Origin of the sequence: Manganibacter manganicus (assembly GCF_002075885.1) — a bacterium.
Lineage (GTDB): Bacteria > Pseudomonadota > Alphaproteobacteria > Rhizobiales > Rhizobiaceae > Mesorhizobium > Mesorhizobium manganicum.
Genome location: NZ_MDET01000011.1, coordinates 1 through 102,260 on the forward strand (window position 1 = coordinate 1; position 102,260 = coordinate 102,260).

The window sequence follows — 102,260 nt, forward strand, 5'->3', positions numbered from 1 at the left end:
GGGGACCATGAGGATTTGTGTGGCGGTGCCGTCCCTGGGGTAAAATCGGTATAGGGTGGGCGGTGATTTTCACCGAGGCCAGCCATCTTGAAACCACCGCGTCGGTCGAGCCGGCGTTCCGAGGGTGCCCAGACGCCGGACACGACGCCGACGGTCCTGCAATTCCGCATCTGGCTGAAGGGACTGAGCCCGATGGTTTGGCGGCGGGTGCAGGTGCCGGCGACCATGACCTTGCGCGAGTTTCACGGCGTTCTTCAGGTCGCGATGGGCTGGGAAGGCATCCATCTCTACCAGTTTGTCGTGCACACGGTCCGCTATGGCTCATGGGAATTGACTGCGGAACCGCCGGACATCGGACTTGACGCATTGAAGCTGCGCACCGGAAGCCGGTTCCTGTACGAATACGATCTCAATGTTCCGTGGGAGCATGAGGTGCGGCTGGAACATCAGTGCGCCGCCAAGCCGCAAATCCATTATCCCTGCTGCATCGGCGGTGCCGGAACTTGCCCGCCGGAGGATAGCGACGGGCCTGAGGCCTGGATCCTGCAGGAAGATGAAGCGCTCGGACTTGGACTGGATGAGGACCTCGCCAGTGCGCTGGAGTTCTTCGCGGACATCAGCGAGACCAGATCCTTCGCGATCCTCGATGATCCCGACCGGGCTGAGGAATTCCGGGAACTGCTTCTCCGCATCGACAGGCGCAACGCTCTTTTGGGCAGGACGTTCGAGCGGCAGACGGTGAACAAGCGCCTGCGGCAGGAGGAGCATCTCACCCTCATGCATCAGCAGATATGACTTCACCGTTTGAACCGCGATTGTTCGCCAGCAGATTGGCGGCGAGAAGGGCAACGTCGTCACCACGCTCATGCCGGATGCCGGAGAGCAACGACCGTGCCGCTGGCGCGGTGACCTGATCGAACTTTCGGCGCAGGGTCGCGGCGGTCGTTTCCGCATAGTGCCGTGTCGTGGTGATGTTTTCGTGGCCGAGGAAGCGCTGGACGTCGGTGATGTCCATGCCGAGCGCCAACAGCTTTGTCGCCATCGTGTGCCGCAAAAGATGCGGATAGACCCGCTTTGTGATCCCGGCCTTGCGAGCGACTTGCCGGACGATCTGACCGATGCGCTGGCGGCTGTAGGTATAGGGCAGCGATCCTTTGCCCCGTTCCCGGCTCTGGAACAGGGGGCCGGCACGCCTTGTGCCGATATGAAGCCGCAGCATCTGTGTCAGTTCCCGCCGGATGGGGACTTCCCGGTGCTTCGATCCCTTTCCGCGCACGACGACGATCACGCGCTCTGCCAGGCTGACATCCTCGATGCGCAGGCGGGTGAATTCGGAAACGCGCAAGCCGGTTTCCAAAAGGGTCTGAAGCAGCAGGCCCGTCGCGCCGCTCGCCTCGTAGGCCTGGTCAATGAAAGCCAGTTCTTCCTCGATCGTGAGCCGGTTGATTGACGTTCTCTTTTCCGGCGGCGCGGAAAGACCGGCCTGCGCGCGGGCCCGTTTGATCACCGCTTTGCTCTGCAGGTAGTCGATCCCTTCCCGGATCAGGATTGTGGCGACGGCGTTGGCGGCACGCTCGATCGAGGTCATGATGGTTTACCAGATGATTTTCGGATTGCTAACTGGTGAGAGATATCACCGTTGCCGGCGAAAGCGGAGGGCAGAAATACGCGGATCGGACGCGATGAGCTTTCCACTTCGCCCGTTCTGGAAAACCCGGCAAGGAGATGCAGCATGCAGGTTCGGATCGTCATGGAACTCATCGGTGACGACGGCGAGGAGATCGGTCGGGAGATCATCGCCGACATGACAAAGATCACAACGGGTGCGGAGGATCTCGGCCTATCGCTCGCCGAGGGCAAAGCCCTGCTTGCCGGGCTTCAGCAGAAGATGGTGGAGACGCAGGTGAACCTATGGCTAGCGGAAAACCGTGAGACGGACGGCCGCCGGTTGCGGCACAAGGGATACTATCCCGTCACCTTCCACACTCTGTTCGGCGATGTCCGGCTCAGGAGTCCGCGATACGCGCTGCCGGAAAGTGAAGGACGCAATGGGCCGGGCACGGTGTCGCCGTTGCGGCAACTGATCCCCGATCACATTGCACCCGAGCGGCTGTATCTCGAGACGCGCTGGGCTTCGCTCGTGCCATATGCCGCTGCAGCCGAGTTGTTGGCCGATGTGTTGCCGATCGACTGCGGGATCAACGCCACGACGGTGCGGCAGCATGCGCTGAAAACGGCTGCCCGAATTGAGCGGGAGCTGACGGAAGAGCGCGTCTCTTTCATGCAGGATTCGTGTCCGCAAGACTGGACGAACCTGCCCATTCCCGACGGCCGCATTGTCATTGGCCTTGATGGTGGCTACATCCGGGATCGTGACGACCGGAAGAAGAATTTCGAGCTGATCGTCGGCCGCTCCCTGCCCGAGGACGGTGAGCCGCGCTATATCGGCTTCGTTCATGGTTACGACCGCAAGCCGCAGCGCCGAATCCTCGACCATCTTAAAAAGCAGGGCGTGCAGGCCAATCAGGATATTACCTTCATCACCGACGGCGGCGAGGAAGTTCGCTCGCTCGCCGAAATGATCGCCCCGGCCAGCGAGCATGTCCTGGATTGGTTCCACATCACCATGCGCATCACTGTGCTTCGCCAGTTCGCCCAAGGCCTTCGCCATCATGACAAGGAAGCCGGCAACGGCCTGCTGGACATGCTGACCCGGATCAAATGGTATCTGTGGCATGGCAACACCTACCGGGCGCGTGAGGAGATCGATTGGCTGCTCGACGATGCCGAAGCCACGGAAACCGACTACCCGAACATGAAAAAGTTTCTGACAGTGATTGGCGAATTCCGATTCTATATCGGATCAAACCACGCCAGCCTGATCAACTATGGCGAACGCTACCGGTCCGGAGAGCGGATATCATCCGCTTTCGTCGAGGCGACCGTCAACGCCGTTGTCAGCAAGCGTTTCGCCAAGAAGCAGCAGATGCAATGGAGCCGGACAGGCGCGCATCTTCTGCTGCAAACGCGAACGCAGACCCTCGACGGCTCGCTACGGTCGACCTTCGAGAAGTGGTATCCTGGCATGGCAAACGATAATCACCGAAATTCCGACAACCAGTCCGCAGCGTAGCTGCCACACAAATCCTCATGGTCCCCGAGAAGCGGACTATGCGCTGTGGCTGCTTTTGTCTTCGATGACATTTTCTATGTCGCAAACCGGGAGCGGCGTGGTTATAGATTTGGACGGCTTTTACTCTGGTGCTGCGGGCGGATCGCCCGTCGATGTCATAGATCGAACGACTGAAGGAGGCGAAAACTTCGTTATTTCGCCTCAAGCACTCTATCGAAGCTGGGGAGCTCGCGAGAGTGAAATTGAGCGTGTGAGGCCGTTCTTTGCAGAGAAGTCGATTTCGGATCGCATCAAACCTTTGGAAGTTGAGGTCTTGCGAAAACGCCACGTCCGACCGCCAGCTGTTAGTGAACCCTTGCGGCTGCGCAGACCAGTGCTGACGATGCCCGGAAAGAAATTGCCATAGGGCGCAGCGGCACTGGTGTGCGCCCCAAGCGCCTGCGTCCGCTGTCCCAGGACTGAGGACAAAACTGAACGCGGTTGCGCTACTTGCGCCGCTCGGACCAACCCGTTTTGCAGTCGTGATCGTTGACAGGAAGGGCTGCCCAGTGCTTAGTGTCCTCTGTCCGAGGACAGAGGACACTGCTCATGATGAAGGGCCAGGATGTTGTCGTCCTGCTCAAGCTGGCGAGCTTGGAGGACGACGCAAAGGATAGGGGTCATGACTCTCCACCGGCTGGGTTGGCCGCGGGCGAGGATCCCTATTCCGTGCGCGCTCTCGAGGCAGCACTCGGAATCAGCAAGACGGAAATCAGCGCTTCGCTCAAGCGCAGCATCGCGTCGGGCCTCGCGATCAAGGACAGGAAGACGGGTCGGCCCAAACCGAGCCGGCGCCATCTGCGTGAGTTCATCATCCACGGTCTGAAATTCGTCTTTCCGGCGAAACCTGGCGCCATGCAGCGCGGGCTGCCGACGGCGTTCGCCGCCCCCGTGCTGCGTGAATCCCTGCACAGCGCCGGCAGTCTCATCTACGTTTGGCCCTACGCGCCCGCAAAAGAAATGGGTCAATCGGTCGAACCGCTGTTCAAAAGCGTGCCGGAGGCCTGCAAGACAGATAGCCGGCTCTATGCCTTTCTCGCCCTCGTCGACGCAATTCGCATCGGCAATCAGCGCGAAAGCATGCACGCCGCTGACCTGCTCGCACAGAGGCTGGAATGACAGTCCAGGGTCAGTTGAAGGCAATGTTGAAAACCGTCGCCGAGGCGCTCGGCGACGAGCTACGCGCCCGCCTGGTCTTCGTCGGCGGCTGCACCACGGCACTCTACATCACCGATCCCATTGTTCTCGAAGGGGTGAGGGCGACCGACGATGTCGACCTGATCGTCGATCTCGCTGGTTTCGCTGAATGGGCCGAGTTGCTGGAACGCTTGCGTGCACGCGGCTTTTCCGAGGCGGCTGACGATTCCGTCATCTGCCGCATGAAGCTCGGCGAGCTGAAGGTCGACTTCATGCCGGACGACGAGGCGATCCTGGGCTTCAGCAATCGCTGGTATGCAAAGGGAATCGCGACGGCCGTACCAGAACAGCTGGAGGAGGGGCTTGAGATCCGACGTCTCACGCCGCAGCTGTTTGTTGCCACTAAGTTGGAGGCATACCGCGGACGCGGCGAAGGTGATCTGATCGGTAGCCGCGATGCCGAGGACATTCTCCTTCTCGTCGATGGCCGGGAAGAGATCGTCGAGGAGATCGCGGACGGCGAGCCGGAGATCCGGGACTACATCGCCGAACAGATTGCGGCGCTGCTGGACGATCCGAACTTCGACCATTTCCTGGAGGGAAACATCCGCGGACCGGCAGGCCGTGCCAACATCGTCTACGACCGGCTGGTCGCGATCAGCACCCTGGATACACGCTGACGTGACCTTGCAAATCCAATGGCACTACCGGCAAGGAACGCGGACGGCCGACAACCGAGACCATGCAGGCATTGGCATCCGCGGCGACGCCGTCCTAGCCATCGTCCTTGATGGGTCGACATCTGGTTCGGCCAGCGGCGATTTTGCGCGCGAGATTGCGCGCCGCATGGTCGATTGGTTCGTAGCCGGTGCTGAAGCGGTAACTGCCGACACCCTGATCGCACAGCTTCGCGTGACCCACGCGGCGCTCACGATGGTCTTTCGCACGGATTCAGCCAGTTACGTCCTTGTGTATCTTGAAGCGACGCGCCCGGCACTGGTGCTGCATTCTGGCGATTGCCTGGTAGGCCGATGCGAGGAGAATGGACGGATTGCATGGCTGACGCAGCCCCATACGCTCGCAAATCCGCTGCTGCCGATGGCGATCGAGAGTCTCGCGAAGGATCCCACGCGGCATCTGCTCACGCGTAGCTTCCGTTCAAAGCGCTTCATCACTCCCGACCTGAACTCGTTCGAACTCGACAATCGGCCATTGCTGGTTGCGACGGATGGTTTCTGGGCGGAACTTAAAGAGAACCAGCAGGTCGCCTTCATCGAAGGGCTTGTTGGGACAGTCGACCAGGAGCGTGACGATTGCGGCGTTCTCTCGATTTTGCGCGGCGGGTCTGGATCTGAGATCGAGCTCATTGATACCGAGGCGGCGCCCAACCTCTATGTGGCGCACGGGCCAAATTTCCGTCGATAGCTCACACGTGTTGCGTCCAACCACCGAAAGGTCTGGCGCTGCAGCCGGGCTCAGTCAAGTTTCTGGAGGATGTAGCCTGGAAAAATCACTTCCTCGCAGTCAATGGAGGCGGTTATCGCCTTGAGGGTTTCAAGATCCTCACTCGTCGAAAATATCACCTGCTGGTCCCGCCCCTTGGCGCCGGCAGCACGGCTCAGCAAGTTCTGGAAACTTGGGCGCGATGACGATTGTTGACGCGGCTCATCGAAGACCAACATTCCAGGGTGGTTTGTCGGCTCGTCGCGGGCAAGCTCGAGCAGGCTCATTTGGTAGGCCCACTTCAGACGGATGGCATCGCTTGCGGATGTTTCGAAGCCGATTTCGAACCCTTCTTTCTCTGGCCTGTAGCTGTCCTCAGAAATAGACAGTTCCGATGGCGAGAATGTGCTGAAGCCGAAATCCTTCGCCTGACTCTGAACCAACCTGGTGAGACGATTAAGTTTGTCCCGATCACTGGGAGAGAGCTTTTCCGTCGGAATCTGAGCCCGTTCCTGTAGCAGTTCAGCATACGCGTCCTGCAAAGTGCGAAGTCGATCAATGGCATCGTCGAAGATAGCCTGAAGGGCTTCCAGGTCGCGCATCCTCGCTTCAGCTCGGATACGTTCCTCGATAATGGCAGCGGACGGATTCGTCCCAGGCGCAACAAGTTCTGACCGAAGAAGTCGAATTTGAGAATAACAGTCAATCAGCTTGCGGCTGATGGCGGAAAGTTGGTCGCGCCGCTCGCTCTCCGCTGACTGCTCCCTGACGAGGATATCCTCAAACATCTTCTTTTGCGATCGAATATACTCGATGTTGTCCGAGACCGGCATAACGGCCGAGAGCGCTTCCTGCGACAAGAGAGTGTCCACGAGCGCCTGTTCGCAGGTCGGGCATCTATCAGGCGTCAGCGCGGCAGCGACTCCCGAGTATCGCTGCAGTCGCTGCACGTCGAGATTCTTCACCAAATCGTCGTCAAGGGCAGCGATACGTCTCTGGAGCGACCGCATGTCCGCCAGCTTTAGTTGCTGAATTCCGTGAAGCCTAATGCGTTCGGCGTTCAGTTGGTCGACGTCCTGCGTGAGCTGCTGCAGCTTTTGCGTGACCTCTTCCGACTGCTCTTCGACGACCGGTACAGCCTTAGCAGCCAAGTCGGCGATGTTCGCACGGAGTTGCATAACGACCGTCGCCAGCGGAATCCACTCCGTCCCTTCTGCCAATTGCACATGCGCATTTGACAAAGCGGCCGGATCGGCCAAGGGGTTTTCGCTCAAACTGGCAACCCGGCCGCCTCCACGCGCAATGAAGCGATCCAACTCCTGCCTGACGACAGACCATTCTTTCGAATTGGCTGCGATACGTTCAGCCAGACGCTCGCGCTGAACTTCAAGCTTGTATACGTCCAAATCCATGATGAACTCGACTGCTCGCTTATGGACTTCGCGAATTCTCATGTACGTGGGAATTGCAGCCGGGATCGCTGTCCATCCGAATTTCTGCTCAACCCAAAATAACGGGAAGACGGTTTCAAGATACAACTTTGTCTCTGGCGCGTCATACCTCCGGACTTGGGGCAAGCGCCAACCTAGAAAACCCTCCAAGAAGTGGTGAAAGCCATCCTCTCGCTGAGCCGCACCCGGATCGAGGACAAAGAAGTTTTGTCGTTTGAGGTCAGTTGCCCCTCCGGACAGTGCAGGGCCGAAATCAACCGAGACAAGTCGAGTGTCAGTACTTGCCTTTACGGCACGGTTGACGGTGATGACCTGACTTTCTCCATTTGCAATTTCCAGCGACACGCTCGATTCAAGCACCTCAATGCGTTTCTCGTCATCAGTGTTCAAATAGGTCGTCATCGCATGCGGCAGGGGTATCTCGCGCCGGGGGCTCAGCATTCGCTCCAGACCCAACGCGTAGAGCATGCCTTGCATGCAGGTTGACTTGCCCTTGGTGTTATCCGCCCAGAGCACGGTCAGTCCGGATGCGAAAGGTATATCGGTGCCATAGACGCCGTCGGCGGTCACTGCACGAAGCCTCAAACGCCGAAAGCGTAGTGTCATAGCAAATCCTCCAAGCGCCATACGCGCTTCATCAGCGTATCCGTCATTCGCGGAGCCACGTCGGCCAGGAACCTCGCCTCCTCCCTTAGCGACTCACCCTCCTCCAGGATTGCCGTGGCCATCTTAATCCCTGCATCGGTGAGGGAGACTGACGTTCCCTTGTCAATCTTCACCAGTTTCAAAGCGTGCGCGAAGGCAACAGCGCGATTGAGAGATGGCTCGACACGGACGGAAACCTCCGTCGGCCGGTACTCTCCCGACAAAAGGCCGCGAACTTCCTCTCGTCCCTCCGGCAAACGAACCGAGTGCGCCAGAAACTGCAGCTTCTGAAAGTTGGATTTCTTTCCCCGGCTGTAGAACAGGGCCAAAACAAGAACCGCCAGGCCCCAAGACATGCGGAGGTCACCGGGAACTGGATCGGGACGGGCCGTGAACGTGAACGATCCACCCAAGATGAGATCGCGAAGTGCCGATTCACTAGACATTGGGAAAATCCAACGGACAGCGCATGATCCACTCGCAGATCGAGCCATATGCGATCTGCTCGGCATTCTCAGTGGAAAGGCTCGGTGCCGCCGCAGACATTGCGGCGATAAGCGCCTCGAGCTCCGCGCGAAGAATCTCTCCAGCGGATCCCCCCGCTGTTGGACCGGCAAACTCGAGCCGCCGAGCACGACTCTTGATCGCGGATACAACTTTTTCGTGAAGGTCCGGCGCCCCGGACCGCAGCGCATCGAGTACAGCGTTACCTTGAAGAAAAGAACGCACCGCTCCGGCCACAGCCTCATCGAGTTGATCTGCCGTGGCCCGCTTCTTCAATTTTTGGGTGGCGTTAGCCAGAAGGTCAGACGACCCTGCAGCCCAGGTTTCGAGTTCTCCTTGCGAGGGGGTGGGGATTGACAACGACACCTTCGACAAGGCGGACATGCCCATCGCTACCGCGTCATTCGGAAATGCACTCGCATCCTGAATCAGAACCTCAATCACAGGGTCTAGTGTGGCGCACCCGGCCGCACGGAGGTCCTTGGTCTTCTTTGCACAGTGGAGGTTGACTTCCTTGCTGTCGTGAAGCGGCGCGATCAGAACCCAATGCTTGATGGGTTGCCCGTGGAACATCTTGCCAACTTCAGCGTGGTTGGCGAGGAGCTTTCGAAGGTCGGTGGTAATTTTTTTCTTCTGACGCTCGGCGCGCGTCGCAATATCTACCGGCTCTTCCACCGCATAACATTGATACGCCACAGAATCCCTCGTGCAATAGTAATCGACCCCGTAATCTCCTTTATGTGCCGCAGGAATTTTTTGGACGTTCAAGGGGCCATGACGCCCTTGAAGCAAACAGAGAGCGAAAAGCTCCCACTCATCTGGGTTCCAGACCTGTACCGCGCTCAACATCGCGAATGATATCCCCCGAAGCCGAAGCCAGCTTAACGTTGATCTGTCATAATTCAACGATTGAAGGGACTCGGGGCGTCTTGGCACCTCTTTGCGTGATCGACGACTGGAGCCCACAGTTCTCGGCCCATCGCCTTCCCCGCAAGCCATCGTCATTCTTCGCATGCATTTCGCTGCGGATGGAGACCTTCGCTAGAACGCGAGTCGGTTCAATTTGCGATTCTAGATGATCCCCCACGCCCGGAAACTTCCTCTGCCCGTCATCTCGCGCAGGCCGAGCGCGCCGATCAGATCGAGCGCACCCTGCCGCGATACCTTCAGCGCCTTCTGGATCGTACCAGTCGACACCAGCGGCCGCGACAGCACGAGATCGACGAGCGCCGGCAGCTTCGAGTTGGCGCGACGGCCGCGCAGCACGCGCCCCATGCGCTCTCTCGCGAGCAGCAGGCGATCGTGTTCCTTCAGGCCGAAGCTGGCTGTCTCGAACAGGACGTCAATCCAGGCCAGTAGACGCTCGGTCCGGTCGCGCGCACGCCGCCGCTCGCGCGGGACCTTTTGCGCGCCGAGATGCAGGCAGGCGAGATGGTGGGCACAAAGACCGCCCTGGCGCAGAAGTGCGCCGACCAGCAGCGGCCCGATCCAGTCTCCGCGCTGCAGCACCTCGATATCGGTCCAGGCATCGAGCAGGACCGCCCCGCGCAAGACCAACGGCAGTTCCCGGGTCCGTTCCATTAGCTCGCGCCATTCAGCCAGGCGCGCGCCCTCGTCCCAATCCTCGTCATAGAGCACGGCCAGACGCGTATCGTCCTGCCGCGGCCGCGCCGGCGCAACGTGGGCGGCGCCGCTCAGCAGCCTCGACGATCGCGTCAGCACCGCGTCGATCTCGGCGAATTCTTGAGCGAGTACATCGTCCTCCGGCTCATCGGCCCCACCGGCTTCCGTTTCCGGAAAAGGCATCCCCTCCCCTTCCCGGTCGCTTTCGGATAGCGTCCTGCCGGTGCCGATGCCGGCGCGTCCGGCCAGTTCGCGCAGACCTTCGCGGGAAAAGGGCCAGTCCCGTCCCTGCGACAGGATCCTGCGGCGCTTGCGCAGCACGGCATGGGCGCGCGTGAGTTCGTGGGTCGGCGTGCGCTGATCCATCTCGGCGTCGTGGAAGACGAGGTCCTCGAGGTGGACGAGTTCGCCCTCGACCCAGAGCGCGGCAACCGCGTCATGGAAGTGCGAGCGTTCGATCCAGCCGTCGCGCACCGGGGAATGCGCCAGACGCTCGTCGAGACGGGCGAAAAGCTCGGTGGCCCGGGTGGCGGGTCCCACAAGACGCTCCAAGGGCAGTGTGCCGATTTCGTAAGCCATTGTTTTTTCTGTAGATGATTTGCGGATATCAAGCTAGATGGCTTTTTACTTGACTGGTCGGGGACTTTTCCTACGTTGCTTCTCACTATCGATAATGACCTCTTATCGATAGTGATTGATTTCGCCGCCCGGAATCGCTAGAATCGCCGTAGTTCACGGCCGCATCGGCCAGGGAATCCGTTCAAAATGGCCGAACCACAAGCAAACCCGCCCCCTGCCCTGATTTCCTGCGATGAAGCCGGCTTCACCGGCCCAACACTGCTCGACGACGACCAGCCGATCTTCGCCTATGCCGCGATCGATCTCTCGGCGGCCGAAGGCGACGCGCTGGTCACCGGGTTCCGGGCAAAATACCGGATCCAGGCGCCGGAGTTGAAATCGAAACTGCTGCGCAAGCGCGCCAACTGGCCGGCGATCGCGCTCGACCTCGCCGAGCAGGTCAGCAGCCGGGCTCTCGTCATCGCCGCCGACAAGCATCTCAACCTTGGCGGCAAGGCGTTCGAATATCTGGTCGAACCGGTCCTGCAGGCGAAAAGCGGCCTGTTCTACCACTATGACCTGCATCGCTTCGTGATGAATGCGCTCTATCGTGCTTTCTTCATCGCGGACAAGCCTGTTCCCCAGCTCGCGCACGAGCTGCAGGCTTTCATGAAATCCTTCGATCCGGCCGATGCCCGTCCCTGTTCGCCGCGGCGGCCGGCGAAAAGGAGACGAACGAGGTCCTCGACTGCGTGCTGCGCTTTGCACGCGGCTACGTCGCCAGGATCGCCGCCAAAAGCGAGGATCTGCGCGCCGACGACAATCAGACCGCCAAATGGACGCTCGATCTCACCACATCATGCCTGTTCAGCCTGATCCTGCACGGCTGGGGGCACCGGCACGGTCGCCTCGACATATTGTGCGACGATTCCAAGCCGCTGAAGGCTATGGCACACGTCTTCGACGGAATGGTGGATAAGACGATCGAGGCCGATCTCCCCAATGGCCGCGAGAACGCGCGGATCCGGGCTCATCTGGTCAATCCGCTGCGGTTCGGCTCGTCGGCCGACAATCCGACACTGCAGATCGCGGACGTGCTTGCCGGCGCAACGGCGGACGTCCTGCAGCATGTGGGTGAGGAGCCGTATCGCGATCTGCTTCTCTGGGTCGGCCAGCACATGCATGATCACACCACACTGCCGATCGACGAACTTGCCGACATCCGCTTAGCTGGCCCTCGCGTCAACTTGGCCGTCCTGAAGGAGTTCGCTCGACGGGCGGACAGAGGCAAGGATCCACTCGAGCGCATGGAAGAATTTTACGCCCAGGAAGTCCGTGAGGTCATGTCACAGTCCCGCGGCATGCGCGCGCCTGTTAAGCGGCTTGCAAGGAGCGCACGATGACGGACTCTGCCATCGCCCGCGCCGAGGCGCTCGACGCGCTGGATTCGGTACTGCCCTATCACCGACGGGATTTCCTCGCCGGCATTTTGAGCGACGACGATGTCGAGACGTTGCGCCATCTTGCCAATGAGGGTATCGGCGAGAATTCACTACGGGCCCTATCGTCCGACCTCAGCTATCTTGAGGCCTGGTGCCAGGCGGCGACCGGAGTCCCCTTGCCCTGGCCTGCGCCGGAGGCGCTGCTCCTAAAATTCGTCGCCCATCATCTGTGGGATCCCGCCAGACGCGAGACTGATCCAGCCCACGGCATGCCCGAGGATGTCGCGGCGGCGCTGAAGGACGCTGGTCTGCTGCGCGCCAACGGTCCGCACGCGCCGAGTACCGTGCGCCGGCGCCTGTCGAGCTGGGCGACGTTGACGGGCTGGCGCGGACTGAAGGGAAAATTCAACGCGCCGGGGCTCCGCAGCGCGCTGAAGCTGGCCGTGCGGGCCAGTCCACGCCCAAGAAAGCGCAAGAGCGCGAAGGCCGTGACTGCTGATGTTCTTGCCGCCCTGCTGCAGGCCTGCGCTGGCGAACGGTTGGTCGATGTGCGCGACCGCGCATTGTTGCTCGTTGCCTTCGCCTCCGGCGGCCGCCGCCGCAGCGAGGTCGCGGCTCTGCGTATCGAGCAGCTGGTCGAACAGGATCCGGTCCCCGCCGATCCGAAAGACGCACAAACGCCGCGACTGCCCTGTCTCAGCATCAATCTCAGCCGCACCAAGACGACCGACAGCGACGACGACGCAAGCGTGCTGCTGATCGGTCGTCCGGTGACGGCGCTGAAGGAATGGCTAGAACGGGCGCTGATCGTCGAAGGCTCGGTATTCCGCGCTATCGACCGCTGGGGACACCTCGAGCGCAGGGCGCTGACACCCCAGGCCGTAAACCTGATCCTGAAACGCCGCGTCGCGGTGGCGGGGCTTGATCCGATGCTGTTTTCTGCGCACGGCCTGCGCTCGGGCTACCTCACCGAGACGGCGCGCCGCGGCATTCCTCTTTCGGAGGCCATGCAGCAATCGCAGCACAAATCGATCGCCCAGGCTTCGCGCTACTACAACGATGCCGAGCGGCAACTGGGACGAGCAGCTCGGCTGATCGTGTGAAGGCCGGTCCCTCTCCGCAACAGGTTTATCGATCCTCCGCATCTACCCTGCCCTTCGGTCTGGAGACGGGCCGTTTGCCTTCAGCGCGGCCATGAGCATGGGGCCGACTGTAAACTGCCCTGCCCTCGCCTTTTCGGTCAGCGCGCGCAAATAGCCGCCGGCCGAGTTGATGTGGCTGGCGCGCTGAAGGATGCAGGCCACGACGATCGCCGCGCATTCCTGCCCCATCACATGGCATGCGTCCTCGTAGGCGGAGGGCGAGATGCCCAGATATCCCCTCACCTGGGCCGCGACCATCATCAAATCGCGCCAGCTTCCGATCCCGTCAAGCGCATAGTCGATGATGTCTGGGCAGGCTTTCAGGACAAGTCCGAGTGGATAGGCTTTCAGCGGCTCCTGTGGTCCCGGTTTTGGCTCGGCCGTTGCTCTGCTTTGTTCTAAAGCTGGTTCAAATTCAGTAAGAGTGTTGGTGTTTGAATCAGATTGCTGCCGCTCATCGCGATCGGCATTGCCGTTTGAATCTTCGACATTCATATGAGAATTCAACAGGATATCGATCTCTTCCCGAATGGCCGCCAGATCGGCCACAATCGGCTCCAGATCAGCGATGGCCGCCCGGCGGGGGATTGCGTCCACGACAGCTCTGAATCGTCTCCAGATAGCTCCCCAATCACCCGGAACATCTTCCTCGACGGCTGCCTCGATCAGCTTGGATATATCGCGCCTGTGCAGCGTAATGCGTTCCCGCATGAGCTTCAGGGCGCGATTGTCCATGCGAACCCGTTCCGCGGCCTCTGAGAACTCGTCCGCGCGCGCCAGCATGGGGGCGAGGGAGAAGCCAAAGGCTTCCTCGAAGCCCCCTCCCCTGCCCTTCCGGGCATACCGTTTGCCGTTTGGGCTATCGCGACGGATGATCAGTCCGCAATCGACCAGCGCTGCCAGATGGCGCCGTAGAGTCGGTTCCGACATACCGTGGGCTCGTAGGATCAATTGCCTATTGGATGGAAAGACGACCAGGCCGTTTTCCTCCGACAGTTCGCTGTCTGGGTAGAACGACAACAAAGCCGCCAGAACCGCCAGGGATCGGTCCGTGACGCCGATAACGGACTTTCCTTCACAGAGATCCCTGTAGGTCTGCCATTTGTCTGTGGCTTTCCCTTCTGGGATTTCGTGAGATTCGTTTTGCACTGCCAATAAGGCAAGCGACATCGGCCGCCGCCCAAAGGGCGTCGTTGCGATACCCGTCTCCATTTTCTTTCACCCTCTCAATCAGGCAAAAGAAACCTGCTCGCCGAATCGACGCCTAAGACTCTTGACAGTGATTCGCGGAAATGTGATTCTCAACTTGCTTAGGATTGAGAAGGGCTTCCGCGAGAGATCGTTCGGGGGCCTTTTTCTTTTGCGGTTTCAGTTCTCCTGTTTCGACGTCCTGAACGCCTCATAGAGGCTGTCCAGATTGCTCGTTACCCATGCCCCGAACGCTTTACCGTCCGGATTCGAAAACTCGACTGTGAGCGTCTTGAAGCGCGTTTTAGTGATGACGCTAATTGATTTGTCTGCTGGAGCCCAGGATCGGGCCTCAGCTACCGTACGCTCAGCTTTGGTTGACGCCTTTTTCAGCAGATCGTAGAGGGCCTGAAAGCGGGCATCGCTCTTCTGGTCAAGGAACCCCTGCTCCTGAACGAATTTCAGGGCTTTCGCCCGATTCCCCCTTTCGTCGAGCATGTCGGCCAATTCTGCCCACCGCAGGCGCCCGAAAGAGGAAGCCGGACCCACTGCCTCGATCAGTTCAGGCGGCAACCGCTTGATCAGCGCTATCATGCGCGACAGGGCGGCCTTGTCGACACCAAGGGATGCCATGATGATTTCGCGAGGAAAGCCACGATCCTCAAGGCGAGCACCGAAGAACGACCGCTCGATGAACGAAAGATCCGTGCGGGAATTGTTTTCCTGCCCTTGTGAGACGACGAGCTGCTCGTCGGTGAGATCGCGTACAACCGCCCTCACCCGCAGCCCGAGCTCTTTGGCGGCGGCCAGACGACGGTGGCCATAGGCAACTTGATAGCGGCCTTCGGTCTCTGGATGCGGACGCACCAGGATCGGCACTTGCTGGCCGTGTTCCTTGATCTGGGCAACCAAGGAGGTTGTGTCTTCTGCGTCCACACCAAGGCGATCGACGACAAAGGAGCCGTCTACAAGGGCTGGATCGAGTTCGATGATGGTTTGCCCGGCCGCGAGCTGTCTCTCGATCTCCTCGGCCCTGCTGGCACGTGAATTGATGTTTTCCAGCGACTGCGAGATCGATCCCAGAGGGCTGGCAGGACGGATCGGACGCTCTAGGCCAAGCAAAGGACGCCCCAGTTTCGGCTGCGCGGGCTGAGGAGCCGCTTCGGCGGCCTCTGGGGCCAAATCGAAAACGTTCTTTCGGGCCATGGCTTACTTCCTCCCCCACACGGAGCGGATCAGGCCCTCGATTTCGCCATTCACTTGCGTAAGGGATTCCAACGCACGGTCGTAGGTGCCGCGCGTGAAGGCCGATTTCTCGACTTCGTAGAGCGTTTGTTTGGTCAATCCGGCGTCGGAGACTGCTGTTGACTTGAGCATTGGATGCTCGAGAACCCGCTGTCCGAAGATCGAGCGCATGAAACCAGCCATCTGGCTCTGCGGGCCATCGTTCGGCTCGTAGCGGGTCACCAGATAGCGCATCCAGTCGTATTCCGTGCTGCCACCAGCGTTTTCGACCACGGCCAGCAGATCGCCTGTCATGGTCAAGAACTGGGACATGCTCATGACGTCGAGCATCTGCGGGTGAACGGTGATCAGCACCGCGGTTGCCGCACACAACGCCGACAACGTCAGGAATCCGAGCTGGGGCGGGCAGTCGATAATGACGATGTCGTAAGCGCTCTCGATATCAGCCAGGCTTTCGCCGATCCGGGAGAAGAACATCGAGGTTCCGTCCGGACGGTCCACTAACGCCTTGGGCGTCGTGTGCTCGAATTCCATGAGCTCAAGGTTGCCTGGTACGCAATGCAGGCCAGGCGTATATGTCTCGCGGACGATCTCAGAGATGTGGCGACGGCTCTCGTCGTAGCGGATCGCCCCGTAGATCGTTTCCCCGTCACCAACATCCAGTTCCGGCTGGTGGCCGAACAAGGCCGACAACGAAGCCTGAGGATCGAGATCGATCGCCAACACGCGATATCCTCGCAGCGCGAGATATTGTGCAAGGTGAGCGGAGGTTGTCGTCTTCCCGCTGCCGCCTTTGAAATTCATCACGCTGACAATCTGAAGTTTTTCGCCGGGACGGCGATGTCGGACATATTTAGGTGTCCCTTTCCCTCCCTCGTCGAGAACCCGTCGCAGGTTTTCGAGATCGGCGACGGAGTACAGCCGCCGGCCATTCGGCATGGGTTCCGGACCGTGGCCATCGGCAACGATCTGACGAAGATAGCCCTCGTGAATGCCGATGAAGTCTGCGGCTTCGGCCGGGGTGAACAGGCGAATTGTTTTCTGAGAAGTGGGGGGGAATGTTCGCTGCTGATGCGCCTGTAATTGACGCGACAGCTCATTGGCGTCAGCGATGATCTGACTGCGAAGAGTTGGAACAACGGCGATAGGTTCGTTAGGGTTCGCGTTAGCCAAGAATCTTGTCCCCAGATCTGCGCGTTTTTCGGCAACAGCAGCAAAAATGCGCAGATCAAATTAGCCAGATTCGGAACTCGATGGCAAATCTTTTAAAGCTAACAGAAAGTTAATGCCATCTTGTCCCATCGGATGTTCTGAGTTGTACACGTGCAACTGAATTCGAAGAGGGTCTGGAGAGAGGTCCAAATTTCCTCCCCTGCCCTCAACGAGAATCACATGAAACAGTTGGGCCTTGTGGATGCTCTCCGCGGAGTCCGAGCGATGAGTTGTACACGTGCAACTCGACTTCGGCCTACTGTTCGCGCGCCCCGCAGAAGCTTGACCCCGTTAACGCGGCAGGTTGCCGGTCAAAAAGGAGGCTGCAACTTGTCTCGCGAGCCTGAAACGACTATCTTGCGTGCATCATGAGCAAGCAGTTGGCTTCAGTCCTGACGACGGTGAACGCGCCTTATAGCGAAAAGCTGGATGGCGCGATGCTGGCTTGTTGCCTGTCGGATATCGATGTGGCGAAGCAGCATCCTGGCCAAGTCAGTTCCTTTCTCGGTGAAGTTGCTCCCACGCAGCAAGTCGAGTTCGCCGCCGCGTACCACCTTCCGGTTGACGATCTGAAGGCTTTCGCCGGCGATTTCGCAGCTTGGTCCGGCGAAAGCTATCCGCTCGCTGTATAATGGCTGAACTTCATGGCCGACGTCCTTCCGAATGGCGGCGGCTTTTTCTCATCGCCGCCGACCTGATCGACCAGCTCCGGAAGAATGCCGGAGGTCACAACTTTGAATGATCGTTTGGCGGCGGCACGGCCATGATGATCCAGATCGGTCATCGCGAAAGCCATGACATCGATATTATCCTCGATGACCCTCAACTGCTCGGCTTTATGGATCCATCCAAGAGCGAGCTGCGTCTTGAAATGATGCCATCGGCGTATCAGAAGGACGGCAGTAAGTTTCAGAATTCGCTTTCGAGCATGTGGGTGAGACCGACTTCATCGTTGCCGGAGCACTGACACGGACGCCCTTTGAGTTACGAGAAGTCGAGGGCAGGGCGGTCCGGCTTGAGACCATTCCTGAGATCATTACCAAGAAGGTCTACTACCGGGGATCAGAAGCAAGGCCGCGCGACGTCTTCGATATCGCCGCCGCTGCCCGTTCGCAATTGGGGGCCGTCGTGAAGGCTCCGGGTGATTTTCCAGAACAGGTTGCACTGAGCAAGGCGCGGCTGGAAAAGCTGCATCCGGAATTTGTCAGGCGCACGATCGCGCAGTTGATGATCATGCCTGACTACGAAGCGTCGGCCGCCGACAGTCTGGACACAGCCCTCGCTGTGCTCGATGAGGCGTTGTCGTCGCCTAAGACCTGACCGCCGTACCCCGACGATGGAGCGGGGGAGGAGGGGAGGGGGTTTCAGAGCCCCGAGGCCTTGGTGAGGTTGACGCGGAAACGATCGCGCCGCCGCTGATACTTGCGGGTCATTTCCGCAGAAGCGTGGCCAAGCTGTTTCTGTACATAGCGCTCATCAACCTCGGCCGATGATGCCAAGCCGGAACGCAACGAGTGTCCGGCAAAAAGCTTTCCACGCTGGCCCTCGGGTAAATCGCCGCGCACGCCGGCGGCGAGTGCGGTCCGCTTGACGAGGCGGGCGGCGCCGACCGCCTTGCCTTGCCCCGTCACGCGGCGGAAGAGCGGCCCATGGGCGATGCGGGCAAGTTTCAGCCAGGTCTCGAGCGCCACGATCGGGCAGGTCGTGTCGGACGAGCCGCGGCCGATCTCGACCTCGCGCCAGCCGGTCTTGCCGCGCAGGGTCACCAGCATCCCTTTTTCCAAAACTTCGATCCAGCCGGAAGAATCCTCGGTCTGGTCGCGGCCGACATCGAGGCCGACGATCTCGGAACGGCGTAGACCACCGGCAAAGCCGAGCAACAGCATGGCGCGATCGCGCAGGCCGCGCAGGGTGCCGCGGTCGAGCGTCTCCAGCATGGCGATCAGATCCTCGGGCAGAATGGCTTCCTTCTGGCGCGGTGGGGCGGCGTGGGTGTTGCGGATGCCGGCCATGACGGTGGCGATATGGCGGTCCCTGCGATCGAGTTTCTGGCCGCGCTGGGCAAAATTCCAGGTAAGCGCGGACAGCCGGCGTTCGATGGTCGAGACCGATTTTTTGGCCCCTGGGGCAGTGCCCGCGGCACTGCCGGAGGCCAGCGCGGTGATGTAGAGCCCGACCGTCTGCGGATCGGGCGGCATGGGCGCAAAACCCTGGCGGCGGCACCAGGAGGCAAAATGGCGCCAGTCGGCAGCGTAGGCGCGCCGCGTATTGGCGGAGCTCGCCGCCTCGACGTAATCGCGGGCACGGCCGGCGAGTTTTTCCAGATGCGCCGGCAGTCGTGGGGCAGCGACGGCCGGGGGAGGGGAGGGGGCGTGTTCCCGATCGTTTCCTTCGCTGTCTGGCGCCTCGCCCATTTCCATGACGACATCAATGATGTCGGGCAGTTTGTCACCATTGTTCGTATCGGCCGGCTTCATCGTTTGACCGATCCTATCTCTCAAAACCTTCACCCCGAGGTCGCTGCACGGCGATTCTTCGAGAGGTAACGTGCAGCCCAAGGACAAGATTGTCCACCGCGGAGCGACCGGACGCTCCAGCGCCGAAACGTTGCACCTCGTGAGCGAAGCGGGAGCGGGGGCAGTTCATCGGGGGCCAACGGCGGTGCCGGTCCGAAGCCGGGCGGCAAGCGCATTGTTCTTGCCTACTCGTTCAACATTTCTTATATTCCGTTCAACGCATGGAGACTACGATGCCAGCCCACACCGCATCAGCAACCGAAACCGACGAACGGGTCGCCCGCACCCGCAACCGCCTGGTGCTTGAACAGGCAAGAGCGGTCGGCCTTCTCGGCGCGGCCAAGAACACACGTCTTTCCGGCCGCGTACCCTCCGAGCTCATCGAAGCAGCCAAAAGGCGCGCACACGTCACCTCCGATACAGAACTCCTGGAGCTGGCCTTGTCGCGGCTGGCCCTGGAAGACGATTTCGGGGCGAGGCTCGTCGCCCGCAAGGGCAGCATTCCGGCAGATATCGACCTTGGCGTTTGATCTGCGGAGCGCGTTACGCTCGCTCAAGCCGCAAAAGCACGTTGCGAGCCTCGAACGACGGCCCGATGCCGAACTCGCGTGGGCCGCAGACGAGGCGGCGATCGGCGGCGCACTGCTCCTCGACACCAGCGTCTATCTCGATGTGCTGCAGGGCCGTACGCCGCAAGCGGTCGACGATCTCCTCACCTATCGCCTCTGCCACCATTCGGCCGTTTGCCTCGCCGAACTGACCCATGTGTTCGGTCGCCTGGACCCGGCCCACCCGACGACGAAATCGGTGCTGAAAGCGGTCGGGGAGACGATCGAGGACATTCCCGCCCATCGCCTCCATAGTCCCGACGCGAGCGTTTGGGGTCAGGCCGGAATCGTGGCCGGGCTGTTGTTTCGCCTGAGCGGCCTGCCGAAAGGGGAGGGGCATGAGCGCCGGTTCCTGAATGACACACTGATCTTCCACCAGGCCGGTGTTCTCGGCGCCGCCGTGCTGACGGGAAACATCCGGGATTTCGATATTCTCGGCCAGCTTGTTCCGGCGGGCCGCGTGATCTTCTACCGGGCAGCGACGCGCTGAAGCTCCGGTGACCGATGGGGGCGAAACCCACGCAATGGGCGCGGGCTCGAACGCGAAGTGGCCGACCGAATGTCCAGGCTCGGATCCGGACGTTGCGGAAGCGCCGAAAACAGGCTACGATCCCAGCAGTCGATCGGAATGCAGGCGTGATCTGCGCCACAAGAGCCGCGCCACGATGCACAAGCGGTGCAATGCACCGGTCGACGACAAGAATCTCAAAAATCCGCTCGAAAACCGCTCCAGGGGACGGGTTTCCGTGCCTTTTCAAAAACGACCGATAAGCCAACATTATCGGTCTTTTATTCCGCACGACAGGCGGTGCGGTTTATATCGAATATTGTTGTATAAAGCGCCGTTGCGATTCATGCTGCGAATGATGATTCTGCGCCCCGTTCCCTCTTCCCGTCACGACTTCACTCCCGCCGATGCGGCTTCGGCCGGGCCGATACCGGCGGTGCCGGCCTGGCTGCGCCGGGCGGTGCCCGACGCGCAAGGCCTTGCCGGGTACAGCGTCGAAGACGTGGCCATCACGGCCGGCGCGGCCCTCGGCGCCCTTGATGCAGTGGTGCGCCGCGCCGAAAAATGGGCCGGCGCCTGGCGGCAGCGGCTGGCGCTCTCCGCCGCCGCCGTCACGGCGAGGCAGGCGGGCCGGGTCGAGGACGAGGCGGCGCTGCGCGATACTTTTGCCTTCAGCGGCACTCAAGATGGATTATCCGGGTCTACGACCCTCGGACCGGCCGGCCTTTTTCTGCTGGTCTGGCGCCGGCTGGCCGCGCGGCCGGTCGAGGACCTGCTGACGGCGAAAAACCTCGGCGCAGTGGCGGAAGCGTTCGGCTACGCCCGCGACGCCGAAGCGCTCGGCGAACTGGCGGATGAATTGCGCCGTCTCGCCGCCGGGGGAGCGGTCGGGCAACTGACCGGCGCGTTCCTGGCCGCCGAACGCTACGGCTTCGGGCGCTTCGTCGGGGCGTGGCTTGCCGACGCGCTGCTGGCCCGACGCTTGGGTTGGGCCCATGCGGTTCCGCTGCTCGGCACTGAGGTAACTTTGGGCGGGGGGCCCGCTCGCATACGGCGATCGGCAATCGTTTCTCCGGCGGTGGGCATCGAAACCGAATCCGACGGTGCAAAAAGTCTGCTCGCCGCACAGGCGCGCGCGGCGCTGCGCGCCATCGATCTGTCGGCCGAACTCGGGCGCCGCGCCGAAAAGCTGCTCGCCGTCGCGCCAAAACTCAGGGCCAAGGGCGCAGACACGGTCGTGCAAAAGCTGTTGTCTTGCGACGCAATGGTCGCGTCCGACCCCGTCGCCGGCATCAGCGACCGCGGCCTGCGCCGGCTGTTCGACCGGCTGGTCGAACTCGACGCCGTGCGCGAACTGTCCGGCCGGCCCGCCTTCCGCATTTATGGGTTGTGATGATGGCGCCGCGTTCGCCGGAGGCTCGCCGAGAAAATGAGGATGGGCAAAGACCGTTGCTTGATCGGGAACTGAATCACCTGCCGCCGGAGGCGCGCTGGCGCGAGTGGATGAGCCGTGTCGAGGCGACCATCTTTGCCGCCAGCGAGCCGGTGACACGCGGGGTGCTGGCCCGCATTGTCGGCAAGAACTGCAGCATCGACCTGCTGATCGACGACATCCGCGAGGAGCTGCGCGGCCGGCCCTATGATCTGATTTCGGTGGCCGGCGGCTGGAAACACCTGACCCGGCCCGCCTATGCCGACGCCATCCGCGGTGCATTTGGCACCACCGTCGGCGGCGACGAGAAGGCGGGGGATCTCAGTCAGTCCGAGGTGCTGGTGCTGACGGCAATCGCCTATTTCCAGCCGATCACCCGCGCCGAACTGTCGAGCTTTTTTGGGAAAGAAATCTCCCGCGACTTGATCGGCGTTCTGCGCGGCGCCGGCATGATCGCCTCGGGTCCGCGCGCACCGCAGCCCGGTGCGCCCTATACCTACGTCACGACAAAAGACTTCCTGCTCGCGTTCGGCCTCGACACGCTGCGCGATCTGCCCGACTTCGAGGCGCTCGAAGACGCCGGGCTGCTGTCCAAGGAAAAGCTGCTGGCAGGGGATATTCCAGCCGGACTGACGGGCGGGGAGGGCGACGGCGACGGCGAAGAGGAAGCAGAGGACGGTATCGTTGAGGACCAATTGTCTTGAGCGGGTCGGTTCGATTTCGCGCCTCTTCCGTCGGAACCTTACGACCAAGACGACTGATCATGCGGCAGCCGATGATCGGGATCGTGAATGGCAATATGATCGCCGTCGACGAGATTGGCTGGAAAGATCACCAGATTGGTGCCGCCGGCATGACGTAGCGATGGGAACAGAATACCGCGCAGCCCTGCCGTGATGACCAGGTCTGCAAGCTTCCACGACGGCGGGATTTTCTTGTCGATGCGAGCGATCTGGCGCCAGGCACAATCCCACTCTTGCCAGGCGTCATCCCAGACGTCTGGATCATATCCCTGCGACAGGTCGGCGACTTCGGCGAGTGTGATCTTGTAGGCGGCAAGGGTGGCCGGCGGTGTGATGCTGGTGCCCTGCTTGTATTCTTCGAGCGCTGTCTGGGCCGAGCGGGACAAATAGAGCGCTTCGATGCCTGGCCGATTGAAACGTCCACCGTCGATCGCCGCTCCCGCGCCGCTGATGGGCAGGAAAGCCCATTTGGGTGTCAGATAGCGGTGATAAATCTCGTCCGGGCCGACGCGGGCGAACTTCACCCGCGCGCGCCGTTTTCGAGATCCCGGATGAAGGCCAGGACTGGTTCGACCTGGCCGTCGGCGATGAGCTCGGCCGCCGTGCGATGGCCATAGTCGGCGATCGGTTCGTTGCGATACCAGTAGATCGCCTTGTCGACATCACCGGTGAGTTCTGTCGCGGCCGAAATCACTTTCACCATCTCGCGCATCCGCCCCTGCAGACGCTCCGATGACGGGTTACGAAGCGTGTTTCTGTGAACACCCGTCAATTGCGCCAGGTTGGCCACCTTCACCCCAAGCGCCTGCGAAAGGCGCTTCGGCGAGATATAAGGTGTGCGTGGTTCCTGCAGGCTATCGACAAAACCTGAAATCGCCGTGGAATGTGCGAGCTGTGCTTGGGTCATGCTAAAACTCCAACCTGTCTCATATGCACAATATATGCACATTTCAGCGCATAGCAAGTGAACTGAAAATTGGCAGTTTCACCGCAAGCTCGTCTAGTACTCGGGGCTGTTGTCGCGGCGGCTTTGCGCCGCCATGCACGAACCCGCTTCGCGGGAGGGGCGCCTTGCGCTGAGATGGCGTAGTCTTCATAGCCTTTGAGCAGGTTGCGGCGAGCGAGCCGACCATGGAGTTCCCTTCAACGAGAGGAACTCGCCATGGATACCAGTCACAGTTCAGCCCGGTCCTTGAGGCGCAGGTGAAGGGCAACAGCCCGTTCGCCGATCTGATCGGCTGGATGCAGTCGAACCTCGACGCGCCGCTGGACGTACCGTCGTTGGCTGCCCGCGCGGGCCTGACCGGGCGCACGTTCCATCGCAAGTTCGTAACGGCGACCGGCGTAACGCCGGCCCGCTTCGTCGAGGCGGCGAGGCTCGATGCCGCGCGCATGTTGCTCTCCCCTGGGCTGTCGCTGAAGTTGGTCGCGGCGCAAGTGGGATTGTTCCCGCACGCCCGCCTCGTCGAAGCCTTCGAGCGCCGCTTCGGCGTCGCGCCGAGGCTGTTCCGCGACATGCACGCCGAACTGTGAGCACCGAAAGGCGGCTTGGGAGACGCGTTGTTGACTGGCAACTAAGAGCCGACGGCGGACCGCCCGGATTTGGATTGACGGCGCAGGACGCCGCCCTTCCGCTCCCGACCCCTTTGCCGCCATTCTGACCATTGCCGTCGTAGCCCGAAAGCTGTCTTTCGTTCCGCACCTGCCAGATGGCCGAGATCGGGCCGAAGAAGTAAGTCAGGGTGAAGGTGTTCCAACACTATGGACTTGAGTTGAGCAAAACGGTCTAAGTCAATACAATATTCGCAGTTTGTGGTTCGCATGGCACCGCTGCGAACAACAATGCCGGTCGCAACTTGGCTGGCAAAAGGGGGGTATGTGGTAGCCAAGGCACCGAAGATAACTTTAACGAGCCCATTGATCGAGGCTGTGAAGGCACAGAGATGTGTGCTTTTTCTAGGGGCCGGAGCGTCAAAGGAGGCTCGAAACGCCGAGGGTCACAAACCCCCTGATGCCGACCAGCTGCGTGATATCCTGGCGGACCGCTTTTTCAAGAAGGCCATGCCTAATCGCGACGTGATGGCCGTCGCCGAAATGGCGATTGCCAACAGCGGGTCGGCTCCTCAGGTATACGAAGAAGTGCGCAAGGCCTTCACCGGCTTCGCCCCGCAAGCGACCCATCGCCTTATTCCAAGCTTCAGTTGGAGGGCTATCGCGACCACAAACTACGACACGATCGTTGAGGAGACGTACAAAGAGGTCACGACAAGGATTCAGCAGATCGTTCCGCTCGTTAAGGATGATGAGCCCATCGATGAAAGGCTTCGGGAATTCCCAAATCCGGTGCCCTATCTCAAACTTCATGGCTGTCTGAACCATATCCATGACGCTGATATTCCGCCCGTGCTCTCGCGGGAGGTTTACTCGACCTACTCGAAAAACCGCTCACGGTTGTTTCTGCGCCTTCAGGACATGGCTTTCGAACACACCTTCATCTTCGTCGGCTATCGCCTGGACGACTCCCATATCCGGGACCTCATCTACAATCTGGGTCCAGGTCGACGGCCGCGCTGGTACATGGTGACCCCGAACGCGGAGCCCGAGGATGTCGCGTTCTGGGCAACGAAAAACGTCGAGCTGATCAAAGCCTATTTCGGAGACTTCATGGCTGCTCTCGACGAGGCCATACCTCCACTTTTCCGTCGCATATCGCACTCGGCGGATGTCGCGGATTTCCCGATCCGGCGACTGTTCAAGACGCACAGCCTCGAATCCGACGCCACGAACAAATCGCTCCGCGACGATCTGACGTTCATCCATGCCGAGATGCCTTTCGAACCTCAAACGGCGGAGCAGTTTTATTCAGGCTACGACACCGGTTGGGGCGCTATCGCCAACCGGTTGGACGTCCGCCGGCAGGTCGAAGACGATATCCTTTTCAAAACCGTGCTTGAAAACGATGCTCCTGACGGCCCTGTGTTGATTATGGTCAAGGGTCCTGCCGGCGCCGGCAAGACCATTGCCCTGAAACGATCCGCCTGGGAGGCCGCAACAGCGTCGAATGTGCTGGCCGTCTGGTTCAGTCCGGACGGCGCACTCCGGCCGGACGTGTTCTCCGAATTGCATGAGATGACGGGAAAGACAATCTACCTGTTCGTCGACGATGTCGCGCTTCATGTGGATGGCTTGCTCGCGCTACTTCGGCACGCTCGTGGCGCAAAACTGCCGCTTGTTGTGGTGGGGGCAGAGAGAGACTCGGACTGGAACACCTATTGCGGTCCGCTCGAGAGCGAATTTCCTGGTCCTGAGCTCAAGGTACGTTATCTTTCCCGAAAAGAGATCGGTGACCTCCTTGACCTTCTCGAGAAGCACAATTGTCTGGGTCTGCTTGCCAATGAGACAAGGGACGAGCGCATTCGGCAATTTGAGAGCGTGGCAGAACGCCAGCTGCTCGTCGCTCTACATCAGCTAACGCAAGGCAGGCCTTTCGAAGACGTCCTTCGTCTTGAGCACCAACGCATCAGCCCCCAGAAGGCAAGACAGCTTTATCTCGACATCGCGACCATGCACCAATACTCGGTCAGCGCCCGTGCAGGCACAATCTCACGCATCTCCGGCATCACTTTCTCGGACTATCAAGAGAAGTTTTTTGCTCCGCTGCAAAACATCGTTCGTGCCGAGGTAGACAAGTATTCACGTGACTACAGCTATCGCACCCGCCACGCGCGGGTGGCACAACTTGTCTTCAGGCAGGCTTGTCCCAGCGATGATGAGAAAGCCGACCAGTTCTCCCGCCTGATTTCGGGTCTTGATTTTGGGTACTCGTCGGACTCCAGAGCCCTTGAGCAGATTACGAAAGGTCGCGCACTTGCCGACACCTTTGCTGAACCCCCACCAGGCCGGCGTATCTATGAAGCTGCAATTGCAGTCGCCCCAAACCAGGCGTTTCTCTACCAACAATGGGCGCTGTTCGAACTTCACCATCCTCGCGGCTCCCTGGATGAGGCCGAGCGCCGGGCGAATGAGGCTCATGCCATTGATGAGAAAAACACGGCTGTCATCCACACCCAAGCCGAAATTGACCGGATCCGGGCGACCAAAGTCGACTCGCCGCTGCTGAAAGACCAGTTGCGCCGGAGAGCCCGTGAACGGCTCAACTCTCTGTCGAACAGTAGTCGATTCGCGGTCTCGAGCCGATGCAAGATGCTTGTTGATGAGATTGTCGAACTCAACCGCGAACTGAGCGACGACGCTCCAGAGCACGACGCGATGTTCTTTGCGGAGAAAACGCGCGATGCCGAAAGCCGGATCAGGCTGGCTCTACAGCAGTTCCCCGACGATCCGGACATAATCCAGATCGAGGCGCGTTTTCGCGAGGAGATCGATCAAGAAGACCGAGCGTTGCGCGCGCTGGAGAAGGCCCTTCGCCTCAACCCGAAGGGCTCAGGCGCGGCTATACGGGTGGCCCGCATTTACCGGTCGCGGGACCGCGCCGGCGATGCGCTCAAGGTGCTGAGCGAGGCGCTGGCCAGTAGCCCCGACGACAAGGCAGTGCATTCCGAGATCGCCCGTCATCACCTCGCGGAGTGTACCGGTGATGATGACCTCATCGAGAGTCATCTGAGGCGAGCCTATTCGACCGGAGATGCTAATTATGAGGCGCGCTTCGATCTCGCCCAGTTCCTGTTCGTCCGAGACGAAGCGGCCAAAGCCGCCGGCCTCTTTGACGAAATAGACGCCAAAGCTCCGCCTACATTTCGGCCCGTTGCCAATCGAGAAAATCATTTCACGAGGCGCATCGCAGAGCAGGCCGGCTATGTCCAATCGATCTCCGGGCACATGTTCTTCATCCGGACCGGCTCTTATCCGAAGGAAATTTTCTCACACAAGTCCTCGATCGCCTACGGTGAGTTCGAAGACGTTTCGATCGGGACGAACGTCCGCTTCCAGGTGCGGTTCAACCGCAAAGGACCTGTGGCCGTATCGGTGACAATCGTCTGACGGGAGCTGTCGATCCCGTGGCAAGCTGACCGAAGCGCTTAGTCAGCTATTTTGCCAAATCAATGACAGCTTTCCCGTGTAACCGCCCAGAACCAGCCATTCCCCTTCCCACCCCCGCTGGAGACGGAACAGATATCTGTATTTGTGCGCCTGTCCGCGGCTCAATCTCCAGGCATACCTCGAGCAATCAGGCGAGCAATTCGTCCCGAGAATGCCTTGGCATCTGCCGGCTTGTCGCCGTCGAGCACGCGCGCCTCGTCATAAAGAAGATGCGCCACATCTTCCTTGAAGGCCTGTTCGCCCTTTCCGAGCTTTGCCAGCGCTACGATACGTTCGTGTCGCGGGTTGATTTCCAGAATGGGCTTGGCGGCGTTGTCGAGACGGCCCGCAGCATTGAGGAGACGCTCGAACTGCCGATCGGGACCATGCTCCGGCGCGACGAGGCAGACAGCGCTTTCCATCAGGCGGTCAGAGGGCTTCACATCGGATACAGCATCGCCGAGCACGGTCTTGACGAAGGCCAGGAACGTGGCGATTTCAGATGACGTTTCGGTGTCGGGCTTTGCCGCATCGTCGAGTAGTGGAATATCCGAAAGGTCTGCCGCGCCCTGCGTCACCGATCTGAATGGCTTGCCCTCAAATTCCGGCGTGATCGTCGTCCAGAAGCTATCGACCGGATCAGTCAGCAGCAGCACTTCGAGGCCGTGCGCCCTGAAGCCTTCAAGCTGGGGTGAAGCTTCCAGCCGTCCTCGATCGTCGCCGGCCATGTAGAAGATGGCCTTCTGGCCCTCCTTCATTGCCGACACATAATCGGCAAGGCTATGCAATTCTTCACCTGAGGTCGTCGACCTGAAGCGCGCCAGCTTGAACAGTTGCTCGCGCCGTTCATAGTCCTCGTAGAGCCCTTCCTTTAGGACGACTCCGAAATTCTCCCAGATCTTCGCATAGGCTTGTGCATCGTTCTCGGCCAACTTGACGAGGTCACCGAGGATACGGTTGGTTATGCCCTTCCGGATAGCGGCCAGCAACGGGCTTTCCTGGATCATTTCACGCGAGACATTGAGCGGCAGGTCGGCGGAGTCGACCAGCCCACGAACGAAGCGCAGATAGCGGGGCAGAAGGTCGGCGTCGTCGGTGATGAAAACACGCCGAACGTAAAGCTTCATATGCCCCTTGCGATCCTGATCGAAGAGATCGAAGGGACGCGACCCGGGAACGAAGGCGAGAACGCTGTATTCCTGCCGACCCTCGGCGCGGAAATGGATCGTCGCGGCTGGTTCGTCATACTGGCCGGCAATGCCGCGGTAGAAATCCGTATATTCCTCGGGCTTGATCTCGCTCTTCGGCTTAACCCACAGGGCCGTGCCGTCCGCGATGTCACGCGCCTCTGCCGCGGGCTTCTCGACAAGCGAAATCGGCACAGGCACATGACCGGATTGCGACTTCACCAGACGTTCGAGCTGATAGGATTCAGTATAGGAGGCGGCGTCCTCCATGAGGTGAAGTACAACGCGGGTGCCGCGCTGTGGTGCTTCGTCAAGCGCAGCCGGGCCAATCTCAAAAGAACCCTTGCCGTCGGAGGACCAGCGCCAGGCTTCCTCGCTTCCGGCCTGGCGGCTGATCACGTCCACTTTGTCAGCCACCATGAAGGCGGAGTAGAAACCGACGCCGAACTGGCCGATCAGTTGTGCGTCTTCGCCCGTCTTGCCGGATTCGATGCGTTCCATGAAGGCGCGTGTGCCGGAACGAGCGATCGTGCCCAGCGCCTCCGCCATTTCGTCGCGGCTCATTCCGATGCCGTTGTCTTCCACGACGAGTTGCTTCTTGTCGGGGTCGGCGGCGATGGTAATGCGCGGCTTCGGATCATCGCCCAGCAGCTCCGGACGGCCGATCGCCTCGAAGCGAAGCTTTTCGCAGGCGTCGGCGGCGTTGGAGATTAGCTCGCGCAGAAAGATATCGCGGTCGGAATAGACCGAATGCACCATCATATGGAGCAGCCGCGAGACGTCCGCCTCGAAGGTTCTGGTTTCCGTCGCCGTGGTGTCTGTCGTCATCTCGAAGTCCCTGTGCCGTCTATCTACAAGTCGCGTTCAGTCGTGTTTTTCAGGCCCTGACATCTATCCTGGAAGCGCTTCCGGTCGATACCACAGGCGTCGGCAAATCCATATTTGGAACAAGGATATCGTTGCGGAGAGTGAAGGCGACGAATGTCGATCGCACCGTCTCCGCATCAACCTCGCCGGCAATGCCTGCCCTGCAGGCATTGAGAGCAACGGAATGAGCGCTGTTGCGGCTGACAGCAGGCCAGTCCTGCAACAGGGCGTAGGCTTCCATCACAGTCTCGATCCGCACCGGCAAACCCATGCCGACCAGGACGGTGACGGGTTCCTCAAAGCGGGTGTGTTGCATGGCTCGAAGCTCCTTTCCGTTGTCCCGGTATCAGTGTGGGGCGTGCGCCGGCCGCGTTTGGGGCGCGATGCGGATAGGGAAACTGCGCCGTAATGCTGTCCAGCCCCGGGCGCCTGATTGCGGGCGTCGCGATGTCGACATCCGTCAGCTTGATCGGCCTGATGTCCCGGGCGGGTTCCGGCTTACTCAGGCTGGGCGGCGGCAACGCCCTGTGGGCCTTGACCAGTGCCTCAAGCCACGCAGTAATTGCAATCGGTGCACGCGTCCGTCCGTCAAGCCAAGCTGTGACGTCGATTTCGGGACACCCAAGCTGCTCGGCGAGGTCTGTCGCGCTCCATCTCAGGATCTTCAGACATTCACGCAATCGTCCTGGAATCATGTTGAACCTCCCTTGCGGTTTTGGTGGAGCTCGCGAGCTTCCATCATCCTCAAGACCGGAAAGGCCCCGCCCGGAAGCGAGGCCTGCGATTCACAATCCGCGGCTCGCAGATGTCCCAGATGATGCCGACACATGCTGCGCAGCGAGGAACATCAGCGTCGAAGCGGCGGTGCGGCGGCTCCAGCCGGCGGCTTCGGCCATGTCGAGCAGGCCGTCCAGCAGCGGATTCAGCGCGCTCCTGCACTCCGTTTCGTAGGCCAGAAACTCGTTTGCCGCGTGTGTCGGAGCCGGAACGTTTCCAAGACCCGTCATCATATTCATGGCACCCTCCGAAGTCGGTCTGAGGGACGCCCGGTCCCGGTACGGGAACGGGCGTCTTCATCTATTCCTCAGAAGTCCATCCCACCGGCGCCCGGCATTGCGGGAACCGGCGCTTCCTTCTTGGGCTTCTCGGCTACCATCGCCTCGGTGGTGACAAGTAGGCCGGCGACCGAAGCGGCGTCCTGAAGGGCCGTGCGCACCACCTTTGCCGGGTCGATGACACCCTGCTTAAACAGATCACCGAACTCGTCGGTCTGGGCGTTCCAGCCCCAGCCGAACTCGGTTTTCTCGCGCAGCTTGCCTACGATAATCGAGCCTTCCGCGCCGGCATTCTCGGCGATCTGACGCACCGGGGTTTCGATGGCGCGCCGCACGATTTCGACCCCGGTCTTCTGATCGGCATTGTCGGTCTGCACCGCATCGAGAGCCTTGGCGGCCCTCAGCAGAGCGACGCCGCCGCCTGGCAGCACGCCTTCCTCGACCGCCGCGCGGGTGGCGTGCAGCGCATCGTCGACCCGATCCTTGCGCTCCTTGACCTCGACCTCGGTCGAGCCGCCGACGCGGATGACGGCAACACCGCCTGCGAGCTTGGCCAGCCGCTCCTGCAGCTTCTCGCGATCGTAGTCGGAGGTGGTTTCCTCGATCTGGGCCTTGATCTGGGCAACACGGCCCTGGATTTCCTCCTTCTTGCCGACACCATCGACGATGGTGGTGTTCTCCTTTTCGATCACCACATTCTTGGCGCGGCCCAGCATCTGTAGGGTGACGTTCTCCAGCTTGATGCCGAGGTCTTCCGAGATCGCCGTGCCGCCGGTGAGGATAGCGATATCCTCCAGCATGGCCTTGCGACGATCGCCGAAGCCCGGAGCCTTGACGGCCGCGACCTTGAGGCCGCCGCGCAGCCTGTTGACGACCAGCGTGGCCAAGGCCTCGCCCTCGACGTCCTCGGCGATGATCAGCAACGGCTTGCTCGACTGGACCACGGCCTCGAGCACAGGAAGCAGTGCCTGAAGGTTGGAGAGCTTCTTCTCGTGGATAAGCACATAGGGCTCTTCCAGCTCGACCCTCATCTTGTCCTGGTTGGTGATGAAGTAGGGGCTGAGATAACCGCGGTCGAACTGCATGCCCTCGACCACTTCCAGTTCCGTCTCGGCGGTCTTGGCTTCCTCAACGGTGATGACACCCTCGTTGCCGACCTTCTGCATGGCCTCGGCAAGGAAACGGCCGATCTCCGCGTCGCCATTGGCAGAGATGGTGCCTACCTGGGCGATCTCGTCGTTCTTCGTCACCTTGCGCGCATTGACCTTCAATTCTGCCACCACCGCATCGACCGCCTTGTCGATGCCGCGCTTGAGGTCCATCGGGTTCATGCCCGACGCGACCGCTTTGGCGCCTTCCTTTACGATCGCCTGGGCCAGAACCGTGGCGGTCGTGGTGCCGTCACCGGCCAGGTCGTTGGTCTTGCTCGCCACTTCGCGCACCATTTGCGCGCCCATGTTCTCGAACTTGTCCTCAAGCTCGATTTCCTTAGCGACGGTGACGCCGTCCTTGGTGATGCGGGGTGCACCGAACGATTTGTCGATGACGACGTTGCGGCCCTTGGGACCGAGTGTCACCTTCACCGCATTGGCGAGGATATCAACGCCACGCAGCATCTTATCGCGGGCTTCGGTATGGAACTTTACTTCCTTTGCAGCCATTGGATCACTCCTTCAATTCCAGGCAGCTTTCGTTGACTGATTGACGTTCGAAGAAGCTGTCAGGCGGCCTTCTTCAGCGTGGCTGTCTGCTCGATCACGCCCATCACGTCGCTTTCCTTCATGATGATCAGGTCTTCGCCGTCGAGCTTGATCTCGGTGCCCGACCATTTGCCGAACAGGATGCGATCGCCCGCCTTGACGTCGAGCGGCTGAAGCTGCCCGGCTTCGTTGCGTGCGCCGGGGCCGACGGCGATGACCTCGCCTTCCTGCGGCTTTTCCTTGGCGGTGTCGGGGATGATGATGCCGCCGGCCGTCTTTTCGTCGGCTTCGATGCGGCGGACCAGGATACGGTCATGCAATGGACGGAACGCCATTTTCGTTCTCCTCATGGACAAACAGATTTTTGAGGTTCCTCCGCACCGGACCGGCAATATCGGACCGGTGCGGAGCGCCGCGACCCCTCTCAGGCATCGCGCGCGCATATCGAGCTAGTTTCGCGATTTTCCCCTTTCAAGAGGCGCCGCGAAATTTTTTGGCACTCGCACATGGTGAGTGCTAGCACCATGAAAACATCCAGCTATTTGCCGTTTGGCCGATGCGGTGGGGCTTGAAATTTTCCCGTGGTAGAGCAAAATCTAAAACCGCCATGCGCCATGCACGGCTTCTCGAATTGAGATTGAAACGGAGCTTTTGGAACGGAAAGCCGAAAGGAGGTATCGATGGGCCGAACCAACTTTTCGACGATCATCCCTTCACTCGCACCCCGATCCGGCGACCTCGCACTCGACCGGTTGCTGTCGCCAGCACGTCATTTCGACCATCCCGACGACGTGCTGCGCGACGGCACGCTCCACCTGAGCGAAAAACGGGCGATCCTTTCATCGTGGGCTTCCGACGCCTGCGCGGTCGAATCCATGCCGGCGCTGCGGCAACCGCCCGGCGCGCGCCGCCCGGTCCCATTTGACGTCATCATGGACGCGCTACGACGGCTCGACGCTCCAGCTTCGGCGATTGAGGACCGAAACGAGACCGCGCGCCGACCCGACCGGCAACGATTGGATGCATGAGGCAAAGGAAAGGATAGAGGATGGCTGCAGTGGTGAGCCGGGAGTTCCGGATGCAGATGGAAGGTTATGGTTTGACCACGGCGGAGATCCATTACCACATGCCCGACCATCCGAGCCTGCTGCAGCTCTACGTCTGGCAGGAATACGATCTCGCCCCCGACTTTCCCGAACTGCGGGGCTTCCTCGACTACTGGAAGGAAACGCTGGAGGGCGCGCTGCACTCGGTGCGCGTCGCCCACCATCGCCTGATCAGGCCCTCTGAATGGAAGGCCGTGGACGGCATCATCGCGATTCACTGAGCGCCGGCAGCCACCTGGTTCGCATCGATGGATGCTTGCCCGTGCCAAGTCGGCGCGCCCGCCCGCGGCCGACCCGGCAACAGGCCTGCCCGATCCGCAGCCTTGACGAAGCTGCGCCGGGCCGCCTTCGCGCCACGCCAACCATCTAGCGCGTCGCGGCAGGCTGACTGCGCACTGCGCCAGCTCCTGCCCCGCGCCCATTGTGGCCATTTGTTCTGAAGGCATTCGATCGCCTCGAAGCTGGTTGCGACCTTGCGGCAGCCAATGCCAGGCAAATGCAGGATGATAGGTTCCGAAAACGCAACGTCGTTCATCACTTCCTCCAGTTCTGATCGTCTTTTCGAAGAAGCAACAGGAAGGGGCGAGCGCTCCTTCCTGAAAACGACATGGTCAGCTTGAGGCCTGAGTTCAAGACGCGCGGCGCACTAACAACACGCTACACTTCGTCCTCGTCCGGTTCCAGCATCTCGATCAGCCTGCCCACCCGCGTGCCCGGCAGTGGTCGCCCGGCACCCATCAGAGCCTCGTCATTGTGGAGCCAGCCCCAGGCCTCCCGAAGCTCCTCGGCCGATGCCCCGGTTTCCATCAGCTCTACGACGAGTTCGTCGTCGACCGGCCCCAGGATGGATATGATCTCCTCGCGTGTAATCGCCATTATCCAGCCTCCGAGTATTTGCAGCCATTCTGCGCGGGTGACGTCTGGAAACGCCGGACGCCCGATCAACGTTCCGGCGACAAATTTCGAACTCATCATGAATGGGTCTTGACGCTTGGAAACACGATTCCTAGCTCAATGGGGCTGGTCGCTGAACAGGGCCGGCAAAGTCAAGGGGCGCCGCTTCTTGGCGCTCCTCGTATCTATGTTGCTCAACGGAGGATGTAGCTATGAGAACCGCATTTGACTTTTCTCCCCTCTACCGGTCGAGCATCGGCTTCGACCGTGTCGTCGATCTGCTCGAGAATGCGAGCCGTGTAACGACCATCGACAACTGGCCGCCCTACGACATCGCTCGGACCGGCGAGGACGCCTACCGCATCACCATGGCGGTGGCAGGCTTTTCCCAGGACGAACTCTCGATAACGCATGAGCCCAATATTCTCGTGATCTCAGGCGAGAGGGGCGGCGAGGACAACGGCGACTACCTGCATCGCGGCATCGCCGGCCGACCTTTCCAACACCGCTTCGAACTGGCCGATCATGTGAAGGTCGTAGGGGCCGATCTCGTCAATGGCCTGCTGACAATCGATCTCAGGCGGGAGGTTCCCGAGGAACTGAAGCCGCGCCGGATCGAGATCGGCAACGGCACGCAGGCGCCAAGGATCGAGGCTGCGAAAACCAGCATCGCGCCGGAAAAGAAGGCCGCCTGATCGGCAATGTTTGAACGTCCAGTGGCACCGGCTTGCCACCAGGTGCCACTGGAGGTCACTTTCAAGAGGAGTGAAGACGATGAGCGTACGTGATCTCATCCCCTGGAGCAGGGAGCGCAGCCAGGTTCCGAGCCTCTTCCGCGAGGACGATCGGGATCCGTTCCTGTCCCTACATCGTGAAGTGAACCGTCTCTTTGACGATGCCTTCCGCGGGTTCGGTGACGGATTGCCCTCGCTTGCCCGGTTCTCGTCAAACGGGGCACGCTGGCCGAACGTGGAAATCTCCGATGGCGAAAAGGAGATCATGGTGACCGCTGAGGTGCCCGGCCTGGGGGAAAAGGATATCGAAGTTCTGCTCGAAGACGGCACCCTGACGCTGAAGGGCGAGAAGCGTTCCGAGACCGAGGACAAGGATCGTCAGTTTTCCGAGCGGTTCTACGGCCGCTTCGAGCGCCGCATCCCGCTCGGTTACGAGGTCGATGAGGACAAGATCGATGCGCGTTTCCGGAACGGCGTGCTGACCGTGACCCTGCCCAAGACCGAGAAGGCTCAATCCCAGGCTAAACGCATCGCCATCAAGAGCTGATGCATGGCAGAGCGGGAGGTCGGCTGGTGCCGCCTCCCGGCTGTTGAAACGTTGTGCCAACCCCGTAAGCCTCTGTACATGCGCTCCTAGATCAAAAAGCAGACCGTTGCCTTGGAGCCGAAGGCCACCCGAGCCACGCGTTCGCGATGACGCCCGCATATGCGTCCTTGTCGCCGCAGCTCAGCGCCCTGCAGGCGATCCAGATGCTTCGTCACGAAGCGCCTAACAAGGAGACTATATATCAGGCTTACGTGGTCGATGCCGATCGCCACCTGGTCGGCTCGGTCAGGCTCCAGGATCTCATCACTGCGCCCGCCGGCGTCAAGGTTGCCGACCTCATGGAGCGCAACACCCACGCAATCCGGGTGGATGATGACGTCGAGGATGCCGCGCAAGATCGCCCGTTATGACCTGATCGCGCTGCCGGTCATCGACGCGCAGGATCGGCTGGTCGGCATCATTACCCATGACGACGCGTTGGACGTGATGGAAGCGGAGGCGACCGAGGATTTCCAGCGGCTGGGACCCGTCACCAATCTGGACTCCAGCGTGGCAAACGCAACGGTTCTCATGCTGTACAGGGCCCGGGTCGCCTGGCTGATGCTGATGTTCTTCCTGCCAATTCTGATCGCGTCTGGAGGCAATGCGGGATCGCAGTCCGCTACCCTGATGGTGCGGGCGCTGGCCACCGGCGATATCCGAATCTCCGACTGGGGCCGCGTCCTTGGTCGCGAACTGCTGGTTGCCATCCTTCTCGGTCTCAGCATGGCGGCTGCAATTGCTGTCATCGGGGCGTTTCGCGGCGGCCGCGACATCGCCGTCGTGATCGCCTTGTCGATGGTCATAATCGTCATCGTGGGGAGCATGATCGGCATGCTGCTCCCCTTCATCCTCAGCCGCTTTCGGATGGATCCGGCAACAGCCAGTACGCCGCTTGTGACTTCCATCGCGGACGCCACCGGGGTCTGATCTATTTTTCGATCGCAAAAGCAATCTTGTCGCTGCCCTGAGCAGAAACATGGGGCGCTTGGTCGCAACAAGATGCTTTCCGCGCGCGCAACATCTATGTTGGCACCACACAATCGAAGCGATCATGGAACGGTTGGGCCATATGCTTCGAAAAGAACTCTCCGATGAACAGTCTGACGGACCCGATTATCCGGCAGCCTTAGCAAGGAACCTTCATGCTTTATGTAGACATTCCCACGCGAAGTGAATTCGCAACTTTGTCCACTGCGCGCGCGGATGCCTGCGTTTCGATTTATCTCAAGACAACGCCCGTCACACAGGACGTTGCATCATCCCGGATCGAGTTCGGAAACCTCATGCGAGAGGCCCAGTCGCAGCTTCAGGACGCCGGCTTTGATAAACGGCGACTTGCGGCGCTGCTGGAAAGCTTGAGCGACCTGCTCGACGATGATGAGTTCTGGCGCTTTCAGGCCAACAGCTTGGCCGTATTCGCAACGCCGGACACGATCCGCGCCTACCGCCTGGCTAACGACCTGACGTCAATGGTGCAGGTTTCCGACCGTTTTCACCTGAAGCCGCTTCTGCGCGCTGTCACCTTCCCGCACTCGGCCTTCATCCTCGCCCTTTCGGAAAACGCCGTTCGCCTATGGTCGCTCGCCGGAGTTTACGCCGGAGACGTTGCCCGCAAAACTGCAGTCCGCGCATTCCACGAAAGCCGGCGTCTGGGCATTGCTCCACATCATTGAGGGCGAGGTTCTCTATCAGCTTGAGCCACCCCGTCAGGGGGAGCGCCGCGCGCGCGCTGGCGAGAAGATCGTCATCGAAGACGGCGTACCCCATCATGTCGCCTTCACCGAGCCAGGACGGTTCTACGTCGAGTTCTATCGCAAGCCGGACAACGGCGGCGCCTGAAGGATCGCATCGACTACTCAGCCTCGTTTTTCCACGATCCGAAGTGCCGTCATGAGCGCGACGACAACAAGCAAAAGCAGCTTTGCCGCTTCAATGCCGATATAGAAATTGTGAAGATGAGACGGCGGCGGCAGTTGCCCGGCAATGATCAGCCCAACGCGCTGATCGAGCGTCGGAAGCAGCCAGGCAGCCTCGACCACGACAAACAAGGTGGCGAGCGCACCCGCGACAAACGCTATTCCGCTCCTCGGCCGACGGGATAGCGCAACGATCAGCAGGGCTGCGAGCAACCATTCTACTTTGTTGAAGATTGCGAAGGTATGGCGGCCGACGTCGAGCGCGACGGGCAGCGTCAGGCTTGGCGCCAGGAACTTGGCGGGTGTCGCCAGGAACGACACGCCGGCGAGCACGCCGATCCACAGCATCGCAAGAGCCAGCACGAGAACGGCGGCAATAGGTCGCTCAGAATCCTTGACCATTGCAACCCTCAAGGTAGGAGAATAACATATAGACAGAATATATCTTTTGACGGATGTGGCAAGGAGACGTGTCATGGTCAGGCATAAGGAGGCCCGGCCTCGTGCACAAGCCGAGGTCGGCGAAGCTGCAGCGATCACCGAGCAGGACCTCGAATGGGATGCCGTGGCACAGGCGTCGTGGGAGTCCTTCCCGGCCAGCGATCCTCCCGGCTGGATCGGTTCGCCGCCCCACGGCGACCGACCCGCTGCGAGACCGAAACGCCAGTAGGTATGCCATGCGGATCGAGATCGCGGAGGGCGATATTGTAATCGATGCGGAAGAACTGGCGCCGTTGTTGAATGTCGCGGCCAACGACCTGCCGGAGTTGATGCGCACGAAGGCGGTCACCAGCATCTGCGAACGCGGCGTCGATGACCATGAGGGACACTATCGCCTGAGTTTCTTTTACCGCAATCGCAGGCTCCGCCTCAGCGTCGATCCGAGCGGACAGGTTACGCGACGCATGACTGTCGATTTTGGCGAGCGGGCCTTGCCACATCAACTTCGCCGACCCGGTCCGTGATGCCATGACACGACCGGATCACCGCAATTTTCGAATTGCCGTCGGGAAACGTTGGGGCCGCCGATCGTGAGCCACTTCGTTCTCGTCACGCTGCATCTGTTTGCCGCCATCATGTTCGTCGGCACCGTCTTCTTCGAGGTTCTCATCCTTGAGGCCATACGCAAGCCGGTGGGACGCGACGCCATGCGTACGGTGGAGGCCGCGATCGGCCGGCGTGCCCGCCACGTGATGCCCTTCGTTATGGCAATCCTCTACGGTGCAGGTATCGCCATGGCCTGGCAGTATCGCGACGAGCTTGCGCACCCGTTCGAAAGCAGCTTCGCGACGTTGCTGGCGATCAAGATCGTCCTTGCACTCAGCGTCCTGGCGCATTTCATCACCGCAATAACGCTGAGCGCCCGCGGCAAGCTCAGGTCCCGGCACTTCAAGCTCATCCATCTGAGCGTGTTCTGCCATGTGGTTCTGATCGTGTTCCTGGCAAAGGCGATGTTCTACATCACCTGGTGATGCCTTGGACGACTGCGATGCAATCTCGGCCATAGCCACAGGATCGAAATACTGGGATACGCACCGTATTCTCTCACAGCCACCAATATCATGAGAACCGTAAACACGCAGGGAATCCTGTGCCTGGGCTGCAATTCCGAACCAACGGGATCGCGGCTTCAGAAAGCGACGCAAACGCGCATCCAAACAAAAACCACCATATGTATTGACATCCGCGGGTATCAGCATACTAGATGTGGTAGTCATGGTTCTCCTGAGTCTAGTGGGCTCAGGGGCTAAGAGGGAAGCCGGTGCCCCGATGTCGGGAATTCCGGCGCTGCCCCCGCAACTGTAAGCAGCGAGCTGCTGTCCGCAAAACGCCACTGGTTTCGATGCACCGGGAAGGTTGGACAGCGACGACGACCTGCGAGCCAGGAGACCTGCCGTGATGCATGAACCAACCTCGGGCGGGGTGTCCCGGTGGTGCGTGTTCTGTTCGACGCGGCATCATTGCCCGGCGGCCGGCACGTTCCCCCTAATCCCCGTCCACAGCGTCACGGGGACAAGATGCCGGCAACAACTGAAACACATTCAAACGGAACCGCGCAGGTTCCCTTCATCGAACTCGAGCCATCGCCTGTTCCGACAGAGCCCGGCTATCGGCTGATCCGGCGCAATGGCTCGGTCACGTTATTCGATCCGACGAAGATCACGGTCGCACTGACCAAGGCGTTTCTCGCGGTGGAAGGCTCGACAGCCGCCGGCTCGCGGCGCGTGCACGACGTAGTCCAGGATCTGACCGATCAGGTCGTTTCCGCGCTCACCCGACGCGTTGGCGAGGGTCGCACGTTTCATATCGAGGATGTGCAGGACCAGGTCGAACTCGCTCTAATGCGCAGCGAGCACCATAAGATCGCGCGTGCCTATGTGCTTTACCGCGAGGAGCGCGCTAAAGAGCGGGCCGCAGACAAGGCCGCGACGACGAAAGATGCGCCCCCACCGTTGCACATGAAAGCCGAGGACGGTTCGCTCGTTCCGCTGGATGAGGTGCGACTGGCGACGATTGTCGAGGAAGCCTGTGTCCGGCTGGATGCTGTGTCGGCCGCGCCGATCCTCACCGAGGCCAAGCGCAACCTCTATGACGGGCTTTCCCTGGACGAGCTGTCGCTGGCGCCGATCATGGCTGCCCGTACGCTGGTGGAGCAGGAGCCCAATTACGCGTTCGTCTCCGCGCGGCTGCTGCTCGATCGACTGCGCCGGGAAGCGCTGACCTTCGTTTCCGGGCGGCCGGAGCAGGCGACGCAGGCAGAGATGGCGACGCGGTATCCCAGCTATTTTCCGGAGTTCCTGCGCGTCGGTATCGAGGCCGAACTGATCGACCCGGAGTTGAAGCGTTTCGACCTCGACAGGCTGGGCGCGGCGCTGAAGCCGGAACGCGACCTGAACTTTCAGTATCTCGGCCTCCAGACGCTTTACGACCGTTATTTCCTGCACACCCAAGGCAAGCGGTTCGAGCTGCCGCAGGCTTTCTTCATGCGCGTCGCCATGGGTCTTGCCGTGCGCGAGATCGACCGCGAGGCTCGCGCCATCGAGTTTTACGATCTCCTGTCGTCCTTCGATTTCATGGCCTCGACACCGACGCTGTTTAATGCCGGCACGCTTCGCCCGCAGCTTTCCTCGTGCTTCCTGACGACCGTATCCGACGATCTCGACGGCATCTTCAAGGCGGTCAAGGACAATGCGCTGCTGGCAAAGTATTCCGGAGGGCTAGGCAATGACTGGACGCCGGTGCGTGGACTCGGCGCGCATATCAAAGGCACCAACGGCGAGAGCCAAGGTGTGGTGCCGTTCCTGAAAGTCGCCAACGACACGGCCATCGCCGTCAACCAGGGCGGCAAGCGCAAGGGTGCGGTCTGCGCCTATCTTGAAACCTGGCACGTCGATATCGAGGAATTCCTCGACCTCAGGAAGAACACCGGCGACGACCGCCGCCGCACGCATGACATGAACACCGCCAACTGGGTGCCGGACCTGTTCATGCAGCGGGTGGAGGCGGACGGCGAATGGACGCTGTTTTCCCCGGACGAGGTGCCCGACCTCCACGACCTATACGGCGCGGCCTTCAAGGCCGCTTACGAGGGCTACGAGACGAAAGCTGCGAGCGGCGGGATCAAGGTGTTTCGGAAGGTGAGGGCGCTCGACCTCTGGCGCAAGATTCTCACCATGCTGTTCGAGACCGGGCACCCTTGGGTGACATTCAAGGACCCCTGCAATATCCGTTCGCCCCAAGGTCATGTCGGCGTGGTGCATTCCTCCAACCTGTGCACCGAGATCACGCTCAACACCTCGAAGGACGAAGTGGCCGTGTGCAATCTCGGCTCGGTCAATCTTCTCAACCATGTGACCGAGAACGGGCTCGACCTCGAGCGGCTGGCGAAGACCGTCGGCACGGCGATGCGGATGCTCGACAATGTCATCGACATTAATTTCTACACCATCCCTGAGGCGCGAGCGTCGAACCTGCGGCATCGTCCGGTCGGGCTTGGCCTCATGGGCTTTCAGGATGCGCTGCAGAGGCTCGGCATTGCTTATGCGTCGCAAGAGGCGGCGGATTTTGCCGATCGTTCGATGGAGGCGATCAGCTATCACGCGATCTCGACCTCGGTGGATCTTGCCGCCGAGCGCGGTCGCTATCCGAGCTTCGAAGGTTCGCTGTGGTCGAGGGGTATCCTGCCGATCGACTCGATCCGCTTACTGGAAGAGGCGCGGCCCGGCGGCGAGATGGATTCATCGTCGACGCTCGACTGGGAAGTGCTGCGCAAGCGCGTCAAGAATACCGGTATGCGCAACTCCAACACCATGGCGATCGCGCCGACGGCAACGATCTCCAATATCTGCGGTGTGTCGCAGTCGATCGAGCCAGCCTACCAGAACCTGTTCGTCAAATCGAACATGAGCGGCGACTTCACTGTGGTGAATGCGCAGCTTGTTCATGATCTCAAATCGCGCGGTCTCTGGGACGAAGTCATGATCTCGGATCTTAAATATTTCGACGGTTCCATCGGCCAGATCGACCGTATCCCGGATGACCTCAAGGCAGTCTATGCGACGGCGTTCGAGATCGATGCGGCATGGCTGGTCGAGGCCGCGTCGCGCCGTCAGAAATGGATCGACCAGGCGCAGTCGCTCAACCTCTATATCGCCAATCCGAGCGGCAAGAAGCTCGACAAGCTTTATCGCCTAGCGTGGAGGAAAGGCCTGAAGACGACCTACTACCTGCGCTCGCGCTCGGCGACGCATGTCGAGAAATCAACGCTGAAGGGCACCGACGGCAAGCTGAACGCGGTGTCCTCGGTCATCGCCGCTGCCCCGGCCGCCAGCGAGCCCATCGCGGTCACTGCCGATGCCGCGTGGGGCAAGGCCTGCGCCATCGACGATCCCGAATGCGAAGCCTGCCAGTGAGCAGCGAAGAAAAGGAGACAGAAAAATGCTCGACTGGTCCGAACCGAAAACCAATCCCGCAGTCGCCGTCAACGCGGCGATGGCGGCAACGACGAACGCCGATGCCGCTGGCCTGGGCGCAATCGACCGGGGCGCGGCACGCGTTTCCGTTGACGACAAGCGCATGATCAATGCCCGCTCCGACGTGAACCAGCTCCTGCCATTGAAGTATCGGTGGGCCTGGGAAAAATACCTGTCCGGCTGTAACAACCACTGGATGCCGACCGAGGTTTCCATGCAGGCCGATATCGCGCTGTGGAAGTCGAAGGATGGGCTGACCGAGGACGAACGACGCATGCTCAAGCGCAATCTCGGTTTCTTCGCCGCCTCGGAATCGCTGGTGGCGAACAACATCGTGCTCGCAATCTACCGTCACCTCACCAACCCGGAATGCCGCCAGTATCTCCTGCGGCAATCCTTCGAGGAGGCCGTTCACACGCATACCTTCCAGTATATTGTGGAAAGTCTCGGCCTCGATGAGGGCGAGTTGTTCAACATGTATCGCGAGGTGCCCTCGATCACCGACAAGGCGGCGTGGGCGCTGAAGCACACGCAACACCTGGACGACCCGGACTTCAAGACCGGCACGCCAGAAGCCGATCAGGCGTTCCTGCGCGACCTCGTCGCCTTCTATGTGATCTTCGAAGGCATGTGGTTCTACACCGGCTTCGCCCAGATCCTGTCGCTCGGCCGGCGCAACAAGATGGTCGGCATCGCCGAGCAGTATCAATACATCCTGCGAGACGAGTCGATCCATCTCAATTTCGGCATCGACGTCATCAACCAGATCAAGTTCGAGAACCCGCATCTGTGGACGAAGGCGTTCCAGGACGAGGTGCGCGGCATGATCGCCGACGCCGCCGAACTCGAGGCCGCCTACGGCCGGGACACGATGCCGCGCGGTTTTCTTGGTCTCAATGCGGCGCTGTGCGAAACCTACATGCACTTCATCGCCAATCGTCGCTGCGCGCAACTCGGGTTGGCCTCGGGGTTCGCCGAAGTCGAAAACCCGTTCCCGTGGATGAGCGAGGCGATGGACCTGAAGAAGGAGAAGAACTTTTTCGAGACCCGGGTCATCGAATACCAGAACGGCGGAGCGCTCTTATGGCACTGAGGGTCGAACCGCACGTCGCAGGCCACAAGTCCGCAGGCCTGCCGCAGCCGGAGGAGGTGTTCCTGTCTTGGCTGATGGCGCAGCCCGAAGGCGCCGACCTCGCCGCAGCGGTCGATGTCGAGATTGGCCGCCTCGGCAGATATGCCGGGCGACATCCGGGTCCGCTGAAGCTGGCCGAGCTGTTCCGGAATTTCCGACATTGTCTGGACGCGAAACCCCGCCGCTCCTTCGCCACGGCAGGGCGCGTGCCGGGGACGTCTTGTGCGCAAAGCTCTCCATGCCGGCGGCGTTGAACCGCCGAGCCTGCCGCGCCATGACTCGCGTCATGAATATGGCCGCGATACATGACGGTTCCGCCAGCCTGCGACTGGGCTGCTGGGTGGTCCTCGCCGCCGTCCTCAGCGTGGTGTTCAGCTTCGCGCTTCTCCGCGAACAGGCAAGGCGATCCTGGGAAATTCTCTAAGCCGAGAGCTCTCGTCGGACGATTTCTGCTCCGGCGCTTAAAGCCTTCAGCTTGCCAGTCGCTACTTGACGGGGCAGGGGCGCCATGCCGCAGTTCGTGCAGGGATAGAGCTTGTCGGCATCCACGAACTGAAGCGCCTTTCGGAGCGTGTTGGCGACTTCCTCCGGTGTCTCGACGGTGTTGGTCGCCACGTCGATGGCCCCGACCATCACCTTCTTGCCGCGAACAAGTTCAATCAAATCGATCGGGACATGCGAGTTGTGGCATTCCAGAGAAATCAGGTTGATGTTGGATTTCTGTAGCTTTGGAAAAGACTCCTCGTACTGCCTCCACTCCGACCCCAGAGTCTTTTTCCAATCCGTATTGGCCTTGATGCCGTAGCCGTAACAAATGTGGACGGCGGTCTCGCATTTGAGACCTTCAATCGCCCGTTCCAGAGTGGCAATGCCCCAATCATTCACGTCATCGAAGAAGACATTGAAAGCCGGCTCGTCGAACTGAATGATATCGACACCGACAGCCTCCAGTTCCCTGGCTTCTTCATTGAGGGCTTTGGCGAATTCCCAGGCTAGTTTCTCACGGCTTTTATAGTGAGCATCATAGAGCGTATCGATCATGGTCATGGGACCCGGCAGAGCCCATTTGATGGGCTGCTTGGTCTGCTGACGCAAAAATTTGGCATCTTCGACAAAAACCGGCTTCTGGCGAGAGACGGCACCAACTACTGTCGGCACACTTGCATCATAGCGATTACGAATTCTGACGGTCTCGCGCTTCTCGAAATCGACGCCGTCCAGATGCTCGATAAACGTCGTGACGAAGTGCTGGCGCGTCTGTTCGCCATCGCTGACGATATCAATGCCTGCCTGTTGCTGATCGTCCAGGGACAAACGCAAAGCGTCCTGTTTGCCCTCGACCAGTTCCTCGCCCTGCAGCTTCCAAGGCGACCAGAGTTTCTTGGGTTGTGCAAGCCAGGAGGGCTTCGGCAAGCTGCCAGCGGTTGACGTGGGTAGGAGTGTTTTCAAGATATGTGACCTTATATTCGGTGTCGATCAGGCGGCGCAATCAGCGGACCATTGCTCAAGAAGGGTCTTGTACGGCTTGATGAAGTGTTCTTCGGTGAATTTCCCCTGCTCCAAAGCCAGCCGGCTGCGTTCGTCTCGATCGTAGACGATGCGAGTCAGGGAGTAGTCCTGATGCTTCAGACTTGGCTGGTAGCATGCCCCTGCGGCCGCGTTCGCATTGTAGACTTCGGGTCGGTAAATCCTTTGAAACGTCTCCATCGTGCTGATGGCACTGATCAGCTCGAGATTGGTGTAATCGCCAAGCAGGTCGCCGATGAAATAGAAAGCCAGGGGCGCAACGCTGCCCGTGGGCATGAAATAGCGAACCTGCATCCCCATCTTTCCAAAATATCGATCGGTCGACGAGAATTCGTCCTGCCGGTATTCGGCGCCCATTATGGGATGATGATTGTCAGTCCGGTGATATGTCTTGCTGGTCGAAGCGCTTATGCAGATGACGGGCGGCTTGCTGAAATGCGACCGATAAGTGTCTGAGCGCAGGAAGGACTTGAACAGATTTCCATGTAGATCGCCGAAATCATCCGGAATGCTGAACTTGGGCTGGTCCCTATTGTGTTCCGGCAGCACGACGCTGAAATCGTAGTCCCGCACATAAGACGAGAAATTATTCCCTACAACGCCATCAAAGCGCTCATGGGTCTTTCGATCAACGATAGTGGTGTTGAGCATTTCAATCAGAGGGAAGGCATTGCAGGCGCCTTCACCAGCAATCTCCATCTCTACTGAGATAATCTCAAGCTCGACAGAATAACGATCGCCTCTGGGATTGTCCCAATGCGCCAGCGCGTTGAACCGATTGTCGATCATCCGTAGGGCGTTGCGCAGGTTCTCCTGGCGGCTCTCGCCTCTCGCCAGATTGGCAAAATTGGTCGTGATCCGCGTATTGTCTGAGGGGCGATAATCCTCATCGAAGCGAATGCTCTTGAGGCGAAACGTAAAGGCGTCGCTCATCGTGATCTGCCGGCGATCGACTTCTGGCACGCCCAGAGTGGCTATTGTAGTTGCGGTTTGAGACATGGCTTACCCCAATGAGTTGGGGGCATGGGTCAGCGGACACATAGCAAGACAGACCGCTCCGCGGCCTCCGCTACGGCACACTGGGACACCCCGCCCGTGGACGTTTTTCGCCAAGGCAGGTCTCCTGGCTCGCGGGTCATCGCTTCCGTCCGCCTTCCCAGGGCTCACCCCAGTGACATGATGAACGTCAGCTCGCCGCTTACAGTTGCGGGGGCAGCTCCGGCTTTCCCGAATGAGGCGGGGCACCGACTTCCCTCTTAGCCCCGGCACGTTGCACACAACGAGCGAGGAACCTAGGCATCTTCACCTTCCTTCAATTGCCGAACGATGTCAACATCGCATAAAGAAATGTTTATATCTTTAAGTCATGGGTATTGAGATTGGATTTTGCGGCACCTGAATTTCCGGCGAGTCCTCGGCGCCGTCTTCCTGGGAACGGACAGTGCTTCCTGCTGCGCTGGTTTCCACTAATCCTTGCCTATGCGTTCAACGCAATCTATATTCCGTTCAACATAGGAGGCTCTCATGGCTGCGCAAACACGGATGGTTGTAGAAGGCGAAGCAACGGTCGCATTGACCCGCAATAAGCTCGTACTCGAGCAAGCGAAAGCCGCCGGCCTCCTCGGGGCCGCAAAGAATACCCGTCTTTCGGGGCGCGTGCCGTCGGAGTTGATTGAGGCGGCCAAGAAGCGCGCCCATGTCACCTCGGACACGGAGCTGTTGGAGCTGGCGCTGTCGCGCCTGGCCCTCGAAGACGACTTTGGCGCCCGGCTGGTCGGCCGCAAGGGCAGCGTCCCGGCGGATATAGATCTTGGGGTTTGATCTTTCCGAAACCCTCCGATCGCTCAAGCCGCAAAAGTATACCGGAACGCTGAATCGGAGGGTCGACGACGATCTCCCATGGGTTGCTGATGAACCCGCGATTGGGGGACCCTTGTTTCTGGATACGAGCGTCTATCTGGATGTCCTGCAGGGACGATCGCCGGCGGAAGTCGATACGCTGCTCACCTATCGCCGATGCCACCATTCCGCCGTCTGCCTGTCTGAGCTGATCCACGCCTTTGGTCGGCTCGACCCGAAACATGCCTCCACAAAAGCTATCCTCGAGACAATTAAAGCCACGGCAGAGGACATTCCGGACCACCGTCTTCATGCCCCGGATGCAGCGATCTGGGGACAGGCTGGTGTGTTGGCTGGTTTGCTCTTCCGGCTGAGCAATCTGCCCAAGGGAGAGGGGCACGAGCGCCGCTTCGTAAATGACGCCCTCGTGTTCCTGCAGGCGCGTCAGTTGGGAGCGAGCGTACTGACAGGTAACATCCGGGATTTTGATTTCCTCACCCAGATCCTGCCGACCGGACGGATCATCCTCTATCGAGCTCCCGCGGGACCGCGGCCATCATGACCGACCTGATAGCCCCTCCTGTCGAGTGGCGCTGTGAGGTGGAGTCGCCAAACGCCCACTCTCGTAGGCGGCACGCTGGACGCACCGTCCTCGCTGATGGTGCTGAAAGCGACGCGTCGCCTAAATCGCTGGAACGCGCTGCTTCCGTTGCAGTGCGCAACGGTCGTCGCGGGACTGCCCGGTCTCGGCATGGCCGGCTACCGCAACATCGCTCGACGCTGCCGTCAACAATTGCGGGTCTTGGACCATGTCCTCAATCCGAGACAAGGGACAAGCAGCGGATTGGTGAAGCACACCAACACCAGTGTCATTCGACAAGCCCGAAGACCGGGCCAAATCCGCCGTGCCATGACATGTCGCTACGGCCCAGGCGAGGCTCGTATATGCCCACGCCGTTCCCGCCATCCAGAAACAGCGCATTGGGACAACTGAGACGGTCGCGAAACAGGCGCGCGAAGTCATGAAAGTTCACGGCGCCCTCGCTTATTGCGAAGCGGACTAGCCTCCCGTCACAGACTCCGACGCCGCTTCGACGCGTACGATCGCTCGATCCGACAATGAAGATGGGGTTCAGCTTGTTCTTGATGACGAGCATCGGGCCGGACTGGGTGGCAAACCGCGCCTTTGGTCGGCTCTCCAGATATTCGGTCGTCGGCAGGATCCCTGCACCGGCGTCATTCAGAAAGAACACGCCATTCGGCTTCTTGTAAAAGTTGGGAACCTTTCCAGCCGGGCCATCCATTGTCTTGGTGCTGGCCGGCCGCAGTTCCTGGCCGTTCTCGACATAGAGCCCGATCGGCGAGAAGTCGGTCAGATACATGCCGGCGTTCATCGCGAATGTCAGCGTCCGTCCGTGGTCGGAGAGTGACTTGGCTAGGGCTGGGAAGCGGCGATAGGGCTCGTCGCGGGCGTCCTTCCAAAACAGCCGAAGGTCATCGTGCCCCGGCTTCGCGGTGCAAACGATGAATTTTGCGTCCTCGAAGGTTTGCTCCTCGCACGGTTGGGACAGGACGGGTTGCACAGTTGCGAAGGAGAATACGAGTAAGAAAAGCGGGATCGGAGCGAGATGTTTGGGAAAAAATATCATCATCAACAGGTCCCGGAGACAACGGGAAAGACCGTACGTGAACTGATCTCTACCAGAAATGATCCGTGGTTTCCTCAATGGCAACAGGCTCATGCGCGACAGCGTTCATGCCGCACTGCTGATCCTGGATTTGGGGCCATTTGAAAGGATGTCGAAAGGGCATGTTCAACTATTTCTTCTAGGTTTCCCAGCGGGCAATCAGGGGTATCGATAGACCGATGGGCAAGGTCGTCAATTTCCAGCGACAGAAGTCGGGTAGGGCAGGGGGTATCCCCACGATCCTTGCCGCCATAGGTATCGCTGGCGCGACCGGATACTTCGGCCCGGGTCTTATGGGAAAATTGCCGCTGTCGAACGGTGTGCAGATGGCCGCTTCGAGCAGAGCGGGAACCATCGTCGGCCGGGCGTCGGTGATCGACGGCGACACGATCGAGATCCACGGTGAGCGGATTCGCTTCAATGGCATCGACGCACCGGAGTCCGCCCAGCCCTGCGCGGACTCCGGTGGTCGGATTTATCGATGCGGAGCCAGATCAGCAGAAGCACTGTCGGAATGGCTGGCAGCATCGTCGCCGACGACCTGCAAATTCGTCGAGCGAGACCAGTATGGCCGTTTCGTCGGCAACTGTACTCGTGCCGACGGCGCGAGCGTTCAGAGATGGCTTGTCCGTAATGGGTACGCCATGGACTGGCCGCGCTATTCGAACGGCGCGTTCGCAAAAGAGCAATCCGCGGCCAGGTCGGAAAAGATCGGCATCTGGCAAGGAACGGTTCAGCCGCCATGGGAGTGGCGGGCGGCGCAGCGCGGGAAGGCTGATACCTCGTCGGTCGTTTCCCCGATGTCGTCAGCTACATCGCCTGCCGCAGCCTCCGAACAGTCGGGCGCGTGCAACATCAAAGGTAACATCTCTCGGAATGGGGTGCACATCTACCACGTACCCGGTCAGAAATATTATGCGCAGACGCGGATATCGGCGGGCAAAGGCGAACGCTGGTTCTGCACGGAGCAGGAAGCTCGGGCGGCAGGCTGGCGCCGGTCGCAGCAGTAGGGCGATTCGCGAATGCCACGCGCCAGGGTTGTCACCGTCCCCAACCTGCGGGTGGCGGTCGTGCCAAGCGGTTGGCTATGCCTTGGAAGCAGAGGATCTCCCGTGTCGCCAGCGTGCGACGACCGCGCTAGAAGCACCATGCTGTCGTCTCACCGCCACGCGCTTGACTGGATGGCCTTCCACGCTATAGTTCCGGCGAATTCCGAGGGGTGCATCAAACGGTGCTGAGACGGCGGTGAGCCGGACCCTTGAACCTGATCCGGGTCATACCGGCGTAGGAACGGAACAAGGGCCATTTCGGCAATCCTGATCATTCTTCGCCCAGCCTGGATCTCCACGATGTTGTCGGGAGATCGCCATGCTTTTACATCGCCCCACCAGCCAGTTGAGTCCTGAGTGCCAGGACAGATGCTGATGTTGGCGCCCTTTCGCGCAGCGACGCGCACGCTGGCGGTACTCGTTGCCGCATGGCAGGCGCTGGTCTGGATATTTTCGCCGCCGCGCTACATCTTGCCCGCCCCGCTCGACGTGCTTGGCGCCTTATGGCGCCAGCCAGGCTATTTCTTGGCAAACACATGGGTGACGCTGGCTGAGATCGCCGTCGGCTTCGTAGCGGGAACATTGATTGGCGTCACCATCGCGCTCGGCGTGGCCGCTCTGCCGCGTTTCGGCAATCTCGTCTGGCCGATGGTGCTGGTGTCGCAGGCCTTTCCCGTCTTCGTCATCGCGCCGCTGCTGGTGCTTTGGTTCGGCTTCGGCATGGCCTCCAAAGTGGTGATGACGACGCTCATCATCTTCTTTCCCGTCGCCTCCGCCTTCGCGGACGGGCTGCGCCGGATCGACCCCGAGATCATCGACGCCACCGCGATAACCGAAGCGACCCACTGGCAGACACTGATCCGCGTGCGCGTGCCGCTGGCCCTGCCTTCGCTTGTTTCCGGATTGCGCGTCGCCGCGCCTCTGGCGCCGCTCGGCGCCATTATCGGCGAATGGGTCGGCGCGTCGGCGGGTCTCGGTTTCGTCATGGTGCAGGCCAATGCCCGCATGCAGACCGACACGACGTTCGCCGCCATGGCGATCATAGCCCTGCTGACGCTGGCGCTGCGCCGCGCGGTCGATCGGCTGGGGCCTCTTCTCACCCCCTGGGCTGAAGAAAACGAATTTTCCCATCGCGTCAACAAAGGGAAGCGACCATGATGCGTGCTCTGATATTTGCCGTTCTGATCGGCTTTGCCGCCACCGGCGCCGCGCGGGCGCAAGACCGGCTTACCGTGCTGCTGGAATGGTTCGTCAATCCCGACCATGCCCCGCTTGTCGTGGCGCGCGAACTCGGCCTGTTCGAGAAGGCGGGACTGGATGTCGAACTGCTGCCGCCTTCCGATCCCTCCATCGTGCCGCGCGCGGTGGCCTCGGGGCAGGCGGATGTCGGCATCCATTACCAGCCCAACCTCTATCTGGATCACGCGGCGGGCGTTCCGCTCATCCGGTTCGGCACGCTGGTCGAGACGCCGCTCAACACGCTCACCGTGCTGGCCGATGGGCCGATCGCGGGCATCGAGGACCTGAAAGGCAAGCGCATCGGCTTTTCCGTCTCCGGCTTCGAGGACGCCATGCTCGGCCGCATGCTGGAACATGTGGGCGTGGACAGGAAAAGCGTGGAGCTGATCAACGTCAATTTCGCGCTGACGCCCTCGCTCATTGGTGGTCAGGTCGATGCCACCATCGGCGGTTTCCGCAATTTCGAACTGACGCAGATGCGGCAAGAAGGCCATGAAGGCCGGTCCTTCTTTCCCGAGGAGCATGGCGTTCCGGTCTATGACGAATTGATCTTCGTCACGCGGCCAGAACTGGTTAGCGACGATCGGCTCAAGCGTTTCCTTGGAGCCGTCGAACAGGGCGCGATCTACCTCACCAACCACCCCGACGAGAGCTGGAAGCTGTTCACCCATGCCTACCCCGATCTCGACGATAAACTGAACCGCCAGGCCTGGGTCGACACGCTGCCGCGCTTCGCCAAGCGGCCCTTCGCGCTCGACCGCGCACGCTATGCCCGGTTTGGCGCGTTCATGGCCGAGAGCGGGCTGATCAAGGCCGCTCCGGCGGTGGACGACATTGCGGTGGAACTACAATGAGCATGCCTGCTGGGAACTGGGCCGACCTGCCTCAATGGCCGACCTCCATGCTGGAGCGCGTGCGCAAGCAGGCTCCGCGCGTGCACTGCCTGATGAACACTGTCGTGCAGAAGCTGGTGGCGGACGGGCTTTCGGCGCTGGGCGCGATCCCGTCCATGACCTCATCCACGGAAGAGGTGCAGGATTTCGCGCGCAAGGCCGACGCCTTGGTCGTCAATCTCGGCACGCTCGACAAACAGCGCCGCGAGGCCATCGGCCTTGCCGTGGATGTGGCTGCCGCACGCGAAATTCCATGGGTGCTCGACCCGGCACATTGCGATTACTCGCCACCACGTGCCCGTTTCGCGCAGGATCTGCTGCAACGCCAGCCCACCGCGTTGCGCGCCAACGCTGCCGAATATGGATTGCTGACAGTGCCGGATCGCGTCGTCGCCGTCGAGACCGGCGTCGTCGATCACATCAGCTTCGCCGGACAAACAATATCGGTCGCCAATGGCGATCCGCTCATGGCCAAGGTCACGGGCACAGGCTGTCTGTCGGGCGCGGTGATCGCAGCCTTTCTCGCAGTAGATGACGACCGCCATGCAGCGACCGCAGCCGCGATGCTGGTGCTCGGCGTGGCGGCGGAAAAGGCCGCCCTGAGCGCCAGCGGGCCAGGCAGCTTCGAGCCGGCTTTGCTCGATGCGCTCGCGGCACTCGATGGCGGGGACATTCTGGAAAGAGCGAAGGTAACGGGATGAGCAAGCTCGACTACAGACTGAACGCGATCGTGGACGGCAGCTTGCAAGACGTCGGCGATTTGGCCGAACTTGCCGCGATTGCTGCCGGGAATGGCGCGACGATCGTCCAGTACCGCGACAAGGATGCGCCGACACGGACCATGGTCGAGCGTGCGGCCGCAATCCGGGCCGCGCTCGCCGGCAGCGGGGTGCCGCTCGTCGTCAACGACCGGATCGACGTCGCGCTGGCGGCGGAGGCCGAAGGCGTCCATCTCGGCCGCGACGACATGGATGTGGCGACGGCGCGCCGCTTGCTCGGCCCGGATGCGATCATCGGCGTGACCGTCAAGAACGAGGCGGACGCCGACATGGCCATCGCCGCACCGTGCGACTATGCCTGCATCGGCGGCGTGTTCGAGACTTTATCGAAGCAGAACCCCGACGCGCCGGTCGGCATCGAGGGCTTCGCGGCCCTGCGCAGGCGGATCGGCGTGGCAAAGCCTGACCTGCCGGTCGGCGCCATTGCCGGCATCGATGCCGGACGCGCCCGCGACGTGGTGAAGGCGGGGGCATCGGGTGTCGCAGTCATCTCCGCCGTTTTTCGGGCAACGGACATCGCGGCGGCGTCGCGCGATTTGCGGCGCGCGGTGGACGATGCGCTGGAGGGGCGTTCGTCATGACCGCCCCGACTCCGACCCCTGTTGCTCTCACCATCGCGGGCTCCGACAGCGGCGGCGGGGCCGGCATTCAGGCCGATCTGAAGACGTTTTCGGCGCTGGGGGTATTCGGCGCCAGCGTCATCACGGCCATTACCGCGCAGAACACGATGGGCGTGCGCGCCGTGGAAGACATATCACCCCAAATGATCGCCGCGCAGATCGACGCGGTGTTCGACGACATCCAGGTCGGCGCGACCAAGATCGGCATGGTCTCGCGCGCCGAGACAATCGCAATCATTGCCGGGCGTCTGCGCCGTTATGGCGTGCGGCCGGTGCTCGATCCGGTGATGGTCGCGACATCGGGCGACCGCCTGCTCCAGCCCGACGCCATCGACGCGCTTCGGACGCAATTGCTGCCGCTCGCAGCGCTCGTGACGCCCAATCTGCATGAGGCCGCCCTGCTGACCCGGACGTCGATTGCCGAGGATGAGGCGGCGATGGCGGCGCAGGCCGAGGTGATCCTCGAGGCCGGCGCGAACGCCGTGCTCGTCAAGGGCGGCCATGGCGACGGCCCGTGCAGCGCCGACGTCCTGCTCGACGGCCGCACCGTTACCCGCTTTTCCAAACCGCGTATCCAGACCCGCAACACCCACGGAACAGGCTGCACGCTGGCCGCGGCCATCGCGGCCGGGCTCGCACGCGGACTGGCACTGCCAGAGGCCGTCGGCGAGGCGAAGGATTATCTTCAGGGAGCCCTGGAGGCCGCCGCGACGCTCTCCATCGGCAAGGGCAGCGGACCGGTCCACCATTTCCATCGGTGGTGGTCGGCCTGATGGGGTCTGCTTCTGCGCTGCGGAGGGCTGGATGACCGCATGAGCCCAGTAGAGCAACCCACAGCCTCCGTGCCGCGACCGGCACGCCTAGCCGCGCAACTTCTGCGCTCCCTGGAAGCGGCGCTCGGGGCGGTCGCGGCCGCCGTTCTTGCCGTCCTTCTCGCTGTTGTGCTCACCGCCGTCGTTTTGCGCTATGCCTTCGGCACCGGGTTTATCGGATCAGAGGATCTCGGCATCTGGCTGCACGTGGCGCTGATTGCTGTAGGGGCGCCGTTGGCGCTGAACAGCGCGTTGGCCATGCGGTTCGACGGCGTTGTCTTCAGGTTGCCGGCTCATGGGCGAGCTTTCGCCGCTATCGGGGCCGATGTCTTCACCGTGCTGGCCGGCCTGATCCTCATCTTTGGCAGTGCCCGCATCGCCGCAATGCTGGGAGGCATCTCGCCGACGCTTGGCCTGCCCGAATGGATCCGCTTCGGCTTTTTCGGCGTTGGCGGCGGACTGATCCTGCTGGTCCTGGCTCTGCAACGCGTCGCAGAGGAAAGGGGTGCGGCCCTGCTTGCAGCCGCTGCCCTCGGCATCGTGCTCTTCGTGGCCGTCGGCCACGCAAGCGTGTCCGTCCCCATACCGTCAAGCATCGTGCTGGGACTGATCGTCGTGGTCGGCCTCATTGTCGCAGCCCCGATGCCCCATGCCTTTCTGGCCGCTGCCTATCTGGCGATCCTCTTCGGCAGCCCGCTGCCGGAGCAGGCGGTGGTGTCGACCACGGTGACGAGCGTGTCGAAGTTCCTGCTGCTTGCCATTCCCTTCTTCCTGCTCGTGGGCGAATTGCTGACGGCCTCGGGAACCGCCGCCCGGATCGTCACCTTCGCGGCCTCTCTGGTAGGCCATCGCCGCGCCGGCCTCGCGCAGACCACGCTTCTCACCAGCGTGCTGTTTTCCGGCGCATCCGGCTCGTCGGTCGCCAATGCCGCCTTTGGAGCGGCAATCTTCCAGCCAGAACTGGTGAAGCGGGGCTATCCGCCGACGCAGGCCGCCGCAATCATCGCGGCCACCTCGGTGCTGGACAACGTTATCCCGCCGTCCATCGCCTTTCTGATCCTGGCTGTCGCCACCAACCTCTCGGTCGGGTCGCTGTTTGTCGGCGGCTTCATCGCCGGGCCATTGATGGCGCTCTGTCTTGCTGTCGCCATCCACTTGACCATGCGGGAGGCGACACCGATGCCGCGCGCAGACGCCGCCGAGCGCCGGCGATCGGCATTCGCCGCCATTCCCGCCCTCGGGCTGGGCGTCATCGTAGTCGTCGGCATCCGCCTCGGCGTGGTCACGACCACGGAAGCGGCGGCGCTGGCGGCCCTCTACACGCTTTTCCTTGGCCTCGGGGCCCGATTGCGCTTCACGTCGCTTTATGTCGCTTTCCGGAAGGCTGCCGTCGAAGCCGCGGCAATCGGCCTGTTGATTGGCACCGCCGGTCCGTTCGCCTTCCTTTTGGCAACCGACAACGTTTCGGGGGTCGTCTCCAGCATGACAATGGCACTCGGCGGCAGCGCGATCGCTGTGCTGCTGCTTTCCAACCTCGTGCTACTCGCCGTGGGGCTGGTGCTGGACATCGGCGCTGCAATTCTGCTGTTCGGACCGATCCTGCTGCCGGCCGCGGTGGCAGCCGGCATCGACCCCATCGGGTTCGGCGTCATCATCGTGGTCAATTTGATGATCGGCGGACTCACGCCGCCAGTCGGCATTTTGGTGTTCGTGGTGAGCGGCGTCACGCGGCTGCCGGCCGGCGCGCTGTTTTCGGCCATCCTGCCCTATCTGGCAGCTCTTCTGGTTTCCCTCGCCCTGCTGAGCGCGGGAACTCTTCTCCTCTAAGCAAAGGAAAAAGATCATGACCGCCATCACGCGCCGCCGTTTCATCCATGCCACCGCTTCCGCCGGAGCGGGGCTTCTGCTTGCCCCCGCCATCGTCGGCAGGGCGCGGGCGCAGACGACGCTGACCGTCGCCTCGCTATTCGGTGACGACAAGCCGGAGACGAAGATCTGGCTGAAAATCCGCGACCTGGTTGAAGAGAAGCTGCCGGGAAAATTCAACTTCAACATCGTGCGCAACGCAGCGCTTGGCGGCGAGAAGGAAATCGCCGAAGGTATCCGTCTCGGCTCCATTCAGGCCAGCCTGTCGACCGTCTCGGCATTGTCGGGCTGGGTGCCCGAAGTGCAGATCCTCGACCTGCCTTTCCTGTTTCGCAACGCCGCTCATGTGCGCAAGGTCGTTGAGGGGCGGACCGGCGCCGAGCTCAAGCAGAAGCTCGCTGCGCAACAATTCATCGTTGGCGGTTTCATCAACTATGGCGCCCGCCATCTGCTGACCAAGGAGCCCGTCACGCGGCCTCGCCAACTCGCGGGCCAGCGCATCCGCGTCATCCAGAGCCCGCTGCACACCAAGCTGTGGAGTGCCTTCGGCACGACGCCGATCGGTATTCCGATCACCGAGACCTACAACGCGCTCAAGACCGGGGTGGCCGACGCAATGGACCTCACCAAGTCAGCCTATGCGGGCTTCAAGCTCTATGAGGTGGTGCCCTACCTTACCGAAACCGGCCATATCTGGGCGTCGGGCGTCGTCTACTTCTCGACCGGCTTCTGGAACGGCCTGAGCGATGGCGACAAGGAGGTCTTCCAGCAGGCCGCCACCGAGGGTGCCGCCCATTTCGACCAACTCATCGTCGAGGATGAGGACCGCTCGGTGGCGCTCGCGGCCAAGCACGGCGGCAAGGTGATAGCGCCCGAGGCGCGCGATGAGTGGGAGAAGGGCGCGCGCGGGGTCTGGGAGGATTTCGCCGGCATCGTCGGCGGCGCGGATAAGATCGAGGCGATCGGAAGCCTCTCCTGAAAAGACATTATAGGCACCGGCGGCCGGGATCGCCTCAATGCGAAATGGTCGGGACAAGCGGAGGGACATGACAAACAAGCTCGATCGTGAGATCGCAAAGCTGCAAACGGTTCATCTTCGCTGAAGGCACTTTGCGCCGGTGCCCGATCTTCAACTTGGACGCTGCCGCTGATTTCCTACGGTCGCGACCTCGGAGCGGCACGCGTATAAACAGCGGGGCCAAGGTACATGTCGCTTGGCATTTAAATGCAAGAATGCGGTGGTTTTGCCCGGGTTAGGCACTTAATCGTGAGAATTCCTGCAGCCAGATTCTCAAATTAACTGCATTTGCCTAGAAGCTCGCAGCGTGCCGGCTTGAGCTATCATGTTCTCTGCGGCGTCAGAGAATCGGGCCCGGTTGTCGCCCATCATGTGCCCACGCAGCATCCGGAGCATTTCCGGGCCGGCGCGCTCGACGATGGCAACGCCGGCCAGCAGAGCCGGCCGCATATCGAGCGGCAGGATCGGCTTTGCAGGTGTGGGCAGATTCTGCAATTGCTCGGCAACGACATGGTCGAGATCGGGAATGATGGCGCCGAGCACCCGGTAGCGCCAAAGCTCGTGCTCGCGCGGTAGGGGCCAGATCACTCGCCGCATCAACAGAAGCCGGGCGATTTCGGTCGCCGATGTCCAGGTTCGAATGCCGCGTTCGGCTTCGTCGTCGAGCAGCTTTTCACCCCGCAGAGCCGCACGGTGATTTTGCCGGAAAGGGGAGCGAAGTTCACCTTTTCCGAACCCTCGTAGTAGTGTTCCGCAATGTACGCAGGTAATCCGCCACCCCAGCAGCTGGTTTCGCAGGATTGGCGCTGGTTCCGCGCTACCGGGGCTGCAACGTGCACAGGTCTGTGCCGGCCTCGCGGCGATTAGTCGATGCGACGACTTCGGCACATTGATGAAGGTCATTCGACGTAAAACAGCCGGTTTGGCGGCGAAAATACTGGCGAGGCGGACTTCCTGATCGCCGCTCAGATGGAGATCGACTGCTCGCAATGAGGAGGCCTCCGGCAGGCAATGCTGGAGCATGACGAGCGGCGGAACCGCGTAGAAGGCGGCATGGCGACTGATCCAAGACGACAGAAGCTCGTCAGGGTAGGGCGGCAATCTCACTGGCAACTGCCGTGGCGGCGCGGTCTCCGTCATGCGAACGCCGCCTCGGCCTCGAACTCCGGCTCCCAGTTTTCGACAGATTCGTCTGCAATATGCTCTTGGCCGCGTTCGATGGCGTCAACCGCGAGGTCGTTGATCATGTGGAAGATGCTGGCGGTGATGCCCTCGGTTATCTGCAGAATCCGTCGCAGTGATTTCGGCGTGAGCACCGAGGGTCGACGCAGCGGCGTATTGCGCAGGATCGATGCCACCAGCGTCTCGAACTGCTCGTTCGCCGCCCACCTGCTCAAGGTGAACTGCTCAAACCGGCGTGCAAGCTGGACGTCGCCACCGATCGCCTCGCGCGCCTCGTTAACGCCGAAGCAGACCAGGGAGATCTGCAGACGATTGCTGAGGAAACGCAGCGTGTTCAGGACAATGCGCTGCTCGCGATAAGATCCGGCGAGAATGTTGTGCACCTCGTCGATCACCAGCACCTGCACACCGATGGCCTCCATGATGCGTAGCGCCGCTTGCTCCATCTGGGCGATATCGGCGCGTGGCCTCTGTGGTGCGCCGAGAAGGGTGAGCAGTTCGGCGTAGAACCGCCGCTCGCCGGGCCGGCTCGTCATCTCCATGGCCAGAACGGGCGTCTTCAGCGTACCCGTCACCGGGTTGAAGCACGGCGGGTGTTCGTCCCGGAACCGCTTCATGATCATGGTCTTGCCCATGCCACTGTCGCCATAGATCGCGACAGAAGGCATGCGTGTGCCGCGTGGATGGTCGAGAAGCCGGCTCAGCCGATCGAGCGCCTGCTTGGCGCGTGGGTAGAGCACCCATCGGCGCGATCGTATCGCGCGAATGCGCCGCTCGTCCGTTTCGGCAAGCAGTGCGCCGGCGCCGGCGGTCAGGTGGGAGATTTGATCGCTCATGTTTCACTCCAGCTCAATCTGTATCCTCAACAAAGGGTACAGGTTTGCTGGAGTCGACGCCGCGGAGCGAGCCCAATCCCCGATCATCCACCTTCGATTTCGAAGAAGCCTTCCCGCGTCGCGCAGCCGCCGTCTTATTGGTTGCCGCCTCGACCAATTCCCGCTGCGCGACGGCGGTGCGGACGATGGCGCGGGTGTCGACTTCGCGACGGCCCTTCGCACGTAAGGTACGCCGGGCGGTTAGTGCCTCGTGTAGCGTTATCGAGGGCAGGGTCACGTCGGCATAACGGGCCTCAACGAAGTTTCCCGATGGCCGCCGGACGAAGATGCGCGCCATGTCGCGCGGATCATATTTTACGAGTAGGCGCCGGTCAGAACGTCCGACGTCGGCGCTCAATGCCGGCGACCAGTAGCGCAGTTTGAACAGATGAATCCCGTCAGGCATCAACGTCCGCTCCTGCTCCGGCAGGAACGTCAGCCAGAAGCGCATTCGATCTTGCGGCAACCGAAGCGGGATTTCGCCCTCGTGCTCCCGCCACACCGCGATCGGCGGTCGACCCAGACTGCTGTGGATCGATTGATGATAAGCGCCGACAATGTCGAGAGCGATGTAGCGCTCGAGCTCCCTCAGAGTCAGTGCCGCATGTCGCTTCGAGTCATAGGCGCCCAACTCCTGTTCGTTGCTGAACGTTGTTCCGGGCAGGAGATGCAGCCTGCCCATCTGAGTGCCGATCAGGCGCTCGATATGACCGCCGAAACGCGGCTCACCGGGTGGCCGCCACTCGATCGCGATGCCCGCGTCCTGGCACCCTCGCTTGAAGGCCCGGCTTCGGAAGTCGGCACCATTGTCAACATGCACCATGTCCGGCAGACCGGCGACGGGCCAGGACTCCGTTATCTCGCGCTCCCGCAGCCATGCCGATTTGTCGAAGACGGAGTGTAGCAGGCACATGCTGGTGGACAGGTGGGACGGCGCCTCCATCGTGAGATAAAAGCCGGTCACCATCCGGCTGCAGACATCCATCGCCAGCGTCAGCCATGGCCGTCCGATCGGCTGCCGCGTCTCCTCGTCAACGACAAAGATGTCTGCCTTGGTATGGTCGATCTGGACCACTGCCAGGGGACGGGAGACTTCGAATGATCCGGGGACGGCCGTTGTCGCCTTGACGATTTTCTGTTCGCCACGCCGATTTGCGCGCTTCTGCAGGTCGATGTCCTTCACGCGGGCGACGATCGTTCGGCGATGTGGCGGCTTCAGCCCGACCGAAATGCAGTTCGTCTGCACGTCCCGCACCAACTGCGAGATCGTCGGTCGGGTCCGCTTCAAGTAGAACTTTTTGATAGTCTTGCTAACGATCTCCTCCCGTTTCTCGTCCAGCGTACGATGACCCACAGGCCGTCCACGCTTGCGATCGACAAGAGACAGAACGGTCCCGCCGACGCGGAACAGCTTGATCAGCCGGTAGGCCGTCGCCTGACTCACATTCATCCCGGCAGCGAGCCCCGAAACGTTTGCCGCGGTCGCACCGTCAGGATTGCGCCTCAGGAATTCACGGAGCGCATCTGCCCTTCGGCAAGCTTCATCCCAAAGCGCTTCGTCGATCTCATCAGGGATCCGATCTCTCATGGCAGGCTCGCGAGGAAAACATCACGAGTCTCATTCTCACATTAAGTGACAAAAGCCAATGCGCATTATCGAATTAACTGCCCATTCGCAAATTAAGTGCTGGCGTAAGCATCTGAAATCATTGAAGCATGATTCTCATCATTAAGTGCCGAGCGACAATCGGAAAGATTACAGTCAGGCTAACCTGCCTCAGTCGGAGGTTGACGCATGTCAGAAGCCAGCAGCAGCGGTGGGCCGGTGCCTTGCGTCAGCGGCTGGCGCTTAGCGCGGCTGCGGTAACGACAAGACAGGCCGGCGCGTCGAGGACGAAGCCGCCTTGCGTGATGCCGTTTTGCTCACGCGTCCCGGCGATTTTTGTCGCACGGGTCTACGACCGCCGGTCCGGCTGGCCGCATGCTGATGGCCTGGCGCTGGCTGGCGACACGGCCCGCGGAGAAGGGGCTGACGGAAAAAAACCTCGCTACGGTGTTGGACGAGTTCGGCTACGCCCCCGACGACGAGGTGGTCAGCGATCTGGCGGGCGAACTACCCCGGCTTTCGACAGAGGACATGGTCGGAATGCTGAAGGGTGCCTTCATCGCCGCCGGGCGATCCGGGTTCGGACGCGCCGTCGGCGCCTGGCTCGCAGACGCCCTTTTGGCGCGCTGCCTAGGCTGGACACACGCGGTGCCGCTGCTGGGTGCGGAGATGGTTCCGGCGTCGGCATCGGTCGTCCGCGCCGATCAGGAGCCGTCCTTACGGCGACGACGGGCATTGATAAGGAGGAGGCCTGGGCGAAAAGTCTGCTTGCCGCTCAGGCCCGTGCTGCGTTGCGCGCGATTGATCAGTCGGGCGAACCCGGGCGCCGATCGGAACGGTTGCTCACGGTGGCGCCGAAGTTCCGTGCCCGGGCATCCGGTCTTGTCATCGAACGGCTTCTGTCCGATGACGCAATCGTTGCCTCGGAACAGATCGCCGGGATGAGCGACCGCGGCCTGCGCCGCCTGTTCGATCGGCTGGTCGAACTCGGCGCCGTGCGTGAATTGTCCGGTCGTCCGACCTTCCGCATCTATGGGCTCTAGACACCATAGCGGAGCGAGCGGCCAGGCGACGAAGAGAAGGGCAGGGAGGCGAAGGCCTCTTTGACCGCGAACTGGATCATCTGCCGCCGGAAGCGCTGGCGCGAATGGATGAACCGTGTCGAAGCGACGATCTTTGCCGCCAGCGATCCGGTCGACCGCGAGGCGCTGGCGAAGATCGTCGGCAAAAGCTGCAGCATCGATCTTCTGATCGACGACATTCGCGAGGAGCTGCGTGGCCGGCCCTACGACCTGGTTTCCGTCGCCGGCGGCTGGAAGCATCTGACCCGGCCGGCCATGCTGATGCCATCCGGGCGGCGGTTGGCGCAGGCGAGGAGACGGCCGACCTGACGCAGTCCGAAATCCTGGTACTGATGTGCATCGCTTATTTCCAGCCGATCACCCGCGCCGAGTTGTCGTCTTTCTTCGGAAAGGAAATCAGCTGAGACCTGATCGGCCGTCTGCGCGGCGCTGGTCTGATCGCCTCTGGCCCGCGCATTCCGACGCCCGGCGCGCCCTATACCTACGTGACGACCAAATAATTCCTGCTTGAGTTCGGGCTCGATACGCTGCGGGATTTGCCGGATTTCGAGGCGCTCGAGGACGCGGGCCTGCTGTCGAAGGAGAAGCTGCTGGCCGGGGATACCCCAACCGCGCTGGCGAGCGGAGAGGGCGACGAAGAAGAGCCGGAGGCCGATATCGTCGAAGATCAGGTCTTTTGAACGGACAATATTCAGGGATGGCCGGGTAGCTCATGGCCACGAAGACTGATCCTGCGGCAGCCGGTGATCGGGATCGTGATGTTATCGCCGTCGACAAGGTTAGCCAGAAAAATCACCAGGTTAATGCCGCCGGCATGCCGCAGCGACGGAAGCAGGATGCCGCGAAGGCCCGCCGTGGTGACCAGTGGTATTCGACAGAGACGGCCGAATTGCATCGTTGCGAGCGTCGCAATCATGCTGGCTGGCGCAATATCGAATACGATCTCAGGCGGTGGGCACAGCGAGCGCGAACTCGAGGATTGGGTTCTTAGCTCAACACCGCCGCCGAGCGGCATGCGGATGGCCACCACCAACACCAGGGAACTATCGCCGGCCGGGCATCGGTCATTGAGGCGACACCATCGAGGCTCACAGGGAACGTACCCGATTCACTGGCACAGCTCAGAAATCGATGCAGTTATGCTCGGGCAACACCGGCTCATGCATCAATCTACAGGTTTTCATGGAGCCCCTATTTCAAGGCATCCAGAGCCTAGTCGCGTCTACCGAACAAACGGACTTGTAAACGTGCCCAAACGGGGTAAAGTGTGATCATAGATCGCACATAATGGGATGGCAAAGGGAGGCCGCGAACTGCGGCTGACACTCGCTTCTGTGTCTGTCACTGCATGTGGTCTCGTCGCGGAAGGGGCCTTCGAAGCGGCTGATAGAGGCCGTGCCAAATAGGGAGGATTTGATGAAATCAGGAATTGTACTTGCCGCTGCGGTGCTGACCAGTGCGGCACTGAGCGGCGCCAGCGCCGAGGAGGCTCCGGCTGTGTGTTCTTCGCCTAGCGAAGTCCAAGGCTTCAAAACCTGCGCCGACATTGCGAAGGCCGAACAGGAAGGAGAGCTGGTTTTTTATGCGACCGATGTCGAGCACGGCACCGTGAAGGTACTTGGCGAATTCGAAAAACTCTTTCCCAAGATCAAGACGAGCTACATCCGGCTGCAGGCGGGCGCCCTGTACGCGCGGCTGATGAGCGAGCGGCAAGGCGGCAGCCACCTCGCGGACGTCTTCCAGATCGGCGATATGGGTCTCGTCTTGGATTTCCAATCCAAGGGCGGTTACGCACCCTACGTCTCGCCCGAACTGTCGGCCTATAAACCGGAATATCTCAGCGAGCCGAAGGGTTATTGGACTTGGGCGGTCTTGATGCCTGCTGGCATGGCATACAATCCCAAGGTCGTGTCCGCCGCAGAGGCGCCGAAGGACTGGGCGGATGCGCTCGATCCGAAATGGCACGGCAGCGTCAGCATGAAATCCGCCAATTCCGGCATGCAGCACGTGACGTGGTACGAGTTGAACAAGCTCGACGACACGTTCTGGGACAAGATGGCTGAGCAGCAGCCGCGCGCCTTCGATTCGATGGTGCAGCAGTTCGACCGCCTGGTGAACGGCGACGATAAGATCGGGCTCACTGCGCAATACGCCGCCTATCTTGAATTCAAGAACAAGGGCGCACCGATCGCGTTCGTCGCGCCGACCAGCGGCCTGCCCTCCAGCCCCGAGGTCGTCGGTGTCGTCAACACCGCGCCGCATCCGAATGCCGCCAGGCTATTCCTGGATTGGTATTTGTCGAAATCAGGGCAGCAGGCGTCCGTCAAATACTGGTTCTTCCATTCGCCGCGCGAGGACGTGGCGCCGCCGGAAGGTGCGCTGCCGATCACAAAGATGCACCTGCTGTGGCCGCAGGACTGGATCGACTTTGCCAAGAGCCGGCCCCAGTTCCTGCGCGACATGCGTTCGATGACGGGCATGAAATGAACGTGGCGGAAGAAAACGCGGACGTGGCAACCGCGTCCGCGTGGCGCTGGCGCATGCCCGCGGCCGGAAACCGGACGCAGGCATTCGTCACCCTGATCATCCTCCTCGTTTGCGGCTTCCTGGTTCTCTATCCGATCTTCTTCCTGGTGACGGAATCGCTCAATGTCGGCGACCCGCAGATATTCCCGCCCGAGGAGCTCGGTCTTGCGAACTATCTCGATTCCGTCCTCGACTGGAGGGTGATCGGCAACACCTTGCGTGTTGCCTTTTCCGCCACCGTGATATCGGTCTGCGTCGGTTTCATCCTCGCCTGGATCCTGACCCGTACGAAAATTCCCGGCCGCGGCCTGCTCGAGCGGCTGATTGAGATTCCCTTCTATGTCACGCCGCTTGTCGGCGCACTGGCCTGGGCGATCCTCGCGGCGCCCAAGAGCGGCTTCATCAACCAGGCGTGGGTCTATTTCGGGGGCAGCGGACACATCGTTGACATCTACACGCCCGAGGGCGTCGCCTGGGTGATGGCTCTGTTCGAGGGGACTGTGGCCTTCGTGATGATTTCCGCCGCCATGAAGTCGATGGACCCGTCGCTGGAGGAAAGTTCGCGCGTGATGGGCGCCGGCAAGCTGCGGACGATGTTCAAGGTCACGCTGCCGCTGGTGTTCCCGGCCGTGATGGGCGCCTTCATCTTCGTCTTCGCCGAGATGTTGGGATCCTTCGCCGCGGCATTGGTTCTGGGCATACCGGGCCGCTTTTACGTCATCACCACGGCGATCTGGGAGCTGACGCTGTCCTACCCGCCGGATTACGGCCGGGCCGCCGCACTCGGTATCTCGTTGTTCGCCGTGATGTTCGCGATGCTTGCGCTTTACCGCTGGATCGTGCGCCGGGGCAGCTATGCGACCATTTCGGGCAAGGCATTCCAGCCCCGCCTCATCGATGCCGGCCGATCCGGCTGGTTCCTGCTCGGCTTCTGCTGGCTCTATGTTGTGGTTGCGGTGGGGCTGCCGCTAGCGGCTCTTGTCCTCACCTCGTTCCAGCGCTTCGCCACCGTGATCATGTCGCAGAGCGAGTTCACGCTGGCCAACTACGCCACCGCGCTCAGTCTGGATTCGATCCGCAGCGCCATCGGCAACAGCCTTCTACTCGGCTTCGGCGTGGCGACGATCGGCGTGTTCCTGATGCTCTTGCTGGTATGGATCATCTACCGGTCGCGAGCTCCCGGCCGCGGCGCCATCGAATATATCGTGATGTTCCCGCAGGCCGTGCCGCGCATGGTGTTCGGCCTGGCGCTGCTTTGGGCGTGGCTCAACATGCCGATCCCGATCTACGGCACGCTTTGGCTGCTCGCCATCGCCTATTTCACGGTGCTCCTGCCGCTCGGCGTGCGCACCCTTGCCGGCGTCGTCCTGCAGATAGACCGCAGCCTCGAGGAATGCGCCCGCGTCTGCGGCGCTTCATGGGGCCAGCAATTGCGGACCGTGACCCTGCCGCTCATGCGGCCGGGGATGATTTCTGCCTGGGTGCTTCTGTTCATCGCCAGCGTGCGGGAACTCGGCGTCTCCATTTACCTGATGGGACCGAACTCGAAGGTGATCGCACCGGCGATCGTCAGTTCATGGTCGAGCTCGGGGACGGAACTCACCGCCGCGATGGCGGTCATCCAAACGGGGACGGTGCTTATCGCGGTGCTGTGCCTGTTCTACGTCAGCCGCCGCTACAGCAGCCTGAATGCGGAAAAGGGAGGCCAGGCTTGAAGATGACGGGCACACAAGGATCTGCCGACGCGGGGAGCCGCGAGCGCGGCGCCACGATCGAGATCAAGGATCTGGTGATCCGCTACGGCACGTTCACCGCCGTTCAGGGCGTGTCGCTCTCGGTTGCCGCCGGCGAGCACCTCACCCTGCTGGGGCCTTCCGGCTGCGGCAAGACGACGACGCTTCGATCGATCGCAGGGCTTGAGCGTCCGACGAGCGGCGAAATCGTGGTCGACGGCAAGCCGTTTTTCTCGTCGACGCAGCGCATCGACGTGCCGACGGAGAAGCGCGGCACATCCATGGTGTTCCAGTCCTACGCGATCTGGCCGCATATGAGCGTGTTCGACAATGTCGCCTATGGCCTCAATGTGCGCGGCAAGGACAAGGCCACGGTGGCGAAGGCTGTTCGCGAGGCGCTCGATCTTGCCCAGATGTCCGCCTATGCCGACCGGCCGGCATCGCGTCTCTCCGGTGGACAGCAGCAGCGTGTGGCGCTCGCGCGCGCGATCGCATTTTCTCCCAGGGTCGTGCTGTTCGACGAGCCGCTCTCCAACCTCGACGCGAAGCTGCGCAACGAAATGCGCGAGGAACTCCGCACCCTGCGCGACCGACTGAAGATAACATCGGTCTATGTGACGCACGATCAGGAGGAGGCGTTCGCCATTTCCGACAAGGTTGTGGTGATGAATGGCGGCAGAATAGAGCAGATTGGCTCGCCGCAGACCATCTATGCCAGGCCGGCCAACCGCTTCGTCGCCGATTTCGTCGGTTCCGCCAACATCGTCCAGGGTCGGATCGCTGGCGCGGCGTCGGCAGGGGCGATCAAGTTCGAGGTCGATGGCTTTCCGATCCAGGCGCTCGCGCCGTTTGCGCCGACCGGGTCCGAAACTAGCATCGCCATTCGGCCGGCCTATGTCGCGCTGACGGGCAAGCGCCCCGATCCATCCGCCGCGAATGTCGTTCCGGGAACCGTCACGCAGCGCATGTTCCACGGCGACTTCGTTCAATACCGCTTCGAATGCCCGCTCGGCACGCTCGCCGTGCGCGGCAGCCCCGCCGAATTGCTCGAGCCCGGATCGGAAGCCTTTGCTGGCCTCAAGCCGGAGCATTGCGTGTTGATCCGCGACTAAGACAACAATGGAGGAGTTTATCGCATGCGCCGAATAGTATCTGCCTTTGCCGCATTATGCCTGTGGGCCGCCGGCGCCCATGCCGACGAAAGAGCCACCAAGGCCTGTCCGTCGCCGCAACAGGTCCAGGGCTTCGCCACCTGCGCGGACGTCGCCAAGGCGGAACAGGAGGGCGAACTGGTCCTCTATTCACCCGCGCCGGAGCCGGGAACGGTGAAGCTGCTGGATGAATTCCACAAGCTCTTCCCCAAGATCGAGACGAAATATGTGCGCCTGCAGAGCGGCGCGCTCTACGCACGGCTGATGCGCGAGCGTCAAGCCGGCAGCTTCCTGGCCGACGTCCTGCATCTATCCGACACCGGTCTGGTTCTCGATTTTCAGAATCATGACGGCTACGGCGCCTATGTCTCCCCGCAGGATGCCGCCTACAAACCCGAGTTCAAGAGCCAGCCGGAAGGTCTCTGGACCTGGGGCGCGGTGATCATGGCCGGCATTGCCTACAATCCCAATGTCGTGTCGCCGCAGGACGCTCCCAAGGATTGGCCCGATGTTACCAATCCGCGCTGGGCGGACAAGATCAGCGTCAAGTCCAGCAATTCCGGCCTGCAACTGCTCGTCTGGGATCTGCTGAAGAAGAAGTATGGCGACGGCTTCTGGGACAAGATTGCCGAATTGAGGCCGAAGGCCTTCGATTCCTACGTGCAGCAGTTTGATCGGATCGTGAATGGCGACGACGCGATTGCCGTCAGCGCGCAATATTCCGGCTACCTGCTCTACAAGCACAAGGGCGCGCCGATGGAGATGGTTCTGCCGCCCGGCGGGCTTCCGGCGGGACCCGAAATATGGGGCGTGATCAAGGAGGCCTCGCATCCAGAAGCCGCCCGGCTTTTCCTGGACTGGTTCCTTTCGCCGCTTGGCCAGCGGATTCAGGCCGACAACGTCTTCCTTCATTCGCCGCGTGCGGATGTCGCGCCACCGCCCGGGGGCGTGCCGATCGACCAGCTCAATCTGCTCCTGCCCACCGACTGGTCAATCTATACGCCGATGCGCAGGGAGTTCGTGCGTGTCTGGAACAAAATGACGGGACTGCGCTGAATCGCAGCCACAAGCTTGCCGCGCGTGCCGGACCATAGGAAATCGGCCGAGGCTGTCTGCCCTCGGCCGATTTCTTGCTTGTGGAATTTTCGCTGCCAGGCGGCGGGACGATTGCACCAAAGTTAATCCCGATCTGTCCGATGCGCGCCGAACGGTTTAGGGTTCGATTTATCGGGCTCGGAGCCGGTTCTAGTTTCGAGGTAGACATCCGGCAAACCCGCTAACGTGCCGTAACTAAGGGAAATTCATATTCCGCGCGCTGAGTTTTTCAGCGTAATCGACGGTAGGCGAGATTGAATCCCGTTGCCCCGATTTGCGGCTTGAAATTCCAGGCGGCGAGGCTATAAATGTGATCACAGATCGCAGATTGACGGTTGGCCCGTCACGGAGGAGGTTCAGAGTGGTCCTGAGATTGCCGGAGGAAGTCCGTCAGATTCGCGACACGGTACGCGCGTTCGTCGACGATATCGTGCAGCCGCGCGCGGCGGAGATCGATCGCGCCAACGAGATCCCGGAAGAGATACTCGACAAGGCGCGCGAACTCGGCCTGTTCGGCTTCTCCATCCCCGAGGCCTATGGCGGACTTGGCGAAAGCGAGCTCGCCTCGTCGGTGGCGCTCGAAACGATGAGCCACGGACCGGGCGGGGTCACCTTCTTCGTCGCGCCGAGCGCGCCGGCGGCCGCTATCAACCTCGTGGGCAGGCCCGATCAGAAGGACCGCTATCTTCCCGATCTCGCCGCCGGCAAGCGCTATGCGGCCTTTTGCCTTAGCGAAGCCGGCGCGGGGTCTGATGCAGCGGGCATCAAGGCGCGCGCCGTCCGCAAGGGCGGGCGGTGGTCGATCAGCGGCACGAAGCTATGGATCAGCCGCGCGAATAAGGCTGGCGTCTTCCTGGTTTCGGCCGTCACCGACCCGGACAAGGGCGCCAAGGGCGGAATCACCGTCTTTCTTCTGGACAAGCGCAAGGGCATCAAAGTCGGCAAGCAGGACTGGCAGCTCGGCGGCCGCGGCTCGGGCAGCGCCGAAGTGCATTTCGACGAGTGCGAGGCCAGCGATGACGAAGTGCTCGGCGAGGTCGGTTATGGCTTCAACGCCTTGAAATTCATCCTGGGGCGTGCCCGCCTCTGGGCCGCGGCGCGCGGCGTCGGCGTCATTTCGCGGGCCGCCGAACTCAGCATCGCTCATGCCGAGACGCGTCAGCAGTTCGGCAAGAAAATCGGCGAGTTCCAGGCGATCAAGCACAAGATCGCGGATATGACCGCGGATCTCTACACGGCGCGGCTGCTGCTCTACCAGGCGGCGATGCTTTTCGACGAGGGCAAGGATGCCGCACAGGAAGCCGCTTACGCCAAGCTGTTTTGCAGCGAGGCGGCGGGCCGCGCCGCCGACTCGGCGGTGCAGATACATGGCGCCATGGGCGTGTCGCAGGAATTCGGTGTCGAGCGTCTCTATCGGGACTGCCGCGCCTACCGCATCCTTGACGGAACCTCCGATATCCAGCGCGGCATGATCGCCAGCCGTGTGCAGCGCGTCGGCCTCGGGCATACGCTGGCGCCGGGAGGTCTGGAGTGAGATTGCAAGCAGCAGAAACGATCTTGGCCGATGTCGTGGTCGTGGGAGCCGGCGGCGCGGGCTTGCGTGCCGCCTACGAAGCGGCGGCGGCCGGAGCGAGGACGGTGCTGGTCACCAAGGGGCGCATCGCGGTCTCCGGCGCGACCGCTGTCGGCCTTGCCTCCACGGCCGGATTCGCGGTGGGCGACGGCGCGGGCGACCCGCTCGACGATCCGGATGTCCATTACAACGACATCATGACCGCGGCCCAGGGCTGCGCCGACCCGGCGCTGGTGCGCATCCTCGTCGACGAGGCGATGGAGGCGTCCGAGGATCTCGACCGCTGGAACATCGACTTCATACGCGATCCCGAAAGCGGCAAGCCGCTGGTTGCGCAGGGCGATTTCGCCTCCCGTCCGCGCAACCGCAAGATTTATCATCATGGCCGCCCCATCACGGAGGCCCTGAAGAAGGAAACGCAACGCGTCGGCGTTCAGTCCATCGAAGGTGCCACCGTGCTGTCGCTGCTGCAGGACGAGCGCGGCATACACGGCGTTGTGGTGTTGTCCCGACAGGGCAAGGTCATCGTGATCGAAGCGGGCTGCACGGTTCTGACCACCGGCGGCGCCGGTCAGCTCTTCCAGCTCAGCCTTATGCCTCCCGATATCACGGGGGATGGTTATGCGCTCGGCTATCGGGCGGGCGCGACGCTTGCCAATATGGAATTCATGCAGGCAGGCTTTGGCACGGTGAAGCCGGCGCTGAACATCGTCTACACCTGGTTCTGGGGCGGCGTACCTCCCTTCGTTGATCACGACGGCAAATCCGTGCTGGACGGTGCGCTGCCGGCGGGCGTCGGCGCGGCTGATGCGATGCTGGAAAAGGTCAAGCACTATCCCTTCAGCGCATCGGATGCCTCGCGTTGGCTGGAGATCGCCACCAAGAATGCAATGCGCGACGGCCGGGCGGACGAGAACGGCGCCTTCCTGCTCGATCTTCGGACGACCGATCCGGACAGCATCCCGCAGAAGGGGTTCACGCAGTTGTGGAACGTCTCCAAGGGATGGCTGCGCCAGAAGCATATGGACATCGAGACCCAACCGCTGCGGATCGGCCTTTTCGGTCATGCGATCAATGGCGGGCTGGTCATCGACGAGCACGGCCAGACCTCGGTGGGAGGTCTTCTCTCGGCCGGCGAGAACGCGGCCGGTCCCTATGGCGCGGACCGGCTCGGCGGCAACATGCTGCTCAATTGCCAGGTGTTCGGCAAGCGAGCGGGCCGGCGTGCGGCGACGGTAGGGCGTGAGCGCGCCGGCGTGGATGCGTCCAAGCTAGCTGCCCGTGCCCTGGAGCAGATCGAGCGTCGGTCCAAGGCCGAAGACGGGTTGAAGGTGAAGGACGCGCACAAGCGCATCAAGCAGATCATGACCGACCACGCGCTTGTGGTGCGTAACGAGGCCGGGCTCATGACGGCCGAGACCCAACTGGCGGAACTGGCCGCGTCGCTCGAAGTCGGCGACTACGGCGTCTCTACGGCCAAGGATGTGATCGCGCTCAACGAAGCGCTGAGCATGATCGATGTCGGCCGGGCCATGTGCGCGGCCGCGCTGGTTCGCAAGGAAACCCGCGGAAGCCACTATCGCGAGGATGCGGACTTCCATGATGATGCCCAGTTCGCGCGTCCGATCATGGTCAGGCACGCCGGGAACGGCGCCGCCTTTGCCACTTTGGGGGCCTTTGGGAACGCGGCGTGATGGCGGGCTATCGAGTCAAGCTCACGCGGGAAGGGCGGGTTGCGATATTGTCGCTCGCCCGCCCGGATGCGCTCAACGCCATCGACCGGGCGATGTGCGACGCGATCGTCTCCGTGCTGGACAGGCTGGAGGAGGATGGCGACTGCAGCGTCCTCATGATTGCGGGGGAGGGCAGGGCGTTTTGCGCCGGCGCCGATCTGAAGCATATGCGCGCCCTGGCGGGCGAGAGCCTGCGCCGTTTCATCGAACGGACATGGATCGTCGGCGAGCGCATCGAGCGGTCGCCGCTGTTGAGCATTGCGGCCGTGCAGGGCTTCGCGCTGGGCGGCGGCGCCGAGCTTGCGCTGGCGTGCGACATGCGGCTGTGCGAAAGCACGGCCATGTTCGGTTTCCCGGAAATGACGCTCGGCAGCGTTCCGGGTTCCGGCGCCATGCAGCGGTTGCACCGTCTCGTCGGCCCGGCGCGGGCGCTGGAGCTCGTCGTCGAGGGCAAGCGCATGGATGGAAACCGCGCCGGCGAGATAGGGCTCGTCAATCGCGTCGTGGGCCATGGTGAAGCATTCGACGCGGCTTTGGCGTGGGCCCGTGACCTCTCGGAACGGCCCTCCGAGGCGATACGCTACGCGAAAACCTGCATGCGCCTGCCGGCGGATGGCGCGGTCGCCCCGATGGTACAGGGCATGGTGAGCAGCATCTGCCAGTCAGGCGCCGGCTATCGTGCCAATGCCGGGCAGTTTCTGTCGGGAAAGGATTCTCGCTGATGGCAGCCCTCCGGACCAAGGTAATATCGGCGCGGGAAGCGGTTGCTCCGATCGCCTCGGGAAGCTGCCTTGCCGTCGGCGGCGCGGGCGGCGTTCAGGAGCCGGATCTCCTGATTGAGGCGCTGGTTGCGCGTTTCGATGAGAGCGGCGGGCCGGCTGGCATCACGGAGTTCCATCCGATCCGAACTGGAGAAATCGAGGGACGCGGGACAAGCCTCTTCGGCAAACCCGGCCTGGTGCGCCGCATGATCGGTGGCTCGCTGTGGCCAGTGGGCGTGCCGGAATTGATCAGGCGCATCAACGCCAACGAGATCGCGGCGTACAATTTTTCGATCGGTGTCATGTACGGAATGCTGGAGGCGGCGTCGGCCAATCGCCCCGGCCTCATTACCAGAGTAGGCCTTGGGACATTCGAGGACCCGAAGCATGGCGGCGGGGCCCTGAACGCCATTTCGCGGGATCGGCTGGTGCAGCGCATCGAGATCGACGGCGAGGAGGCGCTTTTCTATCGAGCGATCCCGGTCGACACCGCGTTCATTCGCGCAACGACGGCCGATACAGCCGGTAATCTTACCTTCGAGGAGGAGCCGGCCGTCATCGGCGCACTCGTAATGGCGCAGGCAGCCAAGGCAAATGGCGGCCGGGTGATCGCGCAGGTCAAGCGCGTGGTGCCTGCAGGCACGCTCAATCCGCACATGGTCCGTGTTCCCGGCGCGCTGGTCGACGCGGTGGTGGAAAATGCCGCGCAAAGACAGATCACACATGTGCTTTTCGATCCGACGCTTGTGGGGCTGGAGCGCCTCGATCCGGCTAGCGTTCCGTTGCGGCCTTTGGATTCGGCCAAGGTCGTCATGCGGCGGGCGTTCCTCGAGGCGCGGCGGGGCAACCTGCTGGCCATCGGATATGGCGTTCCGGGTTATCTTCCGGCGATCGCGATCGAGGAGGGTGTCCTCGACGATGTCGAATTCACGATCGAGCACGGCGTGTTCGGCGGCATCAACGGTTATGCAGCTGGTGGGAAGACGTTTCCAGTGGCGCACAATCCCACGGCAATCATCGATTCAGCCGACCAGTTGCGCTTCTTCGCGGGGGGCGGGATCGACTGTGCCTATCTCGGTGTGGGCGAGCTCGACGGTCATGGCAACATCAATGTCGGTCGCTTCGGCGAGCGCATCCCGGGAACCGGCGGTTTCGTCGAAATGACCCAGGGCATCGGGAAGATCGTGTTCTGCTTCGTTCTCGGCGACCGCGTGCCCCTCAAGTTCAAGGAGCAGGTGCAGAGCATTTCCTTCAACGGCGCCGACGCGTTCCGGCGAGGCCAGAAGATTACCTATGTCACCGAGAAGGCCGTCTTCGAGCTGACGAAGGACGGATTGACGCTGACCGAGATCGCTCCGGGTTTCGATCCGCGCGCTGAACTCGCCGACATCGTGCCATGCCGGATCGCGATTGCGGAGCAGTTGCGCGAGATGCACGAAGCCTGTTTCGCCGAAGCTCCGATGAACGTCCGCCGGTTGTGGGGCGGCGGCTGAAGCCAGCCGATGGTTGCGAAAGCATCAAGGAAGGATCGATCGAGCGATGGGACGACGGACGCCTGAGATATTGGACGCTGCTGCCGCGGTTACATCGATCCCGGACGGCGCGACCATATGCGTGATGGGGACCGGGCCGGTGCTCGAGCCGGCGCACTTGCTGGACGCGCTCGAAAAGCGCTTTCTGGCCGAGGCGCACCCGCGCGACATGACGCTGATCACGCCGATGTTGCCGGGCGACCGCCGGGGCGAGGGCGGCATGAACAGCTTCGCGCACGAGGGAATGCTGTCGCGGCTGATCGGTGCGTCTTTTGCCAGGGCGAGGCATCCCGCTCTGCTTGACCTCCTGCGGGAGGGCGTGGTCGAAGGCTACATGACCAGCATGGGCTCGATGATCGAGCTGCTGACGGCCATCGGCTCCGGCAAACCTGGCCTTTTCACGACGGTCGGTCTAGGCACCTTTCTGGACCCCCGCCGCGAAGGCGGGGCGCTCAACGAGCGCTCCACGCGCCCGCCCTGCCGCATCGAGACGATCGATGGCAAGGAATACATCTTCTACCCGGCATTTCCCATCGATGTCGCCATCATCCGTGGCACCACGGCCGACGAGAACGGCTATGTCAGCTTCGAGGAAGAGACCAACACACTTGGCGCCGCCGAGATCGCCATGGCCTGCAAGGCCTCCGGTGGCCGCGTGATCGTGCAGGTGAAGCGCCTCGCAAAGGCGGGCAGCCTGGACCCGCGTCTAGTCCGCGTACCCGGCCCGCTCGTCGATGCGATCGTGGTCGATCCGCGCCAGACCCAGCTTTCTCCCGCCATGGCCGATCCGCTGGCAGGGTGGAACCCGTTCCTCGCCGGCGCGCTCAAGCACCCGCTTAAGGGGCTCGCCACGGTCAAGGCGGGTCCGGAACGGACGATGCTGCGGCGCGCGGCGTTAGAGCTAAAGGAAGGCGACGTTGTGAACCTGGGCGCCGGTGTTGCGACCAAGCTGCCTCTGCTGGCCCTGGAGGAAGGCATCCTCGACCGGGTCACCTTCACCAACGAGCACGGCATCTTCGGGGGCATGATGGGCACAGCACTGGGCGGCTCCTTCGTGCCGGCGCTCAACGCCGAGGCCATCATGGATTCCGTTTTCCAGTTCAATTTCTACGATGGCGGCGGGCTCGACGTCACCTTTCTCGGCATCGGCGAAGTCGATGCGTCCGGCGACCTGAATGTCAGCCGCTTCGGCGAGGAGATCAACGGCCCCGGCGGTTTCAACAACATCACCGACCGCACGAGGCGCATCGTGTTTTGCGGCTCGCTGACGAGCGGCGGCCTGAGGGTCGAGATATCCGGCGGCCGGATGCGGATCGCACAGGAAGGACGGCACAAGAAGTTCGTGCCCAAGGTGGAGCAGGTCACCTTCAACGCCGCTCGTGCCCTCGAGAAGAGGCAGGAGGTGCGCTACGTGACCGACCGCGCGGTGATGCGCCTGACCCAAGGCGGACCGGAGCTCATCGAAATCGCGCCGGGCATCGATATCGAGCGCGACATCCGAGCCAATGTCGGCTTCGACCTGCGCGTATCTCCGGACCTGCGTGAAATGCCGCCCGAGGTGATGGCCGACGGCCTCATGGGCTTGAGCGGAAAATTTGGAGGAAATTGACGAATGAGCATGGTCACGATGCCGGAACCCGTGGTTCTGGGCCTCTGGTTCGAGGATTTCGAAATGGGCAAGGAACGGTTTTCGCCCGGCCGAACCATTACGGAAAGCGACCTGACAGGCTTCTCCGGCCTGACCGGGGATTACAGCCAGGTCCACACGGACGAGGAATTCTGCAAGAAAACGGAATTCGGAACCCGCATCGCGCACGGGCTGCTCGGCCTGTCCATCGCACAGGGCCTGATGTGGCGCACCAACTACACGCAGGGAACCGGGGTTGCCTCGCTCGGCTGGGACAAATGGAGCTTCAAGCTGCCGATCAAGATCGGCGACACGGTGCGCGTGCGCTGGAAGCTGACGCAGAAGCGCGAAAGCGCGAGCAAGCCGAACATGGGCATCATCACCGAGTTCGTCGAGCTGCTCAACCAGCGCGGCGAGACCACGCAGAGTGGCGAGCACATCACGCTGATCAGAAAGCGGCCGAAATGAGCAAGCCGGAATTCACCTACCTGAAAACCGAACTCGAGGGCCAGGTCGCGGTCGTGACGATCAACCGGCCGGAGGTGCTGAACGCCTGCAACTCCGCGACCCATCGTGAAATGCAGGCAGCGATGGACTGGGCCGAAGGCGACGAGTCGATCAAGGTCGTGGTCATCACCGGCGCCGGACGGGCCTTCTGCTCCGGATCCGACCTGCGCGAAGTCGGCCAGTTCCAAGGCGCGGCCGCGCGCAGCTATCTCAAGCTGGATTTCTCGACAAAGAACCGCATCGCGGCCTGCGCCAAACCGGTGATCGCGGCCCTGCACGGCCACGTCGCCGGAGGCGGTTTCGAGATGGCGCTTGCGTGTGATATCCGCATCGTCGCGGAGGACGTGCAGTTCTCCTTACCCGAGATCGTGCTCGGCACGATACCGGGATCGGGAGGCCTGCAGCGCCTGCCGCCGATCGTCGGACTCGGCGTGGCGAAGGAATGGGCGCTGACTGGGCGCCGGATCGGCGCGGAGGAAGCGCACCGGCGAGGTCTGGCCAATGCCGTTCATCCGCTCGAACGCCTGATGCCGGAAGCCATCGCCTTCGCGCAAGGATTGGCCGAGCGCAGCTCGATGGCGCTGTTCCTGTCCAAAGTGGCGTTGGACCCGAACCCGCCGCAGCCGGGCGGCATGGTGGGCGTCTTTCACATGCTTGCCTCGGAAGCTTGCCACAACGACCCGACCTACAAGGAACGAGCCGGCTCTTACAAGAACAAAGCGAAGTAGGCAGGCCGCTTTCTCGCATTTGCGCCAGCCGATCGGCCGGCGCCGGATTCGGTCGCTGATCAGCCCTGGGCGGCGAATCCTCCGTCCACCAGCAGCGACGTACCGGTGACGAAATCGGACGCGGCGCCGGACAGGAAGATGGCGGCGCCTGCGAAATCCTGCACCTTGCCCCAGCGTTTGGCTGGCACGCGGTCCATGATCTTCGCCTCTAGGCCTTCGACCTGCGCCCGCGCGGCAACGGTCAGTTCGGTGTCGATCCAACCGGGAAGGATGGCGTTCACCTGGATGTTGTCCGGCGCCCAAGCCGTGGCCAGCGCCTTGGTGAACTGGACCAGACCTCCCTTGCTCGACGAATAGGCCACCGAAAAAGGCGCACCGAACAATGCCAGCACCGAGCCGATGCTGATGATCTTGCCGCCGCCGCGTGCCTTCATACTCGTATGGACCGCCTGCGACATGATGAAGGCGCTGGTCAGATTGGTGTCGAGCACCTTGTGCCACTCGGCGAGCGTATAGTCTTCGGGTTGCTTGCGGATGGCGATGCCTGCATTGTTGATCAGGATGTCGACGCCGCCCTGTGCGGCCACAACGCTTGCCACCGCTCTCCTGCAGGCGGCCTCGTCGGTGACATCCGCCTCGATGAAGCTTGCCTTCAGACCGTCGGCATCCAGACCGGATGCAGCCTGGTCGCCCTTCTCTCGATTTCTTCCGACGAGTACGGCATGGGCGCCGGCTTCACACAGGCCCCTGGCCATGCCCAATCCGATGCCGCCATTGCCGCCGGTCACAATGGCCACCCGGCCGGTCAGATCAAAAAGGCGCATTGCGGTTCTCCGGATTTTGTCGCTCTGCGACATTTCATTACACGATTCAATCTAGACAAAACGCCTGCTCTAACTCAATATCAAATGTGATCACAGATCGCAGTATCACCGATTCGGGCATGCGGTCCGAGCCGGCGGCAAGGACCCCGAGGGAGGCAGGATTGCAGAGCTTGAAAAAAAGAATGAAGGCCGGGGAAAATCTCATTGGCTGTTTCATCATGCTGCCTTCCGCCTCCGTTACCGAAATGGTTGCCTATGCAGGCTTCGATTTCGTTATCCTCGATACCGAACATGGCGCGGCAACCCCGGAGACCCTCGAAAACCAGTTGCGAGCCGCCGAAGCTGCGGGCGTGCCGGCGCTGGTGCGCACGGTCGGCATGACGGCAGGAGAAATCCTCCGCGCCCTGGATGCTGGCGCGTCGGGCATCTTGGTGCCGCATGTCTGCACTGCGCAGGAGGCAGCTTCCCTCGCCGAGGCTGCCCACTATCCGCCGTATGGCATTCGCGGCCTCGCCACCACGGCGCGCGCCGGCAAGCACGGTCTGGTCAAGCTCGCCGACCATCTCAAGAACGCCTATGAGAACACGATCGTGCTCGTCCAGGTCGAGGATGCGCGCGCGCTCGACGATGTTCCGGCCATTGCAAAAGCCAAGAATGTCGACGGCGTCTTCATCGGGCCGGCCGATCTGTCGATCTCGCTGGGCCATCCGGGCAACCCCGGCCATCCCGACGTCGTCGCGGCGATCGACAAGGCCGTATCCGAGATCGTCGCCGCCGGATCGAGCCCGTCGACCTTCGCGCGCTCGCCCTCGGAAGTCGGCGACCTGCGCAAGCGCAGCTTTCCGGTCGCCGTGTTCTCGAGCACGCTTATCTTCACGCAGGCCCTGAGCGGGATGGTTCGGGAGGTTCGAGGCAACGGCTGACGCATTTAGAGCCTGATGATGCGGATAAAAGCAGGTTGGCTGAATCGCCAACGGACGTGATGGAGGAGACAATGAAAACCATGCAGAAACTGCGGACATTGATTTTGGCCGGCGGCATGCTCACCCTTGCCGGCACGGCCGCCATGGCTGAGGACAGCTACAAGATCGGCGTGTCCGAACCGTTGTCGGGCGCCGCCAGTTCGCTTGGCGTACCGGTGGTCGACAGCATCAAGGCCGCGGCCGAAGTGATCAACGCCAATGGCGGCGTCGACGGGCGTAAGATCCAGCTTGTCATCCGCGATGACCAGAGCAGGCCCGATATCGCCGTTCAGAACTTCCGGCGCCTTTCCGAGGAGGGCGTCTACGCCATGATCGGCCCGAACCAGGGCAGCAACACGCTGGCCGTATCGGCGATTGTCAAGCAGGCGAAGGTCCCGACCTGTGCCTTCAACAACACCATCGCGATCACGAAGCAGAACAACCCCTACATCTTCCGTTGCCAGACCAGCGATGCGGACAATGTCAAGGCTGCGCTTCTGTTTGCGCACGACAAGCTGAAGGCCAAGAATATCGGGGTGCTTTACACGTCCGATGCCTATGGCAGCGACGCCTATGCGGCTCTCCAGAAGGAAGCCGAGGCGATGGGCATGCCCGTGGTCGGCGCAGAAAAGGTCAACTACGGCGCGACCGACACCACCGCCGAGTGGACAAAACTGCTTGCAACCAAGCCGGACGTGGTCATCCTGTGGGGATCGGGATCGACCATGTCGATTGCGTTGCGCAATGCCTCCCAACTCGGCAATACGGCGCCGATCATCGGTGCGCAGGGTGTCGCGGCTTCCGCCATCATCGAAGGGGCGGGCGCTGCGGCGGAAGGCATCTACATGGTCACGCTGACGGCACCGGACCAGGTCACCGAAGGTCAAAAGGACCTGGCCAAGATCTATAAGGAAAAGAACGGAGACGACTACCAGTTGACAATCTACGACACGATCGGCTGGGACGCGCTGCATCTCGTGGCCAAGGCGATCGAGAATGCGGGTGGCGACCGCGAGAAGATGCTGGAAGGTTTCGAGAAGATTTCGAACTATCAGCTTGCCGCCGGCACGTATACCTATACATCCGACAACCATGAGGGATTGGGTGTCGATTCCGTGTGGATCGTCCAGGTGAAGGACGGCCGCATGATCGGCGTTCAGCACGGTCTCTGAGGTAGCGGAGGAATCGACTCGATGGATGCCGCTCAACTTCTGCAATTCGCGATCAGCGGATTAACGGTTGGCGCGATCTACGCGCTCGTTGGATTGGGATTCAATCTCATCTTCAACGCCACCGACGTGATTAATTTCGCGCAGGGCGAGTTCGTGATGCTGGGCGGCATCCTGGCAAGTATTGCCATCGGCCAATGGCACTGGCCGATGTGGCTGGCCATCCTGACGACGATCGCCGCTGTCGGTTTGGTCGGCGCCTTGGTCGACTTCGGCGCGGTGTCGCGCGTGCGCCGCGGCAGCGTGATGACGATCGTCATGATCACACTGGGCGTCTCGGTGATGATCAAGACCGCCGCCCTTCTCTGGGTCGGGCCCAACCCACTCTATTTTGATCCGTTCACGGCCGGGCCGCCGTTACGCATCTTTGGCGCGGTTGTGCAATTGCAGGCGCTGTGGGTGATCGGAACCGGTGCGGTCGTCATGGCCGGCCTCGGCCTCTTCTTCAGCCGTTCCGCGCTCGGACGCGAGATGCTCGCCTGCGCCATCGATCGCGAGGCCGCTTACCTGATGGGCATCGACGTGCGCCGGATGGTCCGCATCAGCTTCGTCCTGTCAGCCGCGCTGGGCGCTCTTGCCGGCGTCCTCATCACGCCGTTGACCAACGCCACTTATGACCAAGGCTTCACACTCGCGCTGAAAGGATTTGCCGCATCCGCGCTGGGAGGCTTCGGCCGCAGCGGCTCGGCCATCGTCGGCGGCTTGGCTCTGGGCCTGATCGAAGCCGCGTCGGTGGTGGTGATGCCGTCCGGCTGGAAGGACTCGGTCGCGCTTCTGGTTCTCATCCTGGTGCTGGTGGTTAAGCCGTCCGGCCTTCTCGGCGGCCGGGCCGAGCGGCGCCACACGCAGGCTCTCTGACATATGCAGCGGTCGCTCGTCGCCCTCCTCATGCTTGCCTGGCTAATCCTACCGGGTCTGCTCGGCTCGAATTCGACCCTGAGCTTGCTGGTGTTCGCCGCCATCAATCTCGTGCAGGTGATCGGACTTTCGCTCCTGTTCGGGTTCGCCGGGCAGATATCTCTGGGACAGGCCGGCTTCTACGGCATCGGCGCCTATGTTTCGAGCCTTCTGGCAACCCGTCTCGGCGTGCCGCCCGCACTGGGTATCATCGCCGCGGCCCTGGCGCCGGCGTTCCTGGCCTATCTGATCGGTCGCCCCATCCTGCGCCTGAGGGGCTACTATCTTGCCATGGTCACTGCGGGCACGGGCCTCATCCTTCACACCGTTTTCGTCGAGTGGGGGGGGCTTACAGGCGGCTATTCAGGCGTTGCCGGCATCCCGCCTATCGCGGTGGGATCTTTCGCCTTCGATACCCCGCGCTCGATGTTCTATCTGACGACAGGGTTCGCAATCCTCATCCTGTTCCTGGCGCACCGCATGGTCAAATCGAGCTACGGGCGCGCGATGCGCACGACGCGCGAATCCGAAGCGGCGGCACGCTCCGTCGGCATCGACGTTTCACGGCTGAAGACCGAAGTGTTTGCGGTCTCGGCGGGGCTTTCGGGTATCGCTGGTGCGCTCTATGCGCATTATATCGGCTACATAAGCCCTGAGACCTTCACCATTGACACCTCGATCAACCTGCTGCTGGCATTGGTGATTGGCGGCGTCGGGTCGCTGTGGGGTGGTGCGATCGGGGCGGTGCTCCTAACCTTTCTGCCGGAGTGGCTCCACCAGTTGCAGAATGCCTACGGCATCGTTTTCGGTGCTCTTGTCATCGTCCTTTTGACGATCGAGCCAGATGGAATCGTCGGCATCGTCAAGCGGCTCGCGGAAACTTGGCGACGCCGCGGCAATCAGAAGCTCGACGAGCGTACAGTATGAAACTGGCCATCGAAGATATCGGGGTACGGTTCGGCGGGCTGTGGGCAAATCGCAATGTCAGTTTCGGCGTGCAGGAAGGATCCATCAGCGCCTTGATCGGCCCAAACGGCGCCGGCAAGACGACGCTCTTCAATGTCGTCTCAGGATTCCAAGCTCCGACGCAAGGTAAGGTCAGCCTGGACGGAGAGGTCATTTCGGGACTACGGCCTGAGAAAGTTGCCTTGCGCGGGATTGGCCGGACCTTCCAACTGCCCGAGATCTGCCACGATCTCACGCTTCTGGAAAACGTGATGGTGGGCGCCTACCGCCATATCCGCGGAGGGATATTCGGGCAGATGCTAGGCCTGGGGCCTGCGGCGAAGACCGAGCGTGAGGCGCGCGAGAGCGCCGAATCGGAGCTTGAAAGGGCAGGGCTCGCCAAACAGCGCAACCAGTCGGCCAGAGCATTGCCGCTGGGTCAGGTGAGGCTGCTGGAAATTGCCCGTGCGCTGGCCTCGCAACCTAGCCTGCTGCTGCTCGACGAGTCCGCTTCCGGACTGAACGCACGCGAGGTCGAGAACCTGGCGCACCTGATAAGGCAACTGCCGGCGCGAGGCGTCACGGTGCTGTTGATCGAACATAACGTCCGCTTTGTGATGCAGTTGGCCGAGCAGATCGCGGTCCTCGATCATGGACAGCTCCTCAGCGTGGGTACACCTGCCGAGATCCGGAACGATGAGAGCGTCATCACCGCCTATCTGGGGAGGCGTCATCACTGATGCTGAGCGTTCGGCAGATCGAAGTGCGCTATGAGGGGATTGCCGCCGTCCGCGGCATCTCCTTCGATCTGGCTGCGGGAGAATGTCTCGCCTTGATCGGGCCGAATGGCGCCGGCAAGTCGTCGACGCTGCGCGCGATTTCGGGGCTGGCTCGGGTATCGAGCGGCGCTATCATGTTCTCAGGCTCCGACATAAGCGGCCTGCGAGCTCATCAGATTGCCCGCCTGGGAATCGCGCATGTTCCCGAGGGACGGCACATCTTCGGACCCATGACAGTCGAGGACAATCTTCTGCTCGGCCGCCAGAGGATGGGCGACCTCTCTCCCTCGCAAGGACTGGAGATGGTCTATGACATATTGCCGAAGCTGCAGGAGCGCCGCGGCCAGCAGGCCGGCAGCCTGTCCGGCGGCGAGCAGCAGATGGTGGTCATCGGCCGCGCCATCATCGGCCAGCCCAAGCTGCTGATGCTGGATGAACCTTCAATGGGGCTGGCGCCGCAGATTGTCGATACCGTCTTCGAATTGCTTGGAAAGCTGCGCAGCGCCGGCCAGACCATTCTGCTCGTCGAGCAGAATGCGGAGCTTGCCATGGATTTCGCGCAGCGCTGCGTGGTCCTCGGCGTGGGAGAGGTTCAACTCACCGGCACCTCGGCGGAATTGAGAAGCCGCCAGGACATTATCGATGCCTATCTCGGCACTTTCTGAGCTTCCCAGGAAACACATGGCTTATGTTCGTTGCGTCGCGCGCCTGGCCGAGCGCGATCATGAAAGGCTTTGACGATGGCACGCAAACTGCGCTGGCGAAACCGACCGGAGGGCGCGAACTGGGGCGAGTTCGGCGAGGACGATCAGCTCGGACGATTGAACCTCATTACGCCCGAGGTGCTGCGCAAGGGGCTGGCGGAGGCGCGCGAGGGGGTGGCCTTCTGCCTGAGCCTGCCGCTGGACTATCCCGGCGGCAGCGTGCTGAGCGCGGCGCGCAAGCCGCCGGTGCTGCGGCCCACCATCCGCCGCGGCAAGCCTTACTTCGCCTATCGCATGGAGGACGAGGATTCCCGTATGACCGACGTCGTCAACGACGACGTGGCGATCCTGCATCTGCAATATTCGACGCATTGGGACGCCCTAGGCCACGTGGGATCGCTGTTCGACGCGGACGGGGACGGCGAGCGCGAAGTCGTCTTCTACAATGGCTATCGCGGGGACCGCGATTTCGTCGGACCAACCGATGTTGCCGATGCGGGAGTGGGGGAGGAGAAGTCTACGTTCGCCGCCAAGGCGCTGGGCGCGGAGCGGATGGCGGAATTGCCGATCCAAGGGCGCGGCGTCATGGTCGACCTTGCCCATCACCATGGACGTGAACGTGTGCCCATCGGCTATGACGAACTGATGCGGATCATGGAAAAGGACAAGGTCCAGGCCGAAGCGGGCGACATTTTATGCCTGCATACCGGGCTGGCGGCCGCGATCCTGGGGATGAACAAGCAGCCGACCACGGAGGCGTTGCGCACATGCGCCGTGCTGGACGGGCGCGACGACCGGCTGCTGCAATGGATTACCGATAGCCGCATCGCGGCGATCGCCGCCGACAATTATGCCGTCGAGCTCAATCCCAGCCGGGACCAGTGCGACTGCTGCGCCTACCTGCCGCTGCATGAGCATTGTATTTTCAAGCTCGGCATGCCGCTAGGCGAATTATGGTATTTGACGGAGCTGGCGCATTGGCTGCGCGAGCATGGGCGCAGCCGGTTCCTGCTGACGGCTCCGCCGCTTCGGCTTCCCGGGTCCGTGGGCACGCCGCTTACGCCGGTCGCCACCGTCTGATCCGCTTTCATGTTGCCGCGACCGCCCGGATCATTGGCCGGTCGCGGCATTCGTTACTTTAGAATCCGACTTTGTCGGCGCCCTTTAGCTCAAGGATCTCGCGCGCGTCGTCCGGCGTCGCGACCTCGAGTCCCAAAGCCTCGATGATCTGGCGGACGGCGCGAACCTGCTGCACATTCGTCTCGGCGAGCTTGCCGGGCGCGATCCAGAGCGAATCCTCCAGTCCGACGCGCACATTGCCTCCCATCGCCACCGCCATCGCGGCGATCGGAAGCTGGCTGCGGCCGGCGCCGAGCACGGACCAGCGGTACTGGTCTCCGAAGAGCCGGTCGGCGGTGCGCTTCATATGCGCCACGTCCTCGGGGTGGTGACCGATGCCACCCAAAAGGCCGAAGACGCTCTGGACGAAGAAGGGCGGTTTGATCAGCCCGCGCTCGGCGAAATGCGCCAGCGTGTAGAGATGGCCGATGTCATAGCACTCAATCTCGAAACGGGTTCCGTTTTCGGCGCACGTCTTCAGAATGAACTCGATGTCTCGAAACGTGTTGCGGAAGATGCGGTCGTCCGATTCACGCAGATAAGGCTCTTCCCAATCGTGCTTGAACGTCTTGAAACGGTTGAGCATGGGATAGAGGCCGAAATTCATCGAACCCATGTTGAGGGATGCGACTTCCGGCTTGAAATGCTGGGCCGGTCGGACACGCTCCGCCACGAGCATCGTGGGAGCGCCGCCGGTTGTGATATTGACGATGCAACCGGAGCGCTGTTTGATCACCTGAAGAAAAGGCGAAAACGCTTCTGGCCGCTGGTCCGGCTTGCCGTTCTGGGGATCGCGGGCGTGGAGGTGGACGACCGCCGCGCCTGCCTCCGCGGCGCCGATCGCGGCATCGGCGATCTCTTCCGGGGTGATCGGAAGATGGGGGGACATGCTGGGCGTATGAATGGCGCCGGTGACCGCGCAGGTAATGATGACTTTTCTCTTTGTCATTTGAGCCTCGTTCGGTTGGGGAAGGGATTCGTCCGATGATCCGCCGGCATCGGTCAGACGCCGGCGTCGGCGCCACGCTTGTGGGCTTTCAGGGCCGCGAGCCGCCGGTCGCGCCATGCGCTGTGCCGGGCTCGCGCGTCGGCATCGTCGGGCGTTTTCCATTGCGACACGATCTGGGAGACGTTGTCCTGGTCCCAAACCGTGGGCGGCGCAGGGTCCGCGCTTATCGTGCGATAGAAGCCGGTATAGCGCCGGCAATAGTCTTCCAGTCCGCCTGGCGCATTGAGGTCGATGGTTTCGAAGGGCCCCATGAAGCTCCAGCGCAGACCGAGCCCGTCCTTGACCGTCCTGTCCAGATCCTGCGGGCTGATCACGCCGTCGCCCACCAGCCGAAAGGCTTCAGCCAGCAAGGCGCCCTGCAGGCGGTTGAGAACAAAGCCCTCGACCTCGCTCTTTATCGTTACGGGCGTCTGGCCGATGCTTGAATAGATCCGAATCGCTTCGTCCAGCACCGGGCGTGCCGTCCAGGGCGCGCCGCAGACCTCGACCACCGGGACCAAATGCGGAGGATTGACGGGATGACCGACAAGGCAGCGATGCCGGCCGAGCAATGTCTCGGCGAATCGTGAGGGGCAGATGGCCGAGGAGGAGGAGGCGATGATAGTTTCGGGACTGGCCTTCGCATCCAGCTCGCGGAATATCTCGCACTTGGCTGGGAGGTTTTCCGGACCGCATTCCTGGACGAAGCCGGCGCCGGCAAGCGCCGCGTCCAGATCGCGCGTCATCTCGACCCGGCCGGCCGCGACGTCGGGATCGGGCACGAGACCGTGCCGAGCCAGCTCGCGGAGGCCGCCAGCAATCAATTCGAGCGCCGCGGCGCGGGCTTCCTCGACGGGATCGCTGATTCGTACACGCCAACCAGCCGCCGAAAAGACGATTGCCCATGAGCGGCCGATGAGACCCGCTCCGACGATCGCGACGGTGCGATCGATGCTTTCAGTCATGGTCGAAGTCCTTGCCGCTTCATGCCTATGAGATTAAGATCCGTGATCTGTGATCACGAAATAGGTTGCATCGCGACGCGGTTTTGTCCAGAGGTAATAGGGAGAGGACGAACATGAAATCAGCGCTCGACACCATGGAACCGATAGAACGCGTCACATTAGGCGACCGCGTGCACGAGGAGCTTTGCGATCTGCTGATGGCGGGCAAGCTCTTTCCCGGCGACAAGCTCTCGCTGCGCAACGTCGCGGCGACGATGGGGGTGTCGATGATGCCCGTGCGCGAGGCGGTCACGCGGCTGGTCGCCGAGGAGGCGCTGACGGTCGCGCCCAATCGCGCGGTCAGTGTGCCTGTGATGACGCTAACACGGCTGCGGGAATTGACCCTTATCCGCTCGGAGATCGAAGGTTTTGCCGTGGCGCAGGCGGCGCTCCACCGCACCGACAAGGAGTTGATGCGGATGCGGTCGCTCGACGAGCAGTTCCGCGCGGCCGTGAAGTCGGATTCGCCGAACGCCGAAAAGTCGCTGAAGCTCAACAAGGACCTTCATTTCGCGGTCTACAACGCGGCGCGGCTGCCCCTGCTTAGCGGCATCATTCAGGGTCTCTGGTTGAAGGTGGGGCCGGTGATCAACCTCGACCTGCGATCATCTTCGGAGCGTCTGCGTTCGGGGGATGCCGAGCAATGCCATGCCCGCCTGGTTGCCGCGATCGAAGCGCACGAGCCGGACAAGGCCAGAGCAGCGCTGACCGACGACATCCTGTCATCGTCGCAGTTCATTCAATCGACCGGCATATTGCCGGACTAGATCAGGGTTTTCCACAATGGATTTGATGATCGATGGACTTCGGGTGCTCGTCACCGCGGGGGCGAACGGGATCGGAATGGCAATCGCCGAAGCCTTTGCAGGCGAGGGCGCCCGGGTTCACGTCTGCGACATCGACAAGCAGGCGCTTCAGGCGCTTGCGGCACGCCGGCCCGAGATCGGCACGAGTTTCTGCGACGTATCCGACCGCGATTCGGTGGCGGCGCTTTTCGAGGAGGTCTCCAGCCATCTCGGGGGACTCGATTGCCTGGTCAACAACGCAGGGATAGCCGGGCCGACGGCCCGCGTCGGCGAGATCGACCCGGGTGATTGGGAACGTACGCTGGCGGTCAACATAACCGGTCAGTTCAACTGCGTGCGGCTGGCCGTGCCCCATCTCGCTAGAAGCGGAAATGGGAGCATCTGCAACCTGTCTTCCGCCGCCGGTCGGCTGGGCTTCGGGCTGCGCACGCCCTATGCCGCCTCGAAATGGGCCGTCGTCGGCTTCACGAAATCGCTTTCGATAGAGCTCGCGGAATTGGGAATCCGCGCGAATGCCATTCTTCCGGGTATCGTCGAAGGCGAACGCCAAGATCGCGTGCTGACCGAGAAGGCCAGGGCCTCGGGCAGGACGTTGGATGAAATGAAGCGGGAGGCGCTGGCGCGTGCCTCCGTGAAGGAGATGGTGACGCCGCGCCAGCTCGCGGATGCCATCCTGTTCCTGGCTTCGCCACGCTCGCGCACGACATCCGGCCAGGCAGTGAGCGTCTGCGGTGATCTTCAGATGCTGTCGTGACGTCTGACACCGATTGGGGAGGGGCCGGTGTATCTCGACAATCCGCCAAAAATTGTGCCGACGCGGGTCTTCAGTGAGGTGCCGGAAGCGCTTCGCAAGCGCCCCGACGGGGTGGTGGCGGGCGGGCGCTGGCAGGATGGATCACCGCCGCATAGCCTGATCGAAGGTCCCTGCTTCGACGAGGCCGGCAACCTCCATCTCGTCGACATTCCCTATGGACGCATCTTCAAGGTGTCTCCGAAAGGCGAGTGGACGGTACTCGTCGAATATGACGGCGAGCCGAACGGCCTACGGCGGCTGCCCGACGGCAAGATGCTCGTCGCCGACTACAAACAGGGCATCCTGCGTCTCAACCCCGAAACCGGCACGCTGGCACCGGTCGTATCCCGCTATCGCAGCGAGCGGCTGAAGGGACCGAACGACCTGATCGTGGCCCGGAACGGCGACGTCTATTTCACCGACCAGGGCCAGACCGGCCTGCATGATCCAACCGGCCGCGTATTCCGGTTGCGTGCCGACGGCCAGCTCGATTGCGTTCTGGCCAACGGAGCGGGCCCCAACGGACTGGCCCTCAGCGCGGACGAAAAGATCCTCTACGTCGCAATGACACGCGACAACGCGGTGTGGCGCGTGCCGCTTCTGCCGGACGGAACGACCATGAAGGTGGGACGGTTCAGCAGCTATTTCGGCATCGTCGGCCCGGACGGGATCCTCATCGATCGCGCCGGAAACATTCTCGTCGCCCATGCCTCTCTGGGATGCGTGTTCGTGCATGACCGGTACGGCGAACTGATTGCGCGGATCGTGTCGTGCCGCGGCCGCACGGTCACCAACCTGGCTTTTGGCGGCGCGGACCGGAAGACGCTCTTCATCACGGAGTCGGAAACCGGCTCGGTCCTCGTCGCCGACTGGTATGTGCCGGGCTGAAGCACCCCGGCTAGTCGGAAGCTCTCCTTCCTAATTCACGCCTTCAAAAAAAGGCGCTTGCATCGAGTAGCAGAAACTGCAAATTAATACTGTGATCTCAGATCACGATAATGCGGGTGCCGGGGAGGGTACGCCGCAGGGGAATCCTTGTGCTGTGGAGGAGACGCAGATGACCGATATTTCTCGCAGGTTCATGATAGGGCGTCGGCAGTTCCTGCTTGCCAGTGGCGCGGCCCTGGCCATGCCCTACGTCCACCGTGCCTATGCCGAAGACGAGATCGTCATTGCGAACCTCCATCCGGTGACAGGCTTCGTCGCACTGGACGGGAAGATTGCGACAGCCGGCTGCAAGACGGCCGTGGATGAGATCAACGAGGCTGGAGGCATCAAATCGCTGGGCAAGAAACTCAAGCTGATCACCGGCGATACCCAGGGGAAGAACGACGTCGCCAGCGTCGAGACGCAACGCGTCATTCAGGCCGGCGCGGTCGGCATCGTGGGTTCTTACCTGAGTTCCACCACGCGCATCACAACGCAGGTTGCCGAGCAGAACAAGACACCGCATGTCGCTGATGAAGGTGTCGCGGACGAGATCATGCAAAGGGGCTTCAAATACACGTTCCGGATTGCGCCGTCGTCGAGCAATCTCGGCCTGCTTTCGGCACAAAACATGGCGCTGCTGATGAAGAGCGCCGGGCTATCGCAGATGAGCGTCGCCTATATGCACGAGGACTCGGCTTTCGGTTCCTCTGTCGGGCGCACCTTCCCGGAAGCCGCGAAGGAAAACGGCATGGAGGTGCGCACGGTGCTTTCCTATGCGGCGACCTCCACCGATCTCAGCGTCGAGACTTCGAAATTGCTGGCCACGGGCGCCGACGTGATCGCGGCCAGCACCTACTATGGCGACGGCCTGCTGATCGCGAAGCTGGTCCAGCAGCGCAAGCCGGAGATCAAGGCCTTCGTCGGAGTCGGCAGCGCGGCCTATGCGAACCCGACCTTTCCGAAGGACATGGGCGCCGGGGCCGAGGGCTACTTCAACAACATCATGCACTGGAACCCGGCCTCGCCGGAATTGCCCGCCCTGCTAGAGCGTTTCGCGAAGTTCAGCGAGGGGCTCGCCCTGACTCATCAGGGCGCCTACGCCTACACGGCCGTCCAGGTTCTGGCGGACGCCATCGAGCGCGCCGGTTCGGCCGACAAAGAGACGATCCGCGAGGCGCTGACGAAGACCGACCTCACCGATCACATCCTGCCGCAAGGTCCGATCGTCTTCGACGAGACCGGTCAGAACAAGAATGCCGGCATCGTCATGCTGCAGATCCAGAATGCGACGCCAACCGTGGTCCTGCCTGAGCAGTACGCCCAGGCCAAGCCGATCTTTCCGACGAAGTTCGGCTGATCGTCGCGCCGGGTCGGCGAAGCCGGTGGATTGGGATGGAGAGGTGGTCGCCACGGGTGGCGGCCGGTCGGCCCATGGAGGATGAATGAGCGCTCTCTTGTTCGAGGCAGTCGTTGCCGGCGTCCTTTTGGGCGGCGTCTATGGACTCGTCGCGCTGGGGCTCAACATCATCTATGGCGTGCTCGATATCATCAATTTCGCGCATGGCGCGATGATGATGATGGGGATGTATCTCACATTCTGGCTGTTCCGGGCTTGGGGTATCGATCCCTATCTCAGCATTTTCATCGCCGGCCCTGTGCTCTTCGTGTTTGGGGCGGTGGTATACCGCTTCCTTCTCGATCCGATGCGCGGCACGGCGCTGCAGAACCAGTTCCTCGTCACCCTGGGGCTCTCCCTCTTCCTGACGAATGCGGCGCAGGCGATGTTTTCGCCCGATTTCCGGGTCCTACAGACCAGCTACGCGCAGGAGGTGGTCCAGATCGGGCCGGCTTTCATTCCTCTCACCCGCATCTTCACCTTCCTTGCCGCGCTTGCCGCGACGGCGGTGCTGTTGTTCATTTTCCAGCGCACGCGGCTCGGAAGGTCGATCCGGGCGGTGGCGCAGCAGCAGGATGGAGCCGCGCTTTGCGGCATCGACGTCCGCCACGTCTATACGCTTGCCTTTGCGATCGGCAGCGCCTGCGTCGGCGTTGCGGGCGCGGCGGTGACGCCATTCTTCTATGTGTCGCCGACGGTGGGCGACGTCTTCAACATCGCGTCCTTCGTGGTCGTCGTCCTCGGCGGCCTCGGCAGCATGAGCGGGTCGCTGCTCGGCGGGCTGCTGCTCGGCGTCGCGGTCGCGATCGGCGCGGCGATTCTGCCAGGTTCGTTCAAGGAGGTCCTTATGTTCGCGATCTTCCTTGCGGTGCTTCTGTTCAAACCGACCGGATTGCTGGGGAGCAAGGCATGACTGTCCTTGCCGAAGGTCAGCCTGCCGCCACCGGCCGGCGCCTTATTTCCATCGGCCTGCCGATTGTCTTGTTCGCGGTCGCCGCGGCTGTGCCGAGCTTTGTAAACCCATACGTGCTCGAGATCGGCATATTGCTGCTCATGTACGCATATCTCGGCTCGTCCTGGGATATTCTCGGCGGCTGGGCGGGCCAGGTGTCCTTCGGGCATGCCGCCTTCTTCGGCATCGGTGCCTACGTATCGGCGCTACTCTGGATCAACATGGGACTATCGCCCTGGTTCGGGATGATCGTCGGAGCCCTGATTGCTTCGGCGTTCGGAACGCTGGTCGCGTTCGCAACCTTCCGCGCGCGGCTGCGCGGCCACTATTTCGCCCTCGCGATGTTTGCCGTCGCCCAGATGTTGATGGCACTCTTCGTCAACCTCAAGGAAGTCGGCGGCGTCACGATCGGCGGCTCGGAGGGGCTGCAACTGCCCTATATGGGCACCGATCCGGCAAATATGGTGTTCGACGGGCGGGTTCCCTTCTATTACATTTTGCTCGCCATGCTGGCCGTCGTCGTCGGGACGATCAAACTGATCTCCGTCAGTCGCTTCGGCGCCTATCTCCAGGCCATTTGCAACGACGAGGACGCCGCTGAGGCGCTTGGAGTCAACGTGTTCGGCTGCAAGGTGGCGGCGATGGCCATCAGCGCGTTCTTTACCGGCGCGATCGGTGCGGTCTACGGCCAGATCTATCTCTATATCGAGCCGGGCATCGTCTTTTCGTCAGTCTACTCCATACAGGGCTTGCTATGCGCGGTCGTCGGCGGATCCGGCACCGTCTGGGGGCCGGTCATCGGCGCGCTCATCCTCACGCCGCTGGCGGAAATTTCCAAGACGTTCTTCCGCGATCTTTCGGGCGTCGACCTGATGATCTTCGGCGCCGTGCTCGTCATTTTCGTCCGCTTCATTCCGCAAGGGCTGATGGGGCTGGTCCTTGGCTACGCCGGCTTGCGGCGAAAGGCGCCGGCATGAGTGCGCTTCTGTCCGGGACGGGCCTGGTACGCCGCTTCGGAGGCCTGACCGCGATCAACGACGTGACGGTCGAGGTCCGCGAAGGCCATATCCTCGGAATCATCGGCCCCAACGGCGCGGGCAAGACGACGCTCTTCAATCTGCTGTCCGGTTTTATAAAACCGACGCGGGGAACTGTCCGGCTTGCCGAACATGAAGTGACGGGATTGCGCCCGCATCGTCTCAACCGTCTCGGGCTTGCGCGCACCTTTCAACTCGTCAAGCCTTTCGCGCGCATGAGCGTGCTGGAAAACGTCATGGTGGGCAGCTACCGGCTGTCCCGCGACAGCCGGGAGGCCGCGCAACGGGCGAGGGAGGTTCTAGCCCTGCTTGGGATGGAGGATCTCACCGACCGGCCGGCGCGGGAATTGACCATGCCCGGCATGAAACGCCTGGAGGTCGCGCGCGCGCTTGCAACCGGGCCGCGCCTCCTGCTCCTTGACGAGGTGATGTCGGGGCTGACACCAACAGAGAGCAAGGCCATGCTGCCGGTCATACAGCGAATCCGCGACAGCGGCGTGACGATCCTGATGATCGAGCATGTCATGCACGCCATCATGGCGCTGTCGGACCGCATCGTCGTGCTTCACCATGGAAGCAAGCTCGCCGAGGGGAGCCCCGACGAAATCGCCGCCAATCCGGCGGTGGTGGAAGCCTATCTTGGAACGGCGCCGCTCGGGAGATAGCCAAGCCATGTCATCGCTTCTCGCCGTGGAGGATCTTCAGGCCGGCTACGGCAACCTCTCGGTGCTGCACGGGATCAGCTTCGAACTGAACGCGGGCGAGGTCGGCGCCATGGTCGGCGCCAACGGCGCCGGCAAGTCGACGACGCTGCGCTGCCTGTCCGGGCTGCTGCGCCCTCGCGCCGGCACCATAATTTTCGCCGGAGAGGACATCAGCAATCTTCCAGCGCACCGCATCGTGGAACTTGGCCTGGTCCAGGTTCCCGAGGGACGTTTGCTGTTTCCTGCCATGAGCGTGCGCGAAAACCTGATGCTGGGAGCCTTCCTGCCCGAGCCGCGCAAGCGCATGAGTCAGAGCATGGACGCGGTGCTGTCCTATTTTCCCGCGCTGCGGGAGAAGCTTGACCTTCCGGCGGGTTCCCTTTCCGGCGGTCAGCAGCAGATGGTGGCTGTCGGACGCGCCCTGATGAGCCGGCCGAAACTGCTCGTTCTCGACGAGCCGTCACTTGGAATTGCACCGCTGCTCGTGCGCGAAATCTTCGAGAATATAGAGAAGCTGGCGGCGGGAGGGCTCGCCATCCTCCTGATCGAACAGAACATTGGCAACGCGCTGTCGCTGTCGCAACGTGCCTGGGTTATCGAGAACGGCGCAATCGTCATGCAGGGCAGTGGACGCGAACTGCTCGACGATCCGCGTATCCAAGCCGCCTATCTCGGTATCCAGTAGCGGTCTCATCGCGACGATCCGCCGACGCCGGCTTGCGGACGGCCCGGATGCCTGATCATTAGCAGGGCTGCATGAAATCGCTCTTGAAAACCGATACGACCCTGATATTGTGATCACAGATCGCAGTCTGCCTGTTCGCGACTGCGCTCTTCCGGTGCTCGGTAAGCATCTGGAAACGGAGGAGCGACACTTGATCCTGGAAGCGGTCACGATCATCGCATTGTTCGCCATGGTCGCGGGCACGCTGATCAGCGTCCTCGACAGATTCCTGTTCGGCTTCGGTCTGCCCTGGCCCGAAGAACTCGCCCGCTTCCTGCTGATCTGGACGTCGCTGCTTTCCGCCGCGATCGCGGCGAAGCACAGGGCACACTTCCGTTTCACCTTCCTGTCGGATCGATTCGGTCAATGGTGGGAGGACTTGATCGACATCATTTGCGCGGCGGCGTTGCTGCTGGTCGCATGGAAAGGTGTTGAACTGTCGATCCTGTTCAACATGCAGACCTCGCCGGCGCTGAACCTGCCCATGAGCTACATCTACGCCTCGGTTCCGGTCTCCTGCCTGCTGATGGCGTATTATCTGGCGCGCAACCTCATCGCGCGCCGCCGTTCTCAAAGCCGGGGGACGGTCAGATGATGATCGCGTTCCTGATCGTCTTCCTCGCGGCGATGTTCCTTGGCGTGCCGATCGGCTTCGCCATGCTGTTGTCTTCGCTGTTCTTCATCCTGACCGATTCTGGAAGCTCGCTCATCATCGTTCCGCAGCAGATCGAGGACGGCCTGGATTCCTTCCCGTTCCTGGCCATCCCGTTTTTCGTCCTCGCAGGCAATCTCATGGCGGAGGCCGGTGTTATCCGACGCTTCGTGCTATTGGCCCAGACGCTGATCGGCCATTTGCGGGGTGGCCTCGCCCATGCTGTGGTGTTGTCGGGCGCTCTTCTGGCAGGCGTCTCGGGGTCCGGCACCGCAGATGCGGCCGCCCTCGGCAGCACGATGATCCCGGCGTTGGAAAAGAACGGCTACAAGAAGGATTTCGCCGTCGCGCTCTGCGCCTTCTCCGGCGCGCTCGGTCCGATCATCCCGCCAAGCATTTTCCTCATCATCTATGGGGCGATGGGCAACGTCTCGATCGGCCAGCTTTTCCTGGCGGGGGTGGTGCCCGGCATCCTCATGGTGCTGGTGCTGATGCTCACCAGCCACATCGTCATCGTGCGCAAGGGCTACGGCCATTTGATCAAAAGGAGCACGCTGCGAGAGAAGGCGATCGCGCTGAAGGAAACCGCGCTCGACCTCGTCCTGCCGCTCGGCATCATCGGCGGCATCCGCTGGGGTGTCTTCACGCCGACGGAAGCCGGCGCCGTCGCGGTCGTCTATGTTCTGCTCATAGGGTTCTTCATCCATCGGACGCTTTCGGTCGAACAGATCATCAAGGCCTCGCGCGAGACCGTCCAGGTGCTGGGCGCGGTGATGCTGCTGATCGCCATGGCGACCATCGTCAACTACATCCTCGCGCTGTTCCAGGTTTCGGACCGACTTGCCGGCGCGATGGTCGGGCTGTCGTCCAATCCGATCCTTTTCCTGATCCTCGCCAACCTGCTGATCATCTTCCTCGGCAGCATCATCGAGGATACCGCCGTCCTCATCCTGATGACGCCGATCCTGGTTCCGCTGCTCGGCCAGTTCGGCATCGATCCGGTGCATTTCGGCATGGTCATCTGCCTCAACCTCACGATCGGGCTGGTCGCGCCACCGGTGGGGCTTGCCATGTTCGTGACCTGCTCCATCGGCCAGATCAGCATCGAGCAGTTCATGCGCGCGGCCTGGCCGTTCCTGCTGGCGCTCGTCCTGCTGCTGCTCGTGATCATCATCTTCCCGTCCATCTCGCTGTGGCTGCCGAGCCATATGGTGCACCCATGACCAGGAGCCCGCTGCTCGCGCAGATCGGCCGCAATGTCGATCGCATTGTCTCGCTCGATTTTCCGTCCTACGGGGTGATCGGGCCGCTGTTCGAGGGCGCGGCCAAGCTCCAAGGCGAGGCGCTCTGCATGCAGGCGGCCGAGCGGCTGGCGCAGGCGGTGACGCCCGGCAGCACGGTCGTTCTGGTTACGGGCCTGATCCTGCCCGGGCACCATCCCTATGGCGAGACGGACGGTCCTGTCGGAACGGCGGTCCTGGCGCGCACGATCGCCATGGCCTGGAAGGCGCGCGTGCTGGTCGTCGTCGAACCCGAATTGTCCGATCTCATGACCATGTTGCTGCGGGTTGCCGAGATGCAGGTGGTTTCGCCCGAGGAGTTGCGGCAGGAGGACGGCGCACACCGTCCCATTGCCGCGGTGGTCGGCCTCTCGCGCGACCGGGGCGAAGCCCATGCACAGGCAGGCGGCTGGTTTGCCGACTTCAATGCAACCGCCGTCGTCGCGATCGAGAAGGCCGGAGCCAATGCCTCCGGCGTCTACCATATGGTAGGTGGCGCCGACATCAGCGCTCAGAGCGGCAAGGGCGAGGCGGTGTTCGAAGCCGCTGCCAAGCGTGGGCTGCTTAGGATCGGCATCGGCGACCGCGGCAATGAACTGGGCATGGGTCCTGTCGCCGAAGTGACTCGGGCCTTGCTGCCGTTCGGCGCCGAGTGCGGATGCCCCTGCCATGGCGGCGTGGCCGACCAGACAGACGCCGACCTTGCGGTTCCGGCCGTCGTGTCCAACTGGGGCGCCTACGGCATTACGACCTGCATCGCCGCCATCGAGGAGCGGCAAGACCTCCTGCATAGCGCCGATCGGGAGCACCGGCTGTTGGAGACCGCGGTCCAGCATGGCGGCGTCGACGGCATGTCCGGTCGCGCGCTGCTCGCCGTCGACGGCATCGGCCTGGCGCCCGGCATGGCTTTCGTGGAGATGCTGGCGGAGATCTATCGCGCACAGTCCGTACGCGACCCGTCTCCCTTCTCCACGCCCCTGATCAGCAAATGAAGCGGCAGCAAAGACGCCGCAAGATGGAGGAGAAGAAGCATGATCAATCGTAGAACGGTTCTCGCAAGCGCTTGTTTCAGCGGATTGCTGGCCGGCACGCGGCTCTCATTGGCCGCGGACATCAAATTCCGCGTTGCTTCGGTGCTCGAACCAAGTTCCGATCTCTATCGCGGCTTCGACCATTTCGTCGCGCGGACCGCGGAACTGACCGACAATAAGGTCGCGGTCACCACTTACAAGAACACGCTCGGCAAGGGCGAAAGACAGCTCTTCGAAGCGGTCCAGCTCGGGACGATCGAGGGTGCCGTCGCCACCACCGGTACGCTGAGCGCCTTCGTGCCCGAGGCGGACCTCTTCAATCTTCCGTTCCTGTTTCGCAACGCCGAACACGCCTTCAAGGTGGTCGACGGCGAAATCGGCCAGGAATTCAACGAGAAGATGATCGCCAAGGGCTTCCGCATCCTCGGCTGGTGGGTGCAGGGCACGCGCAACACATCCAACAACGTGCGCGAAATCAATAAGCCGTCCGACTATGAGGGCCTCAAGATCCGCACGATGGAGTCGCCGCCCTTCATCGAGCTCTACAAGAAGATGGGCGCCATTCCCGTGCCGATGTCGATTTCGGAAGTCTATACGGCCCTCAGCCAGGGCACGATCGACGGGATCGACGGGAGCCTGCCCGCGCAGCTCGAATTCAAGCACATTGAGGTGCTCAAATACGCCGCCGTGACGGATCATGTGATCCTGCTCTACCCGTTCGTCGTGTCGGAGCGCTGGTGGCAGGGGCTGCCGGAAGACGTGCGCGCAGCCATCGTCAAGGCCGAAGCCGAGGGACGAGCCATGGAGCGCGAGGACGACAAAGCGTTCAACAAGAAGATCGAGGCCGAGTGGAAGGAAAAGGGCAAGGTCATCACTCATCCCGACACGAGCAAGTTCCGTGAGATTGCCCTGTCCATTTATCCCGACTTCTACGACAAGGTAGGAGGCAAGGACCTGATCGATAGGATACAGAAGATCGGCGACGAGATGTAGTTGCAGCCATGAGGTGCCATTGTTGCCGATCCCCGCTAGCGATGTCGATCTGTGCAGTCCATCACTTGTCGGCCAGTTTGAGTTCGGCCGCCGCAGGACATGACATAATCGCGGGAGCGGCCGAACTTGGGTCGAGCTAGTGATGAACGCGTGCCGCCGTCTTAACCGGCGTCCTCGATGATCATTGCAGCCCCCTTTTCCCCGATCATCATCGTCGGTGCGTTAGTATGGTCCGAGGTGATGCGTGGCATAATGGAAGCGTCGACGACATGCAGTCCGTTGATGCCGTGGACGCGCAGGCGGTGGTCGACCACCGCCTGTGGATCGTTACCCATCTTGCAGGTAGGGGGTCAGATAGCGATGGAAAACCTCGTCCGGGCCGACGGGGGCGGTCTTCACCCGCGCGTACCGTTTTCAAGATCTCGGATGAAGGCAAGGACGGCCTCGACCTAGCCGTCGGCGACGAGTTCGGCGGCCGTCGGTTCGTTGCGATACCAGTAAATGGGGTTCTGTCGCAACGTTTGGTCAAGATTTCTGGTGCCATGAAGGCTGCTCCGTTTAAGGAGAGTTTTGATGTTCAAAGGCCGCCATTTCGACCGATCAGTGATCCTGCTTTGCGTCCGCTGGTATCTTGCGTACAATCTCAGCTTAAGAGATCTGGAAGAGATGATGGCTGAACGCGGCATCCGCGTGGATCATTCCACCCTGCATCGCTGGGTCGTTCACTTTGCGCCGCTGCTGCTCGAGCGGTTTAGCCGACGAAAGCGTGCTGTTGCCGGCAAATGGCATGTCGACGAAACTTACATCAAGGTTCGCGGTCGCTGGATGTATCTCTACCGCGCCATCGACAATGTGGGCGATACGGTCGAGTTCTTCTTCAGCGAACATCGCGATCTATTGGCTGCCAAGCGCTTTATCCGCAAAGCCATCAAGCGTCATGGGCGACCGGAACGCATCGTTATTGACGGTAGCCAGACGAACCGGGAGGCAATCATTTCCTGCGACGGCGAGAGCCGGCTGCAAGATCGATCGCTTAGACCATTGAACCCGATCCGCATCCGGCAAAGCCAATACCTCAATAACCGGATCGAACAGGATCATCGGCGTATCAAGCGCCGGATCCGATCCATGCTCGGCTTCAAATCGATGACCTGCGCTGCGACGATCCTGTCCGGCATAGAGATGGTACACATGATGCGCAAACGACAGGCAAGGTACGCCTGCAATCCGGCGCCATCACTTGCCGAGCAGTTCGAGATCGTCGCTGCGTAACAACGTCGGGCATTGGATTAATCCGTCCTGAAGATAAGTTTGCGACAGAGCCATCCCCGTCAGGCACGATCCGATTAGCGCTGGTTCTCCCACGAAGCGAACCGCGTCGCGCTGCTGCTCCGACTGTCACTCTCCATCAAGAGCCGGCATGACCTGTCCGTCTCACTACAAGGAAAAGCGTCCCGTCATCCTCTGCGTCGAAGATGAGGATGAACTGCGCAGAGACATCGCCGACGAACTTACGGAAGCCAGCTATGACGTCATTGAGGCGCGTAATGGTCACGAAGCGCTTGACGCACTGGACGAAACACGCCCGGATCTGATCCTTTGCGACATCTCCATGCCAGGACTCAACGGCTATGGTGTGCTGAAGGCGGTGCAGACGGAGAGGCCGGATCATGCCGATATCCCGTTTGTCTTCCTGTCCGCGCTCGGCGACCCACGCGAAGTCGTTGCCGGAAAGCGTCTCGGTGCAGACGATTATCTCGTCAAGCCGATCGATTACGATCTGTTGCTGGCGACGATAGATGCCCGGTTGCGTCAGATTGAGCGCATCCACTCCACCCAAGAGGCGCGCACGGTTGTCGATGTTGCGGTCTGGTCAGCGGCATTCCGGCTGACGCCATCGGAAGTACGGGTGGCGCAGGCGTTAACTGAAGGCAAGACACTCACGCAGATCGCTGACGGGCTGGGTGTATCTCGCACAACCATCGCCTTCCACATGCGTAACATCTTCCAGAAAACGGGAACGGAACGGCAGGCTGAACTGGTTGCGTTATTGCTCAAAGGGCGATGACCCGCCATCGCATCAGCACGCTCACTTGGACAAGTGGTGTACTGACGAGCATCTCTGGACATATCAGTCTTTTGGATTCTGCCGCCCAAACCGAACCGTCCGGAATCGTGAAGAGTTTCGGGCGCCGGCAGGCGTACGAAAGTCCCCGAGGAAGGAACCCGCGGGGCACAGTCGACGGCTATGGGGATTTCGATCTGCGGCCGATGTCGGTGATGATGCTAATGCCGCGGGAAAGCGCTGAGGTGGATGCAGACAGGCCGCTTCGTTGCTCCTTCGCGCGGTATTGGCGGCCCGGAACTGGTTCGGACGGAGCCATGTCGGCGGCGAGATTGGCGATAGACGCGGGCGGGTCCGTTACCGGAGGCGGGGCGCCTGCGGCTGAAGGATCGACCATGCCATGCCGGATCATGGAGCTTTCTCCCGGTTCGTGGCGGTTGTATCGGGCGGCCCGCGTGGCTGCCTAAAGCGTTCGAACGTCTCGATGATGATCATGCGCCCGCCACAGCAGCGGCATGGCGGCCGGAAGTCGTCCGGCACGCCTGATGTGTCGTCGTCAGGCGGCGCGGCGACATCCAGGAGTTCGCGGGCGAGCGCGAGACTGGCCTTGCGGGCGGAGCCAGCGAGCAGGCCGTAGTGCCGGATGCGGTGGAAGCCGCGCGGCAGGACATGGATCAGGAAGCGGCGGATGAACTCATCAGCCGCGAGCGTCATCACCTGCTGCCGGTCCGCGCCATTGCGGCGATAGTCCTTGTATCGGAAGGTGACGCCTCTCTCATCGATGGCGATGAGGCGGCTGTTCGAGATCGCCACACGGTGGGTGTAGCGCGACAGGTAGGCGAGCACCGCCTCCGGGCCGGCGAACGGCGCCTTGGCATAGACGACCCAGCGCTTATTCCTGACAGGAGCAAGGTGGCGCAGGAAGGCTCGGCGCTGGGCCAGGTGCGCCAGCGATCCGAAGACGGCGAGCCGGCCAGCGTCGTGCAGCGCGACCAACCGGGAGAGGAATAGGCGGCGGAACAGCTTGCCGAGCACGCGCACCGGAAGCAGGAAGGCCGGACGTGAGTTGATCCATCGGCTTCCGTCCGGCGCGATGCCCCCGCCCGGCACGATCATGTGCACGTGCGGATGGTGCGTCATCGCCGAGCCCCATGTGTGGAGCACGGCGGTGATGCCGATGCGCGCGCCGAGGTGTTTTGGATCGGCGGCAATCGTCAGCATCGTCTCCGACGCCGCCTTGAACAGCAGGTCATAGACAGCCGTCTTGTTCTGGAAGGCGATGTCGGCGACTTCGGCCGGCAGCGTGAACACGACGTGGAAGTAACCGACAGGCAACAGATCGGTCTCGCGCTCGGCGAGCCATGCCCGCGCAGCAGCGCCCTGGCACTTCGGGCAGTGCCGGTTACGGCAGGAGTTGTAGGCAATCCGCCACTGGCCGCAGTCCTCGCAGGCTTCGACATGCCCACCAAGGGCCGCGGTGCGGCAGTTCTCGATCGCCGACATCACCTTCAACTGGTCGAGGCTCAGATGTCCGGCATGGGAGATCCGATAGGCAGGACCAGCAGCATGGAAGATATCGGCGACCTCAAGCGAGGCCCGCACGGCTCAGCTGTCGGGCGCAGACTCTTCCATTTTGAACAAGCCAAGCCGATCGAGCGGACTTGTCACCGAGCGCACGGTACGTGTCGCAACCTTGGTGTAGAGAGCCGTGTTGTTCAGCTTGGCGTGACCGAGTAGCACCTGAATGACGCGGATATCGACGCCGTCTTCCAGAAGGTGGGTGGCAAACGAATGGCGCAGCGTATGCAATCCGACCCGCTTGTCGACGTCGGCCTTCCTTGCGGCTTCGACCACGACGCGGTGAAGTTGGCGTGTGCTGATGGGCCTCAGCGTGTTGATGCCCGGAAAGAGCCAGCCGTCCCGCCGCATGACGCCCTGCCGGTGGCCGACTTGCCACCATTGACGCAAAAGCGTGAGCAGATCCTCTGACAGCATGGCGTTGCGTCCACGCCCGCCCTTGCCGCGCTCCACTCGCAGGAGCATGCGCTCGCTGTCGACGTCAGCGACCTTGAGCGAAGCGACCTCGGAGACGCGCAGTCCCGAGCCATAGGCAACGGCCAGCGCCGCCTGATGCTTGAGACAGGTCGTGGCGTCGAGCAGGCGCGTCACTTCCTGACGGCTCAGAACCACCGGCAGTTTGCGCGGCTGCGCCAGCCGCACGAGGCGGCGGGCAAGATCAGGGCGATCAACCGTGGTATTGAAGAAGAACCGCAGCGCTGACACAACGCTGTTCATCGTCGGCACCGGGACACCCTCGCTTTGCTGCCATATCTGGAAGCGGCGCAGATCATCCGCTGACGCCGTATCGGGAGACCGCCCGAGAAAGCTGGCAAGCCGTCCGATGTCGCGGAGATAGTTGCGTTGGGTCTCGTGCCCGAAGTGGCGCAGGTTCATGTCGTCGATCAGGCGTTGACGAAGCGGGCTGATCGTGGGCGAGTTCGGTTGGTTGTGCATGGTCAGGCTCCTTGTTGAAGAAGCCCGTCATGCTCTGCCCGCGCCGAGCGACGCTCAATGCAGAGCGCGATGGTCGCCCTGTACCTTCTACCTCAGTCGCACGCGCCTTCCCGCGCAGCGGGTTCGTTC

Annotated in this window: 107 protein-coding genes, 2 pseudogenes and 3 riboswitches; of the genes and pseudogenes, 75 read left to right on the top strand and 34 right to left on the bottom strand. The window is 61.7% G+C overall.

The window, feature by feature from the left end; genetic code table 11:
- Nucleotides 1–87: 87 nt before the first annotated feature.
- A complete protein-coding gene (locus tag BFN67_RS08350; RefSeq protein ID WP_245295193.1) occupies nt 88–795 on the top strand; it encodes a plasmid pRiA4b ORF-3 family protein in 708 nt (235 codons plus the stop codon).
- Here BFN67_RS08350 and BFN67_RS08355 read toward each other — a convergent pair.
- Nucleotides 776–1,588 (bottom strand): tyrosine-type recombinase/integrase, encoded by an 813-nt coding sequence (locus BFN67_RS08355; protein ID WP_080919176.1) that lies wholly within the window; start codon nt 1,586–1,588, stop codon nt 776–778. The two genes, BFN67_RS08350 and BFN67_RS08355, sit on opposite strands and share 20 nt — an antisense overlap.
- A 144-nt stretch (nt 1,589–1,732) precedes the next feature.
- On the opposite strand from BFN67_RS08355, the gene BFN67_RS08360 reads away from it, so the two are divergent.
- The 4 genes from BFN67_RS08360 to BFN67_RS08375 all read left to right on the top strand — a co-directional run bounded on the left by BFN67_RS08360 (nt 1,733) and on the right by BFN67_RS08375 (nt 5,734).
- The gene (locus tag BFN67_RS08360) at nt 1,733–3,133 is read left to right on the top strand and encodes an ISKra4 family transposase (RefSeq protein ID WP_080919177.1); all 1,401 of its coding nucleotides are present in this window, start codon (nt 1,733–1,735) and stop codon (nt 3,131–3,133) included.
- 588 nt (nt 3,134–3,721) lie between these two features.
- Nucleotides 3,722–4,291 carry a hypothetical protein gene (locus tag BFN67_RS08365; protein WP_342587437.1) on the top strand — a complete coding sequence of 190 codons (570 nt, stop codon included), beginning with the start codon at nt 3,722–3,724 and terminating at the stop codon, nt 4,289–4,291.
- The gene (locus BFN67_RS08370) at nt 4,288–4,989 is read left to right on the top strand and encodes a hypothetical protein (protein WP_080919179.1); all 702 of its coding nucleotides are present in this window, start codon (nt 4,288–4,290) and stop codon (nt 4,987–4,989) included. Before BFN67_RS08365 ends, BFN67_RS08370 begins: the two co-directional genes overlap by 4 nt.
- A 1-nt stretch (nt 4,990) precedes the next feature.
- Complete coding sequence (locus tag BFN67_RS08375) at nt 4,991–5,734, top strand: hypothetical protein (RefSeq protein WP_080919180.1); 744 nt, start codon at nt 4,991–4,993, stop codon at nt 5,732–5,734.
- Nucleotides 5,735–5,784: 50 nt separating this feature from the next.
- Here BFN67_RS08375 and BFN67_RS08380 read toward each other — a convergent pair whose 3' ends face one another.
- The 5 genes from BFN67_RS08380 to BFN67_RS23945 all read right to left on the bottom strand — a co-directional run bounded on the left by BFN67_RS08380 (nt 5,785) and on the right by BFN67_RS23945 (nt 11,301).
- Nucleotides 5,785–7,773: a hypothetical protein gene (locus BFN67_RS08380; RefSeq protein WP_245295194.1), complete on the bottom strand. Its 1,989-nt coding sequence runs from the start codon at nt 7,771–7,773 to the stop codon at nt 5,785–5,787.
- A gap of 32 nt (nt 7,774–7,805) precedes the next feature.
- Nucleotides 7,806–8,294 (bottom strand): hypothetical protein, encoded by a 489-nt coding sequence (locus BFN67_RS08385; RefSeq protein ID WP_192856784.1) that lies wholly within the window; start codon nt 8,292–8,294, stop codon nt 7,806–7,808.
- Nucleotides 8,287–9,201, bottom strand: coding sequence for a hypothetical protein (locus tag BFN67_RS08390; RefSeq protein ID WP_080919182.1), 915 nt, complete (start codon nt 9,199–9,201; stop codon nt 8,287–8,289). The genes BFN67_RS08385 and BFN67_RS08390 overlap by 8 nt, the downstream gene beginning before the upstream one ends.
- A gap of 222 nt (nt 9,202–9,423) precedes the next feature.
- Nucleotides 9,424–10,554 carry an RHE_PE00001 family protein gene (locus tag BFN67_RS08395; RefSeq protein WP_080919183.1) on the bottom strand — a complete coding sequence of 377 codons (1,131 nt, stop codon included), beginning with the start codon at nt 10,552–10,554 and terminating at the stop codon, nt 9,424–9,426.
- Between the two features lie 153 nt (nt 10,555–10,707).
- Nucleotides 10,708–11,301 (bottom strand): hypothetical protein, encoded by a 594-nt coding sequence (locus BFN67_RS23945; RefSeq protein ID WP_139789089.1) that lies wholly within the window; start codon nt 11,299–11,301, stop codon nt 10,708–10,710.
- On the opposite strand from BFN67_RS23945, the gene BFN67_RS08405 reads away from it, so the two are divergent.
- Complete coding sequence (locus tag BFN67_RS08405; protein ID WP_139789090.1) at nt 11,286–11,936, top strand: hypothetical protein; 651 nt, start codon at nt 11,286–11,288, stop codon at nt 11,934–11,936. The genes BFN67_RS23945 and BFN67_RS08405 overlap by 16 nt on opposite strands.
- Nucleotides 11,933–13,078 carry a tyrosine-type recombinase/integrase gene (locus BFN67_RS08410; RefSeq protein ID WP_080919186.1) on the top strand — a complete coding sequence of 382 codons (1,146 nt, stop codon included), beginning with the start codon at nt 11,933–11,935 and terminating at the stop codon, nt 13,076–13,078. The genes BFN67_RS08405 and BFN67_RS08410 overlap by 4 nt, the downstream gene beginning before the upstream one ends.
- A gap of 42 nt (nt 13,079–13,120) precedes the next feature.
- Here BFN67_RS08410 and repC read toward each other — a convergent pair whose 3' ends face one another.
- From repC to repA, 3 genes are all read right to left on the bottom strand, one after another.
- Nucleotides 13,121–14,329 carry a plasmid replication protein RepC gene (gene repC / locus BFN67_RS08415; protein ID WP_080919187.1) on the bottom strand — a complete coding sequence of 403 codons (1,209 nt, stop codon included), beginning with the start codon at nt 14,327–14,329 and terminating at the stop codon, nt 13,121–13,123.
- A gap of 156 nt (nt 14,330–14,485) precedes the next feature.
- Complete coding sequence (repB, locus tag BFN67_RS08420; protein WP_080919188.1) at nt 14,486–15,511, bottom strand: plasmid partitioning protein RepB; 1,026 nt, start codon at nt 15,509–15,511, stop codon at nt 14,486–14,488.
- Nucleotides 15,512–15,514: 3 nt separating this feature from the next.
- The gene (gene repA, locus BFN67_RS08425; protein WP_080919267.1) at nt 15,515–16,696 is read right to left on the bottom strand and encodes a plasmid partitioning protein RepA; all 1,182 of its coding nucleotides are present in this window, start codon (nt 16,694–16,696) and stop codon (nt 15,515–15,517) included.
- A 434-nt stretch (nt 16,697–17,130) separates the two neighbouring features.
- On the opposite strand from repA, the gene BFN67_RS08430 reads away from it, so the two are divergent.
- Nucleotides 17,131–17,394, top strand: a complete 264-nt coding sequence (locus BFN67_RS08430; protein WP_080919189.1) for a hypothetical protein — start codon at nt 17,131–17,133, stop codon at nt 17,392–17,394.
- Here the strand turns inward: BFN67_RS08430 and BFN67_RS24320 are convergent.
- Entirely contained in the window at nt 17,376–17,558 is a 183-nt protein-coding gene (locus tag BFN67_RS24320; RefSeq protein ID WP_192856785.1) for a hypothetical protein, read from the bottom strand. The two genes, BFN67_RS08430 and BFN67_RS24320, sit on opposite strands and share 19 nt — an antisense overlap.
- On the opposite strand from BFN67_RS24320, the gene BFN67_RS24785 reads away from it, so the two are divergent.
- A complete protein-coding gene (locus BFN67_RS24785; RefSeq protein WP_245295207.1) occupies nt 17,529–17,729 on the top strand; it encodes a hypothetical protein in 201 nt (66 codons plus the stop codon). The two genes, BFN67_RS24320 and BFN67_RS24785, sit on opposite strands and share 30 nt — an antisense overlap.
- The gene (locus BFN67_RS08435) at nt 17,693–18,082 is read left to right on the top strand and encodes a hypothetical protein (protein WP_245295195.1); all 390 of its coding nucleotides are present in this window, start codon (nt 17,693–17,695) and stop codon (nt 18,080–18,082) included. The genes BFN67_RS24785 and BFN67_RS08435 overlap by 37 nt, the downstream gene beginning before the upstream one ends.
- A 44-nt stretch (nt 18,083–18,126) precedes the next feature.
- Here BFN67_RS08435 and BFN67_RS08440 read toward each other — a convergent pair whose 3' ends face one another.
- Entirely contained in the window at nt 18,127–19,239 is a 1,113-nt protein-coding gene (locus BFN67_RS08440; protein ID WP_080919190.1) for a site-specific integrase, read from the bottom strand.
- A 272-nt stretch (nt 19,240–19,511) separates the two neighbouring features.
- Here BFN67_RS08440 and BFN67_RS08445 point away from each other — a divergent pair, with 272 nt between their 5' ends.
- The 4 genes from BFN67_RS08445 to scpB (BFN67_RS08460) all read left to right on the top strand — a co-directional run bounded on the left by BFN67_RS08445 (nt 19,512) and on the right by scpB (BFN67_RS08460) (nt 22,530).
- The gene (locus BFN67_RS08445) at nt 19,512–19,808 is read left to right on the top strand and encodes a hypothetical protein (RefSeq protein WP_080919268.1); all 297 of its coding nucleotides are present in this window, start codon (nt 19,512–19,514) and stop codon (nt 19,806–19,808) included.
- Nucleotides 19,798–20,376 carry a type II toxin-antitoxin system VapC family toxin gene (locus tag BFN67_RS08450; protein ID WP_080919191.1) on the top strand — a complete coding sequence of 193 codons (579 nt, stop codon included), beginning with the start codon at nt 19,798–19,800 and terminating at the stop codon, nt 20,374–20,376. The genes BFN67_RS08445 and BFN67_RS08450 overlap by 11 nt, the downstream gene beginning before the upstream one ends.
- 376 nt (nt 20,377–20,752) lie before the next feature.
- Nucleotides 20,753–21,787, top strand: coding sequence for a DUF1403 family protein (locus tag BFN67_RS08455; protein WP_080919269.1), 1,035 nt, complete (start codon nt 20,753–20,755; stop codon nt 21,785–21,787).
- A 2-nt stretch (nt 21,788–21,789) separates the two neighbouring features.
- Nucleotides 21,790–22,530, top strand: coding sequence for an SMC-Scp complex subunit ScpB (scpB, locus tag BFN67_RS08460; protein ID WP_080919270.1), 741 nt, complete (start codon nt 21,790–21,792; stop codon nt 22,528–22,530).
- Nucleotides 22,531–22,568: 38 nt separating this feature from the next.
- On the opposite strand, the gene BFN67_RS08465 is transcribed toward scpB (BFN67_RS08460), so the two are convergent.
- Complete coding sequence (locus tag BFN67_RS08465; protein ID WP_080919192.1) at nt 22,569–23,093, bottom strand: RES family NAD+ phosphorylase; 525 nt, start codon at nt 23,091–23,093, stop codon at nt 22,569–22,571.
- Nucleotides 23,090–23,476: a hypothetical protein gene (locus tag BFN67_RS08470; protein ID WP_080919193.1), complete on the bottom strand. Its 387-nt coding sequence runs from the start codon at nt 23,474–23,476 to the stop codon at nt 23,090–23,092. The genes BFN67_RS08465 and BFN67_RS08470 overlap by 4 nt, the downstream gene beginning before the upstream one ends.
- 224 nt (nt 23,477–23,700) lie before the next feature.
- On the opposite strand from BFN67_RS08470, the gene BFN67_RS08475 reads away from it, so the two are divergent.
- On the top strand, nt 23,701–24,102 hold the full coding sequence (locus BFN67_RS08475) for a helix-turn-helix domain-containing protein (RefSeq protein WP_245295196.1): 402 nt from the start codon (nt 23,701–23,703) through the stop codon (nt 24,100–24,102).
- A gap of 288 nt (nt 24,103–24,390) precedes the next feature.
- Nucleotides 24,391–27,570: an SIR2 family NAD-dependent protein deacylase gene (locus BFN67_RS08480; RefSeq protein ID WP_080919194.1), complete on the top strand. Its 3,180-nt coding sequence runs from the start codon at nt 24,391–24,393 to the stop codon at nt 27,568–27,570.
- A 161-nt stretch (nt 27,571–27,731) separates the two neighbouring features.
- Here the strand turns inward: BFN67_RS08480 and htpG are convergent, their stop codons facing one another.
- From htpG to groES, 5 genes are all read right to left on the bottom strand, one after another.
- Nucleotides 27,732–29,624 carry a molecular chaperone HtpG gene (htpG, locus tag BFN67_RS08485; RefSeq protein WP_080919195.1) on the bottom strand — a complete coding sequence of 631 codons (1,893 nt, stop codon included), beginning with the start codon at nt 29,622–29,624 and terminating at the stop codon, nt 27,732–27,734.
- A gap of 49 nt (nt 29,625–29,673) precedes the next feature.
- Complete coding sequence (locus BFN67_RS08490) at nt 29,674–29,979, bottom strand: DUF982 domain-containing protein (protein ID WP_080919196.1); 306 nt, start codon at nt 29,977–29,979, stop codon at nt 29,674–29,676.
- Between the two features lie 469 nt (nt 29,980–30,448).
- Nucleotides 30,449–30,679, bottom strand: a complete 231-nt coding sequence (locus BFN67_RS08495; RefSeq protein ID WP_080919197.1) for a hypothetical protein — start codon at nt 30,677–30,679, stop codon at nt 30,449–30,451.
- A 68-nt stretch (nt 30,680–30,747) separates the two neighbouring features.
- Nucleotides 30,748–32,379, bottom strand: a complete 1,632-nt coding sequence (groL, locus tag BFN67_RS08500) for a chaperonin GroEL (RefSeq protein WP_080919198.1) — start codon at nt 32,377–32,379, stop codon at nt 30,748–30,750.
- A 59-nt stretch (nt 32,380–32,438) separates the two neighbouring features.
- Nucleotides 32,439–32,753, bottom strand: coding sequence for a co-chaperone GroES (groES, locus tag BFN67_RS08505; RefSeq protein WP_080919199.1), 315 nt, complete (start codon nt 32,751–32,753; stop codon nt 32,439–32,441).
- A gap of 345 nt (nt 32,754–33,098) precedes the next feature.
- Between groES and BFN67_RS08510 the strand changes: the two genes are divergently transcribed.
- A complete protein-coding gene (locus tag BFN67_RS08510; RefSeq protein WP_080919200.1) occupies nt 33,099–33,446 on the top strand; it encodes a hypothetical protein in 348 nt (115 codons plus the stop codon).
- 20 nt (nt 33,447–33,466) lie between these two features.
- The gene (locus BFN67_RS08515) at nt 33,467–33,745 is read left to right on the top strand and encodes an usg protein (RefSeq protein ID WP_139789092.1); all 279 of its coding nucleotides are present in this window, start codon (nt 33,467–33,469) and stop codon (nt 33,743–33,745) included.
- Here the strand turns inward: BFN67_RS08515 and BFN67_RS08520 are convergent.
- Together BFN67_RS08520 and BFN67_RS08525 are read right to left on the bottom strand one after the other, a co-directional pair.
- Entirely contained in the window at nt 33,739–34,059 is a 321-nt protein-coding gene (locus BFN67_RS08520) for a DUF982 domain-containing protein (RefSeq protein ID WP_080919201.1), read from the bottom strand. The genes BFN67_RS08515 and BFN67_RS08520 overlap by 7 nt on opposite strands.
- 122 nt (nt 34,060–34,181) lie before the next feature.
- Nucleotides 34,182–34,499 (bottom strand): hypothetical protein, encoded by a 318-nt coding sequence (locus BFN67_RS08525; RefSeq protein ID WP_342587439.1) that lies wholly within the window; start codon nt 34,497–34,499, stop codon nt 34,182–34,184.
- A gap of 131 nt (nt 34,500–34,630) precedes the next feature.
- On the opposite strand from BFN67_RS08525, the gene BFN67_RS08530 reads away from it, so the two are divergent.
- The 6 genes from BFN67_RS08530 (at nt 34,631) to BFN67_RS08550 (ending at nt 37,580) form a co-directional block, all read left to right on the top strand.
- Nucleotides 34,631–35,113, top strand: coding sequence for an Hsp20 family protein (locus tag BFN67_RS08530; protein ID WP_080919202.1), 483 nt, complete (start codon nt 34,631–34,633; stop codon nt 35,111–35,113).
- 79 nt (nt 35,114–35,192) lie between these two features.
- Nucleotides 35,193–35,699: an Hsp20/alpha crystallin family protein gene (locus tag BFN67_RS08535; protein ID WP_080919203.1), complete on the top strand. Its 507-nt coding sequence runs from the start codon at nt 35,193–35,195 to the stop codon at nt 35,697–35,699.
- 146 nt (nt 35,700–35,845) lie between these two features.
- Nucleotides 35,846–36,109, top strand: coding sequence for a CBS domain-containing protein (locus tag BFN67_RS08540; RefSeq protein WP_080919204.1), 264 nt, complete (start codon nt 35,846–35,848; stop codon nt 36,107–36,109).
- The gene (locus BFN67_RS08545; RefSeq protein ID WP_158083496.1) at nt 36,084–36,668 is read left to right on the top strand and encodes a magnesium transporter; all 585 of its coding nucleotides are present in this window, start codon (nt 36,084–36,086) and stop codon (nt 36,666–36,668) included. The genes BFN67_RS08540 and BFN67_RS08545 overlap by 26 nt, the downstream gene beginning before the upstream one ends.
- Before the next feature lie 356 nt (nt 36,669–37,024).
- On the top strand, nt 37,025–37,414 hold the full coding sequence (locus BFN67_RS24790; protein WP_245295198.1) for a hypothetical protein: 390 nt from the start codon (nt 37,025–37,027) through the stop codon (nt 37,412–37,414).
- The gene (locus tag BFN67_RS08550; RefSeq protein WP_245295199.1) at nt 37,347–37,580 is read left to right on the top strand and encodes a TehB-like domain-containing protein; all 234 of its coding nucleotides are present in this window, start codon (nt 37,347–37,349) and stop codon (nt 37,578–37,580) included. Before BFN67_RS24790 ends, BFN67_RS08550 begins: the two co-directional genes overlap by 68 nt.
- 17 nt (nt 37,581–37,597) lie before the next feature.
- Here the strand turns inward: BFN67_RS08550 and BFN67_RS08555 are convergent, their stop codons facing one another.
- Entirely contained in the window at nt 37,598–38,059 is a 462-nt protein-coding gene (locus BFN67_RS08555) for a hypothetical protein (protein ID WP_245295200.1), read from the bottom strand.
- 73 nt (nt 38,060–38,132) lie between these two features.
- Between BFN67_RS08555 and BFN67_RS08560 the strand changes: the two genes are divergently transcribed.
- The 7 genes from BFN67_RS08560 (at nt 38,133) to BFN67_RS24325 (ending at nt 44,186) form a co-directional block, all read left to right on the top strand.
- Nucleotides 38,133–38,327, top strand: a complete 195-nt coding sequence (locus tag BFN67_RS08560) for a hypothetical protein (protein WP_080919207.1) — start codon at nt 38,133–38,135, stop codon at nt 38,325–38,327.
- Nucleotides 38,328–38,334: 7 nt separating this feature from the next.
- On the top strand, nt 38,335–38,622 hold the full coding sequence (locus BFN67_RS08565; RefSeq protein ID WP_080919208.1) for a DUF6522 family protein: 288 nt from the start codon (nt 38,335–38,337) through the stop codon (nt 38,620–38,622).
- A gap of 66 nt (nt 38,623–38,688) precedes the next feature.
- Nucleotides 38,689–39,129, top strand: coding sequence for a CopD family copper resistance protein (locus tag BFN67_RS08570; protein WP_080919274.1), 441 nt, complete (start codon nt 38,689–38,691; stop codon nt 39,127–39,129).
- A 228-nt stretch (nt 39,130–39,357) separates the two neighbouring features.
- Nucleotides 39,358–39,570, top strand: a riboswitch (cobalamin riboswitch).
- Nucleotides 39,571–39,675: 105 nt separating this feature from the next.
- Nucleotides 39,676–42,570, top strand: coding sequence for a ribonucleoside-diphosphate reductase subunit alpha (locus BFN67_RS08575; RefSeq protein WP_080919209.1), 2,895 nt, complete (start codon nt 39,676–39,678; stop codon nt 42,568–42,570).
- 25 nt (nt 42,571–42,595) lie between these two features.
- Nucleotides 42,596–43,723 carry a ribonucleotide-diphosphate reductase subunit beta gene (locus BFN67_RS08580; RefSeq protein WP_080919210.1) on the top strand — a complete coding sequence of 376 codons (1,128 nt, stop codon included), beginning with the start codon at nt 42,596–42,598 and terminating at the stop codon, nt 43,721–43,723.
- The gene (locus BFN67_RS08585; RefSeq protein ID WP_080919211.1) at nt 43,714–44,016 is read left to right on the top strand and encodes a hypothetical protein; all 303 of its coding nucleotides are present in this window, start codon (nt 43,714–43,716) and stop codon (nt 44,014–44,016) included. Before BFN67_RS08580 ends, BFN67_RS08585 begins: the two co-directional genes overlap by 10 nt.
- Before the next feature lie 32 nt (nt 44,017–44,048).
- Nucleotides 44,049–44,186 (top strand): hypothetical protein, encoded by a 138-nt coding sequence (locus tag BFN67_RS24325; RefSeq protein WP_158083497.1) that lies wholly within the window; start codon nt 44,049–44,051, stop codon nt 44,184–44,186.
- Here the strand turns inward: BFN67_RS24325 and BFN67_RS08595 are convergent.
- Nucleotides 44,183–45,211, bottom strand: coding sequence for a methionine synthase (locus BFN67_RS08595; protein WP_080919213.1), 1,029 nt, complete (start codon nt 45,209–45,211; stop codon nt 44,183–44,185). The genes BFN67_RS24325 and BFN67_RS08595 overlap by 4 nt on opposite strands.
- Nucleotides 45,212–45,238: 27 nt before the next feature.
- On the bottom strand, nt 45,239–46,222 hold the full coding sequence (locus tag BFN67_RS08600) for a DUF1852 domain-containing protein (protein ID WP_080919275.1): 984 nt from the start codon (nt 46,220–46,222) through the stop codon (nt 45,239–45,241).
- A gap of 163 nt (nt 46,223–46,385) precedes the next feature.
- A riboswitch (cobalamin riboswitch) is annotated at nt 46,386–46,600 on the bottom strand.
- 213 nt (nt 46,601–46,813) lie between these two features.
- On the opposite strand from BFN67_RS08600, the gene BFN67_RS08605 reads away from it, so the two are divergent.
- Together BFN67_RS08605 and BFN67_RS08610 are read left to right on the top strand one after the other, a co-directional pair.
- Nucleotides 46,814–47,110 (top strand): hypothetical protein, encoded by a 297-nt coding sequence (locus BFN67_RS08605; protein WP_080919214.1) that lies wholly within the window; start codon nt 46,814–46,816, stop codon nt 47,108–47,110.
- Nucleotides 47,100–47,690, top strand: coding sequence for a type II toxin-antitoxin system VapC family toxin (locus BFN67_RS08610; RefSeq protein WP_080919215.1), 591 nt, complete (start codon nt 47,100–47,102; stop codon nt 47,688–47,690). The genes BFN67_RS08605 and BFN67_RS08610 overlap by 11 nt, the downstream gene beginning before the upstream one ends.
- A gap of 307 nt (nt 47,691–47,997) precedes the next feature.
- On the opposite strand, the gene BFN67_RS08615 is transcribed toward BFN67_RS08610, so the two are convergent.
- Nucleotides 47,998–48,777 carry a phosphodiester glycosidase family protein gene (locus BFN67_RS08615; RefSeq protein WP_080919276.1) on the bottom strand — a complete coding sequence of 260 codons (780 nt, stop codon included), beginning with the start codon at nt 48,775–48,777 and terminating at the stop codon, nt 47,998–48,000.
- Nucleotides 48,778–48,995: 218 nt separating this feature from the next.
- Between BFN67_RS08615 and BFN67_RS08620 the strand changes: the two genes are divergently transcribed.
- From BFN67_RS08620 to BFN67_RS08655, 8 genes are all read left to right on the top strand, one after another.
- Complete coding sequence (locus tag BFN67_RS08620) at nt 48,996–49,826, top strand: thermonuclease family protein (protein ID WP_080919216.1); 831 nt, start codon at nt 48,996–48,998, stop codon at nt 49,824–49,826.
- A gap of 195 nt (nt 49,827–50,021) precedes the next feature.
- Nucleotides 50,022–50,124: riboswitch (TPP riboswitch) on the top strand.
- Nucleotides 50,125–50,240: 116 nt separating this feature from the next.
- A complete protein-coding gene (locus BFN67_RS08625) occupies nt 50,241–51,023 on the top strand; it encodes an ABC transporter permease (protein ID WP_080919277.1) in 783 nt (260 codons plus the stop codon).
- Nucleotides 51,020–51,958, top strand: a complete 939-nt coding sequence (locus tag BFN67_RS08630; protein ID WP_080919217.1) for an ABC transporter substrate-binding protein — start codon at nt 51,020–51,022, stop codon at nt 51,956–51,958. Before BFN67_RS08625 ends, BFN67_RS08630 begins: the two co-directional genes overlap by 4 nt.
- A complete protein-coding gene (locus BFN67_RS08635; protein WP_245295202.1) occupies nt 51,955–52,698 on the top strand; it encodes a hydroxyethylthiazole kinase in 744 nt (247 codons plus the stop codon). The genes BFN67_RS08630 and BFN67_RS08635 overlap by 4 nt, the downstream gene beginning before the upstream one ends.
- Complete coding sequence (gene thiE, locus BFN67_RS08640) at nt 52,695–53,357, top strand: thiamine phosphate synthase (RefSeq protein ID WP_080919219.1); 663 nt, start codon at nt 52,695–52,697, stop codon at nt 53,355–53,357. Before BFN67_RS08635 ends, thiE begins: the two co-directional genes overlap by 4 nt.
- Nucleotides 53,354–54,169: a bifunctional hydroxymethylpyrimidine kinase/phosphomethylpyrimidine kinase gene (thiD, locus tag BFN67_RS08645; RefSeq protein ID WP_080919220.1), complete on the top strand. Its 816-nt coding sequence runs from the start codon at nt 53,354–53,356 to the stop codon at nt 54,167–54,169. Before thiE ends, thiD begins: the two co-directional genes overlap by 4 nt.
- A gap of 39 nt (nt 54,170–54,208) precedes the next feature.
- The gene (locus tag BFN67_RS08650) at nt 54,209–56,035 is read left to right on the top strand and encodes a TRAP transporter large permease (RefSeq protein ID WP_080919221.1); all 1,827 of its coding nucleotides are present in this window, start codon (nt 54,209–54,211) and stop codon (nt 56,033–56,035) included.
- 16 nt (nt 56,036–56,051) lie between these two features.
- Nucleotides 56,052–57,053, top strand: coding sequence for a TRAP transporter substrate-binding protein (locus BFN67_RS08655; protein ID WP_080919222.1), 1,002 nt, complete (start codon nt 56,052–56,054; stop codon nt 57,051–57,053).
- Between the two features lie 312 nt (nt 57,054–57,365).
- Here BFN67_RS08655 and BFN67_RS08660 read toward each other — a convergent pair whose 3' ends face one another.
- From BFN67_RS08660 to BFN67_RS08670, 3 genes are read right to left on the bottom strand one after another with little or no spacing between them, the layout of a single operon-like run.
- Nucleotides 57,366–58,232, bottom strand: a complete 867-nt coding sequence (locus tag BFN67_RS08660; RefSeq protein WP_080919223.1) for a TniQ family protein — start codon at nt 58,230–58,232, stop codon at nt 57,366–57,368.
- A complete protein-coding gene (locus tag BFN67_RS08665) occupies nt 58,229–59,110 on the bottom strand; it encodes a TniB family NTP-binding protein (RefSeq protein WP_080919224.1) in 882 nt (293 codons plus the stop codon). Before BFN67_RS08665 ends, BFN67_RS08660 begins: the two co-directional genes overlap by 4 nt.
- 13 nt (nt 59,111–59,123) lie before the next feature.
- On the bottom strand, nt 59,124–60,332 hold the full coding sequence (locus BFN67_RS08670; protein WP_245295203.1) for a transposase family protein: 1,209 nt from the start codon (nt 60,330–60,332) through the stop codon (nt 59,124–59,126).
- A 728-nt stretch (nt 60,333–61,060) separates the two neighbouring features.
- Between BFN67_RS08670 and BFN67_RS25195 the strand changes: the two genes are divergently transcribed.
- Together BFN67_RS25195 and scpB (BFN67_RS08680) are read left to right on the top strand one after the other, a co-directional pair.
- A complete protein-coding gene (locus BFN67_RS25195) occupies nt 61,061–61,798 on the top strand; it encodes a DUF1403 family protein (RefSeq protein ID WP_425349763.1) in 738 nt (245 codons plus the stop codon).
- Between the two features lie 5 nt (nt 61,799–61,803).
- Nucleotides 61,804–62,517: pseudogene (gene scpB, locus BFN67_RS08680) on the top strand (SMC-Scp complex subunit ScpB).
- 11 nt (nt 62,518–62,528) lie between these two features.
- Here the strand turns inward: scpB (BFN67_RS08680) and BFN67_RS24795 are convergent.
- On the bottom strand, nt 62,529–62,864 hold the full coding sequence (locus BFN67_RS24795) for a hypothetical protein (protein ID WP_245295204.1): 336 nt from the start codon (nt 62,862–62,864) through the stop codon (nt 62,529–62,531).
- A 419-nt stretch (nt 62,865–63,283) separates the two neighbouring features.
- Between BFN67_RS24795 and BFN67_RS08690 the strand changes: the two genes are divergently transcribed.
- The 11 genes from BFN67_RS08690 (at nt 63,284) to BFN67_RS08740 (ending at nt 76,803) form a co-directional block, all read left to right on the top strand.
- Nucleotides 63,284–64,324, top strand: a complete 1,041-nt coding sequence (locus BFN67_RS08690) for an ABC transporter substrate-binding protein (RefSeq protein ID WP_158083498.1) — start codon at nt 63,284–63,286, stop codon at nt 64,322–64,324.
- A gap of 53 nt (nt 64,325–64,377) precedes the next feature.
- Complete coding sequence (locus BFN67_RS08695) at nt 64,378–66,078, top strand: ABC transporter permease (protein ID WP_158083499.1); 1,701 nt, start codon at nt 64,378–64,380, stop codon at nt 66,076–66,078.
- A 2-nt stretch (nt 66,079–66,080) separates the two neighbouring features.
- Nucleotides 66,081–67,208: an ABC transporter ATP-binding protein gene (locus tag BFN67_RS08700; protein ID WP_080919229.1), complete on the top strand. Its 1,128-nt coding sequence runs from the start codon at nt 66,081–66,083 to the stop codon at nt 67,206–67,208.
- A 24-nt stretch (nt 67,209–67,232) separates the two neighbouring features.
- Nucleotides 67,233–68,303, top strand: a complete 1,071-nt coding sequence (locus BFN67_RS08705; protein ID WP_080919230.1) for an ABC transporter substrate-binding protein — start codon at nt 67,233–67,235, stop codon at nt 68,301–68,303.
- Between the two features lie 400 nt (nt 68,304–68,703).
- Nucleotides 68,704–69,876 carry an acyl-CoA dehydrogenase family protein gene (locus BFN67_RS08710; protein WP_139789094.1) on the top strand — a complete coding sequence of 391 codons (1,173 nt, stop codon included), beginning with the start codon at nt 68,704–68,706 and terminating at the stop codon, nt 69,874–69,876.
- Complete coding sequence (locus BFN67_RS08715; protein WP_080919232.1) at nt 69,873–71,609, top strand: FAD-binding protein; 1,737 nt, start codon at nt 69,873–69,875, stop codon at nt 71,607–71,609. The genes BFN67_RS08710 and BFN67_RS08715 overlap by 4 nt, the downstream gene beginning before the upstream one ends.
- A complete protein-coding gene (locus BFN67_RS08720) occupies nt 71,609–72,370 on the top strand; it encodes an enoyl-CoA hydratase/isomerase family protein (protein ID WP_080919233.1) in 762 nt (253 codons plus the stop codon). Before BFN67_RS08715 ends, BFN67_RS08720 begins: the two co-directional genes overlap by 1 nt.
- Nucleotides 72,370–73,902 (top strand): CoA-transferase, encoded by a 1,533-nt coding sequence (locus BFN67_RS08725; RefSeq protein ID WP_080919234.1) that lies wholly within the window; start codon nt 72,370–72,372, stop codon nt 73,900–73,902. The genes BFN67_RS08720 and BFN67_RS08725 overlap by 1 nt, the downstream gene beginning before the upstream one ends.
- A 46-nt stretch (nt 73,903–73,948) precedes the next feature.
- Nucleotides 73,949–75,550, top strand: coding sequence for an acyl CoA:acetate/3-ketoacid CoA transferase (locus BFN67_RS08730; protein ID WP_080919235.1), 1,602 nt, complete (start codon nt 73,949–73,951; stop codon nt 75,548–75,550).
- A gap of 3 nt (nt 75,551–75,553) precedes the next feature.
- On the top strand, nt 75,554–76,036 hold the full coding sequence (locus BFN67_RS08735) for a MaoC/PaaZ C-terminal domain-containing protein (protein ID WP_080919236.1): 483 nt from the start codon (nt 75,554–75,556) through the stop codon (nt 76,034–76,036).
- Nucleotides 76,033–76,803, top strand: coding sequence for an enoyl-CoA hydratase/isomerase family protein (locus BFN67_RS08740; RefSeq protein ID WP_080919237.1), 771 nt, complete (start codon nt 76,033–76,035; stop codon nt 76,801–76,803). Before BFN67_RS08735 ends, BFN67_RS08740 begins: the two co-directional genes overlap by 4 nt.
- 59 nt (nt 76,804–76,862) lie before the next feature.
- On the opposite strand, the gene BFN67_RS08745 is transcribed toward BFN67_RS08740, so the two are convergent.
- Nucleotides 76,863–77,627 carry an SDR family NAD(P)-dependent oxidoreductase gene (locus tag BFN67_RS08745; RefSeq protein WP_080919238.1) on the bottom strand — a complete coding sequence of 255 codons (765 nt, stop codon included), beginning with the start codon at nt 77,625–77,627 and terminating at the stop codon, nt 76,863–76,865.
- A 170-nt stretch (nt 77,628–77,797) separates the two neighbouring features.
- On the opposite strand from BFN67_RS08745, the gene BFN67_RS08750 reads away from it, so the two are divergent.
- The 7 genes from BFN67_RS08750 (at nt 77,798) to BFN67_RS08780 (ending at nt 84,223) form a co-directional block, all read left to right on the top strand.
- A complete protein-coding gene (locus BFN67_RS08750; RefSeq protein ID WP_158083500.1) occupies nt 77,798–78,550 on the top strand; it encodes an HpcH/HpaI aldolase family protein in 753 nt (250 codons plus the stop codon).
- A gap of 71 nt (nt 78,551–78,621) precedes the next feature.
- A complete protein-coding gene (locus tag BFN67_RS08755) occupies nt 78,622–79,761 on the top strand; it encodes an ABC transporter substrate-binding protein (protein ID WP_158083501.1) in 1,140 nt (379 codons plus the stop codon).
- A 21-nt stretch (nt 79,762–79,782) separates the two neighbouring features.
- Nucleotides 79,783–80,676 (top strand): branched-chain amino acid ABC transporter permease, encoded by an 894-nt coding sequence (locus tag BFN67_RS08760; protein WP_080919241.1) that lies wholly within the window; start codon nt 79,783–79,785, stop codon nt 80,674–80,676.
- A gap of 3 nt (nt 80,677–80,679) precedes the next feature.
- Nucleotides 80,680–81,642, top strand: coding sequence for a branched-chain amino acid ABC transporter permease (locus tag BFN67_RS08765; protein WP_080919242.1), 963 nt, complete (start codon nt 80,680–80,682; stop codon nt 81,640–81,642).
- Entirely contained in the window at nt 81,639–82,400 is a 762-nt protein-coding gene (locus BFN67_RS08770) for an ABC transporter ATP-binding protein (RefSeq protein ID WP_080919243.1), read from the top strand. The genes BFN67_RS08765 and BFN67_RS08770 overlap by 4 nt, the downstream gene beginning before the upstream one ends.
- Nucleotides 82,400–83,104, top strand: a complete 705-nt coding sequence (locus BFN67_RS08775; RefSeq protein ID WP_080919244.1) for an ABC transporter ATP-binding protein — start codon at nt 82,400–82,402, stop codon at nt 83,102–83,104. Before BFN67_RS08770 ends, BFN67_RS08775 begins: the two co-directional genes overlap by 1 nt.
- Nucleotides 83,105–83,179: 75 nt before the next feature.
- Nucleotides 83,180–84,223, top strand: a complete 1,044-nt coding sequence (locus BFN67_RS08780; protein ID WP_080919245.1) for a cyclase family protein — start codon at nt 83,180–83,182, stop codon at nt 84,221–84,223.
- Between the two features lie 58 nt (nt 84,224–84,281).
- Here BFN67_RS08780 and kce read toward each other — a convergent pair whose 3' ends face one another.
- Nucleotides 84,282–85,211, bottom strand: a complete 930-nt coding sequence (gene kce / locus BFN67_RS08785; protein WP_080919246.1) for a 3,5-dioxohexanoate:acetyl-CoA acetone transferase — start codon at nt 85,209–85,211, stop codon at nt 84,282–84,284.
- A gap of 53 nt (nt 85,212–85,264) precedes the next feature.
- Entirely contained in the window at nt 85,265–86,215 is a 951-nt protein-coding gene (locus BFN67_RS08790; protein WP_080919247.1) for a 3-hydroxyacyl-CoA dehydrogenase, read from the bottom strand.
- A gap of 113 nt (nt 86,216–86,328) precedes the next feature.
- Here BFN67_RS08790 and BFN67_RS08795 point away from each other — a divergent pair, with 113 nt between their 5' ends.
- The 12 genes from BFN67_RS08795 (at nt 86,329) to BFN67_RS08850 (ending at nt 97,552) form a co-directional block, all read left to right on the top strand.
- The gene (locus tag BFN67_RS08795; RefSeq protein WP_080919248.1) at nt 86,329–87,021 is read left to right on the top strand and encodes a GntR family transcriptional regulator; all 693 of its coding nucleotides are present in this window, start codon (nt 86,329–86,331) and stop codon (nt 87,019–87,021) included.
- A gap of 16 nt (nt 87,022–87,037) precedes the next feature.
- Complete coding sequence (locus tag BFN67_RS08800; RefSeq protein ID WP_080919249.1) at nt 87,038–87,814, top strand: SDR family oxidoreductase; 777 nt, start codon at nt 87,038–87,040, stop codon at nt 87,812–87,814.
- Between the two features lie 27 nt (nt 87,815–87,841).
- Complete coding sequence (locus BFN67_RS08805) at nt 87,842–88,741, top strand: SMP-30/gluconolactonase/LRE family protein (RefSeq protein WP_080919250.1); 900 nt, start codon at nt 87,842–87,844, stop codon at nt 88,739–88,741.
- 169 nt (nt 88,742–88,910) lie between these two features.
- Nucleotides 88,911–90,140 (top strand): ABC transporter substrate-binding protein, encoded by a 1,230-nt coding sequence (locus BFN67_RS08810; protein ID WP_080919251.1) that lies wholly within the window; start codon nt 88,911–88,913, stop codon nt 90,138–90,140.
- A gap of 85 nt (nt 90,141–90,225) precedes the next feature.
- Entirely contained in the window at nt 90,226–91,092 is an 867-nt protein-coding gene (locus BFN67_RS08815; RefSeq protein ID WP_080919252.1) for a branched-chain amino acid ABC transporter permease, read from the top strand.
- A complete protein-coding gene (locus tag BFN67_RS08820; protein ID WP_080919253.1) occupies nt 91,089–92,108 on the top strand; it encodes a branched-chain amino acid ABC transporter permease in 1,020 nt (339 codons plus the stop codon). Before BFN67_RS08815 ends, BFN67_RS08820 begins: the two co-directional genes overlap by 4 nt.
- Nucleotides 92,105–92,833, top strand: a complete 729-nt coding sequence (locus BFN67_RS08825) for an ABC transporter ATP-binding protein (protein ID WP_080919254.1) — start codon at nt 92,105–92,107, stop codon at nt 92,831–92,833. The genes BFN67_RS08820 and BFN67_RS08825 overlap by 4 nt, the downstream gene beginning before the upstream one ends.
- Nucleotides 92,808–93,557, top strand: coding sequence for an ABC transporter ATP-binding protein (locus BFN67_RS08830; protein ID WP_245295206.1), 750 nt, complete (start codon nt 92,808–92,810; stop codon nt 93,555–93,557). The genes BFN67_RS08825 and BFN67_RS08830 overlap by 26 nt, the downstream gene beginning before the upstream one ends.
- A 190-nt stretch (nt 93,558–93,747) precedes the next feature.
- Nucleotides 93,748–94,191 (top strand): TRAP transporter small permease, encoded by a 444-nt coding sequence (locus BFN67_RS08835; protein WP_080919256.1) that lies wholly within the window; start codon nt 93,748–93,750, stop codon nt 94,189–94,191.
- Nucleotides 94,188–95,471, top strand: a complete 1,284-nt coding sequence (locus tag BFN67_RS08840; RefSeq protein WP_080919257.1) for a TRAP transporter large permease — start codon at nt 94,188–94,190, stop codon at nt 95,469–95,471. Before BFN67_RS08835 ends, BFN67_RS08840 begins: the two co-directional genes overlap by 4 nt.
- On the top strand, nt 95,468–96,520 hold the full coding sequence (locus tag BFN67_RS08845) for a glutamate cyclase domain-containing protein (RefSeq protein ID WP_080919258.1): 1,053 nt from the start codon (nt 95,468–95,470) through the stop codon (nt 96,518–96,520). Before BFN67_RS08840 ends, BFN67_RS08845 begins: the two co-directional genes overlap by 4 nt.
- 39 nt (nt 96,521–96,559) lie before the next feature.
- Entirely contained in the window at nt 96,560–97,552 is a 993-nt protein-coding gene (locus BFN67_RS08850) for a TRAP transporter substrate-binding protein (protein ID WP_080919259.1), read from the top strand.
- Between the two features lie 161 nt (nt 97,553–97,713).
- Here the strand turns inward: BFN67_RS08850 and BFN67_RS08855 are convergent.
- Nucleotides 97,714–97,896: pseudogene (locus BFN67_RS08855) on the bottom strand (GMC oxidoreductase); the annotation flags it as partial.
- A 229-nt stretch (nt 97,897–98,125) separates the two neighbouring features.
- On the opposite strand from BFN67_RS08855, the gene BFN67_RS08860 reads away from it, so the two are divergent.
- Nucleotides 98,126–98,824, top strand: coding sequence for an IS6 family transposase (locus BFN67_RS08860; RefSeq protein ID WP_080919261.1), 699 nt, complete (start codon nt 98,126–98,128; stop codon nt 98,822–98,824).
- Nucleotides 98,825–98,972: 148 nt separating this feature from the next.
- Entirely contained in the window at nt 98,973–99,620 is a 648-nt protein-coding gene (locus tag BFN67_RS08865; protein WP_080919262.1) for a response regulator transcription factor, read from the top strand.
- Nucleotides 99,621–100,025: 405 nt separating this feature from the next.
- On the opposite strand, the gene BFN67_RS08870 is transcribed toward BFN67_RS08865, so the two are convergent.
- Together BFN67_RS08870 and BFN67_RS08875 are read right to left on the bottom strand one after the other, a co-directional pair.
- On the bottom strand, nt 100,026–101,219 hold the full coding sequence (locus tag BFN67_RS08870; RefSeq protein ID WP_080919263.1) for an IS91 family transposase: 1,194 nt from the start codon (nt 101,217–101,219) through the stop codon (nt 100,026–100,028).
- 3 nt (nt 101,220–101,222) lie between these two features.
- On the bottom strand, nt 101,223–102,131 hold the full coding sequence (locus tag BFN67_RS08875; RefSeq protein WP_080919264.1) for a tyrosine-type recombinase/integrase: 909 nt from the start codon (nt 102,129–102,131) through the stop codon (nt 101,223–101,225).
- Between the last annotated feature and the right edge of the window lie 129 nt (nt 102,132–102,260).

What these genes read in the sequence shown, in the direction of transcription:
- BFN67_RS08355 (WP_080919176.1), bottom strand. Translation starts at nt 1,588, where the DNA reads ATGACCTCGATCGAGCGTGCCGCCAACGCCGTCGCCACAATCCTGATC.
- BFN67_RS08360 (WP_080919177.1), top strand. Translation starts at nt 1,733, where the DNA reads ATGCAGGTTCGGATCGTCATGGAACTCATCGGTGACGACGGCGAGGAG.
- BFN67_RS08365 (WP_342587437.1), top strand. Translation starts at nt 3,722, where the DNA reads ATGATGAAGGGCCAGGATGTTGTCGTCCTGCTCAAGCTGGCGAGCTTG.
- BFN67_RS08370 (WP_080919179.1), top strand. Translation starts at nt 4,288, where the DNA reads ATGACAGTCCAGGGTCAGTTGAAGGCAATGTTGAAAACCGTCGCCGAG.
- BFN67_RS08385 (WP_192856784.1), bottom strand. Translation starts at nt 8,294, where the DNA reads ATGTCTAGTGAATCGGCACTTCGCGATCTCATCTTGGGTGGATCGTTC.
- BFN67_RS08390 (WP_080919182.1), bottom strand. Translation starts at nt 9,201, where the DNA reads ATGTTGAGCGCGGTACAGGTCTGGAACCCAGATGAGTGGGAGCTTTTC.
- BFN67_RS08395 (WP_080919183.1), bottom strand. Translation starts at nt 10,554, where the DNA reads ATGGCTTACGAAATCGGCACACTGCCCTTGGAGCGTCTTGTGGGACCC.
- BFN67_RS08410 (WP_080919186.1), top strand. Translation starts at nt 11,933, where the DNA reads ATGACGGACTCTGCCATCGCCCGCGCCGAGGCGCTCGACGCGCTGGAT.
- repC (WP_080919187.1), bottom strand. Translation starts at nt 14,329, where the DNA reads ATGGAGACGGGTATCGCAACGACGCCCTTTGGGCGGCGGCCGATGTCG.
- repB (WP_080919188.1), bottom strand. Translation starts at nt 15,511, where the DNA reads ATGGCCCGAAAGAACGTTTTCGATTTGGCCCCAGAGGCCGCCGAAGCG.
- BFN67_RS08430 (WP_080919189.1), top strand. Translation starts at nt 17,131, where the DNA reads ATGAGCAAGCAGTTGGCTTCAGTCCTGACGACGGTGAACGCGCCTTAT.
- BFN67_RS24785 (WP_245295207.1), top strand. Translation starts at nt 17,529, where the DNA reads ATGATCCAGATCGGTCATCGCGAAAGCCATGACATCGATATTATCCTC.
- BFN67_RS24320 (WP_192856785.1), bottom strand. Translation starts at nt 17,558, where the DNA reads ATGGCTTTCGCGATGACCGATCTGGATCATCATGGCCGTGCCGCCGCC.
- BFN67_RS08440 (WP_080919190.1), bottom strand. Translation starts at nt 19,239, where the DNA reads ATGAAGCCGGCCGATACGAACAATGGTGACAAACTGCCCGACATCATT.
- BFN67_RS08445 (WP_080919268.1), top strand. Translation starts at nt 19,512, where the DNA reads ATGCCAGCCCACACCGCATCAGCAACCGAAACCGACGAACGGGTCGCC.
- BFN67_RS08455 (WP_080919269.1), top strand. Translation starts at nt 20,753, where the DNA reads ATGATTCTGCGCCCCGTTCCCTCTTCCCGTCACGACTTCACTCCCGCC.
- scpB (WP_080919270.1), top strand. Translation starts at nt 21,790, where the DNA reads ATGGCGCCGCGTTCGCCGGAGGCTCGCCGAGAAAATGAGGATGGGCAA.
- BFN67_RS08470 (WP_080919193.1), bottom strand. Translation starts at nt 23,476, where the DNA reads ATGACCCAAGCACAGCTCGCACATTCCACGGCGATTTCAGGTTTTGTC.
- BFN67_RS08475 (WP_245295196.1), top strand. Translation starts at nt 23,701, where the DNA reads ATGGAGTTCCCTTCAACGAGAGGAACTCGCCATGGATACCAGTCACAG.
- BFN67_RS08480 (WP_080919194.1), top strand. Translation starts at nt 24,391, where the DNA reads ATGGCACCGCTGCGAACAACAATGCCGGTCGCAACTTGGCTGGCAAAA.
- htpG (WP_080919195.1), bottom strand. Translation starts at nt 29,624, where the DNA reads ATGACGACAGACACCACGGCGACGGAAACCAGAACCTTCGAGGCGGAC.
- BFN67_RS08490 (WP_080919196.1), bottom strand. Translation starts at nt 29,979, where the DNA reads ATGCAACACACCCGCTTTGAGGAACCCGTCACCGTCCTGGTCGGCATG.
- BFN67_RS08495 (WP_080919197.1), bottom strand. Translation starts at nt 30,679, where the DNA reads ATGAATATGATGACGGGTCTTGGAAACGTTCCGGCTCCGACACACGCG.
- groL (WP_080919198.1), bottom strand. Translation starts at nt 32,379, where the DNA reads ATGGCTGCAAAGGAAGTAAAGTTCCATACCGAAGCCCGCGATAAGATG.
- groES (WP_080919199.1), bottom strand. Translation starts at nt 32,753, where the DNA reads ATGGCGTTCCGTCCATTGCATGACCGTATCCTGGTCCGCCGCATCGAA.
- BFN67_RS08510 (WP_080919200.1), top strand. Translation starts at nt 33,099, where the DNA reads ATGGGCCGAACCAACTTTTCGACGATCATCCCTTCACTCGCACCCCGA.
- BFN67_RS08515 (WP_139789092.1), top strand. Translation starts at nt 33,467, where the DNA reads ATGGCTGCAGTGGTGAGCCGGGAGTTCCGGATGCAGATGGAAGGTTAT.
- BFN67_RS08520 (WP_080919201.1), bottom strand. Translation starts at nt 34,059, where the DNA reads ATGAACGACGTTGCGTTTTCGGAACCTATCATCCTGCATTTGCCTGGC.
- BFN67_RS08525 (WP_342587439.1), bottom strand. Translation starts at nt 34,499, where the DNA reads ATGATGAGTTCGAAATTTGTCGCCGGAACGTTGATCGGGCGTCCGGCG.
- BFN67_RS08530 (WP_080919202.1), top strand. Translation starts at nt 34,631, where the DNA reads ATGAGAACCGCATTTGACTTTTCTCCCCTCTACCGGTCGAGCATCGGC.
- BFN67_RS08535 (WP_080919203.1), top strand. Translation starts at nt 35,193, where the DNA reads ATGAGCGTACGTGATCTCATCCCCTGGAGCAGGGAGCGCAGCCAGGTT.
- BFN67_RS08540 (WP_080919204.1), top strand. Translation starts at nt 35,846, where the DNA reads ATGACGCCCGCATATGCGTCCTTGTCGCCGCAGCTCAGCGCCCTGCAG.
- BFN67_RS08545 (WP_158083496.1), top strand. Translation starts at nt 36,084, where the DNA reads ATGCCGCGCAAGATCGCCCGTTATGACCTGATCGCGCTGCCGGTCATC.
- BFN67_RS24790 (WP_245295198.1), top strand. Translation starts at nt 37,025, where the DNA reads ATGCGAGAGGCCCAGTCGCAGCTTCAGGACGCCGGCTTTGATAAACGG.
- BFN67_RS08555 (WP_245295200.1), bottom strand. Translation starts at nt 38,059, where the DNA reads ATGGTCAAGGATTCTGAGCGACCTATTGCCGCCGTTCTCGTGCTGGCT.
- BFN67_RS08560 (WP_080919207.1), top strand. Translation starts at nt 38,133, where the DNA reads ATGGTCAGGCATAAGGAGGCCCGGCCTCGTGCACAAGCCGAGGTCGGC.
- BFN67_RS08565 (WP_080919208.1), top strand. Translation starts at nt 38,335, where the DNA reads ATGCGGATCGAGATCGCGGAGGGCGATATTGTAATCGATGCGGAAGAA.
- BFN67_RS08575 (WP_080919209.1), top strand. Translation starts at nt 39,676, where the DNA reads ATGCCGGCAACAACTGAAACACATTCAAACGGAACCGCGCAGGTTCCC.
- BFN67_RS08580 (WP_080919210.1), top strand. Translation starts at nt 42,596, where the DNA reads ATGCTCGACTGGTCCGAACCGAAAACCAATCCCGCAGTCGCCGTCAAC.
- BFN67_RS08585 (WP_080919211.1), top strand. Translation starts at nt 43,714, where the DNA reads ATGGCACTGAGGGTCGAACCGCACGTCGCAGGCCACAAGTCCGCAGGC.
- BFN67_RS24325 (WP_158083497.1), top strand. Translation starts at nt 44,049, where the DNA reads ATGAATATGGCCGCGATACATGACGGTTCCGCCAGCCTGCGACTGGGC.
- BFN67_RS08600 (WP_080919275.1), bottom strand. Translation starts at nt 46,222, where the DNA reads ATGAGCGACGCCTTTACGTTTCGCCTCAAGAGCATTCGCTTCGATGAG.
- BFN67_RS08605 (WP_080919214.1), top strand. Translation starts at nt 46,814, where the DNA reads ATGGCTGCGCAAACACGGATGGTTGTAGAAGGCGAAGCAACGGTCGCA.
- BFN67_RS08615 (WP_080919276.1), bottom strand. Translation starts at nt 48,777, where the DNA reads ATGATATTTTTTCCCAAACATCTCGCTCCGATCCCGCTTTTCTTACTC.
- BFN67_RS08620 (WP_080919216.1), top strand. Translation starts at nt 48,996, where the DNA reads ATGGGCAAGGTCGTCAATTTCCAGCGACAGAAGTCGGGTAGGGCAGGG.
- BFN67_RS08625 (WP_080919277.1), top strand. Translation starts at nt 50,241, where the DNA reads ATGTTGGCGCCCTTTCGCGCAGCGACGCGCACGCTGGCGGTACTCGTT.
- BFN67_RS08630 (WP_080919217.1), top strand. Translation starts at nt 51,020, where the DNA reads ATGATGCGTGCTCTGATATTTGCCGTTCTGATCGGCTTTGCCGCCACC.
- BFN67_RS08635 (WP_245295202.1), top strand. Translation starts at nt 51,955, where the DNA reads ATGAGCATGCCTGCTGGGAACTGGGCCGACCTGCCTCAATGGCCGACC.
- thiE (WP_080919219.1), top strand. Translation starts at nt 52,695, where the DNA reads ATGAGCAAGCTCGACTACAGACTGAACGCGATCGTGGACGGCAGCTTG.
- thiD (WP_080919220.1), top strand. Translation starts at nt 53,354, where the DNA reads ATGACCGCCCCGACTCCGACCCCTGTTGCTCTCACCATCGCGGGCTCC.
- BFN67_RS08650 (WP_080919221.1), top strand. Translation starts at nt 54,209, where the DNA reads ATGAGCCCAGTAGAGCAACCCACAGCCTCCGTGCCGCGACCGGCACGC.
- BFN67_RS08655 (WP_080919222.1), top strand. Translation starts at nt 56,052, where the DNA reads ATGACCGCCATCACGCGCCGCCGTTTCATCCATGCCACCGCTTCCGCC.
- BFN67_RS08660 (WP_080919223.1), bottom strand. Translation starts at nt 58,232, where the DNA reads ATGACGGAGACCGCGCCGCCACGGCAGTTGCCAGTGAGATTGCCGCCC.
- BFN67_RS08665 (WP_080919224.1), bottom strand. Translation starts at nt 59,110, where the DNA reads ATGAGCGATCAAATCTCCCACCTGACCGCCGGCGCCGGCGCACTGCTT.
- BFN67_RS25195 (WP_425349763.1), top strand. Translation starts at nt 61,061, where the DNA reads ATGCCGTTTTGCTCACGCGTCCCGGCGATTTTTGTCGCACGGGTCTAC.
- BFN67_RS08695 (WP_158083499.1), top strand. Translation starts at nt 64,378, where the DNA reads ATGCCCGCGGCCGGAAACCGGACGCAGGCATTCGTCACCCTGATCATC.
- BFN67_RS08700 (WP_080919229.1), top strand. Translation starts at nt 66,081, where the DNA reads ATGACGGGCACACAAGGATCTGCCGACGCGGGGAGCCGCGAGCGCGGC.
- BFN67_RS08705 (WP_080919230.1), top strand. Translation starts at nt 67,233, where the DNA reads ATGCGCCGAATAGTATCTGCCTTTGCCGCATTATGCCTGTGGGCCGCC.
- BFN67_RS08720 (WP_080919233.1), top strand. Translation starts at nt 71,609, where the DNA reads ATGGCGGGCTATCGAGTCAAGCTCACGCGGGAAGGGCGGGTTGCGATA.
- BFN67_RS08725 (WP_080919234.1), top strand. Translation starts at nt 72,370, where the DNA reads ATGGCAGCCCTCCGGACCAAGGTAATATCGGCGCGGGAAGCGGTTGCT.
- BFN67_RS08730 (WP_080919235.1), top strand. Translation starts at nt 73,949, where the DNA reads ATGGGACGACGGACGCCTGAGATATTGGACGCTGCTGCCGCGGTTACA.
- BFN67_RS08735 (WP_080919236.1), top strand. Translation starts at nt 75,554, where the DNA reads ATGAGCATGGTCACGATGCCGGAACCCGTGGTTCTGGGCCTCTGGTTC.
- BFN67_RS08740 (WP_080919237.1), top strand. Translation starts at nt 76,033, where the DNA reads ATGAGCAAGCCGGAATTCACCTACCTGAAAACCGAACTCGAGGGCCAG.
- BFN67_RS08745 (WP_080919238.1), bottom strand. Translation starts at nt 77,627, where the DNA reads ATGCGCCTTTTTGATCTGACCGGCCGGGTGGCCATTGTGACCGGCGGC.
- BFN67_RS08755 (WP_158083501.1), top strand. Translation starts at nt 78,622, where the DNA reads ATGAAAACCATGCAGAAACTGCGGACATTGATTTTGGCCGGCGGCATG.
- BFN67_RS08760 (WP_080919241.1), top strand. Translation starts at nt 79,783, where the DNA reads ATGGATGCCGCTCAACTTCTGCAATTCGCGATCAGCGGATTAACGGTT.
- BFN67_RS08765 (WP_080919242.1), top strand. Translation starts at nt 80,680, where the DNA reads ATGCAGCGGTCGCTCGTCGCCCTCCTCATGCTTGCCTGGCTAATCCTA.
- BFN67_RS08770 (WP_080919243.1), top strand. Translation starts at nt 81,639, where the DNA reads ATGAAACTGGCCATCGAAGATATCGGGGTACGGTTCGGCGGGCTGTGG.
- BFN67_RS08775 (WP_080919244.1), top strand. Translation starts at nt 82,400, where the DNA reads ATGCTGAGCGTTCGGCAGATCGAAGTGCGCTATGAGGGGATTGCCGCC.
- BFN67_RS08780 (WP_080919245.1), top strand. Translation starts at nt 83,180, where the DNA reads ATGGCACGCAAACTGCGCTGGCGAAACCGACCGGAGGGCGCGAACTGG.
- kce (WP_080919246.1), bottom strand. Translation starts at nt 85,211, where the DNA reads ATGACAAAGAGAAAAGTCATCATTACCTGCGCGGTCACCGGCGCCATT.
- BFN67_RS08790 (WP_080919247.1), bottom strand. Translation starts at nt 86,215, where the DNA reads ATGACTGAAAGCATCGATCGCACCGTCGCGATCGTCGGAGCGGGTCTC.
- BFN67_RS08795 (WP_080919248.1), top strand. Translation starts at nt 86,329, where the DNA reads ATGAAATCAGCGCTCGACACCATGGAACCGATAGAACGCGTCACATTA.
- BFN67_RS08800 (WP_080919249.1), top strand. Translation starts at nt 87,038, where the DNA reads ATGGATTTGATGATCGATGGACTTCGGGTGCTCGTCACCGCGGGGGCG.
- BFN67_RS08810 (WP_080919251.1), top strand. Translation starts at nt 88,911, where the DNA reads ATGACCGATATTTCTCGCAGGTTCATGATAGGGCGTCGGCAGTTCCTG.
- BFN67_RS08815 (WP_080919252.1), top strand. Translation starts at nt 90,226, where the DNA reads ATGAGCGCTCTCTTGTTCGAGGCAGTCGTTGCCGGCGTCCTTTTGGGC.
- BFN67_RS08820 (WP_080919253.1), top strand. Translation starts at nt 91,089, where the DNA reads ATGACTGTCCTTGCCGAAGGTCAGCCTGCCGCCACCGGCCGGCGCCTT.
- BFN67_RS08825 (WP_080919254.1), top strand. Translation starts at nt 92,105, where the DNA reads ATGAGTGCGCTTCTGTCCGGGACGGGCCTGGTACGCCGCTTCGGAGGC.
- BFN67_RS08840 (WP_080919257.1), top strand. Translation starts at nt 94,188, where the DNA reads ATGATGATCGCGTTCCTGATCGTCTTCCTCGCGGCGATGTTCCTTGGC.
- BFN67_RS08845 (WP_080919258.1), top strand. Translation starts at nt 95,468, where the DNA reads ATGACCAGGAGCCCGCTGCTCGCGCAGATCGGCCGCAATGTCGATCGC.
- BFN67_RS08850 (WP_080919259.1), top strand. Translation starts at nt 96,560, where the DNA reads ATGATCAATCGTAGAACGGTTCTCGCAAGCGCTTGTTTCAGCGGATTG.
- BFN67_RS08860 (WP_080919261.1), top strand. Translation starts at nt 98,126, where the DNA reads ATGTTCAAAGGCCGCCATTTCGACCGATCAGTGATCCTGCTTTGCGTC.
- BFN67_RS08865 (WP_080919262.1), top strand. Translation starts at nt 98,973, where the DNA reads ATGACCTGTCCGTCTCACTACAAGGAAAAGCGTCCCGTCATCCTCTGC.
- BFN67_RS08875 (WP_080919264.1), bottom strand. Translation starts at nt 102,131, where the DNA reads ATGCACAACCAACCGAACTCGCCCACGATCAGCCCGCTTCGTCAACGC.